Below are 115,343 nucleotides of genomic sequence, written 5' to 3'. Positions count from 1 at the left end.
TGCGCATCCTCGCCCTGCTCGCCGCCGGGCACAACAACGCGGAAATCGCCGCGGCCCTGCACCTCTCACGGCAGACGGTCGACTACCACCTCAGCCGCCTGCGCGACCTGCTCGACGCCGCCACCCGCCCGGCCCTCGTCGCCCGCGCGTACGTCCTCGGCATCCTTTCCCCCCAAGCCTGGCCACCCCGTTCCGCCACGGCGGAACACCCGCTGAGCCCCGTCTGAGCCGGGCCGACACGGCCGACACGGAAGGACCGAGACGTGCGACGGAAAATCCGACGACAAGACCCCCGGAGCGTGGTTACGATGCGCGGGATGAAGAACTCCTCCCTTCACGGATTGGGGGAATCGTTCGCGCAAGGTGAGTGCTGATGGCACATCACTTCACGAACGACATCCCGTCCCACCTGTTGATGTGGCAACGCGTGCGCGAGTACGCCGTGCCACCGTCCATGATCGAGACAGCGACCGCGCGCCGTGCCGTCGGCGACTGGTCCGGGGCCTGTGCCGCCGCCCGCATCGACGTCGACCTCGATCCACGCGCCGTGCGCAACCGTCACGGCACCGACATCGCCACCAGCCTCCGCTCGGACCTGCGCCGGCTGGCTCCGGATCTGCTGCGCTGGCACATGCCCCGGATCGCTCCCGACGGGCGGCTCCGGCCCGGTCTCACCCTCAGCCTGGCCCGCTATCGCAGCCCGGACACCACGCCGCTCCACTTGGTCGTGCGCACACCGCCGGCCTGGGCCGACGCCGGTCAGCGGATGTCCCTGACCCTGTGGGAGGGGCCCGGATCCGGCACCCGCGGACACCACCCGCACCCCCATCCCGACCGGCGCTACCGGCTCGACCTGCACCGCCACCTCTGGGACGCGGGACGCAGCGGCGAACTCGTACGGCGGAGCGTGGCGCCGGGAGCACCGCCCGGGGTGCTGACCCTCCCGTCGTCCGGGACCGGCAGTCCGGCACTCCTGCCGGATCTCCCGGCCGGCGGCGCATCGTGGGCCGTGGCACGGTGGGCCGCCGAGGCGGAGTTGCTGTTGCGGGACGCAGGACGCACTCGCGGCGCCTTCACCGTGCGGCTCGGCGCGCGGAGCCGAGCCGTGCTCGAGCTGGTCGCCCCCGACGACAGCCATGCGCCCACACTCCGGCCGCTGCGGGAGCCACTGCCACGGCAGCGGATCGCGGCCCTCCCGCTGCTGCCGGAAACGGCGACCCGGGTCCTTCCGGACCTGGAACTGCTCGGAGCCGGACTCGTCACGGCCGATCGGCTGCATCCGCTGGTCGCCGCGGCCCTGGGCACGCCCGAACCGGCCGGCCCCGCTTCCGCGCCCGACGATCCGCACCAGGTGCGGTGCCGGGGCGAGATCCACCGGATCGCGCTGCGCGACGGCATGCTGACGGCGGTCGACCACGACCCTTCCCAACTGCGCCGGGAGGAACTGCTGGTGGCGCTCGGCGGACCGGCGCTGCCCTGCCTACGGGCGATCGACACGGTGCACCGCAGCCCCGAGGCCCTGCCAGGCGTGCGGGAGCGGCTCCGTCACGGGGACGTCGCCGGGGCGCTGGCCGTGGTCGAGGGCCTGCTCGGCCCCGACGCCGTCCTCTCCGACGGGCCGCTGCGGCGGGAACTTGAGTCGGCCGCGGACCGCCGCATCGACCACGGCCTGTTCCGCTCAGGACTCGTCATGGACCACCCTGCGGCGGGCGGCACAGGAGGCGGCAACGCCTCGGGCGCGGAGTACCCGGACGCGAGCCACCGCCCCCGGCCCGACCGGCGCCTGCCCCATGCGATGCGCCGCAAGAGCAGCAGCCGGGCCCGGCCGCGCACAGGCCTGATGCGCTGACCGGCCGACCACCGCACCAGCGGCGGGTTCAGCGCCGCTGCCTCACAAAGCCCGCCGCACCGGCACCGGGCCCCCGCCAAGTGCCGCGCCGGTACCCGACCAGCCCACCCCGGTCCACGTAAGTGCCCGGTCATCGCCCCGAGTTCCACGTCACACGCCCTCGAGCCATCCGGACGGACCCCTCCCGTTCCCTCGTCCCACCCCAGGTGATGCCCATGACTTCCAGCACCCTCCTGCGCACCCCGCCCACGAACGCCGACGTACCCGCACCCACCCTCGTAACCGACTCGGGATCCCACGCGGACGCCACCACCCCCGTCGGCCTCTCCGGCACCGGCGCCCAACTGGCCGTCGCCGACAGCCTCCTGACCCTCCTGCGCACGACCAGCACCGAGCCGCGCGCCGACGAGCAGCTCGAAGCGCTCACCCTGGCCGTCGCCGCCGACCTGCCCGTGCTGCTCTGGGGCGAACCGGGCATCGGCAAGACCGCGGCCCTGACCCAGCTCGCCACGTCCCTGGACCTGCCGCTGACCACGGTGATCGCCAGCGTCCACGAGCCGTCCGACTTCTCCGGACTGCCCATCGTGGGCGACGACCCGGCGGTGCGGGGTGTGCCGATGGCACCGCCGCAGTGGGCCGTGGAACTGGTGCGGGCCGGGCGGGGACTGCTCTTCCTGGACGAACTCTCCACCGCCACCCCCGCCGTCCAGGCCGCCCTGCTCCGGGTCGTCCTCGAGCGGAAGGTCGGCACGCTGCAACTGCCGCCGGGCGTAAGGATCGTGGCCGCCGCCAACCCGCGCGCCTCGGCGGCGGACGGCTGGGAGCTGAGCCCGCCGCTGGCCAACCGGTTCGTGCACCTGCACTGGGTGCACGACCGGGAAGTGGTCGTCCGCGGGCTGGGCGGCGTCTGGCCACGAGCGGAGCTGCCGCGGCTGGAGCCGGAACGGCTGTGCGACGCGGTCACCCTCGCCCGGCGCGCCGTCTGCGGCTTCCTGGAAGCCCGGCCGACGTTGATCCACCGGCTGCCGACCACCGAGACGCGGCGCGGTGGCGCCTGGCCCTCGCCCCGCAGCTGGGAAGCCGCACTGACACTGCTGGCCTTCGGCACGGCGGCCTCCGTCTCCCGGGAGGTACTGGCCCTGCTGGTGCGGGGCGCGGTGGGCGACGGACCCGGGCTGGAACTCCTCGCCCATCTCGACCGCATGGACCTGCCGGACCCGGAGACGCTGCTGGCCGATCCCGCCTCCGCCGAGCTGCCGGTGCGGGGCGACCTGCGCCAGGCCGCGCTGGAGGCGGTGGTCGCCGCCGTCGGCGCACGGCCCGGGCGGGAACGGTGGGAGGCGGGCTGGGCGGTGCTGGTGCGGGCGCTGGAGACCGGTGCCGCGGACCTGCTGGTCGCCCCGGCGACGGCGCTGGCCGCGCTGCGGCGCGACGACTGGGAGGTGCCGGCAGCGGTGGAGCGACTGGCCGGGGTGATCGGCGTCGCCCGCCGGGCGGAGGAGTCGGTGGGACGCGCGGCGGCCCACGCCGACGGAACGGGGACAGGGACGGGGACGGGCCGATGACGGGGGTCGCTGAGGGCCGGCGCCCGCTGCCGGGCGCCCCGCCCCGCCCCGTACCGCGGCCGAACCCGATGCCGCGGCCGTATCCCATGCCGCGGCCCGCGCCGCCCCGTCCCGTGCGGGTCGCCGTACCCGGCCCGCCGGCCGGCTCCAGCGGGAGTCCGGACCGCGACCGGCCCGGACTCCCGCTGGACACGGAGAAGTTGCTGGCCGCCCGGCTGCACGCGGTGCGGGTGCGTCCGTACCTGGCCGCCGCGCTCTTCGCGCTGCATGTGATGGAGGACCGATCGGTGCCGACGATGGCGGTCGACGCGTACTGGCGCTGCTACGTCTCGCCGGGCTTCGTGGCGCGCACCCCGGTCGAGGAACTGGCGGGTGTGTGGGTGCACGAGGTCTCCCACCTGCTCCGCGACCATCACGGACGGGGCGAGCGGTACGCGCGGGAGCACCAGGAGCACGGGCCGGGCGAGCGGCTGCGACGGAACATCGCCGCCGACTTCGAGATCAACGACGACATCTACGGCGAGGGACTGCCCCAACCCAGCGGCGCGGTACGCCCGTCGCTGTTGCGGCTCCCCGAAGGCCTGCTGATGGAGGAGTACCTGCGGACGGCGTCGATGTCCGGCCTCGCCGCCGGCCTGGCCTGGCTGGACTGCGGCAGCGGTGCCGACGGGCAGGCACGGCCCTGGGAGCTGGGGCCCGACGGGGCACACGGGCTGAGCAGGCAGCAGCGGGACGCGGTGCGCTTCCGGGTCGCCGAGGGCATCAAGGGCCGGCCGGGCAACGCGCCGGAGGGATGGCGCCGATGGGCGGACGAGGCGTTCCATCCACCGCAGCCCTGGCGGCAGTTGCTGGGCGCGGCCGTCCGCTCGGCGGCGGCCGGGCCAGGGGCGGGGCAGGACCACAGCTACCGGCGTCCGTCCCGCCGCTCGGCCGGCGTCCCCGGCGTACTGCTGCCCAGTCTGCGCCGTACGCCGCCCCGGGTCTGCGTCGTGATCGACACCTCTGGGTCCGTGAGCGACGCCGAGCTGGGCAGCGCGCTGCTGGAGGTGGCGGCGATCTCACGGGCGGTGGGCGGGCGGCGCGACCTGGTCTCGGTGATCTCCTGCGACGCCGCGGCCGGGATCGCCGTCCCGCTCTGCCGCGCCGAGCACATGGAGCTGATCGGCGGCGGGGGAACCGATCTGCGCTCCGGCTTCACCAGGGCACTCCGCTCCCGGCCGCGCCCGGACGTGATCGTCGCCCTCACGGACGGCCAGACACCGTGGCCCTCCGCCCAGCCGCCCTGCCGCACCGTCGTCGGACTCTTCCCCCGGCCGGCCGAGGCGGTGGACGAGGAGGACCCCGACTACGTCCCGAACTCACCGCCGTCCTGGGCACGCGTCGTCACGATCGGCTGACCGGGCCCAGCGCGTGCTCCACTTCCACCGGTCGGCCCGGCGCCGCTGGTCCCGGTGGAGAAGCCACCCCGTACCCGCGACGACGGTCCCGCAGACCGCGGGCACGAGCGGCCACGGCTGGCCCGTCCACGCGGTGAGCAGGGCGACGACGGCGCAGGTGACCGCTGTGATGACGAGCAGCCACTCGCCGTACGGACGGGCCTAGCGGGGCGGGGCGGACCGGCCCAGCGGGAGGAGGTACTGGACCGGCTCGTCCAGGTCGTCGAGGCCGAGGAGTTCGTGGGCCAGGTCGTCGTGGAGGCCGCCGAGCGGGAGGGTGGCCAGGCCGAACGCCGCTGAGGTGAGCAGCAGCGTCTGCGCGAGGTGGCCGGCCTCCAACAGGCCCAGCCGCAGCGCCCGCAGGCCGTAACGGCGGCGCAGCAGGCCGAGGTCGAGGTGGACCGCGAGCACCGCCGGGGCTTCGTCGATGCCCACCGCATCCGGGTCGTCCGCCGGCCGGGAGAGGTACGAGGACAGCGCCTTGAGCGCGGCGACGGTCGGCGCCGGGCCGATGGGGAGCAGGGCGCGGCGCTCCGGCACGCAGTGGTACGTGCCCGCGGCCAGCCCCGCGACGTCCAGAGCCACCAGCCGCACGCGCACGCTGTACAGGGCACCGGCGCTCGGATACGGGCGGTGCCGGAAGGTGCGTACGGTGCCGTCCGCGAGGGGCTGCCGGGTCGCGTGACTCTCGGCGTACGCGGACCACAGCACCCCGCCCAGGGTCCCCGCGTCCAGCGGACCGTACAGCGGCCCGCGCACCGAGCTGCGCCGGTGCAGCGCGTCGGCGAGCGCCAGCTGTGGCAACGGATCCGCGGGCAGGGGAAGTTCGGCCGCGAGCCGGGCCGCAGAGGGGGCCTGCGACAGGGGCAGGTCGCGCAGCGCGGTGTCCTCGGACCGGCCGATCCGGAACTTGCTGCGCTCCAGGTACTGGTAGTCCGCCGCACGGTGCCCGGCGGGGAAGAACCCCGGGTCGTCCTCGGTCTCCAGCAGCGTGCGGGCCGCGAGGCGGCAGACGGCCCGCTCCTCGTCCGGCGTCACGCCCAGCCGGTTGAACAGCATGTGCAACTGGGAGGCCCACACCCAGGGCACGCGCCGGGCGGCCTCCTCCGCGGGCACGGCCTCGCGCAACCGGACGTCAGCGGCGCCGACCGCGCGCGCCCACTCGGCCAGCCAGGGCGCGGCGGTGCCCGCGTCGAGAGCGGCGCGCAGCACCCGGGCGCGCCGGACCAGCCCCGGCCGCTGCAGGGCGAACACCGAGTTCACACGGGAGTGGACGGCGGCCCCGGGCAGGGGTTCCAGCTCGGTGATCCATCGCCAGGACGCGGCGTGCCGGCGCAGCCAGCCCGAGGCCTCCAGTTCCTCCAGGCCGAGCGCGTGGGCGGTGGCGTGAGCGAGGTCGAGGGCGAGCGGAAGCCGGGCGGCGCGGTCCGGGGTCGCGCGCAGCGCCTCCACGACCGCGCGGGTGGAGTGGGCGAACACCTCCTCGGCGAGGGGCAGCGCGGCGGGGCCGCCGTACCGCTCGGTCTCGGGTACGTACGGCACCTCGCGCACCTCGCCGTGCCGGGACGGCCAGGGGCCGGTGAACTCCGCGGGCCGGGCGGCCGCCAACTCCCCGAGGACGGCCGGCAGTTCCGCAGCGGTGCCGGCGGACAGCGGGCCCCGGAAGCGGATCCGCAGATGGGGGCCACCCTCGCCGTAGCGGATGAAGAACCACGCTGCGTCCGGGCCGGCCGTCAGGCCGTCCATGAGCGGGGCCAGGTCGTCGGTGACGAACGCGTCCGTCTGCGCGCCGCCGGTGTGCAGGGCGAGGTGCAGGCTGTGCCAGGGGTGTCCGGGGTGGCCCTCGGACATGGCCTCGGACGCGGCCGGGCGGGGACGGGGGCGGGCGGTCGTCATCGCGTCCTCACGGGAAGGGGTGGGGGTCGAGGGGCAGTTCGTCGCGCCGTGGCGGCCGGGCGGTACGACCCAGCCGGTACGGCACCTCCAGCAGCCGAGCCAGTCCCGCCGTGCGGCGGTTGACGTGTCCGAAGGTCATCGGAAGCGTGCCGGGGACGATCACCTTGGCGCAGTGCAGGCCCAGCCGGTCCCGCACGCCCGGCTCGTCCTGCGTCACCGCGACGACCTCCAGGTTCTGGCCGGCGAGCCGTGCCACGGTCCGCTCCAGCAGCGGCGTCAGGTCGGCCACCGGCTCGGGTGCCGCCGGCCACCGCTCGTACCACGGCGCCTCGGCGGTGTCGGCGAACAGGAACTCCAGGCGCGGCTGCGCCTCCGGCAGGGTGTTGAGTCCGACGTGGTCGTCCAGGTCCAGCACCAGCTCGGGGTGCTCCACCATCGGGCGCAGCCGTTCAGTGTCGCGGGGGCCGCCCGGGCCCGAACGGCGGGCGGCCTCCTGGACGTTGGTGACCACTTCGGCCACCGCCGAGCGGATCGCCACCCGGGGATCGTGATGGGCACCGGCGGCCAGGAACGCGCGGGGCGCGTCGGGGTGCGTGCCCTCGTAGCGGCAGAGGGAGATCACGGCCGGCACACCCAGGTCGTTCGTGGCGTCCAGCAGGGTCAGCCGGTAGCGCAGCAGCGCGGCGCGGTCGGCCAGGGCGGTGACCTCCGGGTCGTCTTCGGGGACGGTGATCCGGGGCAGCGGGGTGCGCGCGTACCAGGCCATGAGGAAGGCGTCGCGCTCGGCGACCTCGAACAGCCCGTACAGCACCGCCTCTTGGGGGCTGTTGCCCAGTCCACAGCCGTTCGACGACTCGTACACCACCCGCGGCCGGTCCGGCCCCGGTACGTCCCAGTACGCCACGTGCTCGGGCACCGCCAGCGCACGGCGCTCGGTGAGCGACCAGCCGTAGACCCAGTCGAGCGGGAGGTCCGGGGAGTACGGGACGGTCCGCCGGGCGGGGTGCCCGTCGAACTCGGGATCCGGCAGGCCGAGCCGGACGGGGTCGAGTACGGCGTGTTCGCCCGCGGCGACGAGACCGGCGTACGAGGCGCGCACGACGGTACGGCGACCGGTGGGCCGCATCCCGGCGAGCCGCTCCACGCTCTCGAAGAGGGCGATGCGCTCGCTGGACCGGAAGTCTCCCGAACGGCCGTAGCCGCCGTCGTCGAGGGAGCGGCCGTCCGTCACCCAGGCGGTGGTCAGCGCGAACGCGGAGTCCTCGGTCCGGAAGAGCCGACGCACCGGCCCGAACCGTTCGTCGTGCAGCTCCGCCCGCAGATGAGCGGGCGTGGTACGGGCGTTGGGGCCGCGCAGCACCGACGGGTCGGGCAGCGGCCGGGGCTCGTCAGGCAACCGGGCACCGGAAGGCGAGTCGTCCATCAACGGCCGGCAGACGGGACAGCCGCCGACCGGCCGGATCCGGTGCGTGGACCAGGTGTACCGGTCGCCCTGAAGGATGTGGACCAGGGCCCGGTCGTCGACGGGCACTGGGCCCAGGACGCCGGAAGCGACCATGCCGGCGGCTGGGGTGGCTGGGGTGGCTGGGGTGGCTGGGGTGGCTGGGGTGGCCTTGGTGGATTCGCTGCATTCGCCGGATCCGGCGGCTTCTACGGCTTCGGTAGCTGTCGTGGCTTCGGCGGCTTCCATGGCTGCGGTGGCTTTGGCAGCTGTGGTGGCTTTGGCGGTTGTGGTGGCTTTGGCGGCGGCGTTGGAGACGGCGGCGGCAGGGGCGGATTCGAGTGGGCCGGCCGCGGGCGGGTCGTGCCGGGCGGTGACAGACGGCCTCGGACCGAGCGAGGGGGGTGGCGTCAGCAGGTCCGCCGCGAGCCTGAGCGCCGCCTCGGCCAGCGGTGGTGTCCCGGTGCCGCCGAGCGCCAGCCGCGGGCTCTGCCAGGGCACCCGGCCGCCCGCGGTGGCCAGTCGCTGGTACTCCGCACAGCCGACGCAGGCCCGCGCCCCGGGGTGGAGTACGGGCCCGATCACGGTCAGCGCCCCGTCCTCGCGCACGGGCACGAACCGCACGGGATGGGACAGGGCGTGCCGGCTGAGCCGCTCGGCCAGTGCGAGGTCCCACGCGGTCAGCCGCACGACAGCGGTGCCCTCGACGGTCGCGAGCGCAGCCGCCGGATCGAGTACGGGGACAGGTGAGGGGGCGGTGACGGGGTCGGCGAGGGAGAGGGGAAGGGGGTGGACGAGAGGGTACTTGTCTTCGGCGCTGTCTTCGGCGCTGTCTTCGGCGCTGTCTTCGGCGCTGTCTTCGGCGTTGCCTTCGGCCTTGTCTTCGGCCTTGTCTTCGGCGTTCAGCGGGGGCCTCCCGACCCGGTCAGGACCGTGAATCCGGACGCGCGCAGGGCGTCTGCGAGGGGGTGGTGGCCGGTGCGCCGCCAGGGTGTGGGGCGCAGTCCCGTCAGGCGGTACAGCGCGGAGTGCAGTGCCGGCTCCCGCGCGGAGATCCCGGCCAGCCAGGTGTCGGCCCAGCCTTCCTCCGCCCAGCCGGCCGGCTCGACGCCGGCCGTGGCGAGTGGGGCCACGGCGCCACTGAGAGCGGTGTGCAGAGCGCGCCCCGGCACGTGCTCCGCCGCCATCGCGCGCGTGACCGCGTCGAGCGCGGCGAGGGCTACGGCGTCGGCCGCGGTGGCCTCGACGGCGCGGCTCACCGTGCCGGGGTCGGCTCCAGCACGGGCCGAGGCCGGCCGGATCCGGATGTCGGCCACGTGTACGTCCCCGGAGCCGAGTCGGCGGACCGTCAACCGGGCGGACCGGCCCATTCGCCGGGTCAGGACGGTCCACCAGTGCCGGGCCTGTGGGTGCGTGGCCCAGGCCTCCTCCCCTGTGCCGGGCGCGCCCGGGTCCCCCTCCGCGGCGGTGGAGACGGTTGCCGGCCCGATGCGGTCGAGCACGGCACGGCGTAGTGCCCGGCCGCGGGCGTGGCCGGGGCTCGCTCCGACGACCGGGGCCGAGGGGCCGTCGGACAGGGCGAGTTCGGCGGCGCGGCAGGCCGCTTCCAGCCGGGCCAGGTCAGCCCGTACGGCGCCGGCGACCAGCAGACCGGACGGGGTCCGGCAGGATGCGAGCGAAGCGGGCAGTTGCGGCAGGTCACCGGGAAGCGGCGCGTCGAGCACACCGAGCCGTGGATCGCCCATGGCCGTGACTCGGCCGAGGGCCTGCGCGAGGTCCGGTGCGGGTGGGGCGTCCGGTGAGCGCCGGGATGCGCGCGGGGCCGCGGCCCAGGGGTGGTACGTCGCCTCAGGGGGCTCGGCCCGGGCGACCAGGACGGCCGGGTGCCCGGCCGCCGCGGCGCCGGAGGGGGCGCCCTCCTCCGCGGCGGGGTCGGGCAGACCGGCCACGGCCGCGAGCAGCCGCCCGGCTGCGGCACCGGCGAGCAGCGCAGCCTGAACCCGCAACGGCTCCCCGGCAACGCCAGTGGCTCGCAATGGCTCCCTGGCGGCGCGAGTGGCTTGCGATGGTTCCCCGGCAACGCGAGTGGCTTGCGATGGTTCCCCGGCAACGCGAGTGGCTTGCGATGGTTCCCCGGCAACGCCAGTGGCCCGCGATGGTTCCCCGACAACGCCAGTGGCCCGCAAGGGCGCCGGCCCCGTCGGTGCGGCGGCAGAACCGGCGACCGCATCGGGCCGTCCGGCGGCGAGCTGGGAGCCCCCTCCCGGTCGTTCGGTGGCGGGCCCCGACGCAACCCCCGGCGGTGTGTCGGTGGCAAGGCGGCTGGCGATGGCCGCGGCGTCGGACCGGGCGCGGTCCGGAGGCCCGGGAGCGGTGACGAAACCCCCGTCGCCGTCACAGGAAACGGCCAGCGCCACAGCTCCGGCCGGCGCGTCGGCCGTGACGACGGCCTGGCCGGCGGGTACCCGGGCGTCGGTGGCAACCCGCGGCCTCGCGCCGGCGCGACGCAGCGCGCGTACGAGGCAGGCGGCGAGCGGCGCCTCGGGATCCGGGACGGCGACCACCGGTCGCGCGTGCCGGATCGCTTCGACCGCCTCGGCCGGGCGCGCGGCCGACGACGCCGGCCACGGCGGGAGTTCGACGCCGTCCGGGGACTCGACCAGCAGGTCGTGCTCACGCAAGCGGGCCGTGAGCGTGGCCAGCGCGACCTCAACCCGCGGGCCGGCCGGGCCGTCCCCGGCACCCCGCGCGTCGGCGTCCCCCACGACTCGGCCTGGGGTGAGCCGGTCCGAGAGCAGTTGCCACAGGGTCGGCAGCGCGCGGCTGCCCTCCAACGTGACGACGGCTCCGCGGCCACGCAGGTGCAGACCCGAGAGCAGCGGGGTGACGGCCACACCGGGCCGGAGCCGGAGCCGCGGCTCCCGTCCCGGCGTTGGCTCTGGTCCGAAAGAGGAGTCGGATGCCGAAGGGACCGGCGCGGCGGTGCCTTCTCGGACCGGCGGCGCGGACACGGCGGTGTCTTCTGGGTCCGGTGGCGCGGACATGGCGGTGTCTTCTGGGTCCGGTGGCGCGGACATGGCGGTGTCTTCTGGGTCCGGTGGCGCGGACATGGCGGTGTCTTCTGGGTCCGGTGGCGTCAATGTGCCGCTGTCTTCTGGGTCCGGCGGCGCGGACATGGCGGTGTCTTCTGGGTCCGGCGGCGCGGACATGGCGGTGTCTTCTGGGTCTGGTGGCGTCGATGTGCCGCTGTCTTTCGAGGTCCGCGGCCCGGGCTCGCCGGCCGGTGTCCGAGCCGGGGAGGCCGGGGACGCGTCCGGCGTGGCGGCGGGAGCCGGGGTCGCGGCGGGAGTCGGGGTCATGACGAGCCCTCCACCGCCGCGATCACCTCGTCGATGCGGCCCTGCCAGGTGTGCCCGGTGAGTTCCGGCACCGTCCGCACGACCAGGTGCGCGGCGAGGTACCGCTCCACCGGCCGCACGTCGCAGATCGCGAACAGCCGGTAGAGCGCGTTCGTACAGGCCCGGTAGATCAGGTAGTCGGGCCGGCTCCACATCGATCCCCGGGGGTCCGAGCGGCGCAGCCGGCGGTGGAACTCGCTGTAGCGCGTGCGGACGTCCTGATTCCAGCGGTCGGCCACCGTCCGGTCGCCGAGCGCCGCCGCCCGGTCCCGGTACTCCAGTGGGTCGCCGGCGAAGTCCGCGCCGGCGGCGAACCGTTCCGCCGCGATGCGCCACGCCTCGCCGGACCAGTCGGCCCAGGTGCGCTCCCACCCGGACGCCCCGCCGCTCGTGATCCGTCCGACAAGGGCGGTGACGGCCGGCCCCGTCGCCTCCCAACGGCGTTCGAAAGCTGCCCTCAGCCGCCCCTCCGGGTCCTCGTACACGAGGAAGTCCTCGAGGTGCGACACGAACGAGTAGTGGCCGCCGATCAGCCCCTCCGGGTGCGCCGCGGCATGCGCGGCCAGCGCGGAGACCGTGAGCTGCACCCGAGCGGCGGGCAGGTCGCCGTGCTCCCCCAGGAACGCGCACCCGGCGTCGAGCGCGGGCACCCCCAGCGCCAGCAGGTCGTCGCGGAGCCGGACCCCGTCCTGCCCGATCAGAGCCCGCAGGGACGACTGGTCCACCGGCTCGACCCGAACCGTGCCGTCCGGTACGAGCGGTCCGTACGGCGGGGGGATCAGCTCGGCGCGGCCGGCCACGGCCGCGAGGGCGAGGAGTTCCTCCTCGGTCGCGTGCGTGGCCGGGGGACGGCCGGCCGCCCACGCGCGCAGGGTGGCAGCGGTGTGTTCGGCCGCCGCGCCCACCCGGTCCGGGGCGCCGCGCAGCCGGAGTCGTACGTGCGGGCCGTACAGCCAGTGGCGCTCGACGTGAGCGGTCAGGCCGTCGGCGGCGGCCCGGCGGGCCATCGGCAGTACCGCCTCGCGCAGCAGCGGGGCCTTGTCCTCGCGGTAGTCGTAGAGGACGACGTCGAGGGCCGCGGCGGAGCCGGGCACGGCCGTGTCCAGCGGTGCCGCCGCGCGGGCGGGGCCGTCCGGGGCGTTCATCGGGTGCCTCCTCGGCGGGGTACGGGCGGGGCGGCGGGCCGCGGGGCGTCCGGGTCGGCCGTACGGTCGCGCGCCGGTCGGTAGGTCTCGACGACGGACTCGACGGCACGGGCGGGGCGGTCCCTGCCGCCGAACGCCGGCAGAGCCTCCTCCAGGACGACACCGTGGGGATGGCGTGCCAGCCAGCTCGCCAGACACCGCAGATGCAGGGCGTTGCCCAGGTCGAGCGCCTGCGGCTTGGGTGCGTTCAGCCGCGCGACGAAGTCGTCGACCGCGCGCCCGGCCGGGGGGCGCGGAGCAGGATGCAGGAAGAGTTGCTCGGGCAGTCCGAGCAGGGCCCGCCAGCGGGCCACCGTGGCGGCGGGTACCTCCCTTTGCTCCGAGGTGAGTTCGGCACGCAGCGCATCGAGCGCCCCCGGGTCGAGGTGCCAGCGGCGTCGGGCCAGCACCAGGTGGCGGTGGCGCAGCCGCGGTGTACGGACCACCCGACCGCCCGGCGCCGCCATGGCCTGCCGGGGTACCAGCGGGCGGAAGTCCACCACGCCCGCGGGGTGGTCGGACAGGTACGGGCCGAGCCGTTGCGGAAGCATGATCGGGGCGAGGAAGCCCAGGTAGAGCACGTCCAGCGGCTCCCCGGTCGCGCGCACCCGGAACCGCAGCCGGTCGGCGGCCGGGTCGTGGACGAGATCGAGGTCGGCCTCGGCGAGCGCGGTCCGGCCGCGGTCGGGCCCGATCTCCTCGGCGAGCAGCAATGGGTGGAGGTTGGCGTTGAACCCGCCCACCGGCCGGACCTGGGCCGCCCGCGCGCCCGCGCCGAGGCCGCGCCGGACGCGGTCGCCGACCGCTGCCGCGGCGCTCGCGGGCAGGGCGTCGAGGAAACGGCTGGTGAACCGGCCCCAGCCGCCGTAGATGTGGTTGACGCACAACAGGTCTCCGACGTCGCCGCGTTGGACGAAATGGGAGTAACTGAGAGGCCGGGCGGCCGTCCAGCCTGGCAGGCGGGCGGCGAGAGCGCGGACGGGACCGGCCGGCAGGACGATCTCGCCGGCCGTCTCCCCGGCCGGTCCCGCCGCCTCCTGTGCGGCCTCTCGTGCCAGCGCGGTGAACTCCTCACGCAGACGAGCGAGTTCCACCAGCCCGGCCGGCAGTCCGGGGTCGTCGGACGGTCGGCCGACGAGGCGTCCGGCCTCCTCCCAGGCCGCGGCGGTGTCGGCGCCGAAGTCCCACGGATCGCGGCAGACGCCACCTTCCCCGTACCGGACGACGAAACGGTCCCGCGCGATCCGGCTCATCACGTGTCCGAGGTCGAACAGCTCGGCCAGGGAGGTGAGTTCGGTCAGCGCGACGTAATCAGCGGGGAGGAACGGGTCGTATCCGGCGGGCAGTTCCCCATGTGGCTCGTCCATGTACGGCACTGCCGCGTACGGCACTTCCGTGTACGGCTGTTCCTGGGATGGTCGTTCCGCGGCCCGACCACCCCTGCCCGGTGGGGTCGGCGGGCGGAGCGGGGACAGAGGAACGGGGGCGACGACGTCCTCGGTGAGGACCGTCAGCGGGGCCGAGTCCGACGGGACGGGTCGGCCGGTGTCGGTGAGCAGTTCGTGCCAGCGGGCGGCCAGACCGGTGAGCGCGGCGGGGCGCTCGGCGGCCGGAGCATCGGCGAACTTCCGTATGTGGTAGCCAAGTTGTGTGAGCCGGTCGGCGAGGGCGGCGTCCTCGGGCCACTGTTGCAGCCATTCGGCGAGTCCGAGGAGCGGGGCGGGGTGCTGGGGGTCGACGGGCTCCGTGGGCACGAGCAGACCCGAGTCGGCGAGCCGGTCCACGAAGCCCGCGACGGCGGAGTCGTCCGCCGCCCGGCCCATGCCGGCCGCGAGCCGGGCGGTCAGTGTGCCGAGCGGCAGCGGGCGGGCCGCGAGGGCGGCGGCCAGCGCGTCCAGCGCCGGACGGGCGGCCACCTCGACCTCGTCCTCGCGGGTGACCAGGTACCGCCCGCCGGCGAACAGCGCCTCCGCCCGGGCGAAGCGGGCCCGCCCGCCGGACACCCGTGCGGTGCTGGTCATGCGGTGGGGGAGGGCGCGGCGGCGGCGCGGATCGTCGAGCAGGGCGGCGGTGAGCGCGGCGACGAGGGTGCGGTTCTCCCTGACGACGGAGGTCAGCGGAGCGCTGGGCCCCGGCTCGCGCTCCGGCGCGCAAGCGGTCGGGTCGGCCGTGTCGACCGCAGCCTCCGCGGCCCACCCCACGGCGGTGAACCATGAGAGCGGACTGGTCTTGGTGCTCGCCCGCAGGGCGTGCCGCAGGACCGAGGGCTCCTCCTTGCGCGCCCGCCGCCCCGTCTCGCCCCGGCCGGCCCTGCTGACCGCGCGCAGCAGGTCGGCGCTGGTCAGGGCAATGGCCCGGGCGAAGGCGGGGGAGCGGCAGAGCGCGGCGAGCGCGGTGCGCTCCGCGGTCAGGGCGGGCGGGACGGCGGCGCCGAGTTCGCCGAGCAGCCGGGCGCGCAACTCCCGCAGGGCGATCCAGTCGGCGAGCCGCGGCACCCGCTCGGGAAGAGTACCCAGCCGGCCGAGGAGCGCGGGGCGTGGATCGCGACCGTTGTACAGGGCGCGGCGCAGGGGGAGGACCACCTGGCGGTGGAACTCCTCGTCATGGCCGGCGCGCGCGGCGAAGAGGTCGTCGGACAGGGCGGTGCGCAGGGCGGCATCCTGGGCGGCAAGGGCGGTGAGCCGGGCGAGCAGCGTCCGCACCTCGGCGGCGGAGGCGGTCTCGGCAGGGTACGGGAGCACGGTCGTACGTACGAGAGCGTACGGCGCGGTCCGCTCGTACACGTCCGCCGGGCCGAGTGCCGCGGGCCGGCCGGACGTCGCGGTCGCGCCGGACGGGTCCGCCCGGTCGGACGGCGGCACATGCGCCGGAGCTTTCGGCGGGGCGAAGTGCGGCATGACGGGGCTCCTGGCGTACGGCTCGGAGGACGGGCAGACGAGGGGATCAGCGGAGCGGGCGGTGCCGGGCGGACCGCTTCGGCGGACCGGGGTGTGCGGGCCGGCCGACCCAGCGGTGGTGCGGGGCTTGCGGGACTTGGGCGGACCACGCCGGCCCTGGTGCGATGGGCGCGGGGTCGTACGGCAGGCCGGGCAGGCTGGACCAGCCGGCCCGCCGCACGGGAGCCGTACCTCACCGGCCTCGTGGAACGCGAGGCCGAGTGCGGACTAGTACGGCATGTCGGGCAGCCTGGGCTGGGCGCAGGAGGAGGAGCCGCACGAGCACGAGCTGACTCCGCCGGAGGCACCCGTCTCGGGCAGCGCGACGGTGTCCCGCAGAGCGGTGACCGTCAGTTCGCCGAGGTCGAGGTCCTCGAGGGCGAGGAGGTCCTCGCGGTGGTCGGACATGTGAAGCCTCTCAGGTTCGAAGGACGATGTGCGCGACAGGCACGAGGTCAGAGGACGACGGGCGTCTCCACCTGCGGCTGCGCGCACGACGACGAGCCCTGGCACGAACAGGAGCCCCACGACGCGCCGTTCTCGGGAAGCGCGGCGGTGTCGCGCAGCGAGGTCACGGTCAGGTCGCTGAGGTCCAGGTCCGAGTCCAGGGCGAGGTCCTGGAGGTTCAGGGCGTCCTGCTGGTTCGGCGTACGGGACATGACGAACTCCCTTCGGAGAAGGATGGAAGCCGGAACGCGCCGACGGGACGGCGCGCGGAACATGCCTGAAGGCGGGCATGTAAGGATTCCGCTCGAAGCCGGATAAAAGGCCCGAACGGTCGTTCGTCGTACAGCAGCGAGTCTGAGTCCCGGGTAAGCCCGGCAGCAAGGCCAATCCGTACATTGGCCTGTTGTCTTCATCCCGGTTCGGTGCGTCTTGGCACGTCGTGGTGTGGCGGTGCAGCGGTAGTTGGACTGGTTCGCGGTGGAGGTGGTGTGGAGTTGTGTGCCCCTTGTGAGGTGGATCTTCCCTGAATGCCCACGAGGACGGTCGCGGCTCCGGGAAGGGGACGCCGAGCCTCCGCCGACCACGGGCCGATGTCATCGGACACGGCGCGCGGGACCGGACGCGCGCAGGCGACGCACATCGCCTCCGCGGGGGGTGCACTATCGGTCAACTTGCGCGCGCCCGAGGGGCCTTGCGGCCGCCCCAGGTGCCGGGCGGCTCGCAGGCCGCGGCGATCACCCGGAGGCTCCGGCATTGCGGGATCGTGAACAATGCTCACGTTTCTGTGGACTCCTCCACGGGCTGCTCCTAGGGTCACGGCGGCGCGACCACCCACCTCTTGTCCCCGAGGAGCCGTATGCCCCGCCAGACACTCTGCCGTGCCCTGGCCCTCACCCTGGCCGTGGCCGCCGGGACGGCCGTCACCGGTCCCACACCCGCACACGCCGACCCGATCCCCAAAGCGCCCGGCCACCGACTGGTCGACGCGTACGCCGGTGCCCCCGCCACGGCCCAGCCCCTGCCCGGACCCCGGCCGCCGCAGAACCCGCACCTGGCCGCCAACGGCCGCAGCGGCATGCACGCCGACAGCTGGGGCAGCGCAACCTACCCATGGTCCGGCCCGCTCGGCGACCACCCGGGGACCACCAGCGAGCGGATGGCATCACTCGGCGGGGAGTGCGCCAACGTCACCTTCGACCGAGCCGGCCGGATCGTCACCGTCTGCGGCACGTTCACCGGCTTCCTGGTCAAACTCCTCGACTCCGCCACGCTCAGGACACTGGCCGAGTACAAGCTGCCGCAACGCCCTTCCACCGTGGAGGCGATCACCCGGCTGGACTTCTCCCGGATCTTCAAGGACACCTCGGGCGGCGCCTACTCCTACCTCGACGACGAGGACCGGCTCGTCCTCGCGGACTCGCGGCAGCACATCGTCCGCCTGGCACACCGGCAGAAGCCGGACGGAGCCTGGGAGTTCACCGTCGACGCGGACTGGGACCTGACCGCACAGGTGCCTCACGACTGCGTGTCCTGGACCAACCTGTTCCCCAGCGGGGAGTGCGACCCGGTGACATCGGTGATGCCGGACTGGCAGGGCCGGATCTGGTGGGTGACCCGACAGGGCCGTATCGGCACCGTCGCCCCGGCTTCTGGCGCCGTCCGGTCGATCCGGCTGGACGGCGAGGAGATCCAGAACTCCTTCTCCGTCGCCGAGGACGGGGTGTCCATCGTCTCCGACCATGCGCTGTACGAGTTCACCGCGGCGGCAGACGGCACCCCGGCCCTGAAATGGCGGGAGACCTACGACCGGGGAACCGGCACCAAACCCGGCTCGGTCAACCAGGGTTCCGGCACGACCCCCGACATCTTCGGCCCCGACGGCGAATACGTCGCGATCACCGACAATGCCGACGACCGCATGCACGTCAACGTCTACCGCCGCGGGACCGGAACTCCCGACGGACAGCGACTGGTCTGCTCGGCACCCGTGTTCCGGTCAGGGGCGTCCACGACGGACAACTCCCTGATCAGCTGGGGCAACTCGCTGATCGTGGAGAACAACTACGGATACGAGAACGTCACCTCGCTCACTCTCGGCCGGAGCGTCGTGGGCGGGGTCAGCCGCATCGACGTCCGTGCCGACGGCAGCGGCTGCGACACCGTGTGGGAGAGCAGCGAACGGTCCCCGTCCGTCGTACCGAAACTGTCCACCGGCAACGGGCTCGTCTACCTGTACACGAAGGAGCCGAACCGGCTCGGCATCGACGCCTGGTACCTGGCCGCCGTCGACTTCCGCACCGGCACCACCAGGTGGAAGCAGCTGATCGGCACCGGCACCGGCTACGACAACAGCTGGGCACCGATCACCATCGGCCCCGACGGTACCTCCTACATCGGCGTCTTCAACGGACTCGCCGCCGCGAACGACACCCGCTGACTTCCCGCGGCGCCGCCCGCACCGCCCTGAGGAGGCGACTGCGGGCGGCACCCGTGCGCGTCAGCTCATGCGGCACACGACTTCATCCGGCACCCGGGCGCGTCAGATCATGATGAGCAGCCGGGTGTTCGGAACGAGCTTCCTGTTCACGCTGGTGCTCTGGACGAAGATCGTGAAGTCGTCGTTGTGGTCCGGCTTCACCCGGACTTCCGCGTCGGGCAGGCCCAGCAGGGCCCGGGCCTCGGGGCCCGTGTACACGCGGTCCGTCGCCTTCTCCAGCACCGCTATCTGCTTCCGCGCCTGGACCTTCTCCGACTTGCTCAGCTGGTAGAAGGCTCCGCCGGTGCGGTACGTGTGCCCCGACTCGACGACCCAGTCCCGGATCACCGCGTCACGCGTCACCGGGACCAGCTGATACGCCGACTGCTCCACCGGGGTGAGGCCGGCCGCCTCGATGGTGTCCTTGTTGACCGCCTCGGCACCCGTGGAGAACACCGCCCGCGAGCCCCGGATGCCCTTGGAGCGCCCCACCATGAACTTCTCGGTGGCCTGCTGGATGACCTGCCCGGCCTCCTCCAGACCCTGCGTGCTCGTGGCGTCCCAGATGGCGATGTTGTCCTTCGGGAAACCGCACTGCATGGCCTCGCGCTTGCCCATCTGGTCCGGCACGAGGACGGCCAGCGTCCAGTTGACGTCCTGCGTCTCGATCATCTCGGCCACGGACTTCACCAGTTCACGCGGATCCCGGGACGGGGCGTCGGGGCAGTGGTGGCTAGCGTTCTCCTGCCCGTCGGTGAGCACGAACGTCAGGAAGCTGTGGTCGCCGTACAGTTGAGCCGTCTGCGCCAGTTCCCGCTGTGACTTCAGCGCGGCCGCCAGCAGAGACGTCATCCCACCGACCCGGTACAGCTGCTGCAACGACGGCATCCGCAGCACGTCCTTGTCGTAGATGACGCACTCCACCTTGTCGGCGAAGACGTACACCGTGACGCGGGTTTCCTGGTCCAGCTCCCGCGACCGGCGGGCGAGGTACGCGATCTGCTGGTCGGCGACCTCGACCACCTTGCGGCTCAGATGCGACATGGACGAGCTGGCATCCAGCACGAGAGCGACGTGGTTGATGTAGTTCTGGTTACCGGACATGACGGCTCCCCCTCTTTCCGACTCGATGCTCCTATCGTCCCACCCACCACTGACAATCGATCTTGCTCCAGGCCCGGCTCCCACTCCGGGGCCCGGAGCCGAACCGTCGCTCACGACAGCGGCAACTCACGTGCCGGGCCCGGCACTACCGGGCGCCACGAGAGCGCTGCTCCGCATCGGTACGGCTCTTCGGTATCGCGGCGCAGCGGAGGGGCATCCGTGGCGCCGGCACCGGCCCCGTCGGCGCCGGCCCCCGTCCACGTCACCCGGAGACCCGGCTGACCCGCGCCCGTGAAGCGGTGTTCTCGGCCGCCGCCGCCACCGGTGTCTGCAGTCGTCTGACCGCTTCCAGGTGGTCGCCGGTCCAGATGATGCGGATGCCGGTCGCTGTGGCCTGCCCGTCCGCATCGTGGAGGTCCCGTCGTACGGCGTCGACCAGCCGGCGGTTGCTCTCCTCGTCGGACGGCAGGGGGTCGGGCGCCGGACCTCCGTCGCCGAGCCGTGCGGCGAGACTCCGGTACCAGAGACAGACGCGTTGCGACATGGCGAGCAGTTCCGTCCGCGCGGCGGCGCGGTTCTCGACGGGCCCGTCGCCCCCGGACCGTCCCCACAGTGCCAGGATCGCGTCGGCGGCCAGACGGAGCCCCACCACTCCGGTGATCAGGTTCGTCATCTCGCCCAGTGAGGCCGTCTTCGCTCCGCGCTCGGCCAGGTAGGTGCGGAAGGCGTCGTCGAGCCGGCGTGCCGAGGCCGCTGCCCGGCGCCCTTCCGGCGGGACCTCGACGTTCTCGGGCCGCGAGGTGCAGCAGGACACCGCGTAGTCCACGGCGGAGCGCAGGTAGCGGGCGCTGTCGGCATAGGCCTCCGCCATCGCCCTGACCACGGCGGAGGAGGCGCCGCGCGGCCAGAAGAGCAGCCCGACGGCCAGGCTCACCGCGCAGCCCAGCGCGATGTCCTCGATGCGGAACAGGATGACGGACAGGCCCGCCGGCTGCGCGATGTTGAAGAGGATCACCAGGGTGAGCGTGAAGGCCGCCTGCCCGGCGGCGAACGAGATCGCGGCGGGGACGATGCCCGCGGCGAGCACGGAGATCGGCAGCAGGATCCACAGCGCGGTCGTGTCGCGCCCGATGATCTGCAGCAGGACGGCACCCAGAATCGAGCCGGCCAGTGTCCCTCCAAGGGCGCGGAAGGCGTTCTGGCCGGTGTTGAGGGCGTTTGAACGCAGCACCGACAAGGTGCCCAGCACGACCCAGAAGGCGTGCTGGAGGCCGGTCACATCGGCCAGCGCGACCGCGATGCCCAGGCTGATCGCGCCGCGGACGCTGTTGTGCAGCCACACCGAGTGCGGTTCGGCGTGGGCGGCCGCGCGCTCCGTGGCACTGGTCAGCGGACCGGTCGGCGACTCGGGTGCGCGGCCGAGCAGACGGTCCGGCCAGCTGCGCTGCGCGGCGGCCCGCGCGATATCGACGTTCCCGGCGATCTGGAGGACGACGAAGGCCATCTCCTGGGCCCGGAAGGACACGTCGAGGCTGTCGACGAAGGCGTTCGGACCAGCCGGCGCGGCCACGGCACCGTACGGCGCGGGCAGGCGGCCGACGGCCCCGTCCTCCAGTACCGCCAATGCCGTGCGAAGCTCCTTCACCGCCGCGTGCAGCCGGTCCGGCGAGACGCCCGGGGCGTCGAGCAGGTCCGCCGACAGAATCAGCACACGGGCGGCCGCCTTGCGCACCGCCGCGGACTGCAGGGTGCCCGTCGATCCGTCCTCGACGGCCGGGGCGGACTCCGCCAGGATCGTGCTCAGCCAGGTCAGCTCGTCGACGAGACGGACCAGTGCCCGCGACCCGGTGGACAGGCCGGTGGGCCGGTAGGGCGTGGCGGTGAAGGCCCGCTGCAGTTCCCGAGCGCTCGACTCGGTCTCCTGCGCGCAGTCGCGGCACTCCCCGAAGGCCGGCCCGGCGGTGCGGCCCGCGAAGTAGTCGGCGTCGGTGCGCAACTGTTTCGCTGCGGCGCGGCATGCCTGTGCCGCCGGTGCGCTCAGCGGATCGGCCTCGGGCCTGGGCCACAGGAGCCGGACCGCGACGACGGCCGCCGCGGCTGCCAGCACCACGCCGGTGAGCCGGTCGGGGAGCACGGCCGGCGGGCCGGGAGCCGACACCGGCAGGACGAAGGCCAGCAGCAGCGAGGTCGAGGCACCGGCCAGCACCGAGCTGACCACGCCGGCGAAGAGCACGGCGAAGCTCACCACGACCGTTGCCGCCGTCGCCGTCCAGACCGACCGCGAGGCCAGAGTGCCCAGGGTGACGAGCACCAGCCACGCCACGGCGAGCGCCCCGTACGCGCGCAGCCGCTGCGACATGGGCCCGGTGAAATCGACCAGCAAGAGCATCGCGAACGTGCCGAACGCGGCGAAGGTGGCTGTGACCGGTGCCTGCAGGACCTGGGTGCACACGGCGAACAGGAGGGGCATCACCACCGCGGTCCTGGCCGCTCGCCGCGTCGCGGCGAGATCCGGATCCCGCGCGCGCAGCCAGACGGTAAGCCGACGTTTCCGCTCCATCACTCTCCGTCCCGGTGCTCCTCGCCCCCGGTCAGACCGGGCCGGCGGGGGCACACCCCGCTCGGACGGTGTCGTCCCGGCAGGTCCGGCACCCCGCTCGGACGGTGTCGTCCCGGCAGGTCCGGCACCCCGCTCGGACGGTGTCGTCCCGGCAGGTCCGGCACCACCGCTCAGACGGTGCCTCTCATCCATCCTGGGCCGCGGTGTGCCCCTTCAGCACGAGGATCTAGGCGCACCGGCCTGGGCCGCGGTGTTCCGCATCAGCAGGAGGATCCAGGCACACCGGCCGCGCGGACCACGTCCACCGCCGTCCGCGGCGTCCGCGGCGTCCGAGGCCTGACCCGGGCGGGTTGCCCTCCGGCGTGCCGGACGGCCTCTCCGAGCCGTCGGCCGTGAGCACCTTCTAGCCTCGGCGGCATGCTGGGGCTACCTGCTCGCGTCCGCGCCTGCCTGTTCGATCTCGACGGTGTGCTCACCCAGACCGCCAAGGTGCATGCGGCCGCCTGGAAGGAGATGTTCGACGCCTACCTCCGCGAGCGCGCGGCGCGGGAAGGGACCGAGTTCGTGCCCTTCGACCCGGTAGAGGACTACGACGAGTACGTGGACGGCCGGCCCCGCGAGGACGGGGTACGCACGTTCCTCGCCGCCCGCGGGGTGCACCTGCCCGAGGGAGCCCCGGACGACCCGCCGGAGGCGGAGACCGTGAACGGACTTGGCACCCGGAAGAACAACCTCGTGCTGCGCCGGATCCGTGAGGACGGGGTGGAACCCTACGAGGGCTCGGTCCGCTTCGTCCGCGCGGTGCGGGAGGCGGGGCTGACCTGTGCCGTGGTGTCGTCCAGCGCGAACTGCCGGGACGTCCTGGTGGCGGCCGGCATCGAGGAGCTGTTCGACGAACGCGTCGACGGAGTGGTGGCGCACGAGCGCGGGCTGCGCGGCAAGCCCGCGCCCGACACCTTCCTCGAGGCGGCCCGCGGACTGGCGGTCGAGCCGGACCAGGCCGCGGTGTTCGAGGACGCCCTCGCCGGTGTCGAGGCGGGACGGGCGGGCCGGTTCGCCGTGGTCGTGGGGGTCGACCGGGTCGGCCAGTCGGAGCAGTTGCGGGCACACGGCGCAGATGTGGTGGTCCGTGACCTGGCCGAACTCCTGGAGTCGCGGTGATCACTCATCCCAGCTTCACGGTCGAGCCGTGGTGCCTGCGTGAGACCGAGCTGAACCTGGAGGTGCTCGCCCAGAGCGAATCGGTGTTCGCCCTGTCCAACGGGCACATCGGATGGCGCGGGAACCTCGACGAGGGAGAGCCGCACGGCCTGCCCGGCGCCTACCTCAACGGCGTGTACGAGCGGCATCCGCTGCCGTACGCCGAAGCGGGCTACGGATATCCCGAGTCCGGACAGACGATGATCAACGTCACCGACGGCAAGGTCATCCGATTGCTGGTCGACGACCACCCGTGCGACCTGCGCTACGGCCGGCTGCTGGCGCACGAGCGTGTGCTGGACTTCCGCTCCGGGGTGCTCAGCCGCACCGCGCGGTGGATCTCGCCCGGCGGCCGCACCGTCCGGATCTCCTCGCAGCGGCTCGTGTCCTTCACCCAGCGCGCGGTGGCGGCGATCGTGTACGAGGTCGAGCCGGTCGACGGACCGACCACGGTCGCCGTACAGTCCGAACTCGTCGCCAATGAACAGCTGCCCCGCGTCGAGGGGGATCCGCGCGTCGCCGCGGCGACCGAATCCCCGCTGTCGGCCGAGGAGTACTTCGCGCAGGACACCCGGTTGCGGCTCGTGCACCGTACCGACCGCAGCGGTCTGCGGGTGGGGGCGGCCGCCGACCACCTCATCGAGGGGCCGGAGAGCACCCGGTGGACCGCGCAGTGCGAACCCGACGTCAGCCGTCTGACGGTGACCGCGGACCTGGCCCCCGGACAGCCGCTGCGGCTCGTCAAGTTCGTGGCCTACGGCTGGTCGGGGGAGCGTTCGCTGCCGGCCGTGCACGACCAGGTGGACGGCGCGGTGGCCGCCGCGGTCAGCACCGGCTGGGACGGCCTGGTCGCGGCACAGCGGGAGTACCTGGACCGGTTCTGGGCCGGCGCGGACGTCGAGGTGGAGGGCGACGCCGAGATCCAGCAGGCGGTGCGGTTCGCCCTCTTCCACGTACTCCAGGCAGCGGCACGCGGCGAGAACCGGGCGATCCCCGCGAAGGGACTGACCGGGACCGGGTACGACGGGCACTGCTTCTGGGACACCGAGTCCTACGTCCTGCCGGTACTGACGTTCACCGCGCCGGAGACCGTCGCCTCGGCACTGAGATGGCGGCACGGGACGCTGCCGGCGGCCCGGGAACGCGCGCGCCAGCTGGGGCTGTCGGGGGCGCTGTTCCCCTGGCGGACGATCGACGGCGCCGAGTGTTCGGCCTACTGGCCGGCCGGTACGGCTGCCTTCCACATCAACGCCGACATCGCCATGGCCGCCGTCCGGTACGTCATGATGACCGGCGACGAGGAGTTCGAGCGCCGTGAGGGACTCGAACTCCTCGTGGACACCGCCCGGCTGTGGCGCTCCCTGGGTCACCACGACGCGGAGGGCGTCTTCCACATCGACGGCGTCACCGGACCCGACGAGTACAGCGCGATCGCCCGGGACAACCTTTACACCAATCTGATGGCCCGGCAGAACCTGCTCGCGGCGGCGGCGTCCGCCATGCGGCACCGGGACCGTGCCGGGGAACTGGGCGTCGACGACGAGGAGGCCGCCACCTGGCGGGACGCCGCGGCCCGCATGGCGCTGCCGTACAACGAAGCCCTCGGTGTGCACGAACAATCGGCCGGATTCACGCATCTCCAGCGCTGGGACTTCGAGGCGACCCCGCCCGAGAACTACCCGCTGATGCTCCACTACCCCTACTTCGACCTGTACCGCAAACAGGTGATCAAGCAGGCCGACCTGGTGCTGGCGATGCTGGAGTGCCCTTTCGCGTTCACCGACGAGGAGAAAGCACGCAACTTCGCCTACTACGAGGCTCTGACCGTCCGCGACTCCTCACTCTCGGCATGCTGCCAGGCGGTGCTCGCCACCGAGACGGGGCACCTGCGACTGGCCTACGCCTACCTCGGCGAGGCCGCGCTGATGGACCTGGACGACCTGGAACACAACACCCGCGACGGATTGCACATCGCCTCCCTCGCCGGGACGTGGATCGCCCTCGTCTCCGGCTTCGGGGGCCTGCGCCGGCACCTCGGTGACGAGGGGCGGCAGGACCTGCTCGGGTTCGCGCCGCGCCTGCCCGAAGCGCTGTCCAGGCTGGTGTTCACCGTGGCGGTGCGCGGCCGCAGACTGACGGTGGACGTCGGCCGGACCGAGGCACGCTACCGGTTGCTCGACGGGGAACCGCTGGCGGTGCTGCACTACGGGGAACCGCTGACCGTGACCGCCGAGGAGCCGGCGGTCCGCTCCCTGCCGCCCGTACCGGTCCGCCCAGAGCCCCAGCAGCCGCACGGCCGCCGCCCGCCGGGCCGGCCCGGCACGGAGGAAGCCCAGACGGAGCCACAGGAGTAGCCGACCCCACCGGACACGACGTCCCCCTCGCACACCGCCCTCGCCGACCGGCGCAGAGCCCACACCGAGGTGTGATCCCGACTCGGACCGGGCCGGGGCCGGCGGGTCCCCGCGCGCCCCTCCACGCTTCCGCACGCCGTTGTCCCGGCCGCTGGGGAACCGCCACATTCGATCCGCGGCGCACCTTCCCGCAGTCCCGCCGTCCGTCGACCGCAAAGAACCGCAAAGGACCGCAAAGAACCGCAAAGAAGGTGCCGCATGCCGCGCACTCTTCTCCCACACCGGTGCCGATTCCTGTGGGCCGCGCTCCTGCCCGTCGCGGCGGCGCTCGCCGGCTCAAGCCTCCGGACGCCGTCGGCCCATGCCCTGCGACTCCAGCCCCTGCGTACCGGCACCCTTCCCATCGGAGACCCATGAGGAAGCCATTCCGGCACTCGAATTCCGCCAGGTCCCTGCTCGCCCTTCTGCTCGCCGGCCTCGCCCTGATACCGCAGCCCTCGGCGTCGGCCGAACCGCCCCCGGAGCCGGAGGGGCACGAGGTCCGCACGGCGCCGATCGACGAACTCAGCCGCGGTCTGGGCCTCGACCGGGCGGCCGTACGGCGCCTGCTGGCGGACGAGGAGGCAGCGGCGGCCACGCAGCGGCGGCTCGTCCCCCGGCTCGGGTCGTCGTACGGCGGATCGTGGTACGACCGTAAAACCCGGCGGCTCACGGTCGCCGTCACGGACCCGGCGCTGTCCCGCCCGGTCTCGGAGGCGGGGGCGCGGGTGAAGGTGGTGAAGCACAGCCGCGCGACGCTCGCCGCCGTCCAGACGGAGCTGGACGACCGCGCGCGCCGCGACCCGAGCGCAGCCGCCGGCCTGGCAGGCTGGCATGTCGATGAGCCGACGAACACCGTGGTCGTCGATGCTGTCGAGGGCCGTCCGGCCGGTGCGGTGCTGAAGGCCGCGCGGGCCCACGGCGCGGCGGTCCGCGTGAAGAGTGTCGCGGACGACCTGCCCCGCCTCTCCGCCGCGTACCTCGACGGCGGAGAGACGATCATCATGCCGAACCTCAGCACCTGCTCGGTGGGGTTCAACGCCCGCATGTACACCAACAGCCCGGTCATGATCACCGCGGGCCACTGCGCCGACGGCGGCGGACCCGTCGTCGGGTTCAACGGCCGCGGCATCGGGCCCTGGTGGTTCGCCGACCGCACCTACGACTGGGGCGTCACCGCGGTCGACACCACCCAGTGGGAGCAGGGGCCGTGGATCTCCCGTCACACGCCGGACGACAGCGTCTACCTGGTGCACGGCTCGTTCCAGGCCCCGGTCGGCACCAGCGTGTGCAAGTCGGGGATCACCACGAAGGTGACGTGCGGAATCATCCGGTGGCGCAACGAGACGGTTCCCCTGGACAACGGCAAGATCCTCTACGGCATGACCCGCAACACCACCTGCCAGGAACCGGGCGACTCCGGTGGCCCCTACTTCTCGGGCGGACAGGCGCAGGGCGTGGCGACGGCAGCGAGGTACCGCAGGGACAACGACCACTCACCTTGGCTGTGCCTGTCCAAGTACGGTCTGGAGAACGTCAGCTGGTACCAGGAGATCAACTACATCCTCGGCTACACCGGTGCACGCCTCCTCGTCGACTAGGGCCGGACCGGACAAGTCCCTCGGTGTGCATCGGTAGTGGATCTCCTTGCGCATAGTGTGGGCGCATGTCATTGAGCCGCATAGTCCTCTCGTCCGGCCGTACGATCGAGCTTTCCGAGCTGATGCTCTCCTCGACCTACGGCGGAATGCTGGAGGGCTATCCGTGCCGGCTCGTCAATGACATGAAGGTCAACGGACTGCTGCGGGCCGCCGAGCGCGCCCACCCCAGGACGCCGGTCCATCTCGTTCCGCCGTCCCGTGAGTACCCGGACCGGGCTGCGGGCGGGTTCGGGCCGGTCGAGGTACTGCCCGCCGTGGCCTGCATCGGTGCCTTCCGCTCCGCGGCACTCGCTCCCGACCACGACCCGGTGCTGTACCGCTCCGCCCTCACCGTCGTCTGGTTCCAGCCCGCAACGGACGTCCCGTCGGGCGAAGCGGCCGATCCCGCCCTCTTGGACATCCGCTGGGAGGAGGTGGCCCGGGACTACGAGCTGTAGCGACCACGACGATCAGGGACGCTCGGGGTACGACCCAGGGGGGAGGTGGCACATGGCGAGCGCAGGCACAACGGGGGAGGGAACGCCGGTGAGCGGTACAGCGACTACGGCATCGTCGCCCTCTCTCCCGACGGCCGCCGTGTCGCCGTGCTCGCCGCGACGAGCACCGACTGACCCGTTCGGTCGCCACGAACCCTTCCGACGCCACCAACCCTTCGGTCGCCACGAACCAGCAGTGCCGTTTTTCCGGTGAATCCCGTCACTCACAGGAGTGGTGGGCTCACGTCCGGTCTCGAATCACGGTGGCTGCAGCCGGTACGGTCCGCGTGTATCCGCGTTGCGCACGCCTGCTCCCGCAGGTCATAAGGGGGACCGTGATGTTCGGTGTTTCCGTTCGTGGTCTGGTCGCGGCCGGTGCCGCGGCCCTGCTCCTGGCGGCGGCCACTTCGGGCCCGGCACAGGCGGCCACCTACAACTGCGCCGGTGCGATCACCGTGAACGTCCATCCCGCCAACCGTGCCGTCGACGGCAGGAGCAGCAGCGACTTCCGCTGCGCGACGCCGGACGAGTCCTTCCCGGCCGAACTGACGATCTCCGGCTCCGTGACGGGCAGCGGCGACCTCGTCTTCGAGACTCGGACCACCGACACCCTCAGGCGCACCGACACGGGCCAGACCCTCCGGTTCACGATCGACCGCCGCTTCGAGCGGGACACCCTCGCGGCATCCGGCAACGCCACCGAACACGGCACCGGCGGCCAGGCACGTGACTCCGGGACCGGCCCCTTCGGCACGGGGACGAATCTGGTGACCTTCGTCGTCAGCGACAACTACATGCTCGACATCACGACGTGAGTCCCGCGCGGCGCGCGGCGACGAGGGCTCCGCAGCGCCGCCTTGGCGCACGGCGCTGCGCGCAGGTCAGGCCGTGGAGCCCGGGCCGGGCGGCAGGTGGACCGTCATGATGAGATGGCAGGTTCCGGTGCCCGAGCCGCGGTACGTGTGGGCGGTGTCGCCGTCGTAGGTGGCGGTCTGTCCGGCTTCGACGGGGTGCTCGGTGCCGTCGACGACGAGGGTCATGCTGCCCGATGTGACGCTGACCGTTTCCACGACGCCGGCCTGGTGGGGGTGGCTGGGGTATTCCTCGCCCGGCTCCAGTTTCCAGCGCCACACCTCGACCGGGGCCGGCCCCGAGGTGGTCAGCATGAGCCGGGCCTCGCTGCCCCGCGGTCCGGTCCACAGCGGGGCCAGGGTGTCGGTGGAGACGACCCGCACACGTCCCTCGGCCCGGCCCTCCATCAGCGCGGAGACGGAGACGCCGAGCGTGTCGGCTAGTCGCACCAGGGTGGCGAAGTTCGGGTTTCCCTGAGCCTTCTCCAGGCCCACCAGGGCGCCTTTGCTGACCTGGGCGCGCCGGCCCAGCTCGTCCAGGGACAAGCCCGCGCGGGTGCGAGCGGCCCGGACGTTGTGGGCCAGCGTCCGCAGGGCCGCCTCGGTCTCTGCCATCCGATCACCATCTTCGCCTGGGACCACTGGAATGCACCACGCGGTCGTGTGGTTGCCCGTTTCGGTCGGTCCGTTGTACGGTTCGGTCGTTCCATTGATAGTAAGGGATGCACCGTGATCGCACTGCTGCTGGCCCTGGGCAGCTCACTCGCCTACGGATGCGCCGACTTCCTCGGCGGCCTCGGCTCCCGGGAGGCTCATGTTCTGCGTACCGTAATGGTCGCGGCACCCGCCTCGCTCGCGGTCGAACTGCTGCTGTGGCCGGTGCTCGGCGCATCGTTCAGTACCTCCGCCGTCATCTGGGGGGCCGTCTCCGGCGTCGCTTCGGCCGCCGCGTTCGCCCTGCTGTACAGAACCCTGGCGATCGGCCCCATGAACGTGCTGTCGCCCGTCACCGCACTGGTCTCCGCGGCCCTGCCCGTGTCCGTAGGGCTGTTGCAGGGCGAGCACCTCGCCCTCGCCGGACTGCTCGGTCTGCCGCTCGCGCTCGTCGCGGTCGTCCTGGTCAGCGCCGGACACGGCGCCGGCGCGGCGCGCCCCTCCCGCAGCGCGCTGCTGCTGGCCCTCGGGGCGGGCGCAGCGATCGCCCTCCAGCTGATCTTCCTGCAGCAGGCACCCTCCGACAGCGGTGTCGCCCCGCTGATCATCGGCCGGACGGTCTCCTCGGCCGTGACCTTGACCGCGGCCGGACTGCTGCGCCGCCGGCTCGGCGCAGAGAAGCCCGCGTACGCGATGTCGGCCGGCGCCGGCGTGCTGGACTCGGTGGCGAACCTGCTGTTCCTGCTCGCGGCCCGCAGCGGGGACCTCACCGTCGTAGCCGTGATCACCGCCCTGTACCCGGCCGGTACCGTGCTGCTCGCCCGTGGCGTGCTCGCCGAACGCATCCACCGCGGCCAGCTCGTCGGACTGGGCACCGCCGCCGTCGCCGTCAGTCTCCTCGCCCTCACCTGAACCCGCACCAGCCCGCACCGAGAACCGCATGTTCGTCCAGGGCTGGGGCGTCGGCCCGGACGACGCCGGACGGCAGACCTGATCGCCGACGGCCACGACTTCCCTCCCCACTCACGCACGGAACAGGATCCCGCCGCATGACCACCTTCCGCATCAGCCCCGCCGTGGCCGACGCCTTCCCCGACTCCCTCATCGCCCTGGTCACCGCCACCGGGGTGCGCGGCCACGAGCCCTGGCCCGACACCACGATCGCCCTGGAGGAACTGGAGCAGCAGTTGGCCGCCGGCACCTGGCAGCCCGCCGACGAGAGCGACCCGCGCATCGAGGCGTGGCACACCGCCTACCGCTCCTTCGGCACCAATCCCCGCCGGATCCGCCCCAGCGTTGACGCCCTCGGCCGCCGCCTCGCCAAGAGGGGCACCCTGCCGCGCATCAACCCGGCCGTCGACTCCTACAACGCCGTCTCCGTCCGCCACGGCCTGCCCGCCGGCGCCTTCGACCTCGACCACGTCACCGGTGACGTCGACATCCGCCATGCGCACGGAAACGAGGAGTTCACCCCGCTCGGCGAACCCGGCACCACCGAGCACCCCAAGCCCGGCGAGATCATCTACGCCGACACCACGGGCGTCCTGACCCGCCACTGGAACCACCGCGACGCCCACCGCACCCGCGTGACCGAAGACTCCACCCACGTCGCGTTCCTCCTGGAAACGCTCCATGCCACCCGCGACGGCCACCTCCTCGAGGCCGCGGCTGAGGAACTACAGGGCCTGCTCGTTCCGCGCGCCGACCGGACCGCCGTGCACTACCTCAGCCCCGCCCACCTCGGTGCCACTGTCTGAACCCTGTGCACAGCCGGCAGTTCGAGCCACATCTGCGTCACCGGTGTCACGGCCGTCCGGCGGTGTACCGCCCTACGTGGGCCGCGGCATGCGGCCCACGTCGAAGCGGACAACCGGCTTCCGGACGGAAGGCCGCCGCGCAGGTGAGGCGGGAAATGCGGGCGGGCAGGTTCCGGTGTCACATGAGCCCGGAGCGCCCTGCTTCCGGCCTTGCGCCGGCAGTGGCATGCCCTTATAACCGTCCCAGCAGGCTTCGGTGGGGGATGGCCGGAAATGGCGGTTGCCGCCGACCAGGGGGATCCTCAGCTCCGCCGGGATCGGCACCAGCGACACGCAACCCACGGAGACCGAGACATGACCGACAACGCCTTCCGCGACGCCATGACCCGCCTTGCCGTCGACCCGGCCTTCAGAGCCGAACTCGACGGCGACACCGGCGAGGTGGCCCGAAGACTCGGTCTGACACCCGCCCAGGTCGCCGAACTCCGCACCCTTCGCGTCGAGACCAGCGCTGACGGGGGACCGGCCGCACTCGACCCGCGGCTGTCCAAATCGTCCCTGTTCTTCGGCAGCGCGGCCCATGCACTGACCCATCACGACGCTCCGGACCTCACGGCCGGCCACGACACCACCGACCACGCGCCCGCCGGGCACGGCTCCCTCGATCACGCTTCGGCCGGCCACGGTTCGGCCGACCCAGGTTCCGTCGACCGCGCCGGAGACCCGTCACTTCCCACCGGAAGCCAGGAGAGCGCCGGTGCCTTCGACGTGTCGGCCACCGGTGCCCGGAGCCTGCTCGGCGGGAGCCTGGCCCACGGATCGCCTGCCGAGCCGGCCGGCGCGTTCGGCGAGTTCGGGGAAGCCGGCGACTTCGGAGGGTTCGGGGGGTCCGGCAATACGGACGGCGCGGATCTCGGCGGGTTCGGAGGACATCTCGGCGGCGGTGCCGAGGGCGGCTTGGGCGGCTTCGGCGGCAGCGGCACCGAGGGTCCGGGCGGCTTCGGCGGTGCGGGAGGCGACTTCGGCGGCGGTGCCGGGGACGGCTTCGGCGGGTTCGGCGGCGGTGCCGAGGGCGGTCTCGGTGGGTTGGGCGACGGCGGCTTCGGGTCCGGAGGGTTCGGAGAGGGCGGCGGCCTCGGTGACGGTGGATTCGGCTCCGGGGGCGACCTCGGAGGATCCGGATCCGGTGGCTTCGGTGACCTCGGCGGTCACGGCGGCGGCTTCGGCGGCGAGGGCGGCGGCGACGCCGGTCACTTCGGCCACGGCGGCATCTTCGACCGCGACGAGGGCGACGGCCACGGCGGCGGAGACGGCGGTGGCGGCACAGGCGGCGGCGAAGGCGGCGGTGGCAGCGGCGAGAACGGCGACCGCCCGTCCGGTGGCCACGGCGGCGGTGGTGAAGGCGGCGGAGGCGGCGGGGGTGAAGGCGGCGGCGGTAGTGGTGAGAACGGCGACCGCCCGTCCGGTGGCCATGGTGGCGGCGGTGAAGGCGGCGGCGGGGGCGAGGGCGGCGGAGGCGGCGGGGGTGAAGGCGGCGGTGGCAGTGGTGAGAACGGCGACCGTCCCTCCGGTGGCCATGGTGGCGGCGGCGGGGGCGAGGGCGGCGGAGGCGGCGGGGGTGAAGGCGGCGGCGGTAGTGGTGAGAACGGCGACCGCCCGTCCGGTGGCCATGGTGGCGGCGGTGAAGGCGGCGGCGGGGGCGAGGGCGGTGGTGAGAACGGCAACCGTCCCTCCGGCGGTGGCGAACCCGGCGGCGATGAGAACGGCCGCAGAGGCCGGACAACCCTCGGCGGCGGCTCCGAGACCGTGCGCGGCGGTGTGAACTTCCCCGCCGCCCCCGGCATCGGTGGCGTCTCCACACACCTCTCACCCTCCGCGCCCGGCGCCGACACGGACGGCGGCTTCTCCGACGGGACGTTCATCAGCGGCTCCGGCGCGGGCTGAACCGGCACATGCTCTGTCACGCCTGTCGCGTCCACGTGCGGCGCGACTTCCCGTACTGCCTGCACTGCGGCACCCTCCGCCGCGGCGCGGCACCCACCTCGTACGCCGCGCCGCACCTGCGCGGCCTCGACGACCCCACCCTGGTCGTCCCGCTCACCGGCCCGGTCACCACGCTGGGCCGGGGCACGGACAACGACGTCGTCCTGCCCGACGCAAGCGTGTCGCGCAGCCACGCCCGGATCGTGCGCACGGAGTCGGGGTTCCGGATCGAGGACCTGGACTCGTTCAACGGCACGGCCGTGGCCGGCGTCGACCTGCACGGCGGCACGGCCCACCTCGCCGACGGCACCGAACTGTGCGTCGGCGACGTACGCCTGGTCTTCGAGCAGCCCCGTGAGGCGCACATAGGGCAGCGCACCCAGGTCGTCGGCACCCAGCTCACCCAGCTCCCCGCCGGCGCGGCACAGGAGGCGGCGCCGGAGGCGAACGGTCCGCTCACCGCGCGTCCCCGACGCCGCTCCGGCTGGGCGCTCAAGCAGGTGCCCACCGACCGCGGCGCACCACGCTGGGTGCTCAACAACACCCGCACCGGTGCCTACCTGCAACTGGACGAGCGGGAGGTCTTCCTCTGGCACGCCGTCGACGGCGAGAACACCGTACGGGACCTGCTGTTCGCCTACGCCGACCGCTTCGGCGAACTCGCCCTGCCGCGCATCGAGTCGGCGCTCGCCGCGTTCGCCGGCGCGGGACTGCTGCGCGGTCTGCCGGGACGCTCCGAGGAGGCGGAGCCCACGGGCTGGCGCCGCGCGGGACGCGCCGTGTACCGGGCGCTGCTGAAACTGGAGGTGTCGGTACCCGGCCTCGACCGCACCGTCACCCGCCTTTACCAGGCCTTCGGCTGGCGCTTCTTCACCCGTACCGGGGTGACGCTGGCCTGGCTGTCGGTGATCGGCGGCCTCGCCGCATTCCTCATCGCGCAGGGGCGTCAGCACCTGCTGGACTTCGGCGGTGCGGGCGCCTGGGGCCCGGTGCTGCTGGCCGCCGGATACGTGACCGCGCTGGTGGTGCACGAGCTGACGCACGCGCTGGCCGTGAAGTCGTACGGCCGCAAGGTCCGGCGCGGCGGATTCCTGCTCATGGTGGGCATGCCCTTCGCCTTCGTCGACACCAGCGACATGTGGTTCGGCACCCGCTGGTCACGGGTCGTCGTGGCACTGTCCGGGCCGCTGTCGACGGCGGCGCTGGCCGGCTGGTGCGCGGCCGGCGCGGCCTTCCTGCCCACCGGACCCGCCTCGGCGGTCCTCTTCCACCTGGCCTTCGGCCTCTACCTGAACACGCTCTACAACTTCAACCCGCTGATGCCGCTGGACGGTTACCAGGCCCTGACCGACGCCCTGCGCGTGCCGCGGCTGCGCGAGGAGGCGAGCGCCTACTTCCGCAAGGGCCTGTGGCGGGACCTGCGTGCGGGCAGCCGGCCCGGTCCACGGCAGGCCGGCCTGGCCGCGTACGGGCTCGCGGTCGTCGTCGGGACGTACGGCTTCCTCGTCCTCGCCCTGCTGGCCTGGCGCTCCAGGATCGGTGACCTGCTCGAGGGCCGGGTGAGCCCGCCCTGGACCACGGTGATCGAGGCCCTCGTGGTCGCCCTGGTGGCCTTCCCCGTGTGGTCCGCACCCGTGCGCTGGCTGACGCGCCGGCTCCGGCGCGGTCGTGCCGGGAAGGGCGCGGCGCCCGTCCAGGCGGTGGGCGCGACGGCGGAGGGGGCGGCGTGACACGGGATCCGCACAGCGACGGCGGGAGCGGGGACTGGGCCGTCCCCGGCTACGCCCCCGTACGCACCCTCGGCGAGGGGGCCGGCGGCCGGGTCGTGCTCGCGCGGCACACCGCGACCGGCGTGCCCGTCGCGGTCAAGTACCTGAGCCGGCGCCTGCACGGCGACCGGGAGTTCCTCGCGCGCTTCCGCGCCGAGGCCCGGCTGCTGGGCGAACTCCGCCACCCGTGCGTGGTGCGGCTGTACGAGTACGTCGAGGCGCGCGCCGGCGCCGCCATCGTCATGGAGGCGGTGGACGGCGTCAGCCTCCGCCAACTGCTGCGCAGGCACGGGGCGACCGGTCCCGAGGCCGCCCTGGTCCTGCTCAAGGGGTCCCTGCTGGGGCTCGGCGCGGCCCACGCGGCGGGTGTGGTCCACCGCGACTACAAGCCGGAGAACGTGCTGGTCCGCGCCGACGGCACGAGCGCGCTCGCCGACTTCGGCATCGCCGTACGCGCAGGACGCGAGACCGGGGCCGCCGGCACACCCGCCTACATGGCGCCCGAGCAGTGGGAGGGCGAACCGGCCGGACCGGCGGGAGACGTGTATGCGGCGGCAGCCGTGTTCCACGAGTGCCTGACCGGGCGACGTCCGTTCACCGGCGACGACGTGACGGCCCTGCGCCTGCAGCACCTGCGGGCCCCCGTCCCTCTGGACGACATACCCGGGCCGCTGCGCGGACTGCTGCGCAGGGGACTGGCCAAGGACCCGGCGGACCGGCCCGGCATCGAGGAATTCCTCGCCGAGCTGGAACAGTCCGCCACGGAGGGGTACGGCGGCGACTGGGAGGAGCGGAGCCGCCGCCGGCTCGCCGAACTCACCGCCCTGCTGGCCCTGTTGTTCCCGTTCACCGCCACGGTGACCCTCGAAGCGCCCGCGCGGGCGCTGACGCTGCTCGGCCGGGTGAGGCGCAACGGGTGGCAGGCCGCCGCCGGGGCGGCCGCGCTCGCGGTCGTCGTGACCGGGGCGACGGCCGTGGCTGCCCGCCCGCACGACACGGCGACGACGGTGGTCAGCTCGGCACCGACAGCCGTCACGTCGGCCGCCCCGTCCCCCGCCGCCGGCACCCCGTCCCCCGCCGCCACCCCGACCGCCGTGCCGCCCACGACCGACACCACGCCCTCCGGCAGCCCGTCGGAGAATCCCTCGTCCTCACCCACCCCCTCCGTGACCACCGCCCCGCCGACGGCACCGGCCACGCCCGTCACCGAGACCACGGCCCCCACGGCAGGCACGGTCACCCTCACCATCGGCTCCTGGCGGCGGGGGCAGACACCGGGCACGCTCGTCGCCGACGTGAGCGTCGACGCCACCGGGACCGGGCCCGTCACCGTGGCGGCGAACTACTACGTCGACTCGCCCGCCGATCCCTACGGCAACCAGACCAAGGAACTGTCGGGCAGCACGCACTACGCCGTGACCTTCGAGGCCGACTTCTCCAACCACCCGTGCCGGGGCACCTGGATGGTCACCCTCACCAGCACCCCGGCGGCCGAGAACGGGCCACAGACGGCATCCCTGGACGCCCCGCCGTGCTGAAACTCCTGCGGAACGCCGCGCTGCGTCCCCCACCGGACACGGTGCCCGGCGCTGTACCGAACGCTGAACCGGACGCCGTACCGGACGAGAACGAAAGCGGAACGACATGACGACAGCCACCACGGTCGCCGGGCGGACCCTGTCGGGCTGGTCGCGGGACGGCCGTCACGGCACCTGGTACGCGCTGCTCCCCACCCGGCCCGGCGAGCCCTTGCTCGGAGCGCTGCGCATCGACCGCGGCCTGATCGCGCCGCAGGGCACGCCCGAGCGCCTGGCGGCCGCCGTGCTCGCCGTGGCCAAGCTCCGGCTGCCCGGGGTGCTGGGCACCGTCGACCTCGTCGTCGAGGCGGGGGAGGTGTGGCTGATCACCGCCCGGCCGCCGGCTCCGACGCTCGCGGACCTGCTGGCGGACGGTGCTGCCGGACTCGACGCGGGCAGCGCGGCCAGCATCCTGAACGAGACCGCGCAGACGCTGCTCGCCCTGCACAACGGCGGTCTCGTCCATGGAACGCTGCACCAGGACACCGTCGTCCTGGCCCCGGACGGTGTGGCCCTGCTGGCGGAGGCCACGCTGGGCACAGTGCTCGGCGACACCTCCGACTCCGCGCGGCGCGATGCCGACTCCGCGCGGCGCGAGGCCGACGCCGCGGCCTGGGCCGGTTTGGCGGGCATCCTCGGAGCGGCTTGGACGGTCCCCGGCAGCCCCGCCGCCGGCCTGTTCGCACGGTGCTCAGCCCTCGCCGGTACCGAAGGCCTCGCCTCGGCCCGGGCAGCACTGGTCGCCGGGCGCGCGGCGCTTCCTGCGGATCTCCTGCAACGTACGGCACTGCGCGCGGCGGTGGCGGCCCTGACTCCGGACCTCACCGCGGCACCGACGGCGGACGAGAGCCCCGACGAGACAACGCCCCCCTCCACGGCCCGGCACGACCAGGCCCCTCTCCTCGGCGAACGCGACGGCGACCGCACGCCCGACCGGGCCCGCACGCCGGCCCGGCCCCACCACACCCCGCATCGAGCCCCGACCGCGTCGGACCGAGCCCTCCGCACGCCGCACCCGGCCCCTCGCCCCGCGAAGGAAGCCCCCGCCCCCGCCCCCGCCTTGGCTCCTGCTCCTCGCTCCCCACGGGAAGTCCCCGCCCCTGCACCCGTCCCGGACGACCAGCCCACCGTTCTGGGCAGACGCAACCGCACCTCCAGCCGGCCCGCGGCAGCCCGGTCCGCGGCGACAGCCGGGGCGGAATTCGAGGCGGAACCCGGGGCGGAACCCGGGGCGGTACCCACGGTGGCCGGGACCGTCGCGCCCGGCGGCGCCGTCGTCGGCGGCGACATCCTCCTGCGCTTCGGCCCCGGCATCCCCGCCGACGCCCACGACACCCTCCGCGCTCAGTGGCGTACCGAGCCCCCGCCCCCGGGGACACGCCCCCGACCCCGCGGACGGCGGGCCTGGATCGCCACCACCGCATTCCTGACCGTCGCGGCCGTGCTGCTGTGGCTGCTGCTGCGGCCGGCCCCCGCACCCACGGTCACCGCCGTGGCGGTCGAGGCGCCCGCAGGCCGTTTGTCGTGCGGTCAGACCGCGGACCTGGTGGGCGTCATGACCACCGACGGCGGAGGGGGCCCGGTGACGTACCACTGGCTGCGCAGCGACGGCCATGACTCGGGCGAGCTGGTCCGCATGGTCCACCGCGGTGACCGCCGGGTGACGGTGCACCTCCGCTGGACCGTGCGCGGGCCCGGCCGGTTCCGGGGCGCCGCCCGCCTGCTGATCGAGGACCGGCGAAAGCCGGTCGAGGCGGGAGCCGCCTTCAGCTACGTCTGCCCGTGAGGCCCCGGGTGTGCCCCGGGCCCGGAGGTCCGGGTGTGTCCCGGACCAGGGAGGCCCGGGTGTGCCCCGCGCCCGGAGGTCCGGGTGGGTCCCGCACCCGGGAGGCCCGGTGACGAGGCGTTCAGCCCGGGAAGGAGCCCTCGCGCAGGTTCACGACCAGATCGCGGGGCAGACCGTGGGTGTCGTGGAGGTAGCGGAAGTCCTCCTCTCCCAGCGGTCGTTGGTACCGAGGCCGGGCCAGCACCTTCCGGCCGCGCTCGAGGAGTTGCCCGAACCGGCGCTCCTCCAGCAGCAGCGTCCGACGCACGCTGCCGGGCTCCACCCCCTGCCCGAAGTGGTCGAGGGTGTGCGAGATCAACTCGTCAGGGAGGTCCGAGAGGCTGCGCGACGGATCCTCCCGCCACAGCACCGTGAGCACGCGCCGCACCAGACGGCGCAGCACGTAGCCCTGCCCTGTGTTGGCCGGGCGGACCCCGTCGCCGAGTACCACGACGGCCGAGCGCAGATGGTCGTAGATCAGGCGCAGCGACGGCTCGTCCAGGGACCACAGGGCCGGCACGTGACGGCGCCACGGGTCGAAGACATCGCACTCGAACACCGACGGCTTGCCCTGCAACAGCGAAGAGAGCCGCTCCACACCGAGCCCGGTGTCGATGTTGCGCTGGGGCAGCGGCACGACGGAGCCGTCCTCGAGCCGGCGGTGGCGCATCATCACGTGGTTCCACACCTCCACCCAGCGGTCGTCGTGGGTGGGCGTCGACCGGGGCGGGGTGTCACCGGTCCACAGGAAGATCTCCGAGTCGGGGCCGCAAGGGCCGACCGGGCCGTTGGACCACCAGTTGTCCTCCACGGTCAGCTCGACGGGGACGCCGCGGTCCTGCCACACCCGCAGCGAGGCGGTGTCCGGCCCGACCTGGTCGTCGCCGCCGTACACCGTGGCGTGCAGCAGACCGGGGTCCACGCCCAGCCCTTCCGTGAGCAGCTCGTACCCCCAGCCGAGACTGGCCGGGCCGTCGTAGTCGCCCAGTGACCAGGTGCCGAGCATCTCGAAGACGGTGAGGTGGGTCGGATCACCCACCTCCTCCAGGTCCGTGGTGCGCAGACAACGCTGTACGTTGACCAGCCGCCGGCCCAGCGGGTGGGGGCGCCCCTCCAGATAGGGGATGAGCGGGTGCATGCCGGAGGTGGTGAACAGCACCGGGTCTCCGGGTGACGGCAGCAACGTCGAGCCGGTGATCCTGCGATGGCCTCGGTCCTCGTAGTACTCGGCGATCGTGCGGACGATCTGCTCCGTGTTCATGGGATGACTCCTTCGCGTCGCAGCGGGGGAGGCACCGGACAACGGCACCGTGCAGGAGTCACACCGGGGCGGGAAGGAAGGAGCGCCACGGAACCACCGACGGGCCGTTTCCGGTCGCCGATGGGAAAGGGAGAAGGTCAGACGGCGGCAACCGGCGAGCTGGTCGCTCGCGCGGTCGCGGAAGTGCTTCGGCCGGTGACGTTCATGGGAGCGACCATAACGCGCTCCGGCGGTCCGGGCACCCGGATTTCGCCCGGGGGGCCGGGCCGAGGTGGCCGGGCCGGGACGCTCAGGGTGCGGTGAACAGGGTGGGGAAGCGGGGGGCGAGCCACGGCCGGGGACCCCAGGCGAGTACCTGTCCCCGGGCAATGGCACGCCAGGGATTCAGCCGTCCCAGCGCGATGAGCAGGAAGGCGACGGGATCGAGCAGGATGGTGCAGTCCGCACGCAGCGGCGGCGCCCCCGGTGTCACCCGCACGGCGCCGTCGGCCAGCAGTACGCCGAACGCCTCGCCCCCGCGCAGCCGGATCCGGTAACGGGCCGTGCGCCCGGCCGTGGTCGCGGCGTTCGTGACCCGTGGCATGACCGCCAGCATGAACGGCATGCACAGGTTCGCCCGTGCCCGGTCGACCATGTGCGGACGCCTGAGGGCGAGAGCCAGGTCGTATCCGTGGCCGAGCATGTGTGTGAGCAGGTACGAGGCGAGAACGGACCGGTCCATCACGCCCAGGGGCGTCGCGGGTGCCGGTCCGGCGGCCGCGGGACGGGACACAGCGTCCAGGAACGCCTCGGCCTGCTCCTTGATCATCGTTGCGAGAGGCTCGGCGCGGCGCTCCGTGAAGACCGTGAGGGACTCGGCGTTGGCCGCGGCGAGGCTCTGGGGCGTTCCGTCGCCGTAGGGGCGCTCCCGCCCGGCTGCCAGATCGGCCATCAGTTCGTTGGCCAGGGCCAGGTGAGCGGCGGCCTCGCCGACGGTCCACGCCGAACCCGGCACGGCGAGCGCCGTGTCGCTCGCGCTCCGCACCAGCGTGGCGATCTCCTCGGCGGTGTCCCGGACCGCCCCGCTCAGCCCGTCGGGCAAACGCCCCGCGCCGTCCTGCCGTACCGTCGTGTGCACGTCGCTCGCTCCACTCCCCAGCGCCGGCCACGCCTGACGTGACTGCGGGGCTGGTACCCAACCAGACGCGGGGGCGTACGGCAAGTGCGGTGCCGGGATCCCTTACGCGGAGGCGTCGTCGTTCGCCGGAGGATGCTTCCGGCCCGCCGCCTCCGCGGACTCCGGCAGGGCGTCCGGCACGCCCCGAGCGGCGGTGAGCGGGTGGTGACGGGCGCATGACTCCGTCGGTGACCACGGGACCCAGGGAAGGGCCTCCCGCCAGCCAGGCTGCCCGAAGGCCCAGTCCCTGAGCACCTCAGCCACCGGTTCCACCGCGAAGACCTCGTGCTCGCGGGGCACCCACGCCTGGAAGTGCCGATCCGGACCTCCCTCGCGGTACTCCACCTGGTAGCTCAGGTCGTCGTTGAGGTACACCTGCATGTAGTGCTGGCCGGCGGGTTCCCGGTCGAGCCGCGTCACGATGACGAACCGCCATGTGAGGCTCATGTCGGCCAGCAGGTCGTGCAGCCGTTCCCCGGACGGGTCGTCCCATGTGGTGCCGTCCGCCTCCATCGCCCGAAGCACTGGTGCTGCCATGGACGCGACTCTAGTGGCCCGCAGATAGTAGCCATGGACATAGTGTCCATGTACTGTATGTGCATGAGCAAGGTCTCACCGGGCCCCACGCCCGGTTTCCTGGTGTGGCGGCTGGCCAACAAGTGGCGTGTCGCGGTGGATCGTGCGGTGGCCCCCTTGGGGCTGACGCACGCGCAGTACTCGCTGGTCGCGTCGCTGTACGGCATGCAGCGCGCGGGCGAACGGCCCAGTCAGCGGCGGCTCGCCGACCACACGGGCCTGGAGGCGTTGTACGTCTCGAAGCTGGCACGCGCCCTCGAGTCGGCCGGCCTGATCGAGCGCACGCGGGACCCCCGCGATCCGCGCGCCGTGCAGCTCGCCCTCACCGAAGAGGGCCGGGCCGTCACCGGGCAGGCCATCGACGTGGTCCAGGACCTGGTCCAGCAGCTGCTTCAGCCACTCGGCGGCCTGGACGCCCCGCGGACGCGCGCGTTCACCGACGAGCTGGCGACCCTGCTCGATGCACCTCTCGCTCCACCCGTACCGAACGACGAGCGCACCAAGGGGAGAACACCGTGACCAACTCCACCACCACCTCCACCACCTCCACCGCCGCTGTGTCCGCCGCCGCGCCTCTTGCCGACGCCCGCGTCCTGGGGCTGGCGCACTACGCCGCCCGCGGCGTCCTGGAGCGGGTCCTGGCCCGCCACGGCGCCACCTTCCAGCAGCAGATCGCCCTGCGCGCGGCCGTCACGGCCGACGCTCCGCAGACCGCGGACGACCTGGTCACCCAGGTCCGCGGTTCCCTCAAGGCAGACCCGGCCGACATCCGCGCGACGCTCGACGAGCTGCTGGCCCAGCAGTTGCTCGTCGTGGACGGCGCACACCTTCGTGCCACGGACGCCGGACGCGAACTGCTCGCAGTGATCGGCGCGGAGACCGCCCCGATCACCGCCCGTGTCTGGGGTGGGATACCCGCGGAGGACCTGGCCGCCGCGGGCCGCGTGCTGGCCCTGGTCACGCAGCGCGCCGACGCGGAACTCGCGGCGCTGGACGCCTGAACGCCGAGGGCGGGAGCGGGCCCGTCCCCGACTGCCGGGATCAGCCGGTCAGTTGGGACCGGAGCAGCTTCCTGTCCGGTTTGCCGGCCGCCGTCAGCGGGATGGCGGGCACCAGGTGCAGGGCGTCGGGAGCATAGAGGCGCCCCTTGCCGGCGGTGACGAAGGCCCGGATCTCCGCCAGTGACGGCTGCTGCCCGGCCACCGGCACCACGGCGGCGTGGACATGCTCCACCGACTCCTCGTCCCGGCTGCCGAACACCGCGCACCGGTCGACGGCGGGGTGGCCCAGCAGCAGTTCCTCCAGCTCCGCCGGATAGACGTGACCCCCGACGACCACGATCATGTCCCTGATCCGGTCCACGATGTAGAGGTAGCCGGCCTCGTCGAGATAGCCGACGTCACCGGTGCGCACCCAGCCGTCCCGCAGCACCTCGGCGGTCAGCTCCGGCTGCTTCCAGTAGCCGGACATCACATAGGGCGAGCGCACCTGCACCTCCCCCCACGCGCCGGGCGGCAGGGTGGTCCCCTCGCCGTCCCGGACGGCGATCTCCACGTCGGGCAGGGCGCGGCCGACCGTCAGCTGGCCGCCGGGGCCGGTCACCTCCTGATCGCCGGGCCCCGCTTCGGTGATGTGCTGCGCCTCGGCCTGCCCGTACAAGCCGTGCAGGACGGGCCCCAGGACCTCGGCCGCCTGCCGCATCCGGGCGGGTGATGCAGGGGTGCCGCCATAGCTGATCCGGCACAGGCTGGACAGATCGGTGCCGGACAGGGCCGGGTGGTCCAGCAGCTGGTAGAGCAGCGGCGGCAGCAGCCAGGTGTGGGTGATGCGCTCACGCTCGATCGAGGCCAGGACGTCCGCTGGGTCGAAACCGTGCCGCAGGACCACCGTACCGCCCTGATACAGGCTCATGTCGGCGAAGATTCCGGCGAGATGGGCCAGCGAGGTGCAGGCCAGATAGCGGGGCGGTGTCCCGGCGTCGGCCGGCGCCCGCTCCAGACTCCGCAGATAGGCACCGTGGGTCATAAGGATGCCCTTGGGAATCCCGGTGGTTCCGCCGGTGTGCCGGATGCACCAGTCGTCGTCCGGGTGCACCAGCCCACCCCACGGCCGGGCCGACCGCGAAGCGGCCGGGGCCAGCACGTCCTCGGCGAAGTCGCTCGGGCCCAGGGAGAGAACCCGTGGGACGCCGGGAAGCCGCGACAACTCCTGCGCCACGTCGTACCGCCGATCGTCCACCAGCAGCAGGGAGCAGTCCACGCTCTCCGTGACGCGCGCCATGACCGGTGGACTCATGCCCTCGTAGAGAGCGACCACCCGGGCCCCGGCCAGGTTGGCGGCGTAGCGGGCGACCAGGGCCTCGACGGTGTTGCCGGTCAGCAGGGTGACCGTGGTGGCGCGGCCCGCTCCGCGTGCGGCCAGTTCCCGGCCGAGCCGGTGGACGTCGTCCCGTAACTCGGCGGCGTCGATCACCCGGCCCTCGGCCGTCGTGACGGCCGGCCGGGCCGGCTCGGCCGACAGTGTGTGCAAGATCGCTTCCACATAGCTGCCGGAACCCGGTTCCGCAGCCGCGTGCCGCTGGCCCATCGTCGCTCTCCTCGCGTGATCCGGTGGACACGGGTGACGCTAACGCCGGCCGCTCATGCCTTCCACGACCGGATTCGCCATCTGCTCATGGCAGTTCGAGCATGAGCTGTTCCCGGGCCAGCCGCCGGAAGTCCCGGGCGGCGGGGGAGAGGTGGGCGCCCTTGCGCCACACCAGGGTCAGCGTCCGGTGGCAGTCGGCCGCGTCCAGCCGCAGCCAGACCACCGGTCCGTGCTCACCGAGCGCCCGGCGGGCGACGGCCGGCAGCAGGCCGACGCCCAGTCCGGCGCCGATCAGCCCCGGCGTCGCGGCTGCCTCGTCACCCTCGCACACCACCCGCGGGGTCAGTCCCTCACGGGCGAAAAGCCGCTCCAGCAGCGTCCGTTGCCAGTGGCCGGCGCGGGTGGTGACGAAGTCCTCGCCGGCCAGGTCGCCCACAGCGACGCACTCCAGGCCGACGAGCCGGTGCCCGCGCGGCACGGCCAGCAGCACCTCCTCCCTTACGAGATCCACCGCGCACAGTTCCGGTCCGGTCAACGGCTGGGAGGCGATCGCGAAGTCCACTTCGGCCGAGCGCAGATGCTGACGCATGGCCTCCACGGGAGCCTGGAACAGGCGCACCTCCACTCCCGGGCGCAACGCACGGAAGGCGGACAGCACTCCGGACAGCTGGAACAGGGTCTCGGCGGCGACGGCGACCCGGCCCGGCCCGTGCCCGGCGGCATCAGCCAGCTCCCGCCGGCCGTCGTCCAGTTCCGCCAGCGCCCGCTCGACCCGCACCAGGAAGGCGGCGCCGTGCGCATTGAGCCGTATGCGGCGGCCCTGACGGTCGAACAACGGGGTACCGAGTTCCGCTTCGAGCCGGATGATGGTCCGGCTCACCGACGGCTGGGCGACCCGGAGTTCTTCCGCGGCCCGGCTGATGTGCTGGTGACGGGCCACGGCCCGGAAGTAGCGCAGTGACAGCAGATCCATGCCGGTAGTGTCACCGCACCCCGCCCGGGCCGGAGCACACGTCCCCGACCACGCCGGGGGAGTTCGCGGGAGGTCAGTCCGAACGGCCCGGGAGGGTGTTGATGTCGATGACCGCGCGCTGCAGGTCACCGTCGGGCCGGTGGCCCAGGTCGTCGATCGTCACGATGTTCATGTGGCCGGCCGGTCCGGGTGCCCGCCAGTCCGTCCTCAGCTTGGCGACCAGCTGGGAGTTCAGGCCGTTCGCCAGATACATGAGGTAGTTGTCCCGGACGGAGGCCGGGAAGAAGGGCGCCAGCAGCCGGATCAGGAAGAGCTGAGGTATCTGCACGTCCGGCTGGACGATGCCGGACAGCACGAAGAACCGCCCGGCGTCCGCGCCCGGGTCGCGCGCGAGGGCCGCCTGGTTCAGGGACAGCGTCTGGTCGTAGACCTGCTGCGGCGGGCTTCCGTTGAAGAAGGACTTGAGGATGTCCCACCAGGTCGGGTTGCTCGCCGGGTAGCTGCCGCGGTCGGAGATGCTGTCCGCGTGCCAGGCCCAGGGCTGGTCGACCGCCGCTGAGGCGTCGACGAGTACGACGTTCTTCCCGGCTTTCACGAAGTCCTGGTAGGCGGAGGTCGGCGACAGGCCGGTCCGGTCGGCGACGTGGGAGCCGAACAGGTCCCGCAGCCGCGTCAGTGGCTCCTTGACGTCGGCGCCCGCCGGAGCAGTGGCCGACACATTGATGACGACGACCTCGGAGGGGTGCTGATCGATCCAGCGCTTGACCGAGACCGCCTCGCCCGTGGCCCCGTCGAAGAAGAGCCCTCCCATCGGGGCGCCGTGGAAGGTCCGCCACTGCCCGCCCTCCAGGCACAGCCTGAGGTCTAGATAGCGGGCGCCCTGGTCGAGCTGGTCGGTCAGGCTGCCGCTCTGTGTCCGGGAGATGCTCGCGGCCAGCCTCCGGTCGAGCGAGGCGGCCTTGTAGGACCAGCCGCTGGTGCACAGTGCCGGGTCGGCCGGGATGTTCCAGCTGCCGGAGTCGTGGCTGCCGGGCATCGCGACGCGGTTCAGCGGCTGGTCGTCGAGATAGCCGTGCATCTCGCCCATCCACCGCGACAGGTCCACCGTCGCGGCGGAGGCCCGGGCGGCCGGTGCTGTCGGGGCCGCCGCTGCCGCCCGGCCCTGTCCGCCGCCGATCACCAGGGTGGCGGCAGCGAGGACCAGGGTGAGCAGACCGGTCGCTGAACGCCGTAAGCGGGTGCCGTCCGTTTCACGTCTCATCGTCGTACGCCTTCCTTGGGGGAGGAGGCCGATGTGGGGCACCGAGGGTAGAGGGCCGCGCTCGCGATGCCCAGACCGAAGCGCCGGCTCCGCCCGACGATTCATGAGCAGGCCGGTACAACCCTGTGGACGGGTTGTGAGTCTTCTGTTCGATCACGCCGTGATCGCACTTACGAGGAGACCGCCATCAACGCCATACGCAAGACCCTGACCGCCACCGCCGTCGTCGGTGCAGTCCTCGCGGGCACCGCCGCCTGCGGAACGGTGGAGCAGCTTTCCGCCGGCAAGAAGCTCGACCGGGCCTTCGAGAAGCTGGGCCACAAGAAGTCGGTGTCCTTCGAGCTGGACCTGGACACCGACGCCAAGACCCTGAAGGCGCTCGACGAGGCGTCCGATCCCGAGCCCGGCGAGGAGATGCCGGACGAGGTCGCAGAGTTGATGAGCGGCGCGAAGATCACCCTCACCGTGCAGTCGAAGAAGCCCCTCGACGAGTCCGGTGAGAAGGACCTCGTCGGCATGGGTATGAAGATCAGCAGCTCGGACGGTGACCTCGTCGAATACCGGCTGATCGGCGACTACGCCTACGTCCGTGCCGACATGGACTCCTTCGGCAAGGTCATGGGCAGTCCCGCACCGGCCGCGGAGGACCTGCCGCCGGAGGCCGGGGCGCTCAAGGACGTCATCGAGGGCAAGTGGGTGAAGTTCGACGTCAAGGAGATGGAGAAGCGCGCCGCCGGCGGCCAGGCGGCCGACGACACTCCCGAGCCCGCCCCGTCCCTCGACGCCAAGACCCAGAAGAAGCTCATGGGGGCCCTGCGCAAGGTCATCGCCCGTGAGGTGCAGTTCAAGACGGCCGGCGGCGGGGACGGCACGGAGCACGTCACCGCCACGGCACCTTTCCGCACACTGATCACCCAGTTGTTCGACGAGATCCACCCGCTGGCGAAGGACCTTCCGCCGGGCATGGAACTGCCGACGGGCAAGGACCTGAAGGACGCCCCCGACACCAAGGTGACGGCGGACTTCACGCTCAAGAACGGTGAGCTGTCCGAGGTGGACGTCGACCTCGCCAAGCTCGCCGAGAACGCCAAGGTCAAGAAGCTGGGCCTGACCCTGCGCATGGGCGAGGGCACCATGCCCACGGCCCCGGCCGGCGCCAGGGAGCTGGACATGAAGGAACTCATGCAGGGCTTCTTCGCCGGCCCGGACATGAGCGACGCCGAGTTCGACGAGAGCGGCCTCGCCGACCAGGACTTCCCTGAGGACGAGTACTGATCGCCCCGGGCGCGTAGGGCGCCGGACGCCGTATCCGCAGGACGGGTATCCGCAGCCGAGTGACCGCACGGTGAGCGATCGTGCGGATGCTCACCGTGGAACCGCTCCCGGCGCGCGCGGGGCCGCAGCCGGGTCAGCGGACGACGTCGAAGACGTTCTTCTGCAGGCCGTTGGCGTAGGCCTCGTGCTCGACCAGCTTCAGCTTCTGGGCGTCCTTGTCGGTGGTGCTGAACAGGCGCTTGCCGGCACCGAGGAGCAGGGGGAAGACGAGGAGGTGGTAGCGGTCGATCAGGCCGGCGTCCGAGAGGCTCTGGTTGAGCGTGGCGCTGCCGTGGACGATGATCGGGCCGCCCTCGGTCTCCTTGAGCGCGGCGACCTCGTCGAGCGAGCGCAGGATGGTGGTCTCGCCCCAGTCGGACACCAGGTCGTCGTCGGTGAGGGTGGTGGAGACGACGTACTTCGGCATCACCTTGTAGTCGGCGAAGTCCTCCATGCCGGGCCACACCGGGCTGAACGCCTGGTAGCTGACCCGGCCGAGGAGCATCGCGGCGGCTTCCTTCTGTTCCCGGCCCTTGATCTCGAACGCCTCGGGGAGGAACTCGGTGTGCTTGAAGGTCCAGCCGGAGTTGCGGTAGCCGGGCTCGCCGCCCGGGGCCTCCACGACACCGTCGAGCGAGATGAAAGCGGTGCTGATCAGGGTACGCATCTGAGGATCCCTACTGTCTCGTGTCCGGTCGTAACAGGTGCGGCCGGGTCCGCGCCCGGAGCACATGCCCTGCCGGCGCGGCCGGTCCTCATCTTTGACCGCGGGCGGAGCGGAAATTCATCGACGGCCCCGTTCGGTCCCCCGATGAAGCCGTCCAGGGACTGGTGCACGAAGTACGTGATCTTGCCCATGGGAACGTGAGCCCCCTGCCGACGAAGAGTACCGGCGGCCAGGGACTGCCACTTCCGACATGATCGAACGCGGGATCTAGCCCCCCCGGTAGCGCCCGGCCCCGCACCGACCGCTCTGCCGGCCGGCCCTGCGTTCATCGGCCGTGAACCTGCCCCAGGGCCCTGATCGGAGACGCCCTGCCCGCAAGTCACCGCGCACGCCCACCGGTCGGTGCGACGCCGGTGGCACCTCTAGACTCGACGCCCGAATGACGTGACGATCACTTGCCGGAAGGACCACATGTTTCAGGACGCCCCGATCTACCACCAGCTAGTCGCGGAGCGAGGTGACGTACCGGCGCGCGTGCGCGACGCGGCCGCGAGCATCCACAGCCAGCTCGGCGCGATCATGGCAACAGGCTCGTCCGCGGGCATGTTCGAGCCCGGCGCACCCGCAGCCGGCCCGGAGGTGCGCTCGATATCCGCGCTTCCTCCCGGATCGCAGCAGCGGTAGCAGCCGGTTGCTCATGTGGGCGACGGCCTGGACGGCTCGGCGGAGACCGTCGCCCCGCCGGCGCCGTTCCGGCGGCGGCCCGCCGACCGCCGCGCAGGACCTCGCCGTGCGGCGCTGGAGGAGCCGTCATCACCCCGCACCCCGGGGTTCCGTGCCCGTGTGATCGTCCCCCGCACGGCGCATCCGGCCCCGCGGCCGGCGTGGAAGAGGTAACGGAACGGCGGTGCGGCGCACCGGGGCGCGAGTGAGGGCGAGGACGGTACCCGTGGTGGACGAGGCGGCCAGGACGATCGAGGACGGGGCGACCGCGCACACGGCGCTGACCTGTCTGGTGACCGGTGCGAGTGGCTACATCGGTGGCCGGCTCGTGCCCGAACTGCTGGCGGCGGGCCACCGCGTGCGATGCCTGGTGCGCACTCCGCGCAAGCTGCGCGACCACCCCTGGGCGGACCGGGTGGAGATCGTCCGAGGTGACGTCACCGACGCGGAGTCGGTGGCGCCGGCGATGGACGGGGTGGACGTCGCCTACTACCTGGTGCACGCGCTCGGGACCGGCCGCGACTTCGAGCGGACCGACCGCGCGGCCGCCCACGTCTTCGGTGAGCAGGCGCGCCGGGCCGGAGTCCGGCGCCTGGTCTACCTCGGCGGTCTGACCCCCGCGGGAATGCCCGAGTCGGAGCTTTCCCCGCACCTGCGCTCCCGTGCCGAGGTGGGCCGGGTCCTGCTGGATTCGGGAGTGCCGACCGCGGTCCTGCGCGCCGCCGTCATCATCGGCTCCGGCTCGGCCAGTTTCGAGATGCTGCGCTACCTGACCGAGCGGCTGCCGGTGATGGTCACCCCCCGCTGGGTGCACACCCGCATCCAGCCGATCGCCGTCCGGGACGTGCTGCGCGTCCTGGTGGGCTGCGCCACCCTGCCGGCCCACGTCAGCCGGGCCTTCGACATCGGAGGCCCCGAGGTGCTCACCTACCTGGACATGATGCGGCGGTACGCGGCCGTGGCCGGCCTGCCCCGACGGCTCATCGTGCCCGTGCCCGTCCTCACGCCCGGACTGTCCAGCCACTGGGTCGGCCTGGTGACCCCCGTCCCGGCCTCGATCGCCCGTCCGCTCACCGAGTCCCTGCGCCACGAAGTGGTCCGCACGGAGCGGGACATCGAGCGGTACGTGCCCAGCCCGCCCGGCCACCCCCTCGGCTTCGACCAAGCCGTCGACCTGGCACTGCGACGCGTCCGCGAGGCCCAGGTGGTCACTCGCTGGTCCTCGGCGTCCGTGCCCGGCGCCCCCAGCGATCCTCTGCCCACCGACCCGGACTGGGCCGGCGGCAGCCTCTACACCGATCGCCGGGAACGGGAGGCGGACGTGGCCCCCGCGGCGCTGTGGGAGGTGATCGAGGGCATCGGAGGCGAGAACGGCTGGTACTCGTTCCCGCTGGCCTGGGCGGTCCGCGGCTGGCTCGACCGGCTCGTCGGAGGGGTGGGCCTGCGCAGGGGCCGCAGAGATGCGCGACGGCTGAGAGTGGGTGACTCGCTGGACTTCTGGCGAGTGGAGGAGATCCAGCGCGGGCAGCTGCTGCGGCTGCGCGCCGAGATGCGGCTACCGGGTCTGGCGTGGCTGGAGATGCGCGTGGACGACACCGGCGCCGGCCCGGTGCGGTACCGGCAGCGGGCGCTGTTCCATCCCCGCGGGCTGCTCGGACACCTGTACTGGTGGAGCGTCTCGCCCTTCCACGCGGTCGTCTTCGGCGGAATGGCCCGCAACATCGTCCGTGCCGCCGCCCGTGTGGAGGAGGGGCGCCCGCCACCCCCGAAGCCGGCCGCAGCCGGTTGCCGTACCGCATCCGGACCCGTCGCGTCACCGGAAGACGGCACCGTGCCCCCCGGCCGCCACCGGCCACCGTAAAGCAGCTGACCGCCGGGACGAGCCCCCCGTAGTCTCCCGGCGGGAGGTGGTTGAAGTAGAGATCACGGTGCAGTGGATCAGGACGTCCTGGACGAAGCGTTCCCGGGGTGGGGACGCTGCTGCCCGCAGGAACGCGGTGCCGACCGGCTTCCCGGTACCTCAGGTGCCCCCCTCCTTCGCGCACTTCGTCCAGATGCCGGAGGACGACGACTTCGTCCCCCATGACACGGAGGTGGATATCCGGGCAGTCGGGCTCAGCCTGCGTGACGAGGGTGACCGGCTGCGGGTTCTGGCGCGTGTGGAGCCGCTGTTCGGTCTGCCACCCCGGCCGCGCCGGCCACCGGCGGTGCGCCTGAGCCCGGGCCAGTGGGTCCGCTGGCAGTTGAACTACCGGTTCAGCAGTGCCGCCGGCTTGCGGGACTGGTCGTACTGGCTCGACACGTTCAATGTCGCCTACGGGCCCGTCGACCCGGATGTGTTCCTGCGTGAGCCGACTGCGCTGGTCGATGAGTGTGGTCCCGTTCGGTAGCGCACGGCCCGAGGACCGTCGGGCCTGCCCGCCCTGACGGGCGGCCCTGCCCGCTCATGAGGGGCAGGCCGGGAGCATGTGGTGGGAGCGGGTGGGCCCGGGCACGGGGCGGTGGGAGAACTTACTGTGTGAATGACGAGACATCCGCTCATTCACCTCTATGAGTGTTCTGTGACCGGAGAGCAGCGGGCGCCCGAGTTGTCCGGCGCGCTTGCAGCAGAGCAGGCCGCGGACCTGCCGTACCAGCAGTCCGCCCTCGACGCTGCCCGTGCCGTGGGCCGGTGCGCCGCCCTGGTCGCCGCTGTGCTGGGCGCTGCGGGTCTGGTCGGCTGGGCCTCCGGCATCGGCGTCCTACGGCGTGCGCCGGGTGCCGGCACGGCCATGAGTGCGAACGCCGCCGTGGCGCTGCTGGTGCTCGGAATCTCCCTGCTCCTGACGACCCGCAGACCCGTCACGGCGTGGACGGTCGGTACGGCCCGCGCGACCGCGGCCCTGGCTGCCCTGATCGGCGGGCTCACCGCTGTGGAGTACGCGACCGGAGCGGGCCTGGGCATCGACGAACTGCTCTTCAACGACGACGCCACGCTCGTGGGGACAGGTGTTCCCGGACGGATGGCGCAGAACACGGCCGCGGCACTGGTGGTCGGGGGAGTGGCGGCCCTGTGCGCGAGCACGTCCCGCCTCCCCGCCTGGACGAGTCAGGTCCCGGCCCTGGCCATTTTCACGCTGGGCATGCTCCGCCTGTACGGCTTCGCGTACGCCGTGCCCGAACTGGAACGGTTCGGCGCCTACAAGGGCATGGCCCTGTACACCGGGCTGGCCCTGGTACTGCTGGGCGTCGCCGCCTTCCTCGCCCTGCCGGACCGGGGCCTGGCCGGACTGCTGATGAACGAGGGCACCACGGGCGCGCTGGGGCGCCGGATCTTCGTCATCGTCCTGGTGGTGCCGCCGCTGCTGGGCCGGCTCGTGCTGGCGGGTGAGGACGCGGGACTGTTCGGGACCCGTCTGGGCACCGCGCTGCTGGTGTGCGGGCACGCGATCGTGTTCACGGCGCTCGTCTTCCCCGCGTTGGCCGTGGGCCGTCGTGTCGAGGTGGCGCACGCCCGCGCCGAATGGCAGGTGCGGCAGAACGAGCTGCTGCAGGCGTTCATGGACCACACACCCGCGGTGGTGTTCATCAAGGACCTGGAGGGGCGCTTCCTGGCGGTCAACACGATGTTCGAGAAGAGCCTCGGACTGCCCCGCGAACGGGTACTGGGCCGCCGGGACCTGGACGTCATGCCGTCCGACCTCGCGCGTCGCGGGCGGGCCGCCGACCTCGTCATGCTGGCGGAGGGCGCCGCCGTGCAGCGCGAGGAGCGTCTCGACCTGCCGAGAGGCCCCCGGGACGTGCTCACCAGCCTGTTCCCGCTCGCCACGCCGTCCGGCAGGCCCTACGCCATCTGCGGAGTGGTCACCGACGTCACGGAACGCGTCGCGGCCCAGCGCGAGGTCCGGCGGGCCCACCAGCGTTTCCTGGCACTGCTGGAGTCCGCGCCGGACGCCACCCTGATCACGGACCGCCACGGCACCATCGTCATGGCCAATGCGCAGGTGCGGCGACTGTTCGGCCGTGCGCCGGCCGGACTCGTCGGTACCCGGGTCACCGATCTGGTGCCCGTCCCACGGCGTCGCCGGCACAGCGCGCTGCTGTGCGCCTACCTGCGGCAGCCGGACCCCCAGCCCTTGGTCCTGGACCGGGGCCTCTACGGTCTGCACGGCGACGGCAGCGAGTTCCCCGTCGAGGTGAGCATCAGCAGCCTGCAGGCCGAACGGCAGACGATGGCCGTCGTGACCGTACGGGACATCACCGAACGCAGACAGGCCGAGGCCGAACGCGCCGAGCGCTACGAGGAGCACCGACGCATCGCCCACACCCTGCAGCACAGTCTGATGGGCGAGCCGTCCCGGCTGCCGTACCTGCCCACCGCCCACCGGTACCTGGCGTCCGTCCAGGACCCGGGGGTCGGCGGTGACTGGTTCGACGTCATTCCCCTGGACCGGGACCGCACCGGCATCGTCGTCGGGGACGTGATGGGCCGGGGTCTGGAGGCGGCTGCCGTCATGGGACAGCTGCGCGCGGCCTCCCATGCGCTGGCCCGCATGGGCGTTCCGCCCAGCCGGCTCATGACCGGGCTGGACGCCTTCGTCGGTGACCTCGCCGACCAGCTCGTCACCTGTGTCTACCTGGTCGTGGACCAGAGCGCCCACGAGTTCACCCTGTGCTCGGCCGGACACCTCCCGGTCGTCGCCCTGTTCCCGGACGCGCCCGCCCGCCGACTGCCGACACCGGTAGGGGTGCCACTGGGCGTCAACGACCCCGGCGCCGGCGGCGTACCGTTCGGGCAGACGACGCAGCCGCTGCCGCCGGGCAGTACTCTCGCCCTCTACACCGACGGGCTGGTCGAGAGGCCCGGCACCGACATCGAGGCCCAGATCGACATTCTCGCCCGTACTCTCCAGGCCGCGCTGGAGGGCGCCCCGCCGGATCCGAAGACCCTGGACCGGGCCGCGGACCGGCTCGTCACGACCCTCATCCCGGAGACGGCCGAACACGACGACGACGTCACACTGCTGCTGGTCGGGTTGCCCGGGCCAGACGGACCTGCGGGGCCAGACTGACCCGCCGGGCCAGACGGACCTGGCGGACCTGACGGGACGCACTCCCGCGGTGCGCGCGCAAGCCGCGGCGACGACGGTGCTCTCGGCCCTCAGTGACCGAAATCTGTACATTTATATAGCAGGGACAACGAGCTACACGGCAGGAGCAACCAGCTGTCAGACGTGTGACGGTGGCGTCCGTGCCCAGGAACCTCGCAGGCGAGGGCAGTATGTTCGACGTGAGCGCGCCGATCGTGGCCACATTCCTCGTGTACGTGGCCATCATGATCGGAACAGGACTCTGGGCCTACAGGCGCACTCACACCTTCGCCGACTTCGCCCTGGGCGGCCGCAGACTCAGCGCGTTCGTCGCCGCCCTGTCGGCAGGGGCCAGCGACATGTCCGGCTGGCTGTTCCTCGCCTTTCCCGGAGCGGTGTACGCGGCCGGCGTCGGCGCGAGCTGGATCGCGGTCGGCCTGGTGCTCGGCACCTACCTGAACTGGCTGTTCGTCGCGCCGAGGCTGCGCACCTACACCGAGCGCGCCGGGAACGCGGTGAGCCTGTCGTCGTACCTGGAGGAGCGGTTCGAGGACCGCACCCGGATGCTCCGGATGGTCTCGGCCGTCGTCACCCTCGTCTTCTTCACCGTCTACGTCGCCAGCGGCCTGGTGGCCGGTGGTCTGCTGTTCGGCCAGATCTTCGACATCGGCTTCGGGCTGGGAGCCGGCCTGACCGCGCTGGTGATCGTCATCTACTCGTGCCTCGGCGGCTTCCTCGCCGTGAGTCACACGCACGTGATGCAGGCGACGCTGATGTTCGCCGCCCTGCTCGTGCTCCCCGTCGTCGGCATCGGTGCGCTGGGCGGTTTCGGTCCGCTGCGGGACGCCCTGGACAGCAGGACACCGGATCTGCTGGACATGGGAGCCAAGGTCGCCCTCACGGACGGAGGGTGGTCGGGGGGCGGAACGCTCGGCGCCGTGGCGATCGTCTCACTGCTCTCCTGGGGCCTCGGGTACGCCGGTCAGCCGCACATCCTGGCCCGCTTCATGAGCATCCGCAGCACCCGGGCCATCCCCACGGCCCGGCGCATCGAGACGGGGTGGGTCGTCGTCGTGCTCGCCGGTGCCACAGCCGTCGGCCTGGTGGGCATCGCGCGGGCAGGCACACCGCTCAGCGACCCGGAGACGGTGTACATCGGCCTGAGCCGCGCCCTGTTCGACTCCTGGGGTGCCGGAGTGATGCTCATCGCCGTCCTGGCCGCGATCATCTCGACGGCGGACAGCCAGCTGCTCGTGTCGTCCGTCGCTCTCACGGAGGACGTCTACCACGCCTTCCTCCACCGGAGCGCCAGCGACAGGACACTGGTGTGGGCCGGCCGCGCCGCCGTCGTGGCCGTGACGCTGGTGGCCTTCGTGATCGCCCTCAGGGGCGGCGGGCTGCTGGGCATCGTCGCCTACGCCTGGGCCGGCTTCGGAGCCGCCTTCGGGCCGGTCGTCCTGCTCTCGCTGTACTGGCCGCGTATGACCTGGGCGGGGGCCATGGCCGGCATCGTGTCGGGCGCGGCCACGGTGCTGCTGTGGAAAGAGATCAATCCGCTGCTCGGCCCCTTCGAATCGGGCGTCTACGAGATGGTCCCGGGCGTCCTCGTCGCCACAGCCGCCGCACTGCTCTTCGGCAGGTTCGTCGGACGGCCCCCGAAGCGGGCCTTCTGGCGCATGCCGGGCGGCGGAGTGAGCCGGCTCGTCCTCACTCCGTTCCTCGCGCACGCACCGGTCGGCATCGCCGTGCTCGACACGGATCTGCGGTACGTCTGGGTGAACGAGCCGCTGGACCGCGAGATCTCCCTGCAACGGCGGCTGGGCCGGCGGATGGCGGAGGTGTTGCCGAAGGCGGAGGCGGATGTCCTCGAGGAGAAGATGCGCAGCGTCCTGGAGACCGGCGATCCGGTGATGGACTACGAGTACCGCGGTCCCAGCCACACCGACCCCCACCACAGCCGCGCGATCTCCGCCTCCTTCTTCGCCATGAAGGACCGCCACGGCAGAAACGTCGGCGTCTGGTACATGGTCATCGACGTCACCGAACGCTGGCGGGCGCAGGAACGCCTGGCCCTGCTCAACGATGCCGCGGCCCGCATCGGCAGCACCCTGGACGTGACGCGGACCGCGCAGGAACTGGCCGACGACGCCGTGCCGGCCGTCGCCGACTTCGTCGCCGTGGACCTGCTGGACTCCGTCACGAGGGGCGAGGAGCCGGAACCCGGGCCGGTCGGGATGTCGCCCGTCATCCGGCGCGCGGGGCAGCAGTCGGTACGGGAGGGGTGTCCGGAGGCGACGCTGGCCGTGGGTGAAACGGTTCGGCGTGCACCCGCCTCGCCCGTGACCCGCTGCCTGCTGGAGAGCCGGACCCTCGTGGAACGGACCCTGGACCAGGCCACCAGCCCGTGGGTGACCGAGGACGAGTCGATCGGCGCCTCCATCCGCGAGTACGACATCCGCTCGGTGATGGTGGTTCCGGTGCGGGCACGTGGGATCAGCCTGGGCGTGGCGACGTTCGCCAGGTCCCGGCGGCTGGGGCCCTTCGAGGAGGACGACGTACGCCTCGCCGAGGAACTCGTCTCCCGGGCGGCGGTGTGCATCGACAACGCGCGCCGTTTCACTCGCGAGCGCACCGCGGCCCGCTCCATGCAGCGTTACCTGCTGCCGCAGGAACTGACGGGCGGGGCCGCCCTGGAGGTGGCCTCGTGGTACCTCCCGGCGGATGCCCCCAGCGGTGTGGGCGGCGACTGGTTCGACGTCATCCCGCTCTCCGGGGCACGTGTCGCGCTGGTCGTCGGGGACGTGGCCGGGCACGGCATCAACGCGGCGGCGACCATGGGGCGGCTGCGCATCGCCGTGCGCACGCTCGCCAACCTCGATCATTCCCCGGACGAGCTGCTCGCCCATCTGGACGACCTGGTCATCGGTCTCATGGAGGCCCAGGACAGCGACGGAGCGATGGCGGACGGGGAGACGGCCGCGGGCAGCGCGTTCATGGGCGCCACGTGTCTGTACGCCGTCTACGACCCGGTCAGCAGGCGGTGCACGCTGGCCCGGGCCGGCCATGTCCCGCCGGTGATCGTCGGGCCCGACGGCGGCGCCGAAATCCTGGACCTGCCCGCCGGACCGCCCCTCGGCCTCGGATACCTCCCCTTCCAGTCCGTCGAGCGGGAACTGGCCGAAGGCAGCCTCATCGCGCTGTACACCGACGGCCTCATCGACTCCATCGACCGGGACGTCGACGCCGGGCTGTCCCGGCTCGCCGACGTCCTCGGCGCGCCCCGGCCGGCGCTGACGGACACCGGCCGCAGGGTCATCGACGGCCTGCTCGACGATCCGCCGTCCGACGACGCGGCCCTGCTCCTCGCCCGGACCCGTGTCCTGCCCCCGGAGCGCATCGCCTCCTGGGACCTGCCCAGCGATCCGGCCACCGTCGCGCAGGCCCGCACCCTCGCCACCCGGCAACTGACGGAGTGGGGTCTGCCCGACCTGACGTTCACGACGGAACTCATCGTCAGCGAACTGGTCACCAACGCCATTCGGCACGCGACCGGGCCGGTCTGTCTCCGCCTGATCCTGGACCGTGGCCTGATCTGCGAAGTTTCCGACGCCAGCAGCACCTCACCACGCCTGCGCCATGCCCGGACCACCGACGAGGGAGGACGGGGCCTGCTGATCGTGGCCCAGCTCGCCCGCCGGTGGGGCACCCGCTACACGAAGACCGGCAAGATCATCTGGACGGAACAGGCCACCCCGGCCGACCCCGCCGCCTAGCCGTATTGGTCACGAGCGCCACAGCGGCGTCCGGTGGCCACGCCGGTGTGCGTCGCTCGGGTGCGCCCCGGACGCAGCACACGGGGGGCCGGGTCACCCGGCCGTCAGCGCGGTGACCAGTTCGTCCAGCCCGTCGGCATGCCGGTCGAAGGCGTCGGAGCCTGTCGGGGGATCCCCGGCGGGCCGCTGGACGTAGGCGGTCCGCATGCCTGCCGCCCGGGCTCCGCGAAGGTCCCAGGCGTGGGCCGCCACCATGAGCACGCGTTCCGGGGGGCACCCGGCGGTGTCGATGGCGAGGCGGTAGACCTCCGGCGCCGGCTTGTAGGCCAGGACGGCTTCGCCGGACAGCGTTCGGTGCCAGTGCAGTCCGGCGTGTGCCTTGAGCCGCAGCAGGGCGGTGCGGCCGGCGTTGGAGAGGCCGAACACGGGAACGTGCCGCGCGAGCCGCTCGAGACCGGCGGCGGAGTCGGCCCACGGGGGCAGGCGCTGACCTGCCGTGGCCAGCCGGGCGATGGCCGCCGGATCGTCGAGGCCGACGACGCCGGCCACCCGCCGAGCCGCCTCCGCATCGACGGTCTGGGTGTTGGCGTACGGGCGGTCCCCTCGCGCGATGCGTCGCTGCTCGCGCTCCACGTGCCGTTGCCACAAGGTGAGCAGCTCTTCGACGAACGCGTCGCCGGACGCGGGCGCCGCCTCGCGCATCGCCGCCCGCAGCCCGCCGGGTTCGTCGACCAGCGTTCCGAGGACGTCGAAGACGACGACGTCGACGTCGTGGATGTCGGCCATGTGCTCCCCTGTCCGTTCGGGTGTCACCGGTTCAGCTGGTGACGACCTTGCCCCGGACGTCGTCACCGGTCAAGATGGTGACGTGGATTTCGCGTTCGTGAGCGGCGACCCGGCCCTCGATCTGGCCGGAACCGTGCTGTCCCGCCGGGACGAGCCGGTCGACACCCTGGCCACCCCCGCGGACCTGGAGCGGTGGGTGGCCGCATGCGGCGAGCTGCCCGACCGAGTCACCGCCGACCCCGAGACCTTCGCGACGGCGCTGTCACTGCGAGAAGCGGTCTACCGGCTCGCTCTCGACCGCGTACTCGGCCGGCCCTTCGACCCGGGCAGCCTCGAGACCGTCAACGACGCGGCTGCCGGACCGATGCCCACGATCAAGCTCAGCGACGCCGGCCTGCAGATGTCGGGAGAGCTGCCGGCGGTACTCGGCCACATAGCCAGGAGCGGGATCGCCGTACTCGCCGATCCGCGCGCCTGCCTCAAGGAGTGCGGCCGCACGGGCTGCACCCGCATCTATCTCGACCGTTCGCGCGGAGCCCGGCGCACCTGGTGCGGGATGGACGAGTGCGGCAACCGCGTGAAGGCGGCGGCCTACCGGGCCCGCAGACGAGCTTCGGCCGCGGCCGCAGGTCACGGGCCGCAGGGAACCGCGTGACGCCGATGCCCGGCCGGACCCGGCGAAGTCATCCGCACCAGGTTCGGACACGGACGCCGGATCGGGCGGTGCCCGGTCGTCACGGGGGGCCGGCCGGCCGTCGGGTGACCGAGCCCGGGGCGACCCGGTGGAGCGCCAACGCGTCCAGCCGGTGGACCTTCGCGTCGGAGGGCGCGCACACGAGGTCCTCGACCATGGGCGGAGGGCCGGGCGGGGCATGCTCACCGACCAGGGCCGCCCGCACGAAGTGCTGCAGACGGTCGCTGCACCTGCGGTAGAACCGCAGCTGGGTGCGCCGGCCGAACAGCCGCCAGCCGAGGGAGGTGATCCGGTCCAGGCTGGGGGCGCCTTGCGAATGGCAGGAGACCACGAAGAGCACCTCGCCCGTGTCCTGCTTCTTCACCACCTCGTAGGTGACCTTCCCGCGCTCCAGGTGACCCTCCAGCGTCTCGTAGGCCCAGCCCCACACGCGGTCCGTACCGGCGCGGGTCTCGTCCACGACGTCGGTGACGCGTACACCGCAGTAGAAGTGCATGCCGTGGAAACGGGCCTCGAGCAGCATGTCCCGGCCGAGGAGCGGTGCGGTGGGGTCGTACAGCGCCCGGACGATCTCGGGCGGGGAGAACTCGTAGTCACGGACCAGCCGACAGGCGTGTTCCCAGCACCCGTGGGGCTCGGGCGGGCCCGGTCGCTCCCTCGGCAGCACCGTGCGGTAGGTGTCGATGTTCCACGCCGGCCGGCACACCTCGTCGAGCGAGTAGTTGACGGGAGCGTCCGCGAGCCCCCGCCACACCCGGGCGGCATCGAGTCGTCCGAAGGTCCAGTCACCCAAGGGAGATCACTTCGGCTCCCGCAGCGCCTCGCCGATCAGCCACAGCATCGGCGGCCACAGGCCCACGAAGAGCGCACGCCGCTCGGCGTTGCCCCGCTGCTCCTGGTCGACGGTCTTCGCGCGTACCCACAGCGTCAGACACAGACCGATCGCGCCGAATGAGGCGAGATGCAGGTGAGTGCTGCGCGCACCCGCCCGGTGCAGGAGCTGGAGCACCATGGCGCCTCCGGGTTCGTCTGCTCGTGTCATGCCCACCGTGTCACCACCGCCGGTCCAGGGTATTCACATGTTCATACCTTTTGTGTCGATATGCCGATCCGAAGGGGCACGGATGTCGCGACCGCGCTGGTCCCGGGTACCTGCCGTGATTGCGCGCTGGCTCCTGGGGACGGGGCTGGTCACCTGGCGCTATCTCTGGGAGACGACCCCCCTGTACCGGGGCGGCGAATGCCGGGGTGACGATCAGGACCGCCCGCCGCAACTGCCACCCGAAGCGGTCGACGACCGGGTCCAACGGGCCGAGGACGGCTACGGGCCCCTCTTCCACCGCTCCTTCCGGGTACGCATCGCGGAGGCCCGCATCGACGCCGGCCGGCTCATCGAGCAGGTTTGCCGGGATTTCGAGCGCTTCGTCCCCACCGAGGTGGTCAGCATCGACGCGGATGGACTTCGCGGGCAGGGTCTGGACGTCGCGGACGAGCTGGTGGTGGAGATGCCGGGCCCCTGGAACGGGCCCGTCAGGGTGGTGCACCGCGACGCCCGGTCCCTGCACCTGGTGACCCTGCACGGCCACATGGAGGCCGGTCAGGTGCACTTCCGTGCGCGCGGGGAGGACGGCCTGCTCGTGTTCGAGATCGAGCTGTGGGCGCGGGCCGGCAGCCGCTTGGTGCACCTGTTGTACGCACACCTGCGGCTGGCCAAGGAGGTCCAGCTGAACATGTGGGTCCGCTTCTGCCTGTCGGCCGTCGCGGCCTCGGGCGGCCGGCTCATGGACGGGGTGCACATCGCCACCCGCTGGCTGGACCCTCCCGGCACGAAGTGCGTGACACCGACCGGGGACGAACCCGGGGAGTCGACGCGCGGCACCGGGAACCAGCTGCCCGGCCGGAGGGCCCTGTGACTCGGGCGGAGCGCGCTACCCGGGGCACACGCTCGCGCTGGTGGAGCGAGAGACGACCGGTGCCGCGCAGCCCCCTCGCAGACCGTACGGTCGTCGTCACCGGAGCGGCGCGCGGACTGGGGGAGGCACTGGCACGCGCACTGGCCGGGCGCCGGGCACGACTGGCGCTGCTGGGCCACGAGGGAGCCGCACTGAACGCGCTCGCGGCATCCCTGCCCGTCCCGGCACTGGCGCTGGAGGCCGACGTCACCGACGCGACCGCCCTGCGCGACGCGGCGGACGAGATCCGCGGGCGTCTGGGCAGGCCGTCGGTGGTGGTGGCCAACGCGGGAATCGCCCAGGGCGGCCCCTTCGCCACCTCCGACCCCGTCGAATGGCGCCGGGTCATCGACGTGAACCTGACCGGCAGCGCGCAGACGGCGCGCACCTTCCTGCCCGACCTGATCGAGACGGCCGGCTACTTCCTGCAGGTCGCATCGCTGGCGTCGCTCGGAGCCACGCCCATGATGAGCGCCTACTGCGCCTCCAAGGCCGGTGCGGAAGCGTTCGCGCACTCCCTGCAGGCGGAAGTGGCACACCAAGGGGTAGCCGTCGGTATCGCCTACCCCGCCTGGACCGCCACCGACATGATCCGGCACGCCGATCAGTTCACGGCGATGCACGAGCTGCGCACCCACATGCCCGCGCCCGCACGCACCGTCCACTCGGCCGACGCGGTGGCCGCCCGGCTGGTCCGTGCGGTGGAGCGGCGCCGTACCGCCGTCTACGCACCGGCGTGGCTGCGCTCCGTCCAGGTGGTCCGGGCGGCACTGCCGCCCGTCGTGCTGCGGGTGTCCCGTCGCGAGCTGCCCCGCCTCGACTCGGGACGGCCGCTGCGTGCCACGGGCCCGCTCGGCGCCGGGGGACGAGCCGACCGCGCCGCGGCGGACCCCGTCGACGACTGACCAGGGTGGCTTCCCGGTGCGCCGTGGACGGCCTCCGCAGCCCGGCGACCGGCTCCGGCGTCACCGGTCCCGTACGGAGTCATGGGAGGTGCTGACGTGACGGAAGTGGGTGGTCAGCCTCCCGGAGTCGTCCAGGACGTGGAAGGCGAGCGCGGGCGGACGGTCCAGGTGGACATGGTCCTGGGGGTGGGCGCGGTGCTCCCAGGGCAGGCGGAGGGTGGAGTCGACTCCGGGTGCCACCAGCAGCGGGCGTCCGGCGAAGACGGTCGCCGCGGCCGTGTGGGCGTGCCCGCACACGAATGCCGCGATGTTGCGGTGCCGGCCGGCGAGGGCCGCGAGCCGCTCGGCGCCGAACTGGCGGATGCCGTCGATGAACGGGATGTGCAGCTGCACCGGCGGGTGGTGGAAGCCGATCAGCACAGGCGTCCGGTCGGAAGTCTGGGCGATGACGTCATCGAGCCACACCAGGGTCTCGTCCGAGAGGAAACCGTCGTCCTTGCCGGGCACCGACGAGTCGCACATGGCGATGACCACGTCAGGGCTGCTGTGCACCTGGTTGACGGGGGCCGCCGAACCCGGCTGGCCGAGGAGACGGGTGCGGAAGGCATCACGCCTGTCGTGGTTGCCGGGGCAGATCATCACCGGGTGCCGCGAGGAGAGGAGCCGACGGGCCTGCTCGTACTCGGCCGGCAGACCGTTGTCGGTGATGTCCCCGGTCACCAGGACCGCGTCCAGGTCGTACGGCAGGTCCTCCAGGTACCGCATGACGGCCCGGGTGCGCTCGGCGCTCCGTGGCGCGCCGTCGATGTGGGTGTCACTGAGATGGGCAATCACGATCATCGAGTGCTTCCAGTCGCTCGTGGCCGGTAGATCACTCGGCCGAGGTTAGGAGGACACCGGACCAACAGTAAGATCCAGTTCCGTGCGGAAAACATGGGCCGGTTCGCGTGTCGACCTGCACATCGATCTCGACGCCGCCACAGGCCGGCGCTCGGCTCTGGAGTCGGCGCTGCGCGACGGCATCCGTCAGGGGCGCCTCGCCGCCGGGACGCTCCTGCCCTCCACGAGGGGACTGGCGACCGAACTCGGGCTGTCCCGGGGCACGGTGACCGCCGCCTACGACCAACTCGTCGAAGAGGGCTACCTCACCACCCGGCCCGGGTCGGGTACGACGGTGGCGGACCTGCCGCCGGAGGCCGCGGCCCCGCCGTCGGCTTCACCGATGCCGGCGGCTCCCCGCCACGACCTGCGTCCGGGGCTTCCCGATGCCGATGCCTTCCCGGCCCGGGCCTGGCTCGCGGCGACGCGCCGGGTCGTCGCCGACGCGCGCTCGGCGATGCTCCGGGCCGGAGACCCGCAAGGCAGGCTCGAACTGCGGGCCGCGGTCGCCGACTACCTGGGCCGCACCCGCGGTGTGCTCACGAGCCCCGACCGCATCGTCATCACCTCCGGCTACTACCAGGGCCTGAGCCTGCTCAGCGGAGTGCTGGCCCGCAACGGCGCCCGGACCGTCGCCGTCGAGGACCCCAGTCACAATGTCTTCCGCGCCGTCGTCCAGCGCGCCGGCCTGACCACCGCACCCCTGCCGGTCGACGCCCACGGCGCCTGTGTGGACGGGCTGACGCAGGGGGCCGACGCCGTGCTGCTCACGCCCTCGCACCAGTACCCGACCGGTGTCCCTCTCCACCCCCGCCGACGCCAGGCCGTCGCCGCCTGGACGCGCTCGACCGGCGGGCTGGTCATCGAGGACGACTACGACGGCGAGTACCGCTACGACCGCCAGCCCGTCGGCGCTCTCCAGAGCATCGCCCCCGACCGCACCGTCTACTGCGGCACCGCGTCCAAAACCCTCGGACCGGCTCTGCGCCTGGCCTGGATGGCCCTCCCGCCCGAGCTGGTGAAGCCGATGGCCGACGCCAAGCAGCAGGCCGACCTGCACACCGAGAACCTCTCCCAGCTCGTCCTCGCGGACCTGATCACCACGCACGCGTACGACCGCCACGTCCGCGCCACCCGCCTGCGCTACCGGCGACGCCGGGAACTGCTCCTCGCCGGCCTGTCCGCCGGCACGGGACCGACCGCCCACGGTGTGCCAGCCGGTCTGCACACCCTCCTGACGCTCCCCGCCGACTGGCCGCCCGAGGACGAGGCCCTCTCCCTGTGCGCCCGGCAGGGACTTGCCCTGCGCGGCCTGTCCGAACTCCACGTCGAGCCCGAAGGACGCCCCGCAGGCCTGCTCGTCGGCTTCGCGGCCCCACCCGAACACGCCTACCGGGCGGCCCTGGACGCCCTGTTCGACACGCTCCGGAAACTGGCCGCCGGCCGGAAGTGAGACGGACACGGCGTGCCGGCGGCGCACCAAGTCTTGGGGCGCGCTTTACACGACGGATGCAACTCGACTCGGCCCCCCGTCGTCTGAGAGGAAGTCGGGCATGTCAGGGCCCAAGGGCGAGAGAGCGGAGCGAGTCGTGGGACGGCGCAGGGGCAGCATAGGGATCGCACTCGTCACCGGTGCGGTGCTGGTGGGCGCGAGTGCCTGTGGCGGGGGCGGCAGTGACAAGGCGAGCGGGGACGACGGGAAGGCGTCGGGCAAGCCGCGTACGAGTGCCTCGGCGTCACCGAAGCCCTCCGGGCCGCCGATGCTGCTGGAGACGATCACCCCGCGGACGGGTACGAAGGTCGGCGTGGCGATGCCGATCTCGGTGGTCTTCACGGACCCGGTGGCGACGAAGGCCCGGGCCTCGGTGGAGAAGCACATGAAGGTGAGCGCCTCGCAGCCGGTGGCCGGCGCCTGGCACTGGTTCGGCGACAAGCGCGCCGACTGGCGACCGAAGACGTACTGGCCCTCCGGCACCAAGGTGAAGGTCGACGTCGACATGGAGGGCGTCAGCAACGGCAACGGCCGCTACGGCGTCCACAATTACACGCACGACTTCACCATCGGCGACGACGTGCGCGCGGATGTCTCGGTGACCGGCCACACCATGAAGGTGACCCGGAACGGCAAGGCGGTCCGCACCTTGTCGATCAACGCGGGCAGCCCCCAGTACCCGACGTGGAACGGCACCATGGCCGTCATCGACAAGCAGGAGAAGGTCCACATGACCTCCTGCAGCGTCGGCATCAGCTGCGACAAGGGCAGCGCCAACTACTACGACCTGACGCTGCCCTGGGACGTCCACCTGACCCAGTCCGGCACGTACGTGCACTACTCGACCGGCGACCCCAACCCGGGCAGCGGCAGCGCCCGTGGCTCGCACGGCTGCGTCCACCTGTCCCTGTCGGACGCCAAGTGGTTCTACGGCCAGGTCAAGCAAGGCGACCCCGTCACCATCACCGGCTCCTCGCGTGCCAAGGCCCCGGCGGACAACGGCTACGCAGCCTTCAACCTGGGGTGGGACCAGTGGCTCGCGGGCAGCGGGTCGGGAGAGCAGACGACCGCGACGCTGTGACCCCCTGACTGCGCGTCGCGCCGGCGCCCGCCGCGCAGCCGGCCGACCGGTCCACGGACCGGTCGGCCGTGCCGTCCGCGGACCGGTCAGTCGCGCCCGTCCGCCGTCAGGAAGCCGACGGTACGGCGGACCACGGTGTCGTCGCGCAGCACCTTGGTGTGGCCCAGGTCCCGCACCCGCATCAGCTCGGCCTGTCCCCAGGCCGCCACCAGCGCCTCGCTGTCGGCGAGCGGCGACTCGGTGTCGTTCTCGTCGTGGACCACGAGCAGCCGGCTGGTGAAGTCCCGTGCCGCCAGAGCCGGTTCGATGGCGTCGAAGGAAATGCCCAGCCAGTCCTCCGCACGTTCCCGGACCAGCCCGATGGCCTCCGGCGACACCTGCATCACCTCACCGGAGCGGCGCCAGAGACTGACGTAGCTGCTGATGGGGTTGACGAACACGGCCCGCTCCAGCGTGACGCCGCGCGACATGGCGTAGGTCGTGGCCGCGGCGCCCAGCGAGTGGGCGACGACGGCGTGGAAGGGCCCGAACCGCTCGTGGGCCGCCTCGACCGCCTTGGCGAAGTGGATGACGGAGGACTCCGCTCCCTCCGACTCGCCGTGGCCCGGGAGGTCCACGACGACCACCGAGCAGCCCGCCCGGGCCAGCGCCTCCGCCAGGACGGTCAGATGCCCGGCGTTGCCGGCCCAGCCGTGCACCAGCAGGATCCGCCGCTCACCTGCGCCCCAGAGGTAGTGGACCACCTTGGCGCCGTCGACGACCTCGACCTCCTTGGCAGCCTGTTCCAGGATCGGCCGGACGGCGTTCGGAGGCTGCGTCCGCATCGGCGTGAAGGCCAGCTGCCGCAGCTTTTCCGTGGTGACGGTGTCCAATTGATAGCCCCTTACCTTGCTTCTTCCACGCTCCGCAGATGCGCGGAGATGATCTTCCGGACCTCGGGTGATTCCACGATGTCGAAGTGTCCGGCACCCTCGACGAGCTCCACGGCGGAGCCCCGCCAGTTCGCGTGCAGCTCCCCGGCGTGCACCGGCGGCACGTAGTCGTCGGCCGTGCCGTGGATGACCAGCCCGGGCACGTCGATCCCCCGGACGGCCTCCAGGGCCGAGTACTCCTGCCACACCGCCGGACCGAACCTCCGCTCTATCTCCCCGGTCACGCCCCGCACTTGCCCCCCGTCGAGGGCGTTCATCTCGGCGAACCGCTCGACCAGGAACATCTTGGCGGGCGGCGAGGAGATCGAGACCACGGTCCGGGCGGCCACCCCCGCGTGCCAGGCGGTCAGGGCCCACAGGCCGCCCATGGAGTGGCAGACCACCGCGTGCAGGCCGGTGAGCTTGTCGTACAGGGCGCGCAGCAGGGCGCGGATCTCGGTGGGATCGCCCGTGGTGCCCAGCGCCTCCCCGTGCGGCGGCACGTCGAACAGCACCACCCGGTAGCCCTGCGCGAGGAGGTCTTCGGCGATGGACACCATGCTGCCCAGATTGGTGTTCAGGCCGTGGACGAGCAGGACGGTCGGTCCGCTGCCGCTCTGGAAGTACTTGTAGAAGCGGCCGCCCGCCTTGACGGTGTGGGAACGGCACCGATTGAGGAACGCCTTCGCGAAGGGGTCGTGCGGCAGCTTCACGACCGTGTAGAAGCGCTCCACGAGGTCGTCCACGGATTCGTTTCGGCTCACTGCGCATTCCTCGATCGGTGTCGGTGGCTCACTTCGGCGGCGTCCTCCGTCTCTCAGGTGCCGGGCTGCTCGCTCAGGGCGGCGAGGCACTGCCTGGCCCGTTCCGGCAGGACGTACTCGCCCTCCTTCGCGATGCGGTCGTACAGGGCCTCGACCCGCTCGTAGTGGTCGTCGAGGTTCTGGTCCAGCAGGTGGTACTCGGACTTGTTGTAGATGCCGAACTGCAAGTCGGTCATCAAGCCGAACGGGTCGATGTCCGCAGCCTGCCGGCTGCCGCCGAACACCAGGCGCAGGAACTCGTCGACGCTCTCGTAGCCGAGCGTGGCCAGGAGGAACTCGATCGACGCCCACTTGCGCCGGACCTGGTGTGCCCGCTCCTTCGGATCGACGATGAAGTCCAGGCCGCTCGACATGCCCTTGGGGTAGTGCACCTTGTTGAAGCAGCGCAGGTCGATGGTGAGGCGGTCCTTGGTGGTCCGCGGCAGGGTGCTGTCGGCGTGCGCCCGGTAGTTGTCGAAGACCAGCGCGTCGCCCACCCGGCTGTCGCAGTAGTAGCCGGGAGACGGATTGTCCGCGTACGTCTTCGCCCAGTACATCGCCATGAGGAAGTCCCGCACCGAGGGCAGGTCGATCTCGGACAGTTTCCCTTCCAGGAAGAGGAACAGTGCCTTGTCTACGGCTTCCTTCTCCTCGCCCGACAGCCCGTGCTCCAGCATCTTCTCGTAGACGTACGGGAGGTTCGGGGCCTCCAGCTCGGCCTCCTCGAAGATCACGAAGGGCTGCCGGCTCAGCGGCGTCGGGGTCAGCGCGGTGTGGAAGCTGCGGTACTCGGTGGGGAAACCCAGCTGCTTCTTCACCAGCGACGGGATCTGCAGGGCGATCGAGCTGGCCGCGTGGGTCCCGTACGGCCGCTTCTCGGCCGGCACGATGAAGGCGTTCACCACCGCCGTCTCCACCTCGGGGAAGTGCTCCTGGACGATGTCCTGGTTCAGGTCGTAGAAGCGCTTCGCCGAGGGCACGAACAGCACGCAGTTCTCGAACATGGTGGAGACCGGGAAGTAGCTGCCGATGGAGGCGGCGGCGAAGCTCTCCTGGATCACCGCCTGACAGCGCAGCTGGCGTGCCAGATTGTCCGCCAGGTCGTCGTCCAGGTTCATCCGGACGACATGGGTCGGATGCGACTCGGGCTGGAAGCAGCTCGTGTTCAGTGCCCGGTGCGGAGGCAGCCGGGACTCCATCTCCCCCCGGTCCACCTGGTACTTGTCCAGCACCGGCGACAGCTGCTCGGCGTGCACCGCCGCCGAGGAGTGCAGGAAGGTGCCGGTCTTCTGGTAGGTGCCGGTGACCGTGGCGTCGTCGTCCACCGTCGCGTCTGCCGCCTGGTTCGCGTCGCTCATGACGTCGTGTCCTCCGCTCGGTCCGAAGTGTTGATGCGGTCCACATAGATGCGGACGAAGTCCTCGTCGATGGGCGGCGACGGGTAGTCCTCCGCGCCGAAGACGGCGCCCCCCACGGGCAGCGCGGCGAACATGTCCGCCAGGCCCTCCGCCGTCAGGCCGTCCACCAGGGCGGCGATCCGGGCCAGCGGGCCCGACGGACGCCGGGCGGCGGACGCCAGCGCCCGCTGCCGCCATTCGTCGAAGGACACGATCTCCGCGCCGCCGCCGGCGGCACCGACCATCTCGAAGAAGCGGTCGAAGGCCGGGGCGCCGGAGTTGACGAAGTCGTAGTCCCTGCCGATGCGCTCCAGGTCGCCGGTCATCGCCTCGGCGATCGTGCGGCACAGATAGTCGACCGGAAGCACCGCCGTGAGGTCGGCGGCCACCGACGGGAAGCAGCCCATCTCGAGGCTGCCGCTGATCAGGTTGTGCAGGAAGTCGCCGCGGTCGAGGCGGAAGTGCCCGGTGCGGGTCGAGGCCCCCACGAACGGAAGCCGGTACGTCGACGCCCGCGCGCCGCGCCAGCGGGCGGCGGCCACCATCTGCTCCGCCTGCCACTTGGAGGTCAGGTAGCCGTACTCCCGGTCGTCCTCGGTGACCTCGTACCCCAGGTACTTGGGCAGCGTGGCGAACGTCGACACGAAGTGGAACGCCTTGCCGCGACCGCGCGAGGCCAGCCGAAGCGCCTCGTGGGTACCGACCACGTTGGGGCCGATGTAGTCCTCGAGCGGCCGCATCCAGTCCACCAGGGCACCGGAGTGGCAGACGGCGTCCACCTGGTCGGCCAGCTCGTCGAAGCTCTCCTCGTCCAGGCCGAACAGCGGCCGGGTGAGGTCGCCCACCACCGGGTTCAGCAGCGGTGCGAACTCCTCCTTCCACAGGCCGTAGCCGTCGAGGGCGCCCACCAGGCGCTCCATGGCCTGCCGGGCGTCGTCCGCCCGCACCAGGCAGTAGGCGACCACCTCGGAGGAGAGCAGCTCGTGCAGCAGGTAGGCGCCGACGAACCCGGTGGCGCCGGTGACGAAGACCGCCTCCGGGCGGACCGGCGCCGCCCCGGCGTTGTCGAAGCGGAGGTCGGGGTGCAGGCAGCCCTTCCGGGCCGTCGACAGGTCCACGTCCGAGGCGTCGCCCGCCGCGGCCGCCTCGGGGGCCGCGCCGACGGTGGTACCCGGCGCCGCGTCCAGGCCCGCCTCCAGCAGCTTCTGCAGCAGGAAGTCGCCGAGCGAGGTGAGGTTGGGGTGATCGAAGGCGATCTTCGCGGGCAGGGCGAGTCCGGTCAGGTCCGCGAGCTGGTTGCGCATCAGCACCGCGGTCAGCGAGTCGATGCCGATGTCCTGCAGCGGCACGTTGACGTCCACGGCCTCCGGCGAGGCGAAGCCCAGGGTCTTCGCGACCTCCTCGCGGACCACGCCCAGCACCACCTCCGGGTACTCCTCCGGCGCGGCCTCGCCCAGCAGCTTGCGCAGGTCCGTCCCGCCGCCGGTCCTGGACCGTCCGCCGGCGTTGCCGCTGAGCAGCGCGCGGAACAGCGGCGGTATGCCGCCACGGCTCTCGAAGTAGTGCTGCACACGGTTCAGGTCCAGCGCGGCGGCCATGGTCAGCGCCCGGCCGCTCCTGACGGCCAGCTCGAACAGCTCCAGCCCCTCCTCCGGAGCCAGCCGGTCCAGACCGAGCTGGGCGAAGCGGGCCCGGTCGAACTCGCTGAGCCCGGCGGCCATGCCCTCTCCCTCCCAGGGGCCGAACGCCACCGAGGTGGCCGGCAGGCCCTTGGCCCGGCGCAGGTGAGCCAGCGCGTCCAGGAAGGCGTTGGCGGCGGCGTAGTTGCCCTGCCCGGGCGCCCCCATGACGCTCGCGATGGAGGAGAACATCATGAAGAAGTCCAGCTCCATGTCCTGGGTCAGCTCGTGGAGGTGCCACAGGCCGTCCACCTTGGGCAGGAAGACCGCGTCGAACCGCTCCGGTGTCAGGGCCGTCAGGGCGCCGTCGTCCAGCACGCCTGCCGCGTGGACCACGCCCCGCAGCGGGCGTCCCTCGCCGAACAGGGCCATCACCGCGGCGACGTCGTCACGGTCGGCCGCGTCGCAGGCCACCAGGGTGGCCGTGGCGCCCAGCCCGGCCAGCTCGTCCACCAGGGACTGGGCGCCAGGGGTGTCCATCCCGCGGCGTGAGGTCAGCACCAGGTCGCGTACGCCGTGGGTGCCGGCCAGCCACCTGGCCACGCGCCGGCCGAGGTCGCCGGCGCCGCCCGAGACGAGCACGGCGCCGTCCTGCCGGACGAACTGCCGCTGCTGGGCCGGGACCAGCACCACCTTGCCCACGTGCCGGGCCTGGGCGATGAAGCGCAGACCGTCGGAGGTGTGGGTCATGGGGAAGGCCCGCAGCGGCAGCGGCGCCAGCTTGCCCTGCGTGAACAGCTCGGCGATGGAGACCAGCATCCGCTGGATGAGGTCCGGGCCCGCCTCGGGCAGGTTGTAGACGGTGTAGGTCACGCCCGGGTGGCTCTGGTCGATGGCGGCCTGCTCGCGCACATCGATCTTGCCCATCTCGAGGAAGCGCCCGCCGCTGCCCAGCATGCCGAGGCTGGCGTCGATGAACTCGGTGGCCAGGGAGTTCAGCACCACGTCGAAGCGTGCGCCGGACTCACCGCCGGGAGCGCCCTTGCCGAAGTGGTCGACGAAGCCCAGGTCGCGCGAGGACGCCAGATGGGCGTCGTCCAGGCCGAGTTCCCGCAGCGCGGGCCACTTGGGTTCGCTGGCGGTGCCGTAGACCTCGGCGCCGTGGAGCTGTGCCAGCTGCACCGCCGCCATGCCCACGCCACCGGCCGCGGCGTGGATCAGCACCCGCTCGCCCGCCTGCAGGGCGCCCAGTTCGTGCAGGCCGTACCAGGCGGTGAGGAAGGTCATCGGGATGGTGGCGGCCTCCTCGAAGCTGAGGTGCTCCGGCATGCGCACCACCTGGCGCGCGTCCGTGACGACCTCGGAGGCGAAGGAGCCGCGGGCCAGGCCCAGTACGGCGTCACCCACCTTCACCTGGTCGACGCTGCCGCCGACCTCGGTGACCACACCGGCGAACTCCAGGCCGAACGCGGGGATCTCCACCATGCCCAGGGCGTTGAGCACATCGAGGAAGTTCACCCCGGCGGCCTTCACCTCGGCGCGGATCTCGCCCGGTGCCAGAGCCCGCTCCGGCAGGGACTTCACCGTCAGCGGCTCGTCCAGGCGGCCCTTGGCGGCGATCTCCAGCTGCCAGCGGCCCTCGGCCGGCAACTCCAGGTCCTGGGCCGACCCCACCCGCAGCAGCTGCGGCACCAGCACCTCGCCGTGGCGCAGGGCGCACTCCGGCTCGGCCTCCAGCATCAGCGCGGCGGGCAGCAGCCTGCGGTCCGCGTCCTCCTCGCCGAGGTCGATCAGGCGCAGGCTCAGCTCGGGGTGCTCGTTCCGGGCCGTCCGCATCAGGCCCCACAGCGGGCCGGCGCCCAGCCCGGAGACCATGTCGTCGGCGCCGGTGCCCACCGCGTGACGGGTGACCCAGACCAACGGGGTGCGGAACTCCGTACCGACCACTTCCTGGAGCTGCTCCAGTGCGCCGGCGGCGAACGCGTGGGCCTGCGAGGGCACCTCCGCGTCGGAGTCCCAGAGGCAGATCAGACCGTCCAGGTCCTCGGCGTCCTCCAGATCGCGGACCTTGATCACCTGGATGCCGGCCCGGGCCAGCAGGGTCTTGACCTCCCGCGCCCACGGCACGTCCCCGGCCGGGGTCATCATGCCCCAGGAGCCGCCCATCTCGACGTGCTCGGTGTCGACGGGGCGCCAGCCCACGTCGAACTGGAAACGGTCCACCCCGGCCGCGGCCAGACGGCGCAGCACCGCCCGGTCCACTCGCCGTGCGTGCAGGCGGTGCAGCCGGCCGACATGGGCGCCGTCGCTGTCATGGATGTCGAGCGAGGCCCAGAACTCGCCGTCGCCCAGCTCGAAGTCGGCGACCCGGACCCAGATCTCCGACAGGCCCTTGACCCGCAGTGACAGGCGTTCGGCCTCGAACGGAACGAAGAGGTCGTCGCCGGTCCGGTTCTGCAGCCGCTGGGTCAGCAGCAGCGAGTGCATGGCCGAGTCCAGCAGGGCCGGGTGCAGGACGTAGCCGGTGGCGGACTGCTCCGCGCTCTCCGGCAGCGCGGCCCTGGCCCACACCTCCCCGCCCACGTGCCAGGCCTCCTTGATGCCCTGGAACGTCGGCCCGTAGCCGTAGCCCAGCGCGTCCAGGTCGCGGTAGAGGGCGGACGCGTCGAGGGGCTCGGCGCCCCGCGGCGGTACCGTCACCGCGGCGCCGGCACCGGCCGCGTCCGCGGGCGTGATGCGGCCCTCGGCGTGCAACTGCCAGGCGCCGTCCTCGCCCTCGGGGGCGCTGTAGACCTGGACCGGACGCGCCTCACCGGTCGCCGGACCCACGGTGACCTGCATCCGCACCGGCACACCGGAGGCCAGCACCAGCGGCGAGGCGATGACCACGTCCGACAGGTCCCACTCGCCCTCACGGGCCGCGTCGCCCGCCGCCCGCATGGCCTCGAAGAACGCCGTGCCCGGCATCAGGACGGCGTCCATCACCCGGTGCTCCTGCACCCACACCGGCTGGTCCGCCGCCACCACGTTGGTGAACAGCGACAGCCCGGTGCCGGCGATCTCCACACCGCCGCCGAGGAGCGCGTGGCCGGTGGCGTTCAGACCGGCGCCGACCTCGCGGGTCAGCGGCGGCTCGAACCAGAACCGCTCCCGCTGGAAGGCGTACGTCGGCAGGTCCACCCGGCCGCCGCCGAAGGGCGCGAAGTAGCCGTCCCAGTCGACCTGGACGCCTCGCACGTGCAGTTCGGCCAGGCTCCGCTGGACGACCGAGGCGCCGTTCTTGCCCTTGACGCAGGACGGCACCCAGGACACCGGCCCGTCGTCGGCCAGGCACGACGCCCCCAGGCCGGACAGCACGGGCTGCGGGCCCAGCTCCAGGAAGGTGTTCGCGCCCTCTCGGCGCAGGCTGCGCATGCCGTCGCTGAAGCGGACCGCGTGGCGCACCTGGCGCACCCAGTAGTCGGGCTGTTCCAGTTCGCCCGGCGCCGCCAGCTCACCGGTGAGGCTGCTGACCAGGGGGATCACCGCGGGGCCGAAGCGAACGGTCTCCGCCACGGCCCGGAAGCCGGCGAGCATGCCGTCCATGTGGTGCGAGTGGAAGGCGTGGGACACCGTCAGCCGCCTGGCCTTGCGGCCCCGCTCCGTGAAGTGCGCCGCGATCGCCTCGACGGCGTCGGTGTCACCGGACAGCACGGTCTGCGTGGGCGTGTTGAGTCCGGCCACGTCCAGCTTGCCCCGCAGGCCGAGGGTGTCGACGGCGGCTTCCGCCTCCTCGGCGCCGGCTTCCAGCGACACCATGGCGCCGTGGGCGGGCAGGGCCTGCATCAGCCGGCCGCGGGCCTCGACCAGCCGACAGGCGTCGTCCAGGTCGAACACCCCCGCCACATGGGCGGCGGCGATTTCGCCGATGCTGTGGCCGAGCAGCAGTTCCGGCCGCACACCCCAGCTCTCCCACAGCCGCCACAGCGCCACCTCCAGCGCGAACAGGGCGGGCTGGGTGAAGTCGGTGCGGTGCAGGAGCGCCGCGTCCTCGCTGTCCGGATCGGCCCACATCACCTGGAGGAGAGGCTTCTCCAGCCCGGTGAAGCGTGCGGCGACCTCCTCAAGTGCCTCCCGGAAGACGGGGTAGACGTCGTGGACGTCCTTGCCCATGCCCGGGAGCTGGCTGCCCTGGCCGGTGAAGAGCAGGGCCAGCCGGGGCTCCTCGGCGTGGTTCCCGGTACGGACCGAATCGGCGGGCAGTTCCCCGGTACGGGCGAAGGAGGCCAGCTTGTCGAGGAGTTCGGCCTTGTCCTTGACCGAGAGCACCAGCCGGCGGCGGAAGTGGCTGCGGGTGGTCGCCAGGGAACGGGCCACGTCGCCCAGGCGGTCCTGGATGTTCATGCCCATGTGCAGGTGCAGGTTCTCCACCTGCCGGCGCAGGGCGGCGTCGGTGTAGCCGGACACCACGAACGGAACCGTGGGCGGCAGCGGCGCGACCGCACCTTCCCCGGCGTCCTTCGCGGCGGGCCGCGGCGGCTCCTCGACGATCACGTGGGCGTTGGTGCCGCCGATGCCGAACGAGCTGACGCCGGCACGGCGCGGCACGTCCTTCGCCGGCCACGGGCGCTGCTCCTGGACCAGCGCCATGCCGGCGCCCTGCCAGTCCACGGCCGGCGTCGGCTCGGCGACGTGCAGGGTCCGGGGGAGCGTGTCGTGGCGCATGGCCAGCACGACCTTCATCACACCGGCCAGACCGGCGGCGGCCTGGGTGTGGCCGAGGTTGGACTTGGCCGAACCGACCCACAGCGGGACCTCGCCGGAGTGGCTGCCGCCGAAGACCTCCGCGAGCGCGGTGCCCTCGATGGGGTCGCCCAGCTTGGTGCCGGTGCCGTGCGCCTCCAGGTAGTCGATGTCGTCCGGCTGGAGTGCGGACGCGGCCAGGGCGGCGCGGATGACCCGCTGCTGGGCGGGGCCGCTGGGCGTGGTCAGGCTGGCGGCGTGGCCGTCGTGATTGACGGCGGTGCCGCGCAGCACGGCCAGGATCGGGTCGCCGTCGCGCTGGGCGTCGGACAGCCGCTTCAGGACGACGGCGGCGGATCCCTCGCTCCAGCCCGTGCCGTCGGTGTCCGACGAGAACGACCGGCAGCGGCCGTCCGCCGACATGCCGCGCAGGCGGCTGAACTCGACGTGCAGTTCGGGGGTGAGCATCAGGCTCACACCGGCCGACACCGCCAGATCACACTCGCCGTTGCGCAGCGCGTTGCAGGCCAGGTGGGTGGTCACCAGGGAGGAGGAGCACGCCGTGTCCAGGGTGAGGGTGGGGCCCTCAAGACCGAACACGTACGACACCCGGCCGGACATGGTGCCGCCCGCGGAACCCGGGCCGACGTAGCCGTCGAGGTCGGTCAGCCCGCCGGCCATGGTGAGGCCGTACTCGTGGTACGCCGAACTCTTGCCGACGCCGATGAACGCGCCCGTCTGGCTGCCGCGCAGCTGGTCCAGGGTGTAGCCGGCCCGCTCGAACGCCTCCCAGGTGGTCTCCAGCACCATGCGCTGCATGGGGTCCAGCGAGCGGGCCTCGCGCGGCGAGATACCGAAGAAGGGGGCGTCGAAGAGGTCGATGGGGTTCACGAACCCGCCCCGGCTGCAGTACGAGGTGCCGGGCACCTCCGGATCCGGGTTGTACAGGGCCTCGGCGTCCCAGCGGTCCTTCGGGACCTCGACGATCCCGTCCCCGCCGCGCTCCAGCAGCTCCCAGTACTCCTCGGGGGTGTTGGCGTCGCCGGGCAGGCGGCAGGCCATGCCGATGATGGCGATGGGCTCGTCGTGTTCGGCGCGGCGGCGGTCCGGCACGATCTCCCGGCTGGTCGTGGTGCCGCCGGCCAGGTAGGCGGCCAGGGACTTCACGGTGAAGTGCTCGAAGAGCTTGGCCCCGAAGACGGGGCGTCCCAGCAGTTCCTCCAGCCGTGTCTGGACCCGGACGACCCGCAGCGAGTTGCCGCCGATCTCGAAGAAGTTCTCGTTGACGCCGATCCGGTCGTGGCCGAGCACGTCCGACCAGATGGCCATGATGTCCCGCTCCAGCTCGGTGGCGGGCTTGGCGGTGGCGTCGACCTCCACCACGGGGTCCGGCAGCGCCTTCTCGTCGATCTTGCCGTTCGGGGTCAGCGGAAGCTCGTCCAGCTCCACGATGAACGCCGGCACCATGTACTCCGGCAGCCGCTCGGCCAGCCACGGGCGCAGCACGCGGTGCAGTGGCGTCCTGGGCGCGTCGCCGACCGCGGGCGTGTTGGCGTACCCGGTGAGGGCGTCGCGGTCCAGCGGCTCGGCTGGCAGCGCGCTGAGGTCGGGGGTCTGGCCGGGCCGCCAGAACAGGGCGTCGCACCGCCAGGTGCCGCCGGAGCGGCTGGGCAGCAGCGCCAGTTCCAGGCCCGCCTCGCGGGCGAGGCCGGCGAGGTCGGTGGGGTCGATCCAGGACGCGGGTACCGCCGAGGTGTGCGCGCCCATGCTTTCCAGGGCCGCGGCGACCCGGCCGCTCACCTCGCCCAGCCGGCCGTTGGGAATGCCGTTCAGACGCAGCGGGCGGTCGGCGACCGAGCCCAGCTCGGCGCGGAGCCCGGCCAGGCCGAGGCCGTCGGCCTGCCAGTCCTTCTCCGCCGCCGGGGTGGCGGGCCCGGCGGCATCGCCGATGTGCAGGGTGACGTCGTAGCGGTAGCGCGTCATCTCGTTGACGTAGCGGCCGTCGCGCAGGGTGATGTCGACGCGGGTGATCTGCGGGAACAGGTGCGGCAGGTTGGCGAAGTAGTCGCGGCTGAGCACCAGTTCGCGTTCCTCGCGCATCCCGCGCTCGGCCCGGCGGGCCAGCTCCTCGGCGGAGATCCGGCCGGCCTCCCCGTCCGCGCGGAAGTGCGCCACGTCGGCGTGGAAGACGTCCAGCAGCGACAGGTCGCGTACGTCGCCGAGGAACACACGTCCCCTGGTGACCGCGTTGGTCGCCCACTCCAGCACCGAGGTCAGGTAGTCGACGCCGGGGAAGTACTGGGCCACCGAGTTGATGACCACGGTGTCGAAGGCGCCCTCGGCCACCTCGGGCAGTTCGTGGGCGGCGCGCTGCTCACAGGTCACGTGCGGCAGGGAGGCCAGGTGCCGGCGGGTCGTCTCGACCGCCGCGGCAGAGGCGTCCACGGCGTGGTACGTACGGCAGTGCGGTGCCAGGCTGAACAGCATCAGGCCGCTGCCGGAGCCGATCTCGAAGACGTTCTCCGGTGCGTGGGAGAGGATGCGTTCGACGGAACCGCGCTGCCAGTCGCGCATCTCCCCGGCGGAGAAGGGGAGGCCGTCGTAGCTGTTGCGCCAGCCCGCCAGGTTGAACGTGGCGTCGGCGGGCTCGGCGGCGGTGTCGGCGGACGCGGTGTCGGTGCCGGCTTCGTAGGCGCGGTCCCAGGCGGCGGCCCACTCGGCCAGGGCGGTGCTCTGCGCCGCCGGGGTCCGCACCGGGTCGGTGGCCGGAGCCGTGTCGCGGACGCAGTAGGCGACCAGTTGCTCGTCACGGCCGACGACCACGGCGCGGCGGACCGCCTCATGACGGCTCACGGCCGCCTCGACGTCGGCCAGCTCGATGCGGTGGCCGCGCAGTTTGACCTGGCGGTCGTTGCGTCCCAGCAGCGTCAGCCTGCCGGGTCCGTCGAAGCGGGCCAGGTCGCCCGTGCGGTAGAGGGTGCCGGGCTGGAAGGGGTTGTCGGCGAAGCGGAGCCGGGTCTGCTCGGGGTCGTTGCGGTAGCCGCGGGCCACTCCGGCACCGCCGATGCACAGCTCTCCGGGGAAGCCGAGCGGTACCGGCGAGAGGTTCTCGTCGAGGACGTAGACCTGGGTGCGGTCGATCGGGCTGCCGATGAGGATGCCGTCCTCCTCGGCCCGTGCCGCCACCTCCCAGACCGTGGACCACACAGTGGTCTCGGTGGGCCCGTACATGTTCCACACCGAGGCCGGGGCCCCGACGGCGAGCAGCCGGTCCGCCAGTTCGCGGGGCAGCGCCTCACCGCCGCACAGGATCTTGTTCAGGGTGGGGGTGCCCCGCCAGCCTCCGTCGAGCAGCAGCTGCCAGGTGGCCGGAGTGCCCTGCATCACCGTGATCGCATGCCGCTCCAGCAGCCCGCTCAGGGCCTTGGCGTCCATGGTCTCCTGGGCCTGGGCGATGACCGTGGTCCCGCCGCAGAGCAGGGGCAGGAACAGCTCCAGCACGGAGATGTCGAAGGACACCGTGGTGACCGCCAGCAGCCGGTCGGAGGCGGCGAAACCAGGCCGTTCTCGCATGGCCGTCAGGAAGTTGACCAGTGCCCCGTGGGTGATCTCGACCCCCTTGGGGCGCCCGGTCGAGCCCGAGGTGTAGATGACGTAGGCCAGGTCGCCGGCTCCCGCCTCGGCCGAGAGAGCCCTGTCGGCACTCCGCCCGGTTACGGGGTCCGCGTCGGCGCTCGGTCCGGCGCCCAGGTGGACGCTCACGCAGCGGGTGTCCCAGGCGGCAAGGCCGGCGGGAACGGCGTCGGGGGTGACGATGAGCCTGGGATCGGCGTCGTCGATCATCTGGCGGATGCGGTCCGCCGGGAACCTGGGGTCGACGGGCACGTAGGCGGCACCCGTCTTCAGGACCGCCAGGAGGGCCACGACCAGGTCGATCGAGCGGTCCAGGGCCACGCCGACCAGGTCGCCCCGGTCCACGCCCCGGCCGGTCAGCGCGTGGGCGAGCCGGTCGGCGCGGGCGTCCAGCTCGGCATAGGTCAGGCTGGTGTCCGCGCAGACGAGGGCGGTGTCCTCGGCATGGTCGCGCGCGGCCCGCTCGAAGAGCCGGTGCAGACCCTGCTCGGGGAGTTCCGCGGTGGCCTCGGCGGTGACGTTGAACTCCTCGATGAGGAGGCCGTGTTCGTCCGCGGTGAGCAGGTCGGCGGCGGCCGGAAGCTGCTCCGCGACGGCGGGGAGACGGCGGCACCACTCGGTGAACTGGCCGGCCAGCCGGGCGACGTCCCGGGCAGACAGGCGCGTGGCGTCGTAGTGGAAGGTGACGAGCGCACCGTCCTCGGCGCCGTCCTGCCCGACGTGGAGTTCCAGCGCCGGACGGTGCCCGTCCAGGCCGCCGGAGGCAGGGCCTGCGGGGGCGCGGTCGCCGGAGGCAGGACCGGCGTTGTCGCGGTCGCCCCAGGAGATCAGCACATCGGGCGTCAGCGCGCCGCTGTTCCAGCGTCCCCGGAGCGCTTCGTCCCGGCCGACGGCGTCGCGGCGGAGCCATCCCCGCTTCTGGCCGAGCGCGAACTCGCGCTGCACGGCCCGCACGTTCTGCGTGATCGTCGCGTCGGCGTCGACACGGCACGGCAGCGGCAGCCAGGCGGCGAACAGGTCCCGGTGCGCGGCGTCGACGTCCGCGCGAGGGGCCGCCATCGCGAGCTGAACCACCTGCCGGCCGCTCGCCCGGCTCAGGAAGACGCTCAGCGCACCGGCCAGACAGGCGGCGGCCGCCGCAGACGCGTCCACACCGTCCGCGTCGCCGTCCCGCAGCGGGACGTGGCACCGCGCGATGACGGGGTCCGCCTGCTGTCCGCTCTCGGCACCCTCGGTGTCGGTCCCCGGGCGGGGCTGCGGGTAGGGGAGGCGGTAGGGGTGGTCGCCGGCTTCGATCAGGCGCTCACGCCAGCGGTCGGCGGCCTTGGAAGCCTTGACGCCGGCCTCGGTCAGGCGGGCGCTCGCGTCCTCGCCGGGGACGTCCAGGATCGCGCCGGGGCCGAACCCGTGGGCCGAGGCAAGGGCGGCGGCGGGCCGATCCTGGCCCTCCAGGGTGCACACCCGGGTCAGGGTGACGTTCCCGGCACCCGTGGCCACCCGCAGGCCCGACGCGTCGTCGCAGGAGAGGACCGTACCGGGCGCGGCGGCGTCATCGTCCGCGGCGGAAGGAGGGGCGGTCTCGGCGTGGGCTTCCCGGACGGCGTAGAAGTGCCCGTCGAGGCTGACCTTGGGCCACACCAACGGGCTCGCGAACGGACCGTAGTCGGTGGCCCGCACCATGGCGGCGATGCGCTCGGCCGGAAGGCTCCAGTCGATCAGTCCCTCGGCGGGGAACTGGGTGTGCCGCGAGAAGTAGCGGCGCGTCGCGGAGTCCTGGGGGGCCGCGGTCTCGCGGCCCTCCGCTATCTCGTCGATCAGCTCGGCCAGGCCGGCGACGGCCGCGTCGTCGCACCGCAGGCCCAGCGACAGTGCGGTGTCCTCGGGCTCGATGGCCACGGGCACCCGCCTCAGCACCTCACCGCCGTCGACCACCTCGGACATGCGGTGCCAGGTGATGCCGTACTCCCGCGCCCCTTCGGCGATGGCCCAGGACGGCGTGTGCAGGCCCGAGTAGTGGGGGAGCGGCCCGTAGTGGTAGTTGACGGCGGCCCGCGCCGCGCAGCCCAGCAGCGCCTCGGGCACCACCGCGTAGTTTCCGGCGCTCAGCAGGAGATCGCAGGCCAACTGGGGTGCGATCGCTTCGGCTTCGGCGAGTTCGTGATGCGGGACGCCCGCCTTGACCGCCCAGGTCCGGGCGGTGGCGTCCCCGGTGACCACCGCTGTGATCCGGTGCCCTCTCGACATGAGCACCTCGCCGCAGCGAGCGAGTACGCCCCCGCCACCGATCAGGACGCAACTCAAAGAAGTCATCGCTATGCCTCCCCCGTGATCACCCGCGGCGCGTCCGATGAGCGCCGCCCGTCCCGGGGCAGGGGCAGCGGCACCCGTGGCAGCCCTGTGAGGGGCCTCCAGGTGCCGGATCCAAGCGTGCGCACAGGGCTGGTTCCCCCTGCGCCCGTGCCGATCCCCCCGAGATCGAGCGGCGTCCGTCTCCGGGGCAGCCGGTATGCGGCTGCGTCGTGAGTCGTACGCGCTGTGCGGATTTCAAGTGCAAGTACGCGGAATTGCTGAACTACCAAGTACGGAAGTGCTGTCGTGCAGAGACGCGGTCGTGCCGACGTGCAGAAGTACCGGACTGCAAAGGTGCGTTGATGTGTGTCGGGGCTGTGCCGCCCTCGCTGGTGCGCCGGTTCCTCCCCCCGGGCGCCCCGCCCCATCATTGGCTTGCCGCGAGAGCCGCCGCAAGGCGTGACGGCAAAGATCTTCGAACGAACCTCGAGTGATTGTCATCACAACCTACTGATCATGTACTTCGACCCGCCCGATGACGGGGGCGGGCACACTTGCTTCAGTTGTATTGCCTCAACCACCTTTTCCTTTTACCGAGTTAGGCCGTAGGCGAGTTCGACGACGCACACGAGCTGAGAGGACCGGCATGTCCGACGAGTCGGCCGAGCACACACGCACGACGAAGGAGGTCAGTCCGGCCCGCGTCCTGGCGCTGTGCAGCGGCGCGAGTTTCATGGCCTTCCTCGACCTCTCGATCATCAGCATCGCCTTTCCGGACATCCTGGACGACTTCCCGGGCACGTCGCTCAACACCACGACGTGGGTCCTCAGCGGCTACACGATCCTGCTGGCGGCCGTGCTCACGCCCGCCGGAAGGGTCGCCGACAGCGTCGGCCGGCGCACCGTTTTCGTCTGGTCCCTGGCTGCCTTCACAGCCGCCTCGCTCGTCTGCGCCGTGGCGCCGTCCATCTGGTGGCTCATCGGGGCGCGGGTCGTCCAGGGCGCGGCGGCCGGCGGCATGATCCCCGCGGCGCTCGGCCTGATCCTCGCCACGACACCGCGGGAGCGCATCCCCCGGGCGATCGGCACCTGGTCCGCGGTGGCGGGCTTCTCCGCCGTCATCGGACCGGCCGCCGGCGGACTCCTGCTGGACGCCTTCGGCTGGCGCTCGGTGTTCTACATCAACCTCCCGCTGTGCGGCGCGATGCTGATCGCCGCCGTGGTGACGCTGCCGAGGCAGGGGCTGCGCGGCACCGGGGCCAGGCTGCCGGACGCGGTGGGCAGCATCGCGCTCGCCCTGGGCATCGGCGGTGTGGTGAGCGCGCTCACCGAGGCGGACACCTGGGGCTGGGCGGACGTCCGCACCATCGGACTCGGGCTGGCCGGGCTGGCGCTCGTCGTCCTGACCGTGCTGCGGTCGCGCACGCACCCGGCGCCGGCCCTGGAGATGACGGTGTGGCGCAGCCCCGTCTTCCGCACCGCCAACCTGGGCCTCGCCCTGCTCAACATGACGATGTTCGCGTGGATGCTGGCCGCTCCGCTGTTCGCCGCCGACATCTGGCACTGGTCGGTGCTCAAGACCGCCGGTGCCCTGAGCGTCGGAGCCGTCTCCTCGATGGCCGGCTCACTGATCGCCGGACGGCTCACCCGACCGGCCACGCAGGTGAAGGTGACGGTCCTGGGCGCGCTGTCCTTCACGGGCAGCAACGCCATCTGGGCGTCCGACCTCTTCGGGTCCACACCCAACTTCCTGGGCGGCTGGCTGCCGGCCGCGATCCTCGGCGGTGGCGGCCTCGGCCTCGCCATCACCTGCCTGTCGTCGCTGGCGGCCGGGACGGTGCCTCCGCTCAAGTTCGCGGGCGGCCTCGGCATGACCCTGACCGTGCGCCAGGTCGGCGGTGCGGTCGGCGTCGCCGGCTTCGCCTCGATCATGGCGTCGGGCGCGACACCCGGAAGCATCTCGTCCTTCCATCACGTCTATGTCGCCGCGATCGCCGTGAACGTCCTGTGCGCGGCCGTGGTGTGCACGATGCTCAGGGCGCTGCGACCGAAGCCCGAGCCGACGCCGACGGCGACACAGACGGCTCAGAACCGGGTCACACCGACCCAGTGATCCCACGCTCCAAGGAGTCCTGAACCGCCGGGAACCGGTGCGCCGCGGCTGCGTTTGTGGCTGTGGCTGTGGCTGTGGCTGTGGCTGTGGCTGTGGCTGTGGCTGTGGCTGTGGCTGTGGCTGTGGCGGTGGCGGTGGCGGTGGCGGTGGCGGTGGCGGTGGCGGTGGCGGTGGCGGTGGCCGTGGCCGTGGCCGTTGTCGTGGGGTGGCTGCGTTTGTGGCTGCGGCTGCGGGCCGAAGGCCGGCCGCGCGTGGACCCCGGCGGCCGGCACGGGGTGCGGCGCGGCTGCGCCTGCGGGGCGTTCGCGGACGGCCCCCCGGGCGAGGCGGCTACGCGCCGCCGCCCGGGGGACCGCGTCGTTCCTCCGGCTCGTCCCCGCTTCGCGGTAGGGCCGCTCAGACCGAACGTCAGGCGGACGGTACGCGGATCAGCAGGGCGTCGCCCTGACCCCCGCCGCCGCACAGGGCCGCCGCGCCGAGCCCGCCGCCGCGGCGGCGCAGTTCATAGGCCAGGTGGACGACGAGCCGGGCACCGGAGGCCCCGATCGGGTGGCCGAGCGCGATGGCTCCGCCGTCGACGTTGACGATGTCCGGGCTGATGCCCAACTGCTCGGTGGAGACGATACCGACGGCCGAGAACGCCTCGTTGATCTCCACCAGGTCCAGGTCGGTCGGCTCCAGCTTGGCCTTGGCCAGTGCCGCCCTGATCGCGTTCGACGGCTGCTCGTGCAGGCTTCCGTCCGGTCCGGCCACCACGCCGTGAGCGCCGATCTCGGCGATCCAGGACAGGCCCAGCTCCTCGGCCTTGGCCTTGCTCGCCACCACCACGGCCGCGGCGCCGTCGGAGATCTGCGACGCCGTCCCCGCCGTGATGGTGCCGTCGGCGCTGTACACGGGACGCAGCTTCCCCAGCACCTCGGCCGTGGTGTCCGGACGCACGCCCTCGTCGGTGTCGCACACCACCGGGTCGCCCTTGCGCTGCGGTACCGTCACCGGCGCCATCTCCTCGGCGAATCGCCCGGCCGCCGCCGCGGCGGCGGCCCGCTGGTGCGAGGCCGCGGCGAAGGCGTCCTGCTTCTCCCGGGTCAGGCCGGCGTAGCGGCTGTTGTACTTCTCGGTCGAGACACCCATGCCCAGCTGGTCGAAGGGGCAGAACAGGCCGTCGTGGACCATGTGGTCGATCAGCGGCACGTCACCGGACTTGAAACCCGCACGCGACTTGGGCAGCACGTGCGGTGCCTGCGACATGGACTCCTGACCGCCCGCCACGACCAGGTCGAACTCACCGGCCCTGATCAGCTGGTCGGCCAGCGCGATCGAGTCGATCCCGGAGAGGCACACCTTGTTGACGGTCAGCGCCGGGACGCTCATCGGGATGCCGGCGGCCACCGCGGCCTGGCGGGCCGGGATCTGACCGGCGCCCGCGGTGAGCACCTGTCCCATGATCGTGTACTCCACCTGCTCGGGCGCCACCCCCGCCTTCTCCAGGGCCGCCTTGATCGCGATGCCGCCGAGCTGGACCCCGGAGAAGTCCTTCAGAGCCCCGAGCAGGCGACCGGTGGGGGTACGGGCCCCGGCCAGGATGACGGATCCGGACACGATGTCCTCCGTGGATAGAAGTTGTGGACCACAACGCCGTTACATTACCCACGAGTTGGGTTACGGAAATGCGGCCCTTGCCGGTGTGAGCGAAGGCACAGGCGTTCGGATCCGGGAACGCCCCCCTCCTCACCGCCCGCCATCGGCGGAAGCCGCGTGGCCCCCGTCCCTCTGCCAGCGGGCGAGGTTCTGAACGGTGACAAGGGTGTCCGCGTGGTCGGCTCCGAGGACACGAAGTTGGTCCTGCAGCAGCTCGGCCGTCGCCGCGACCGCGCCGGCCACGTCGCCCGTCTCCCCTCGCCACCGGGCGAGCTGGCCGCGCGTACGGAGGGTATGGGGGTGGTCGGGCCCCAGCACGCGGAGTTGGTCCTCGAGCAGCTCGGCGGTTGCTGCGGCGGCGCCGGCCACGTCGCCCGTCTCCCCTCGCCACCAGGCCAGGTGGCCTCGCGTGCGAAGCGTGTCCGGGTGGTCGGGCCCGAGCACGCGAAGCCGGTCCCGCAAGATGTCGGCGAAAGCGGCGGCGGCGCCGGCCGGGTCGCCCAGCCGTCCTCGCCACCATGCGAGGTTGTGCCGGGTACGGAGGGTGTCGGGATGCAACGGTCCCAGCATGCGGCGCCGGTCCTGCAGGATGTCGGCGAATTCCGCCACCGCGCCGGCCGCATCGCCCGTCTCTCCCCGCCACCAGGCAAGGTTGTTGCGGGTACGGAGAGTATGGGGGTGCCAGCGTCCCAGCACGCGGAGCTGGTCCTGCAGCAGTTCGCAGAACGCGGCGGCGGCGCCGGCCGGGTCGCCCAGCCGTCCTCGCCACCAGGCGAGGTTGTGCCGGGTGGTGAAAGTGTCGGGGTGTTCGGGCCCGAGTGCGCGCAGCTGGTCCCGCAGCAGTTCCGCGAAAGCGGTGGTGGCACCCGCCGCGTCACCCGCCTCTCCCCGCCATTCGGCGAGGTTGTGCCGCGTACGGAGCGTGTCAGGGTGGTCGGGTTCGAGCACGCGGAGCTGGTCCTGCAGCAGCTCGGCGAATGCGGCGGCGGCGCCGGCCGCGTCACCCGCTTCCCCCTGCCACCAGGCGAGCTGACTGCGACTGCGCAGGGTGTCGGGATGGTCGGCGCCGAGGTAGCGGCGGGTCGTCCCGGTGAGGTTCCGGTAGTAGTCGCGAGCGGCAGTGACCTGTCCGGTCTGACCGAGGCTGGTGCCGGCGCGGTACAGCACCACGTGCGTGTCGGGCCGGTACAGGGCTTCCCCGGCGTGCTCGGCGAGGGCGGCCGCGTTGGCGCGCAGTGCCTGAGCGTGGCCGGTGTCCCGCTCGAGGCCCGGCCAGGCCGCGGTGAGGGCATCGGCTGCGATGCGGACCAGTGCGGCGCGGCGAGTGACGGGTACCTGGTCGCGCACGGTGCGCTGGATCAGCTGATGAACACGCGCCGCCTGGTGCGGCGTTCCGGGTGTGTGGTCGGCCAGGCTGAGGCGGTGCAGCACGCGCAGCGCCATTTCGGCCTCTTCCACGGTGACCTCGGCGTGGTCGATCCCCTGCCGTGGCCCCGTTGACCGCCGAGTTCCGGCGTCCGCACGGCACGAGGTGAGGTGGTGGAGCGCGGGCGGGCTGGTCAGGACGGACGCGGGGACACCGTTCGGATCGAGCATCGAGGCCAGCTCCAGCATGGGGCGGGCCAGCCCGGCGGGGCGAAGGCTCTCGGCACGGTCGATGGACATGGACCAGGCGGCCGTGACGGGGGTCGGCTGGTCGTCGGGCAGGGCGCCGGGTTCAGGCAGCAGGTCGGCGAGTGCGCGTGTCCGGTCTGCCAGTTCGCGGCGGTACGCGGCGCAGCCGAGGCCGGAGTCGGTCAGATAGGCGGCGGCCTGTGAGAGAGCCAGGGGCAGATGTCCGAGGTCGTGAGCCAGAGCCGCCAGCTGGTCGACGAGTTCCGTCCGGGCGTGGACGGCCAGCGTGTCGGTGAGATAGGCGAGGGCTTCCGCCTCGGTGAATACGCCGACCTCCACGAGGCGGCCCCGGCCTGCCACGGCTGCGTCCCTTCTGCGGGTGGTGATCACCGTGTGGCCGTTCGCAACGGTGGGCGGCCACAACTCGTGGAGGTCCGCAGGATCGGCCACGTCGTCCAGCACCACCAACCACCTGCAGGGCCGGGCAGCACCCTTGGGCGTGAGCCAGGCCAGGAACTGCCGTGCGGCTTGCTCCGGGTCGGCGGGGTCGGCACAGACCAGCTCGACACCGGCTTGCGCGTACCCGGTCACGGCCGCGGAGCGGGTGGACGCGGTGATCCACACCAGCACGTCCAGCGTGCAGTCCTCCCAGAAGGCATTCGCGTAGTCGGCGGCCAGCTGGGTCTTGCCCACCCCGCCCGTGCCGACGAGCACCTGACACTGCACCGCTGGAGAGCCGCCCCTCGACGCCGCTCGCAGTCGCTCTCCCTCGGGCCGGTGCTGAAAGGACCGTGCTCGGGGCGGGACGACCCCGACCTGGTGCGGCCATGGGGCGGGCTGCCGCGGCACGGCGTAGTGCGCGACCTGGTCGACGTGGCCGATCGCCATCCCCTGTCGGTCGGCATGGACAGCGGTGCGGGCGGTGATCTGCGGGGGCCTGCTGGTACCGAGTGCGCTCAGCCCCGACGCGGACTCGGCGAAGGAGGGTTTACGCTCACGTCTCCCATCGTCCAGGCGGCCACCCCCGCGTGCTCGGCGCGAATGTTCACGTTCCCGCCGACGGCAACCCCGCCATCACCCGCCGACACCTCGGTGACCGCACCGGTCCGTTCCTCGACCAGAGCCCGTAGCTGAGCCGCGGCCCGGCCGCGTTCCTCGCCGGCGAGGTTCTCCAGCAGAGCCTCGAAACGGGTCTGCCAGGACGACTCCTGACGGGCCCGCACCAGCTCGCCCTCGTCCGCACCCGCCGCCTGGAGCGTGCTCGCGGCCTGATCCAGGCGTTCCAGTTCCGCCTGCTCCCGGTTCTGGTCCCCGCGGCCCAACAGCCGGGCCACCCTCGCTTTGACCCCGTCCCAGGCGTCCGTGCCCGCCGCCTGCACAACCGCGGTACCGCCCGCCGCCGCCAAAGCCGTCAACGCCGCTTCCAGCATCTGCGCCCCCTTGCGTGAACCTCGCCCCGGTGACCGTAGCGCCGCCTCAGCGTACTGTGCAGCAGCTGGACGGAAACCGGACCAGCTGCCGCTGCCTCACCGCCCTTCACCGCGCGGCAGGCCCGCGTACGCCCCTCGGCAGCAGGCCCGCGAACGCGCCCCGCGGCAGGCCCGCGAACGCGCCCCGCGGCAGGCCCGCGAACGCGCCCCGCGGCAGGCCCGCGAACGCGCCCCGCGGCAGGCCCGCGAACGCGCCCCGCGGCAGGCCCGCGAACGCGCCGCGGGGAGCTTGCGGGTGGCCTGACACCCTGCTGTCCGGCCACTGCCGGCCGACCACAGGGGTCCGCACCACGATGAACCGCCCCACCCGGGGCACACGCCTGAGTGATCTTCGTCGAGGACCGCCCGGGAGGAACCACCACCGTGACCGCACCCACCCGCCCGCTGCACCCCGTGCGCCCCGTGCGCCCCCGCCACCGTCGCTTCGATCTGCGCAGGACCGCCCTGTTCTTCGTCCTTCTCGCCCTCCTCGTGGTGCTCGGAGGAGTGCTCGCCCGCACCGCTGCGGCCGCCGCCGAGCGCCGTCCCGCCTGGGCGGTGACCCTGCTTCTCCTCGGCACCGCTGGCGCACTCGCCTGTCACCGCGGGCGACGGCGCTGGTCGGCACGCAGACTCGTGCGGCGCACCGCCGACGCACTTGAGGAGGCGGCCGAGAGGGCGGCCGGCGCACTCGAGGAGACGCCGGCCGCCGCCCCGGCGCACGCTGCCGCTCTGGCGGAGGCAGCCGTCCCGGCGGAGGCGGCCGTCCCGGTCCCGACGGCCGGCGTCGCTCCTGCGGAGGAGACGCTCGTCCTCGAGACGGCTTGCGACCCGGGCGTAACGGACTACGCCGCCCTGGAACCCGACGAGTTCGAGCAGGCGATAGCCGACCTGTGCGCCCGCGACGGCTGCGCGGACGTCGAAGTGGTGGGCGGCGCCGGCGACCTGGGTGCCGACGTCACGGCGGTGGCACCGAACGGACACCGCCTCGTCGTCCAGTGCAAGCGGTACGGCGAGGGCAACAAGGTCGGTTCCCAGGATCTGCAGCGCTTCGGCGGCACCTGCTTCACCGTCCACGAGGCCGACATCGCCGTCCTCGTCACCACCGGCGACTTCACGGCACCCGCCGTCGAGTACGCGCGGCAGTGCGGAATAGTGTGCGTGGACGCCGAGATGCTCCGCGCGTGGCACTCCGGGACCGGACCCTGCCCGTGGGAACTGCCGGTCGAGGACTGACCCCTCGGCCGGACCTGCCGACGGCGCGGTCGAGGACCGGTCCTGGTGCGGGACCGCCGACGCGCGGCCGAGGACCGGTCCTGGTGTGCGGGACCGCCGACGGAGCGGTCGAGACGCGGCTCCTCCGCCAGATCCGCCACCGGGGCGTTTGTGGCGTTCGTGTGTGTCTTCCACGAGTGGCTTGCAACGGTCCGAGGCGATGCGGGACGGTTGCTGGAGGACATCTGTTTCCCATGGCAGGAAGGTGGTGAGGTGCGCAGCGTGCGTGCCTCCGTTTGTGGCTTCTTCCCGCGGCTCGTCCGCCAGTCCGCCCGGTGTCGGTCTGAAGACCGACACGACATGGGCTGAGGCCCCTTATCCCGTGCTGGTCGTCGACCGGCACGGCCGTCTCGTGCGCGCCAACGACGCCGCCCGGCCGATCCTGCCGGGCGCCGCGAGCGGCGTCCGCTTGCACGAGCAGGTCCCGGCCTGGCTCGCCGACGCCCACCAGCAGATAGTCGAGACCGCTCCTCCGAGCACTGTGACCCGAGCCCTGCGCGGAAACATCGGAGACCGCTTCTTCGAGGCGCACCCCACCGTCGGTGCCGACGGCGACGTGATGTGGTGGCTGGTCGACGACACCGACCGCCGCCTCGCCGAGACCGCCCTCAGCGATGTGCGGCGGCGCTCGGAGGTGCTCTCCGCGGTGTCCAGCACGCTGCTGTCCACTCTGAACGTGCCGCGCTGCATGGAGGTGGCCGCTGCCATGGCCGCGGAGCATCTCGCCGAAGCCGCCGTACTCGTCGCGCCGCCTCAGGGCCGGCGCTGCCCGCTGACGTTCGCGCGCCAGGGTGCTCCCGTCGTCCAGACCACCCGGCAGGTCGACGTTGCCGGAGTGCCAGGGCTGGCGGAGGCCCTTCAGGGCTTCCCGCCCGTGCCGGCCCGCTGGATCAATCCCGCGGACATCCCGGACTGGGTGCTCCCGGAGGGCTTCGCCGGACCCATCGGATCCGTGATCGTCGCCCCCCTGCCCGGGCACGGCGTGCCCGCCGGGGCGTTGATCCTGCTGCGTTCAAGCACCGAGCAGGCCTTCACCGAGGGGGAGGAGGTCTTCGCCCGCCTGTTCGCCGCCCGCGCAGGCGCGGCCCTGTCCGCCGCCCGCCTGTACACCGAGCAGGCCACGATCACCGCCACGCTGATGCAGGACCTGCTGCCGCCGGCGCTGCACAGGGTGCACGGTGTGGAGTACGCCGGAAGCTACCGGGCGTCACGGGACCACGAGCGGGTCGGCGGGGACTTCTACGACGTCCACCCCGGCACCGGCCCCTCCCAGGAGACGCTCGTCGTACTGGGGGACGTGGCGGGCAAGGGCCTGGACGCGGCGGTCATGACCGGCAAGATCCGCAACACCCTGCATGCCCTGCTGCCACTGGCCGAGAACCACGAGCACGTCCTCAACCTCCTCAACGGAGCGCTGCTCACCTCCCGCCACGCCCGCTTCGCCACCTTGGTACTGGCGTCGGTGCGCCGCCGGGCCGACCGCGTGCGACTTCGGCTGACCAGCGCCGGGCACATGCCACCGCTCATCGTCCGCAACGACGGCGCCGTGGAGGAGGCCGCCACCAAAGGCACCCTGGTGGGCGCCCTGCCGGCCGTCGCGGCCCGCACCGTCGAGACGGAACTCGCGCCGGGGGAGACGTGCCTGCTCTACACCGACGGCATCACCGAGGCCCGCGGCGGACCGCTGGTCGACGAGCTGTTCGGCGAGGAGCGCCTCAAGCGAGCGCTGGCCGAGTGCGTGCGCATGCCGGCCGAAGCGGTGGTAGAGCGGGTGCAGATGATCGCCGCTCAGTGGCTGAGCGGCGGGAGGCACGACGACATGGCCGTCGTGGCGATCAGCGCCCCGAAAGCCGGCGCGCCGACCGTCGCCGACGGACAGGGCGGCGGACGGCCCGGGAGGAGCAGATCGAGTGAGTGAGCCCGTCGCGACGACCGCTGTGGTGGAACGGTTGTGGCAAGCCGTGTCCGACGGCGACGAACACGGCGCCGCCAGGGTCGTGCACGACGCACTGGCCGAGGGAACGAGCGAGGAAGCACTGCTGCTCGATGTGATCGCACCCGTTCAGGAAAGAGTCGGCGTCGAATGGGCCGCGGACCGTATCACCGTCGCCCAGGAGCATGCCGCCACCGCCATCAACGAGCGGGTCATCGCCTCCCTGGCCCACCGTCCGGACAGCCGCCGGAACACCGGCCACCGGGGTCGCGTGGTGGTGAGCTGCGTGGACGGAGAATGGCATGCGCTGCCCGCCCGGCTGGTGGCCGAGGTCCTCACCCTGCACGGCTGGCGCGTGGACTACCTGGGCGCCCAGACCCCCACCCCGCACCTGGTCGCTCATCTGCACCTGACCAACCCGGCCGCGGTCCTGTTGTCCGGGTCGCTGCCCACCCATCTGCCGACGGCACACGCCACCATCACCGCCTGCCAGGCCATCGGAGTCCCCGTCCTGGCCGGCGGGCGGGCCTTCGGCCCCGGCGGCCGGTACGCGAAGAAGCTGCGTGCCGACCGGTGGGCGGCCGACGCGCGGGCGGCGGTGGCCGTGCTGGACCAGGGCATCCCGCGGCCGGACACTTCGGCGATCCGGCACGCGGTGGACGACCTGCCGCACCTGGCCGACCAGGAGTACACGTGGGTCGCCCGGTCACGGCCGCAGTTGGTCAAGCAGACACTCGTGGACCTGGAGGGCCGTTTCCCCGCCATGCGCACGTACAGCGACGCCCAGCTCGAGCGCACGGCCGAGGACATCGCCCACACGGTCGACTTCCTGACCACCGCCCTCTACGTCGATGACCCCGGCCTGTTCGCAGGCTTCCTGACCTGGACGGCCGACATACTCACCGCTCGCAACGTCCCCGCCCACTCGCTGCTGAGCGGCCTCGACGTCCTGGCCGGCCAGCTCCACGACTTCCCCCGCACCCTGAAGACGATCGAGCTGGGCTCCACCGCCCTGTCCGAGTACGCCGTCCGCCCGGTCCCCGGCGCCCGCGCATGAGCAGCCTGCCGCCCACCGAATTCAGTCTCACCGTCCGCTGCGAGGCCACCACGCTGACCGTGCTCATCGGCGGTGAACTCGACCACGAGACCAGCGACGAACTGCTCAGCGAGGTCAGCGAACAGCTGTCGGCCGGTCACCCGCCCTTCAGGGACGTCCACTTGGACTTCGGCAAGATGACCTTCATCGATTCCTCCGGGCTGACCGCCCTGCTGATGATCCACCGTCGGACCAGCGCCATCGGCGCCGGCCTGCACCTGGACAACCGGCCGCCGACGCTCGAGCGCATGCTCCAGCTCACCAACGTCCTCGACCACCTCACGACCCCGCCGACCCGGACGGGAGATCAGCGGGCGGAAGAGGACGATGGCGCCGGCGTCACCTGATGCGCACCCTGCTCAACGCCCGACGGCCACGGCTAGGCGCCGGTCGCGGTGGAGGGCGGCTGAAAACAGGCGCTGACGTCCTTGCCGCGCGGACAGCGGTGCACCTCCCACGCATCGGCGAGGGCATCGACCAGCAGCAGGCCGCGCCCACCCAGAGCACCGGGATCCGCGCGGCGCTGCTCGGGCAGCTGGGCCGAGGAGTCATGCACGGTCACATGCAGACATTCCACATCCCAGGTGAGGATCAACTGTGCCGTGCTGTGCGCGTGCTTGTGGGCGTTGGTGACCAGCTCGGACACGGTCACCAGCACCGCGTCCACCAGATCGGGGGCCGTCCGGGTCCAGCCGAACGCCGCCAGATGCTCACGCGTCCAGTCCCTGGCCTCCTTCACCCCACGGCTCACCGGCAGCGAGCGCGCCCACCCCACGGCTTTCAGCGACGAGTCGTGTTCCACTGTCTCCTCCTCCACCGGCCATCCGGTCGCATGCCACGTCTGCCCCGATTCGGCCGACTCAATGGTCGTCGGCGGTCGATAGCCCCGAACGAAGCAGCAGCTGCGCAGCAGTGCCCTCGCGGAGCGGTTCCGGCCCAGGACGTGGGCGCCGAGCTGCGACCGGTTCGCACGCAGGACGGATGCAGCGGGCGCGGCCTCGTGCGGCCGGCCCGGAACCCTGTGGGGGCGCCTGCCGCAGGGGCGGGCAAGATGCACGGCGACCTCGGCGAGAATGTGCAGTTGATGTTGAACTGTCGAAAGAGGTGCGAAGCAGGTGCTGGGTCACTGACGGCGCCTCTCGGTGCCCCACTCACGCGTCCCGCGGACCGGAAGCGCCGTGTCACGCGTCCGGGTTGAGCTCCGTGTACACCAGGTCCACCAACGCCTCCGCCTCGGGCGTGTGGCGGTCGGGGGACACCTCGTAGTACCCGCCCAGAGTGGCGATCACGTCCCGGTGGGAGTCGTCGTACTCGTGGAGACGGTCCTCCCGCTCCTTGGAGGTCCTGGCGTCGGAGACCTGCCACCACCACACCCTGTCCCGGATCTCGTCCCTCGACAGGGGGCCGTCCAGGGTGATGTCCCTGCCCTGAACCTTCGCGGTGATCCTGGCCGCGTCCATACCCATGCTCCGTCTCTCCTCTCCCCGGAGGGGAAGCCGTCCGCCTCCCGGAAGGGAAGCCATCCGCACGTCGTGCGGACAGGCAGCGGATACCCGCCCGAGCACATCGCTCACGGCCGGACCGGCGATCGGCCTGAAACGGAAGGGGGTCTGGCGTACCCACGGTGGCACACCGATATTGCGTTGTGGGCCCGGAAGCACGGCCATAGGGTCCTCGCATGTCCCTACGTGTTCGTATGCGTCAGGCCCTGCCGGAAGCGATGCGCGCCCGCGACAGAGTTGCGGTGAGCGCCTTGCGGGCGACGCTCGCGGCCCTGGACAACGCGGAGGCGGTTCCCGTGGGCGACGCCGGGGCACGTGGCCAGGCCCTCGAGCAGGCACCGGTGGGCGCGGGCGCGACCGAGGCAGCGCGGCGCGAGCTGAACGAGGGCAACGTGGTGGACATCGTGCGCGCCGAGGCCACCGAACGGCTCGAAGCCGCAGCGCAGTTGACCGCGCCGGCGCACGCCGAACGAGTGGCGCGGCTCCGCGCCGAGGCCGCGGTGCTGCTTCGCTTCCTCGACGGCCACGGCACCCGGTAGATCACGGCGTGCCGTCGTGCCCGGCACGATCAGCACGTGCTGGGCGGGGTGAACGGTTGGGCCGGATGCCGCGTCCGGATGCGCCTGCGATCCGCCTCGCCACAAGATCCTGACCATGCGGATGTTCACGGTGCCCCGGTCCTGTCCTCGGTCGGTACGTCGCGGCGGAGTGCGTCACGCCATATCCACGGCGCTCGCCTGCGGCGTCCTGCTGGCCGGCGCCGCGGCGTGCGACCAGGCAGCCGAGCGGAAGACACCCGGTGGCGCGCCCGGCGCGGCGTCCGCCCGTCCCGGCCAGGCTGTGGGCAGTCGCCTCCCGGGTGTCGGAGACCGGATGTGGAGTCAGGTGCCGGCCGGCACCAGACAGGCGGTGGTCGTCTACGGCGAGGGCCAGGAGTCTCCCGACAGCCTTGTCGTGCTCTATCAGAAGCAGGGACCGACGTGGGTACGGACCGCGAGCTGGCCCGCCCACAACGGAAGGCTGGGCTGGACCGAGGACCACAGCATGGACGACGAGCGCAGTCCCGTCGGCGTCTTCACGCTCACGGACGCGGGAGGCTCGCTCGCCGACCCGGGGAGCCGGCTGAGGTACTGGCAGGACGACAACGCCTACTCGACCATGCTCCTTCCGGAAGAGGCCCACGCCCACGACTTCGACTACGTCATCGCCATCGACTACAACCGGCTGAAGGGCGCCCCGCCGTTCGACTGGAGCCGCCCGGACGGCGTGGAGAGGGGCGGCGGGATCTGGCTGCACCTCGACCACGGCGACGGCACCTCGGCCTGCGTCACCGTCCCCGAGGCCGGCATGAAGAAGCTCCTGCGCACCCTGGACCCGGCGGACCATCCCGTGGTGGTGATGGGGGACCGCGAACACCTCCACGAGTCCTGATTCCCCCGGGGGCCGCCGGCGCCCGAGGCGGGCTGGGGCCGCGTTTCTCCCGGGAAAACGGGTGACGCGGCCCATAGGGCGCATGTCACGTCCTAAAGAGGGCCGTAGGACGTGTGCTGCCCCCAGCAGGCATGAAGCCGCCGAATGTCCGGTTTGTAGGTATTTCTCCGAGGTTGGATAGTACGTCACATTCTTGTCTTGGCCACGGCGGGCCGCTAACCATGTTTCTCGTTGCCGCAAGCCGCAGGGCCGACCGGGCGTCGAGCACCGGATGCGCCCGGGCCGTGCAGCACAGGGCCTCGAGCCGACGCCCTGCAGGCCGCGACCGGATCCACCCGGCCGGCGCCTCGAAAGACGTCCCACAGGAGAGACCCCTTCATGACCGCGATCACCGCCACCCGCCGCCTTGCCCGCCTGCGCTCCCTCGCTGTGACCGGCATCGCCACGACCGGCGCCGCGGCCGCTGCCCTCACCCTCATGCCGACCGCCGCGCACGCCGCCGAGGCACCCCGCAGCACCCATGCCGTCACCGCCCCCTCCCGCGACAGCCACGCCGACACCGGCACCGCCGGTACCGCCGACAACCTCGACGGCTGGATCAAGAAGTCCCTGTCCATCATGAAGTCCAAGGGCATCCCGGGCAGCTACGAAGGCCTGCGCCGCAACATCATGCGCGAGTCCGGCGGCAACCCCAACGCCCAGAACAACTGGGACGTCAACGCGCAGAAGGGCACCCCGTCCAAGGGTCTGCTCCAGGTGATCGACCCCACCTTCAACGCCTACCACGTCGACGGCACCGCCCACAGCGTCACCGACCCGGTCGCCAACATCACCGCGGCCGCCAACTACGCCGCCGACCGCTACGGCTCCATCGACAACGTCAACTCCGCCTACTGACCCACACCCCGGCGTTCCACACCGGCCGACGCCGCCCGTCACCCGTGAGGACGGCACCGACGCCGAAGCGATCCCCGCTTCCCGGGTTGTGCCGAGTGCGTGCAGATCCCCGTGGCCCGCTTGCCGAGTTCGGCCGGGCGCCTATGCTGCACTGAACAACTCAAGATCATCTGCAGAATGCTCACGGGGACATGAACAAGAACACAGTGACAGCCGTCGGCCTCGTCCTTGCCCTCGGGCTGGTCGCGGGCTGCGGTTCCTCCGGCGACGACGACTCCGCGCCCCGGTCGAAGGGCGGCCGCTCGGCCGGCCCGGACGGCGCGACGCCCAAGGGACCCGCGTACAGCGGACCCGCGATACCCGGCCTGGCCGCCCGGCCCGCGTGGAGCCTGCCGCCCGCGCACGCCATCGACCTCGGTGACACCCTCCTGTTCGTCAAGGACGCCGAGGGCGCGTACGCCACCGGGCGCGGATACGCGTCGGAGCCGGTCGACGGATCGATCGGTACCCTCCACTTCACCAACGACCCGGAACCGGCCACCCTCGAGTTCCGGGACGTGAAGACCGGCCAGGTCCGCAAGACCCTCAAGGTGACGACCGATCGCGTGGCCGCCACGACCTGGCACGACGGCGTTCCGGCGGTCGCGGTCTTCGCCGGCGCCACGACGGAGTCGGACGGTCTGAGCGAGGAGAAGACCACCACCAAGGTCACCGTCTACGGCAGTGACGGCGACGAACTGGGCAAGGCCACGGCCGCGGGCGACGAGTTCGATGTCCACGACGGCTGGATCATCGAGCAGGACGGCGACGAGAGCCTGAAGCTGACGCCCGTCGACGGCGGCGCCGCCCGCAAGGTCACCTGCACCGGGCAGCTGGCGAAGTGCAGCTTCGACCCGCGCAACAACCAGATCGACGGCGGCCAGGCCCACGCGCCCTTGATCACGGGGAAGTACGCCTTCCACGTGGAGAACGCGTCCAGCTTCGAGAACGAGCCCGAACAGCTCGTCATGACCGACCTCGCCACCGGCAAGAAGGCCTGGAGTTCCGCCGACGTCACCCCGCCGGCGGGTGTGGAGCTGAACGAGGACGGGAAACGCACCAGCGGCGCCCTGCGGGTCCTCGAGGTCCGGGACGGCCACGTCCTCACCGCCTGGGGCGCGGGCGCCCTCTCTCCCGACACCTGGGTGACGGCTACGTACGACATCGCGAGCGGCAAGCAGGTCGGCGGCTCCTCGAAGTACTCCTACGCGGACAGCCCCGACGACACGGTCGACACCGAGGGCTCCTCCGTCTTCGCAACCGACCACACCCTGGCCGCCGCTCACACCGAACTGGGCACCGCCGTGTGGCAGCCCGCCGACGGCAAGGAGGTCTGGGCGCAGAAGGAGGGCGAGAAGAAGATGCAGCCGCTGCGCTTCTCCCCGAACGGCATCCTCTACGGCACGACCAAGGAGGACTTCAGCCCGAGCGTGTTCCTCGCGGTCGACGGCCGTACCAAGAAGGTGCTCGCCAAGAGCCTGCCGGAGGACTGCATCCCGCTCTTCTCGCAGCCGTCGGGGTACGGCCACATCAGCACGGAGAAGGGATTCTTCGTGTTCCCGCCCCAGGGCTAGCCGTGTCATCGGGCTGACCGAGCGGACCCTGGGCCAACGCCGGCCACGTGCCGGGTGCGGTGCGCCGTGCGCCGTGCGGAGCGTCGCGGTCTTGCCGCCTCGAGTGGCAAGGCCGCAGGCGCGAAGCCCGGACGCGTTCGGACGGCTGTGCGCCGCGCGCGGCGGCGCCGGGGGACGTCAGCCGGACGAGCGAGACCACCGCCCGCACCCCGTACCGTCATGCGTGGCGTGGACGGAGCCGAGCAGGCCGAGGGCCTGGGCGCTGGGACTGCCGGATTCGGCCTGATACACGATGAGTTGCTGGCCCGGGGCGTCGCGTACGTCGAAGGTCTGGTAAGTGAGCGTCAGAGGCCCGACGTCCGGATGGAGGAACTGCTTGGCGTCCTGGGTCTTGCCCCGCACGGCATGGGTGTTCCACAGGCGGGCGAACTCGGCGCTGCGCTCGCCGAGGGCGCTGAGGAGGGCCCCCAGCCGAAGACTGTCCGGGTCGAGACCGGCCGCCTGGCGCAGATGGCCGACGGCGGCCTGGGCCGCACAGGACCACCGCACGTAGAACCGGCGGCCCGCCGGGTCGAGAAAGATCATGCGGGCCAGGTTGTCCGCCGGCTCGAAGGGGGAGTGCAGGGCTTCGGCCAAGGCGTTGGCCGCCAGGACATCCAGCTTCCGGTTGATGACGAACGCCGGGGTGCCCGGCCAGGCGTCCATCAGCCGGCGCAGTCCTGGACCGACCCGGTCCGTGGTGTGGGCGACCCGGCTGCCCGGCGACGTTCCGGCCAGCTGACGCAGGTGCGCGTGCGCATCGGCGTCCAGGCGCAGGGCGCGGCCGAGGGCGTCGACGACCTGGGCCGACGGGCGGCGCTCACGGCCCTGCTCCAGACGGGCGTAGTAATCCGCGTTCATCCCGGCCAGGACGGCGACCTCCTCACGACGCAGTCCGGCTACTCTGCGCACGCCGTAGCCCGCCATGCCGACGTCCTGCGGCCGCAGGGCCGCCCTGTGCGCGCGCAGGAACTCTCCCAGGTGGTTGTCGATCACGCCCTCAGGTTAGGCCGCGTGGGACGTGTGGTGCCTGGGTGCGGTGCACCCAGGCACCACACGTCCTGGCCGGCGGCCGTCGCCTGCGCCCAGACTCGGCCGGGCAGGACGGATCCGCTCCTCGAGACCGGCGGAGCGCTCCACCCTGAGCAACTCGTGCTCTACCGGGAGGACAAGCAGGCATGACACACACAGCCAAGGTCGTGGCGGTCACGGGAGCGAGCAGCGGGATCGGAGAGGCCACCGCCCGCAGGCTCGCCGCCGACGGCCACAGCCTGCTCCTCGGAGCGCGGCGCACCGATCGCCTCGAAATCCTGACCAGGCAGATCGCCGCCGTCGGTGGGACCGCGGCGTTCCAGCGGCTGGATGTCACCGATGCCGCCGACGTCCGGGCCTTCGTGTCCGCCGCCCGCGAGCGGTACGGCCGCGTGGACGTGATGGTCAACAACGCCGGAGTGATGCCGCTCTCGCCACTGGAGGCGCTGAAGACCGACGAGTGGGACCGCATGATCGACGTCAACGTACGCGGAGTCCTGCACGGCATCGCCGCAGCGCTGCCCGTCATGGGCGCTCAGGGCGGCGGGCACTTCGTGAACATCGCCTCCGTCGGCGCGTACGAGGTCACTCCCACCGCCGCCGTCTACTGCGCGACGAAGTTCGCCGTCCGCGCGATCTCCGAGGGGCTGCGTCAGGAGTCCACCGGGAACATCCGGGTCACCCTCGTCTCCCCGGGCGTGACCGAGTCCGAACTCGCCGACGGCATCTCCGACCCTGCCGCCAGGGAGGCCATGAAGACCTACCGTGCCGCCGCACTGCCCGCCCGCGCCATCGCGGAGGCCATCGCCTACGCCATTGCTCAGCCGGCGCACGTCGACGTCAACGAACTCGTCGTCCGCCCCGCAGCGAGCGCCCAGTGACCCCGGGCGGAGCCGCAGACGTGTCGCACAGGAGCTGATGTGCGTTCAGCAGGACACCGGGCCCGGCGTCCTGCCGCGGAGCGCTGATTCTTACCGGATGCTGACGGCCGCGCCGTCTGCCGGGTCTGCCCGGCCGGCATCGGGCAGGCTGGAGCGACGCCGACGCGTCCGGCGCCACGCTGCCGCCGAGGTGGGACGGTGCAGCCGACCGGCACGTCCCGGAGGGGGCGGAGAGACTGCCGCCGCGGCACAGGAGAAGCGGCTGCCGCAGCGGCGAGGGGCGTCCCGGGCACCTGCCCGGGACGCCCGCACACTCTGGCCGGTCCCGCTGCCCGGCGTGTGGCCGGCCGCGGACCCGGGGCGAAGGTGAGGCGGGGTCCGCGCCGCTGCGGGGCACGGACCGTCAGTAGGCGATCCGGTCGGTCTTGGCGAGCCAGGCGTCGAACGGCTGGGTGCGGTGGGGCAGGTCCAGGTGCTCCACGGTCACGGGCCACTGGCTGTGCGGCCTCTTCTCGAACAGGTCGTAGAACTTGCGGTCGTCGAAGCCCGCGACGGCGGCGTCGTGGCGGTCGGCCGAGTAGACGAGACGGTCCACGCGTGCCCACAGAGCGGCGGACAGGCACATGGGACAGGGCTCGCAGGACGTGATCAGGATGCAGCCCTCGAGGGAGAAGGTGTTCAGCTCCTTGCACGCGGCCCGCATGGCGCTGACTTCGGCGTGGGCGACGGGGTCGAGGGTGGAGGTGACCCGGTTGTTGCCGGTGGCGACAACTTCGCCGTCCTTGGCGATGAGCGCTCCGAAGGGGCCGCCGCCGTTGTTGACGCTGGTGGTGGCCAGGTCGATGGCCTGATCCATCCAGGCGCGCTCGAGGTCCTGGAGGCTTGCTTCCTGGGTGCTCGCGGTCATGATGGCTCCTTCGCCGGTGGTGGATGTGAGTCGTCGGTGGTGCTGCTGCCCCGCGCGGCAAGGCGCGGGGATGCCGGTGCGGGACGGAACAGCGGTGTCCCGCGGGGTGGTGCGTGGACCGGCCCGCCGGCCGGGCCGGCGTGGGCGCGGCCGGCAGGCCTGCTGGTCGGTCGGAGGTGCGTGGTTGCGGCAGAGTCGTGCGGGCGGGGCGGATGTGTGGACGGGGTCGAGGCCGGTGGTGGTGGCGCCGGGGACGTGCAGCAGTGAGGACGCCGGCGCCACGGGCAACAGATCATGTCCCGCGGCCAGCGCTTGCCCCTGTCGGCCGTACGCAGGGGCGCGGCGCGGACGGTCGGCGCGCCCGCACCGCTCGCGTCCGGCGATGCACCCGTACGCCGGGCCCCTCACCGGGCCGGTACTCCTTCCTGCGTCGGGCAGGAGGAAGCCCACGGCGTCCGTTCCCCTGCTTCGCCGCAACTCATTTCGCGTCGTCGCAACTTGTACGAGGAGTACACAGCCGATGGAGTGGAGTCGGCCAGGCGTGGAAGACATGAAAGCGGCTGCCGCACACGACGTGATCTTCGTAGGGACCTACAGGAGACGTCCGGGTCCACCACGGTGCGGAGTCTCCCGGCTCGCTGACCACGGCTGACGAGGCGACCGGGGCGGCCGGGGCGGCCGGGGCGGCGCCGGCGGGGGTGCCCACGTCCCCGAGGCCGGCTCGGGCCGGGAGAACCCGGGACGCGCGGGTGTGCGGTCCCGTCGTCCTCCACCCGGGTCATCGGCCCGTCGCGGGGCCGAGCAGATCTTGAGGCGTGGGTTTGTGCCTCTCTGGCGTCGGACGCATGCGCCGTGTAGCGTCGCGACGGATGTCGTGGTTGGTCGTTCCTGCCCGTGCCGGCTGGTGCGGGCGTTTTGTTGTATGGGACACGACCAGGGCGATGTGGGCCTGCATGGGGCGGGCCCGGCTCGATCGAGAGGTAGATGTATGGCCAGCGGGACCGTGAAGTGGTTCAACGCCGAGAAGGGTTTCGGCTTCATCCAGCAGGACGGCGGGGGCCCGGATGTCTTCGCGCACTACTCCAACATCAACGCGTCCGGCTTCCGTGAGCTGCAGGAAGGCCAGGCCGTGACCTTCGACGTCACCCAGGGCCAGAAGGGCCCGCAGGCGGAGAACATCACGGTCGTCGCCTGACCCGACGCCGCACGCGTGGCCCCCGTACCTCATGCGGGGGCCGCGCGTCGGCGCGTCACGGCCGTGACGGCCTCCTCGACGTCGCCACTGGATCGCGCTGCCGATCGAGGCGGCTGCCGGCAGGCCGCTGAACACGGCCTGGCGTACGCCTGCCGACAGCAGCGGGTCCAGGAGACAGGCTGCGGCCCCGGGTCTGCCGCCCGATGTGGCTCACTCCGCGGCAGTGTCATGGCCATGAATAGTCACTCTGCCGGGCAGACCGCCCGGACGGCCGATGCCGCGCCACTGCGCATTCCCCCTTCGCCGCACACCCCGGCCCGCTGACGGCCGCAACGGCACCAGGGCACCTACTGATCGCACCGGTCACACCGCAGACCGACCGGCCGGACCGGACGCCGCGTCGCACCCGGCGTGCTCCGTCCCGGCCTCGCCGGCGGAGCCACGAGGCGCCTGTCCGCCCGCTCGACGCGCCCGGTGCTCCGATCAGGGCGCCTGCGTGGGCGAGGTCGCGCCGAGCACGTGGTCCACGACGTCGGGAAGGCTGGACCGGTGGCGGTAGGCGGCGCGCTGCCGGTCGGCTCCGCTTCCCTCGGCGCGCAGGCGTTCCCACTGGGTGCGTACGAGGGCGAGGTCGCCGTGGTGGCGCAGGGCGGGGGAGAGGGCATGCAGCATGCGCTCGATCTGTGCGGCCTGAGGGACCAGTTGACGGGTGATGGGGTCGATGGCGTGCCCGGTCAGCCCGTCGCGCGCCGCCCGCCAGCAGGCCGCGCGCAGCATTTCCGGGGCCGGGCGGGGGGCCGGCTCGCCGCCTCGGATGGCGGTGAGAGCGGTGGCGACGAGGGCGCGGACGACCGCGGCGAGCAGCACGGTGTCCTCCGGTGTCAGCGCCGCGTCGGCCACGCGTACCTCGACGGTGGGCAGGTGGTGGGACGGGCGGATGTCCCAGTAGAGGCCGCCGCGGTCCATCACGGCCTGCGCAGTGGTGAGTTCTTCGACGAGTTCCTGGAAGTGGGTGGGGGACTCGAAGTAGGGCGGCGGACCGGCCACCGGCCATCGTCCCCAGGTGGTGGTGCGCCAGCTGGCGTAGCCGGTGTCGCGGCCCGCCCAGTACGGCGAGTTCGCCGCCAGGGCGGTCAGCGTCGGCAGCCAGGGCCGCAGGTGGTTGCTGACTGCGATCGCTTCGTGCGGATCGGCCACGCCGACGTGGACGTGACAGGCGCAGGCACTCTGCTCGTCGTCCAGGGCGCGGAAGAGGGACAGACTTTCCGCGTACCGCGGGCCCGGCGTGAGGGGGACAGGGGTGACCAGGCCGAGGATCGGGGATCCGGTCGCGGCGATCCGCAGGCCGCGGCCGATGGCGGCGCGGGCGAGAGCGGCCCGGGTGGCGCGGATCTCCTCGGCCGCCTCCGTGAGGCAGGTGTGCGGGTCGGTACGGCCTTCCACCTGGTAGCGGGTCAGTTCGGTGCCCACGCGGTGGCCGAGTTCAGCGGCGGCCGCGGCGGCCACCTGCGGACCCTGAGGGGTGACGGTCCTGGTGACGGGGTCGACGAGGAGGAACTCCTCCTCCACCCCCACCGTCAGCGGGGCGGACATCCCCACGGGGGTCCCGTGGCCGGCGGCGAGGACGTCGCCCGGCGGCGATTGCTGCTGCGGATGACTGGTCATGGTGACTGCACTGTGGCAGAGGACGCTGCCATGCACGCGACGAAACGACGTGCTCGTCCGGTTTCCGACCCATCGAGCGCGCCGGAATGGCCCACGGGGATCCCGTCGCAGAACCGAGAAGCGCCGCGGTCGCCGCCGCCGCGAGGTCGGCGCCGCCCCGCGGTCGCCCCCCGCGGTTGCCCCCCGCGGTTGCCCCCCCGCGGTAGCCCCCGCGGTCGCCGCCCACATGCGGGCGGCGACCGCCGCCGGCGTCCAGCGCCCAGGGTCAGCGAGCGACGACGTTGTACGCCGGGATGATCTGCGGCTCGCCGTCGGAGTGGCCCAGTTCGGAGAGGACCGGCTGGAGGATCTTCGAGAAGTTCTCGAGTGCTTCCTCGGACTCCCACACGTCGACGACCCGCCACCCGCCGCCGACGGGGCCGGCCGCGTGGGAGATCAACCCGGGCGCCGGAATGTCGGCGAGCGAGGTGAACCCGCCGCCGCCGGTGAGGCGGTCGATGCAGGCGTCGTACAGTTCCTGCCCGCCGCCGGGAATGTCGAAGATGACGATGATGGCCATGTTTCCCCCACTGCTCGCTCACTGCGAGCGTTGATCGATCCGGTTGGTGCGACCACCCCATGCCTACCCGGCCGCCGTCCGCTCGTCGACGCCTCACGGAGGCCCGGGTCCGATGAGCTGAGGCGCGCGGAGGGGTCCCGCGCCCCTGACGAGCCGACTGCCACCCGGCGCGCGCCGCCATGCCGTGGGTCCGGGGCGGGGGCGGGTGACACGGCCGCGACAGGCAACCCTCACCGTCCGCGCTGAGGGAAGCCGTTCAGGCGGTCCGTGTCCGCCGGCGGTGCTCAGAAGTCAGGCGGTCCCCCGGGTTCCTGCCGCACGCCCCTCGCACCGAGCGCGTGTTCCACCACGGCGATCAGCAGCTCCTTGTCATGGTCGCGCACCCGGACATCGCACAGTCGTACCGGTACATCCGTGCCGAGGTCGAGGGCGGTGCGGACGTCCCCCGCCGGGTAGCGGCGAGAGCCGTCGAAGCAGTTGACTCCGACGACGAAGGGGATTCCACGGTCCTCGAAGAAGTCGACCGAGGGAAAGCAGTCTTCCAGCCGCCGGGTGTCGGCCAGGACCACCGCGCCGAGTGCACCTATGGCCAGCTCGTCCCACAGGAACCAGAAGCGGTCCTGCCCGGGCGTGCCGAACAAGTACACCGACAGGCCCCGACGTATGTCGATCCGGCCGAAGTCCATGGCCACGGTGGTGGTGTTCTTCTCCTCCACACCCGTGGTGTCGTCGACCCAGCGGCCGGACTCGCTGAGGCGCTCCTCGGTGCGCAGCGGACGGATCTCACTGACCGAGCCGACGAGCGTCGTCTTGCCCACGCCGAAGCCTCCGGCGACCAGGATCTTCAGGGCCACCGGAGCGGATTCGGGCTGGTGCCGTGCCTCGCCGGACCCGCTGTGGTCAGAGCACACGAAGGCCATCCAGTACCTCTCTCAGAATGCTCTCGTCGGGCAGCTGTGCGGGGGGAACGGGACGGGTGATGCTGATCAGCCCGTTCGTGCCGAGATCGCCGAGCAGGACCCGGATCACGCCCAGGGGCAGGCCGGTCGCGGAACCGAGGTCGGCGAGGGTGAGCGGTTCCCGGCACAGGCCGAGAATGTCCCGGTACTCGGGGCTCTGCAGACGCTGGTCGGTGAGTCCGGCGTCGTCGCCGGGTACGGCGCTGACGATGGCGATGAGGTCGATGAACACGTCACCGGCCGGGCGGGTGCGCCCCCGCGTCATCGTGTACGGCCGCACGATGGGACCAGCCTCGTCGTCGTACCACCGTCCCGGCCCGCGGTCCAGGGACCCCGCACCGGCCACCATGCCGTGAGCGCCGAGCGCGGCGGGGCCGGGGAAGGACGACGGCGTCGTGCCGACGGGTCTCGTCATGCTCTTCTCCCCCCTGAGGCGGTCGCGCGCCCCAGTGCCCTGGGGGCGGTCCGCAGATGCTCCCCGACGCGCTTGACGAGCAGGGCCATCTCGTAGGCGACCTGACCGACGTCCGCCTCCGCGCCGCTGATGACCGCGAGGCAACTGCCGTCGCCCGCTGCGGTGATGAAGAGAAACGCCTCGTCCAGCTCGACCATGGTCTGCCGGACGGAGCCCGCACCGAAGTGCCGTCCGGCGCCCTTGGCGAGACTGTGGAACCCGGATGCCACCGCCGCGAGGTGCTCGGCGTCCTCACGGGAAAGGCCGGCCGAGGCACCGGTCGCCAGACCGTCGTTGGACAGGATGATGGCGTGCCGGGCGGTGATGACCCGGTGGACCAGGTCGTCGAGCAGCCAATTGAGCGTGTTGGACAACTGCGCTGTGTTCACCGACGGGTTCCTTCGTTCCAGGCGTCTGCCGCAGGGCCGGTACCCTCTGCCTTCCCGCGGGCCAGTCCCTGGGAGAAGGAGGCCACCGCCGCGCGGGCCTCTTCAGGTGACCGTTCGCGGCTGGACCGGGCGGGGGAACCGTCGGCGGTGGGACGGGAGCCGGCACCTCGCAACTGGGGAGCCAGGCTCGACTGGCGGACCCTGCGGGGCAGTCCGTCCGTGCTCGCCTCCCTTTCGGGCCGCGCGGGCGGCCGGCCGTCGTCCCGCCGCTGGGGGGTGAGGTGATCCCGCCGGCTGTGGGCCGTATGCGCTGCGGGGGGACGACGGTGGGGCAGGGCGCCGGGATCGTCCTCGCCGGCCGTGTTCGCCGTGCCGGCATCCGCGGAGGAGACCGGACGGTGCCTCACGGGCCGGGTGGCGGCGGCCGAAGCTGCGGCGCCCCCCGTGCCCGGAGCGTTGATCATCGACAGGCCACGTCCCAGCCGGAGTGCGTTCGCCAGGGGCATCTGCTCCACGGCCTCGTCGGAGGACTGGGCAACGGCGGGCGACTCGTGGCCCCCGGGCGCCGCCACCGGTCGGAGGCCCTCCATCAGCTCGGTCGGTATGAGGAGGACGGCGCTGGTGCCTCCGTACGCCGATTCCTTCAGTGAGACCTTGATGCCGTGCTTGCGGGCCAGGCGGTTCACCACGAACAACCCCAGACGCTGGGCATCCGGCAGGCCGTGCTCCTGCTCGTCACTGAGCCGGCGCTGCGCCTCGGCACGCGCCTCGGCGCCCATGCCGATGCCACGGTCCTCGATCTCAAGGATGAATCCGTTGGCCGCGACTTCCGCGATCACGGTGACGGCGCTTCCCGGCGGGGAGTAGGCCGTCGCGTTCTCGAGGAGTTCGGCCACCAGGTGCGTGACGTCGCCGACGGCCGGGCCCACCAGCGAGGTCTGGGGGAACGACCGGAGGAAGATCCGCGGGTAGTCCTCGACCTCCGCGACGGCGGCCCGCACGACGTCGATCACGGGCACGGACCGTCGCCAGGCGCGGCCCGGTGAGCCCCCTGACAGGATGATCAGGCCTTCGGCGTGGCGGCGCATGCGGGTGGTCAGATGGTCCAGGCGGAACAGGTTCCCGAGGTCGTCCGGGTCCTCCGTACGGCGTTCCATGTCGTCGAGCATCGTCAGCTGGCGGTGGAGCAGGACCTGGCTGCGCCGGGCGAGGTTGACGAAGACGGAGGCGGCGGCGCGCCGCAGCTCAGCCTGTTCCACCGCTGCCTCGACCGCCGCGTGCTGGATGACGTTGAACGCCCGGCCGACCTGGCCGATCTCGTTGGGTCCGAAGTCGAGCGGCGGCGCTGCCTCCGCCACGTCGACGGTCTCGCCCGTGCGGAGCCGGCGCATGACGTCAGGCAGCCGTTGGGTGGCGAGGTGCTCCGCTGCGTTGCGCAGCCTCACCAGTTGCCGGACGAGTGACCGGCCGATCAACATCGATACGAGGACGGAGAGAACGACGGCGATCAGGCCGATTCCACCGGCGATGACCGTTCCACGGATCATGCTCTGGGCATCGTGCTCGGCCTGTTGGCTCAGGCTGGCGGCGAGACGGTTGTTGATCCGGCCGAGGTCGGCGACCGCCGCGTGTGCGGCATCCCGCCACTTCGCGATGCCGGCCGTGCCCGCCTCGGTCCCGTGCTCGCTGAGGGTGTCGCTCTCCGTCACCTCGTGAGCCAGGAAGTCGTTCTCGCGGTGCTCGAGCTCCTGCCAGGCCGGGCTCGCCAGGAACCGGTCGTAGGCCGCACGGTCCCCGGCCGAGAACTCCGGCAGGTGGTCGTCGAAGAGGAGCATGTGTGCTTCCAGCGCGGAGTCCAGCACCCGGTACTGGTTCTCCGTGGGTGCCGCACCGCGGGACATGGTGGCGTACACACCCTTGATGGCGGCGTCCTCCTGGGAGAGGTACTCGCGTGCCCTGACCATCTCGTTGTGCACGGCGCTGCGCTGGGCCAGCCGGTCGGCCCGCAGCGCGGTGAAAGAGGTCCGGAATCGGAGGGCGGGCGTCAGTACCTGGTTGTACTGGTGCATGACCTGGTCCCAGGAGCCCGAGCGGTGATCGGTGCGACTCCTGAGGGAACCCAGCTCGTCGAGGGCGTTCAGCACGTCGGTGAACGTGGCGCGCTGTGCGGTGTCGAGGTTCTGGACGGCATCGCCCTGAGCCCGGCGGCGCACGGCCGACGCCAGGCGGTCCGTCTCGGCCCTGCTCCGGCGCACAGTGAGCTGGGCCCCGTCGTCGTCCGGGTCGGCCAGTGCCGCCACCGCGGCGCGGCGCTCGGCCTGGATGCCCTCCGCGAGTGCCGCCACCGGACCGCCGAGGCGATCGTAGGTGTCGTCGGCCTTGAGCAGGCTGCGGACGTCCCCGGCTGCCGTGAGCGACGCGTAGGCCCACAGGGCCACCAGGGAGACCAGCGGGATCACCAGCAGTGCGATGATCTTGGTGCGGATGGACCTGCCGCCGAAGCGGAGCAGCCGACTCTCGCCTCGGTCCCTGAACGACGGCGCCCGGTGCCTGCTGGAGCACCTGCTCGCCGAAGCGGTGGGGTGGTCTGCTGTGTTCATGGTGACTTTTCCTCGTACGTGGGGGAGTGACTCGGGGGCGGCATCCCGGTGAGCCGTGGGGGAGTGACTCGGGGGCGGCATCCCGGTGAGCCGTGGGGGAGTGACTCGGGGGCAGCACCCCGGTGAGCCGCGGCGGAGGGGCCCTGCGGCCGTGGGGGTCCGCACGTGAGCAGGCCGTGCCGGCATGGCGCGACGGCGGCTGTGAGCAACGCGTGAGTCCGGGACGTCCTACGGCTGGGGGCCGCCTGATACCGCCCCGCATTCTCGGCGTAGTGGATCAGCGCCTGACGGTGAGCGGCTGTGGGGCGCACCGGCGCCGCAGGCGGCGGTGGACCTGTGCGGGGCTGGGCGGAGCATGGAGCCTCATGTCGACGTCCTCCTGCGCCGGCGGGTCGGGTGGCTCCTCCCACCCAAGATGGCCGTTCTGGCGGCATTCAATAGGTACGGGTACCTATTCGATGATCAAAGGGACATCGGTGGCTCCGTAGAAGGCGGCGCACAACCGGTACCACCAGGCAGCCGGTCACCCCGACGCCATGCGCGCCCTCATCGCAGGAGGAAGGGCCGCTTGCCTCTGGCCCTGGCTCTCATCCGGCTTCAGGGCTCCTGGCCAGGCGACGTCTCCACCAGCGGTCGGAACGCCACTGCCGACGAGCGGCGAACGGATCCGGCAGCGTGCGCTCCCGGTATCTGGAGTCCAGGACACGTACGTGGCCTTCGAGTTCGGCGCGGGGCCTGAAAGGCAACTGCTGCACGACCTGTTCAAGCACGTCGCGGGCGTGCCGCACGTCGTAGAAGGAACAGCCGCGGCACGAACACGTCGTCTCCTGCGGGTACAAGGGCCGACGTCCCGGCGGTTGGAAAAAGGCGCGATACTCCCGCAGGGCACGGTCAGTGGCGCCGGGGTAGATGTAGTAGTCGCCCGAGAGCCGCTCCACTCGATGGATCGCGAGGCTGGTTCGGGCGGAGAGTCCGTGGATCCGGTCCGGAGGCAGGCTCCAGCCGAAGTGGGGGGTCTGTGGCGCGCGCAGTGCGCCGGGCCGGCTACGCGGCATCGGCCTTTCGGTAGATCGTCATGAGGGCCATCATGCCATCCCCTGCGGTCCAGTGACACCGTGTCATCGCTTGGACCGCTGCTGAACTCCGGTCGGTGTGGCCCCGCGTCAGGGGAGGGCGAGGACGCAGAACTCGTGGCCCTCCGGGTCGGTCAGGCACGTCCACGGGACGTCGCCCTGGCCGATGTCGAGGTCGGTGGCGCCGAGGGCCCGCAGCCGGGCCACCTCCGCCTCCTTGTCGTCGCCGGGGTAGGGCAGCAGGTCGAGGTGGACGCGGTCCGGCACGGTCTTCACACCGGGCGTGCGGAGGAACTCGAGATACGCACCGACACCCTTGGCGGAGCGCAGCACCGCGTGATCGTCCGTCACTTCGTGCAGGGTCCAGTCGATCGCCTCGCCCCAGAACCGGGCCATGGCCCGCGGATCCGCGCAGTCGACCACCATCGCGGCGATCGGCCCGGTGTCCCGGTAGACCTCACGAGGCTCCAGTACACAGAACTCGTTGCCCTCCGGGTCGGCGAGCACCGTCCACGGCACCTGCCCCTGCCCCACGTCGACGGGTGTCGCACCCAGGGCTTCGAGGCGCGCGACCAACTCCGTGTGGTGGGCCGCGGAGACGGTGGCGAGATCGAGGTGCATCCGGTTCTTCGTCGCCGTCTTGGGTTCCGGGACGGGAATGACGTCGACGCAGACGTGCACCGGGTCCGGCCAGACGAGACCGCCGGCGGGACCGACGTAGGTGACCACGCCGGGGGTGTACGCAGTCCAGCCGAGCGCCTCCGCCCAGAACCGGCCGACCGCCGATGCGTCGAAGGCCTTCAGGTTCACCTGAACAGGTCGCAGTGCCATGCCGGCGATCCTATGTGCCATCCCGGCACCGACATCGGCCTAACCGGGTTCCGGCACCGTGGGCCGGCCTCACCACATGTCTCTCCGGCTTCCGTGCCCCGGGGCAGCCGGAGTGCCGGCGCCTGAGGCTGGGCCGCTCGCCGCGCTGTCGTGACCAGGGGCGGACGCTGCTGAGCCTGGCGAGGCCCCCTGCCGGAATACGCCCGTGCGGTGGTCGGTTGCACCGGGACATGCAACGTGATCAAGAACCGCCCTGCGGTATCCATCCCCTGCTGGCAGAACGGTTCAGCCCCTACGCGTTCGATCCGTCGACCGTACTCGACGACCACTCCCTCGGCTTGTTGCTCGAAGCCGCGCGGTGGGCGCCGTCCGCTGGGAACTCCCAGCCCTGGGGCTTCTTCACGAGCCGGCCCGGTGAGCCGGACCACGAACGGGTGGTCCGCCACCTCGCGCCCAGCTCGGCCCGGTGGGCGACGGACGCAGCCCTGCTCGTCGTCACGTTGGCGCGCCGGCATGTCGGCGACACGCGGCTGCTCTACTCCGAGTTCGCGGACTACGACCTCGGTCAGGCCATCGCCCACATGACCGTCCAGGCCCAGGCGATGGGACTGGCCGCCCACCAGTTCCGGGCCTTCGACATGGAAGGCCTCACCAAGGAACTGGGCCCCAACCCGGGATGGGTGATCATCTCCATGATCGCGTTGGGCAAGGCGGCGGAAGAGCCGCCGGAGCGTCGCGACCGGCGCAGCGTCGCCGATCTGCTGTCCGCCCCCTGGTCGCCGTCGGAGTAGACCGAGGCGGACGGCGTGGCCGTGTCCGCGGTCCGCGAACAGCGAGTCCGGCTCGCGCAGGCGGCTCCGGGAGAGGCGACTCGGTGGATCAGTCCCCGGCGGCCCGGACGATGTCCTGGGGGTCCAGGCCGGTGAGCTGTGCGATGCGCGGCGCGGGAATCCCGGCGGTGAGCGCACGGTGCACCAGCGACTGCCAGTCCTGTGTGGTGTCCCGGAAACCGAGCAGCTCCGACTCCATGTCCGTCACCGACCGCGGAGCGCACGCGTGCTCGACCCGCAGCGTCTCCTCCTCGCTGAGGGGAACCGGCAGCCGCTCCGCGTCCTCTGGAATGAGGACCTCCGCTCCCGCCGGGACGATCCTGACGTGCTCGGAAGACACGGGGATGCCATGCGCCTGGAGCCAGCCCAGCACCGCAGGGCTCTGGGAACACTCCAGCTCGCCCACCGCGGACAGGGCCGCACCCAGGCGCGGATGACGCTCGGGGAGAACGAACAGCAGGGCCTCGTCAGCCATGGCCAGGACACCTCTCTCGCGGAAGGGGCAGCGACGTCACCCCTATACCCCAAGAACGCCCTGTGCTCTCCACCCAGTCCCCGCTCGCCACGCGCACGTCACGCGATCGCACGACGGCTAGCCTCACGTGGACCGAAGCTCGGCGCGAAAGGAATCGGCGATGACCGAAGAGGTACGACGATGGCTGGTGGAGAACGCCATTCCCCTGAAGACGCTGCACCCCGAGGCATCGGAAGCGTGCCACGGCGACCTGGAACCATTGCGCGAGGTCCTGCGTGACGTACGCGTGCTGGGAATGGGGGAAGCGACGCACGGGACGGCCGAGTTCTTCCGGCTCAAACATGTGTTACTGCGCTTCCTCGTGGAGGAAATGGGCTTCACCGCACTGGCCATGGAGGCCAGCGTCTCGGCCGCCCGGGCGGTCGACGACTACGTGCTGCACGGAACCGGCGATGCCGCCGAGGCGCTGGCCGGACTCGGTTTCTGGACCTGGCGGACCCGGGAAATGCTCGACGTCGTGCGGTGGATGCGCGACCACAACCGCACGGTTCCCGAGGACCGGGCCGTACGCTTCGTCGGCATCGACCCCCAGCGGTGCGGCCCGTCCCTGGTGGCGCTGGCCGCCGTGCTGCGCACCCTCGCACCCCAACGCGCGGACATCACCGGCGGCCTGCTCGGCACCCTGGGGGAGGCCAGGCCGGGATCACTCGTCGCCCAGCGCACCCAGCTCCTTGCCGAGGCCCTTGACCTGGAGAGATTTCTCCAGGCGGAGCGCGACCGCATTGCCGCGCACAGCGGGGACGCGGCCGTCGGCCAGGCCCTCGAACATGCGCGCCTGATCATGGCCGCGGCCGACGTGGCCTCGCGGCCACTGCGCGGCGACGCCGGGGAGACGGGCGCGCTGGCCGCCCGGGACCGCCACATGGCCCAAGAGGTGATCTCCGCCGAGGAGAGGCCGGCCGCAAAGGTGGCCGTCTGGGCCCACAACGGCCACGTCTGCACCGGCCGCTACGCGCGGGACATACCCGCCATGGGGCAGCACCTCAGGGAGCACTACGGTGACCGCTACTACGCCCTGGGCCTGCTCTTCGGCCGGGGCGCCTTCCGGGCCCGCCCCGGGAACTCCCCGACACGCCCGCCCAGGAAGCACGGCATCAGCGCGGCGGGTCCGCGCTCCGTCGAGTCCCGGCTCGCCTCGGCCACGCCCCAGGACCACATGATCGACCTCCGCGGCGGCCGGGCGCGGCCCGCCGTCGCCCGGTGGCTGGAGAGTCCCCAGTCCATGCGGTCCTTCGGCGCCGGCGTACCGCGCGTGACGTACCGCTTCTCCATGGCTCCCACGGTGCTCATGGGCGAGTACGACGGCTTGGCGTACGTGGCCCGTTCGACGCCGTCGACGCCGCTGACCTGCTAGCGAACGCGACCCGGCCGGGGAGTCCCGTACGCCGCCGCGCGAGGGCCTGTTCCGTCAGTGCTTGAGCCTGTCCTTGGACCTCTCCTTGACAGCCCGGGCCTTGCCGCGGGCCTCGAGTGCAGCTCCCTTGGCTGCGGTGGTGTCCTTGCCGGCGGCGTGAGCCACCTTCCTCACCGCCTGTCCGACAACCTGCTCGGCCATGGCCTTGGCCTTCTGTCCGGCACTCATGTCGGTCCTTTCCTCGGTACCTACTCGTCCGACTGCCCCTGCCCGTGGCGCGGAAACGGTGGGCGGGCCGTCCCCGGGGAGTCCGGGTCGACGCGATCGCCCCGGGGCCGGTACGCACTCCCTTCCGGACCGGCCCGGGCGGTTTCGCCGGCATCGACGGCGGCCGTGCTCTGCGCGGCCGGCTCCGCTCCCTCCGGTGACGCGCGGCGCCTGCGTCACTTGTGCCAGATCCTGCGGTACGCCTCCCGGTACCCCGAGGGGTCCCAGGTCGTGGCGCCTTCGCTGTTGTCCGCCGTGGAGACGTGGACGGGCGCCACGTATCCGCTCGCCGGACGGCCGGAGAAGGCGCGGTTGAACTCGTCGAGGATCTGCCAGCCCTGCAGCGACAGCGGTTCGGGGACGGTCGCCGCCTGGTACTGCCTGCTGTTGATGCGCTGGAAGGCGGACGGGTCGCCGTCGCCGGCGCCGATGTTGAACGGCGGCCCGGATCCCTCCTCACCGGCCGCGCGGAAGGCGGGGGCGGCATCGGCGAAGTACAGGTCGTTGATCGCGACGGAGTGGCTCCACCGGGTCCCGAAGCGGGAGAGGAGGAAGGAGACCTCCCGCGGGGTACGGCCGCTCGCGTCGGGGATCGGGATGTTCTCGTAGGCCAGCAGCCGCACGCCCGGACATGCGGCCAGCCCCCTCTTGATCAGCTCGGACTTGTGCTTGGCGAAGGGGATCGAGGCGTCCGTGAAGAGGACTACCCCGGCGTGGCCGTGGGAGCGTGCGATGACCCATTGCGCGCTGATCGCGGCGACTTCGCCGACGTTGGTGGTGACGTTGGTGAAGAGTCGGGGGTTCGCACTGGGGCCGGGGGACGCCACCGCGTGCCAGCCGATGAGCGGGATGCGGGCCGCGGTGGCCCGCGCCACCTGCTGCGAGGTGGCGTTGGGGTCGAAACCGCCGATGACGATGCCTGAGGGCTTCAGGGCCACGGCCTCACTCAGCGCCGCCTGGATGCCGGCGGGGGTGCCCTCGCCGTCGATCACCCGGACCTTCCAGCCGATGACGCCGGCGGCTTCCCGTACTCCCTCGGCGACGCCGGCGACTCCGGGGTTGGTCATGGTCTGCGCGACGTACACGAGCGTCTTGCCGGGAACGGCCGCGGGACCGGCAGTCGGCCCGTTCCAGGGGACATCGGTCTTCTCCGCCCGGGTGACGGCGGCCCGGGCCCTGGCGTCGGCCGCGGGGCAGCCGCTCGGGCCCGTGGCGGATGTCCCGGGGCCGTCGGCCGAGCCCCGTTCGCAGCCTGCGAGAAGGGATGCCGCCAGCAGCAGGGCGAGGGGGAACGATCGCGCCCTGACGACGCCGGGGACGGCCTCGCGGTGGTGGTGCATGGGAGTTCCTCGCGGAGGGGTGAGGGGGCGAGGTGGTGGTGACTGCGTTCCTCGCGGAGGACGGAGGGGCGCGGCCGTGCCGCAGGGGTCCCTCGCGGAGCCGAGGCGGTGGCGGTCCTGCGACGCGGGTCGGCGCGGGTCACGGAGGGACGTCGCTCGCGCCGGCGTCCCGCCCCGAGGGCGGCGGCTCAGCGGGCGCGTCGCGGGGCGCGTCGGCCCCGGTGCGCAGGCGGCGCGCGTCGTACCCGGCCAGGCCGACGGCGACGAGGAGGGTGCCGCCGTAGAACAGGGGGATCGTCCAGAAGGCGGCTCCCAGCTGGCCGATGCCGGTGAGGCCGACGGCGAGCACGGCGACGGCGACGAGTGTGCCCAGGGCGTTGGGACGGCCGGGTCTGATCGCGGTGGAGCCGAGCAGGGCGCCGACGAAGGCGGGCAGCAGATAGTCGAGACCGACGCTCGGGTTGCCGATCTGCTGCTGGGCCGCGAGCAGCACGCCGGCGATGCCGACGATCAGTCCCGATGCGGTGAACCCGTAGACGGTGTACCTGCGGGTGGGGATGCCGACGAGGTCGGCGGCGCGCGGGTTCGACCCCACGACGTAGAGGTACCGGCCGAGCGGCAGCCGCTCCAGCACCAGCCAGAGCGCGACCCCGAGGGCGACCACGTAGAAGGCGGGAACCGGGAGGCCGAGGAACTTGGAGTCGTAGAGATCGGTGAAGGCGGCGGGCAGGCCGTGCGGGCCGGGGACGATCCTGCCGCCGTCCGTGATCCAGCCGGTCACGGCGTACATCATGCTGCCGGTCCCGAGGGTGGCGATGAAGGAGTCGATGCGGCCGAACTCGACGACGACACCGTTGAGGGCGCCCACGGCCGTCCCTCCGGCGACCACCAC

88 protein-coding genes (2 of these 88 running past the window's edge) are annotated in these 115,343 nt (G+C 72.4%); 42 read left to right on the top strand and 46 right to left on the bottom strand.

The genetic code is table 11. From position 1 onward, the window contains the following. From JK359_RS17625 to JK359_RS17610, 4 genes are all read left to right on the top strand, one after another. Positions 1 to 227, top strand: partial view of a PAS domain-containing protein gene (locus JK359_RS17625; protein ID WP_201836591.1) — the 3' end only. The gene continues 1,042 nt to the left of window position 1, outside the view; the window shows 227 of its 1,269 coding nt (coding positions 1,043-1,269); its start codon lies beyond the left edge, outside the window; it ends in the stop codon at positions 225 to 227. Between the two features lie 146 nt (positions 228 to 373). Beyond that, positions 374 to 1,849 (top strand): hypothetical protein, encoded by a 1,476-nt coding sequence (locus JK359_RS17620; protein ID WP_201836589.1) that lies wholly within the window; start codon positions 374 to 376, stop codon positions 1,847 to 1,849. Between the two features lie 215 nt (positions 1,850 to 2,064). Continuing rightward, on the top strand, positions 2,065 to 3,414 hold the full coding sequence (locus JK359_RS17615; protein ID WP_236677977.1) for an AAA family ATPase: 1,350 nt from the start codon (positions 2,065 to 2,067) through the stop codon (positions 3,412 to 3,414). Between the two features lie 86 nt (positions 3,415 to 3,500). Continuing rightward, the gene (locus JK359_RS17610; RefSeq protein WP_372445421.1) at positions 3,501 to 4,811 is read left to right on the top strand and encodes a vWA domain-containing protein; all 1,311 of its coding nucleotides are present in this window, start codon (positions 3,501 to 3,503) and stop codon (positions 4,809 to 4,811) included. Between the two features lie 201 nt (positions 4,812 to 5,012). On the opposite strand, the gene JK359_RS17605 is transcribed toward JK359_RS17610, so the two are convergent. From JK359_RS17605 to JK359_RS17575, 7 genes are all read right to left on the bottom strand, one after another. Next, complete coding sequence (locus JK359_RS17605; RefSeq protein ID WP_236677975.1) at positions 5,013 to 6,746, bottom strand: thiopeptide-type bacteriocin biosynthesis protein; 1,734 nt, start codon at positions 6,744 to 6,746, stop codon at positions 5,013 to 5,015. Positions 6,747 to 6,753: 7 nt separating this feature from the next. Next, complete coding sequence (locus JK359_RS17600; RefSeq protein WP_307788157.1) at positions 6,754 to 8,877, bottom strand: YcaO-like family protein; 2,124 nt, start codon at positions 8,875 to 8,877, stop codon at positions 6,754 to 6,756. Between the two features lie 212 nt (positions 8,878 to 9,089). Beyond that, positions 9,090 to 10,193 carry a hypothetical protein gene (locus tag JK359_RS17595; RefSeq protein WP_201836588.1) on the bottom strand — a complete coding sequence of 368 codons (1,104 nt, stop codon included), beginning with the start codon at positions 10,191 to 10,193 and terminating at the stop codon, positions 9,090 to 9,092. A gap of 1,349 nt (positions 10,194 to 11,542) precedes the next feature. Further along, entirely contained in the window at positions 11,543 to 12,730 is a 1,188-nt protein-coding gene (locus tag JK359_RS17590) for a lantibiotic dehydratase C-terminal domain-containing protein (RefSeq protein ID WP_201836586.1), read from the bottom strand. After that, complete coding sequence (locus JK359_RS17585) at positions 12,727 to 15,666, bottom strand: lantibiotic dehydratase (RefSeq protein WP_201836585.1); 2,940 nt, start codon at positions 15,664 to 15,666, stop codon at positions 12,727 to 12,729. The genes JK359_RS17590 and JK359_RS17585 overlap by 4 nt, the downstream gene beginning before the upstream one ends. A 267-nt stretch (positions 15,667 to 15,933) precedes the next feature. Further along, a complete protein-coding gene (locus JK359_RS17580) occupies positions 15,934 to 16,113 on the bottom strand; it encodes a thiazolylpeptide-type bacteriocin (RefSeq protein ID WP_201836582.1) in 180 nt (59 codons plus the stop codon). 47 nt (positions 16,114 to 16,160) lie between these two features. Beyond that, positions 16,161 to 16,364: a thiazolylpeptide-type bacteriocin gene (locus JK359_RS17575; RefSeq protein WP_201836581.1), complete on the bottom strand. Its 204-nt coding sequence runs from the start codon at positions 16,362 to 16,364 to the stop codon at positions 16,161 to 16,163. Between the two features lie 644 nt (positions 16,365 to 17,008). Between JK359_RS17575 and JK359_RS17570 the strand changes: the two genes are divergently transcribed. Further along, on the top strand, positions 17,009 to 18,589 hold the full coding sequence (locus tag JK359_RS17570) for a hypothetical protein (RefSeq protein WP_201836580.1): 1,581 nt from the start codon (positions 17,009 to 17,011) through the stop codon (positions 18,587 to 18,589). Between the two features lie 102 nt (positions 18,590 to 18,691). Here the strand turns inward: JK359_RS17570 and JK359_RS17565 are convergent, their stop codons facing one another. Next, the gene (locus JK359_RS17565) at positions 18,692 to 19,732 is read right to left on the bottom strand and encodes a vWA domain-containing protein (RefSeq protein ID WP_201836579.1); all 1,041 of its coding nucleotides are present in this window, start codon (positions 19,730 to 19,732) and stop codon (positions 18,692 to 18,694) included. A gap of 262 nt (positions 19,733 to 19,994) precedes the next feature. Further along, positions 19,995 to 22,292, bottom strand: a complete 2,298-nt coding sequence (locus JK359_RS17560; protein ID WP_201836578.1) for an FUSC family protein — start codon at positions 22,290 to 22,292, stop codon at positions 19,995 to 19,997. A gap of 417 nt (positions 22,293 to 22,709) precedes the next feature. Here JK359_RS17560 and JK359_RS17555 point away from each other — a divergent pair, with 417 nt between their 5' ends. The 6 genes from JK359_RS17555 (at position 22,710) to JK359_RS17535 (ending at position 28,837) form a co-directional block, all read left to right on the top strand. Then, positions 22,710 to 23,453, top strand: a complete 744-nt coding sequence (locus JK359_RS17555) for an HAD family hydrolase (protein WP_201836577.1) — start codon at positions 22,710 to 22,712, stop codon at positions 23,451 to 23,453. Further along, on the top strand, positions 23,450 to 25,846 hold the full coding sequence (locus JK359_RS17550; RefSeq protein ID WP_201836575.1) for a glycoside hydrolase family 65 protein: 2,397 nt from the start codon (positions 23,450 to 23,452) through the stop codon (positions 25,844 to 25,846). Before JK359_RS17555 ends, JK359_RS17550 begins: the two co-directional genes overlap by 4 nt. A gap of 413 nt (positions 25,847 to 26,259) precedes the next feature. Next, on the top strand, positions 26,260 to 27,486 hold the full coding sequence (locus JK359_RS17545) for a S1 family peptidase (RefSeq protein ID WP_201836573.1): 1,227 nt from the start codon (positions 26,260 to 26,262) through the stop codon (positions 27,484 to 27,486). 65 nt (positions 27,487 to 27,551) lie between these two features. Beyond that, on the top strand, positions 27,552 to 27,983 hold the full coding sequence (locus JK359_RS17540; protein WP_201836571.1) for a hypothetical protein: 432 nt from the start codon (positions 27,552 to 27,554) through the stop codon (positions 27,981 to 27,983). A gap of 45 nt (positions 27,984 to 28,028) precedes the next feature. Further along, positions 28,029 to 28,157, top strand: a complete 129-nt coding sequence (locus JK359_RS40170) for a DUF6183 family protein (RefSeq protein ID WP_307788156.1) — start codon at positions 28,029 to 28,031, stop codon at positions 28,155 to 28,157. Positions 28,158 to 28,360: 203 nt separating this feature from the next. After that, positions 28,361 to 28,837, top strand: a complete 477-nt coding sequence (locus tag JK359_RS17535) for a hypothetical protein (RefSeq protein ID WP_201836569.1) — start codon at positions 28,361 to 28,363, stop codon at positions 28,835 to 28,837. A gap of 66 nt (positions 28,838 to 28,903) precedes the next feature. Here JK359_RS17535 and JK359_RS17530 read toward each other — a convergent pair whose 3' ends face one another. Further along, positions 28,904 to 29,488 (bottom strand): helix-turn-helix domain-containing protein, encoded by a 585-nt coding sequence (locus tag JK359_RS17530; protein WP_201836566.1) that lies wholly within the window; start codon positions 29,486 to 29,488, stop codon positions 28,904 to 28,906. A 114-nt stretch (positions 29,489 to 29,602) separates the two neighbouring features. Between JK359_RS17530 and JK359_RS17525 the strand changes: the two genes are divergently transcribed. Together JK359_RS17525 and JK359_RS17520 are read left to right on the top strand one after the other, a co-directional pair. Continuing rightward, entirely contained in the window at positions 29,603 to 30,439 is an 837-nt protein-coding gene (locus tag JK359_RS17525; protein ID WP_201836564.1) for an EamA family transporter, read from the top strand. A gap of 137 nt (positions 30,440 to 30,576) precedes the next feature. After that, positions 30,577 to 31,284, top strand: coding sequence for a B3/B4 domain-containing protein (locus JK359_RS17520; protein ID WP_201836562.1), 708 nt, complete (start codon positions 30,577 to 30,579; stop codon positions 31,282 to 31,284). Between the two features lie 72 nt (positions 31,285 to 31,356). Here the strand turns inward: JK359_RS17520 and JK359_RS17515 are convergent, their stop codons facing one another. After that, positions 31,357 to 31,953 (bottom strand): hypothetical protein, encoded by a 597-nt coding sequence (locus JK359_RS17515; protein WP_201836560.1) that lies wholly within the window; start codon positions 31,951 to 31,953, stop codon positions 31,357 to 31,359. Between the two features lie 57 nt (positions 31,954 to 32,010). Then, the gene (locus JK359_RS17510; RefSeq protein WP_201836558.1) at positions 32,011 to 33,147 is read right to left on the bottom strand and encodes a hypothetical protein; all 1,137 of its coding nucleotides are present in this window, start codon (positions 33,145 to 33,147) and stop codon (positions 32,011 to 32,013) included. A gap of 116 nt (positions 33,148 to 33,263) precedes the next feature. Between JK359_RS17510 and JK359_RS17505 the strand changes: the two genes are divergently transcribed. The 3 genes from JK359_RS17505 (at position 33,264) to JK359_RS17495 (ending at position 38,399) form a co-directional block, all read left to right on the top strand. Further along, positions 33,264 to 34,997, top strand: a complete 1,734-nt coding sequence (locus JK359_RS17505; RefSeq protein ID WP_201836556.1) for an FHA domain-containing protein — start codon at positions 33,264 to 33,266, stop codon at positions 34,995 to 34,997. Continuing rightward, a complete protein-coding gene (locus tag JK359_RS17500; protein WP_201836553.1) occupies positions 34,994 to 36,574 on the top strand; it encodes a serine/threonine-protein kinase in 1,581 nt (526 codons plus the stop codon). The genes JK359_RS17505 and JK359_RS17500 overlap by 4 nt, the downstream gene beginning before the upstream one ends. A gap of 106 nt (positions 36,575 to 36,680) precedes the next feature. Next, positions 36,681 to 38,399, top strand: a complete 1,719-nt coding sequence (locus JK359_RS17495; RefSeq protein WP_201836552.1) for a protein kinase family protein — start codon at positions 36,681 to 36,683, stop codon at positions 38,397 to 38,399. Between the two features lie 121 nt (positions 38,400 to 38,520). Here JK359_RS17495 and JK359_RS17490 read toward each other — a convergent pair whose 3' ends face one another. The 3 genes from JK359_RS17490 to JK359_RS17480 all read right to left on the bottom strand — a co-directional run bounded on the left by JK359_RS17490 (position 38,521) and on the right by JK359_RS17480 (position 41,392). Further along, positions 38,521 to 39,699 (bottom strand): alanine--tRNA ligase-related protein, encoded by a 1,179-nt coding sequence (locus JK359_RS17490; RefSeq protein WP_201836550.1) that lies wholly within the window; start codon positions 39,697 to 39,699, stop codon positions 38,521 to 38,523. Between the two features lie 289 nt (positions 39,700 to 39,988). Then, on the bottom strand, positions 39,989 to 40,816 hold the full coding sequence (locus JK359_RS17485; RefSeq protein ID WP_201836549.1) for a maleylpyruvate isomerase family mycothiol-dependent enzyme: 828 nt from the start codon (positions 40,814 to 40,816) through the stop codon (positions 39,989 to 39,991). A 102-nt stretch (positions 40,817 to 40,918) separates the two neighbouring features. Beyond that, positions 40,919 to 41,392 (bottom strand): hypothetical protein, encoded by a 474-nt coding sequence (locus JK359_RS17480; RefSeq protein WP_236677973.1) that lies wholly within the window; start codon positions 41,390 to 41,392, stop codon positions 40,919 to 40,921. Positions 41,393 to 41,455: 63 nt separating this feature from the next. Here JK359_RS17480 and JK359_RS17475 point away from each other — a divergent pair, with 63 nt between their 5' ends. Next, on the top strand, positions 41,456 to 41,950 hold the full coding sequence (locus tag JK359_RS17475; protein WP_201836547.1) for a MarR family winged helix-turn-helix transcriptional regulator: 495 nt from the start codon (positions 41,456 to 41,458) through the stop codon (positions 41,948 to 41,950). After that, a complete protein-coding gene (locus tag JK359_RS17470) occupies positions 41,947 to 42,432 on the top strand; it encodes a winged helix DNA-binding protein (protein ID WP_372445419.1) in 486 nt (161 codons plus the stop codon). Before JK359_RS17475 ends, JK359_RS17470 begins: the two co-directional genes overlap by 4 nt. Positions 42,433 to 42,472: 40 nt before the next feature. Here JK359_RS17470 and JK359_RS17465 read toward each other — a convergent pair whose 3' ends face one another. The 3 genes from JK359_RS17465 to JK359_RS17455 form a co-directional block, all read right to left on the bottom strand. Beyond that, positions 42,473 to 44,017, bottom strand: coding sequence for an AMP-binding protein (locus JK359_RS17465; protein ID WP_201836545.1), 1,545 nt, complete (start codon positions 44,015 to 44,017; stop codon positions 42,473 to 42,475). A gap of 85 nt (positions 44,018 to 44,102) precedes the next feature. After that, positions 44,103 to 44,990: a LysR family transcriptional regulator gene (locus tag JK359_RS17460; RefSeq protein WP_201836544.1), complete on the bottom strand. Its 888-nt coding sequence runs from the start codon at positions 44,988 to 44,990 to the stop codon at positions 44,103 to 44,105. Between the two features lie 73 nt (positions 44,991 to 45,063). Then, a complete protein-coding gene (locus JK359_RS17455; RefSeq protein ID WP_201836543.1) occupies positions 45,064 to 46,251 on the bottom strand; it encodes a PI-PLC domain-containing protein in 1,188 nt (395 codons plus the stop codon). Between the two features lie 264 nt (positions 46,252 to 46,515). On the opposite strand from JK359_RS17455, the gene JK359_RS17450 reads away from it, so the two are divergent. After that, positions 46,516 to 47,526 carry a hypothetical protein gene (locus JK359_RS17450; RefSeq protein ID WP_201836542.1) on the top strand — a complete coding sequence of 337 codons (1,011 nt, stop codon included), beginning with the start codon at positions 46,516 to 46,518 and terminating at the stop codon, positions 47,524 to 47,526. Positions 47,527 to 47,659: 133 nt separating this feature from the next. Here the strand turns inward: JK359_RS17450 and JK359_RS17445 are convergent, their stop codons facing one another. Further along, positions 47,660 to 48,232 (bottom strand): dihydrofolate reductase family protein, encoded by a 573-nt coding sequence (locus JK359_RS17445; protein WP_201836541.1) that lies wholly within the window; start codon positions 48,230 to 48,232, stop codon positions 47,660 to 47,662. Positions 48,233 to 48,703: 471 nt separating this feature from the next. On the opposite strand from JK359_RS17445, the gene JK359_RS17440 reads away from it, so the two are divergent. The 5 genes from JK359_RS17440 to putP all read left to right on the top strand — a co-directional run bounded on the left by JK359_RS17440 (position 48,704) and on the right by putP (position 57,797). Continuing rightward, positions 48,704 to 48,916 carry a hypothetical protein gene (locus JK359_RS17440; RefSeq protein ID WP_201836540.1) on the top strand — a complete coding sequence of 71 codons (213 nt, stop codon included), beginning with the start codon at positions 48,704 to 48,706 and terminating at the stop codon, positions 48,914 to 48,916. A gap of 268 nt (positions 48,917 to 49,184) precedes the next feature. Next, a complete protein-coding gene (locus tag JK359_RS17435; protein WP_307788161.1) occupies positions 49,185 to 50,816 on the top strand; it encodes an SDR family oxidoreductase in 1,632 nt (543 codons plus the stop codon). 136 nt (positions 50,817 to 50,952) lie between these two features. Further along, the gene (locus JK359_RS17430) at positions 50,953 to 51,345 is read left to right on the top strand and encodes a hypothetical protein (protein ID WP_307788155.1); all 393 of its coding nucleotides are present in this window, start codon (positions 50,953 to 50,955) and stop codon (positions 51,343 to 51,345) included. Positions 51,346 to 51,516: 171 nt separating this feature from the next. Continuing rightward, the gene (locus JK359_RS39150) at positions 51,517 to 54,006 is read left to right on the top strand and encodes a SpoIIE family protein phosphatase (protein ID WP_201836537.1); all 2,490 of its coding nucleotides are present in this window, start codon (positions 51,517 to 51,519) and stop codon (positions 54,004 to 54,006) included. A gap of 209 nt (positions 54,007 to 54,215) precedes the next feature. Beyond that, the gene (gene putP / locus JK359_RS17420) at positions 54,216 to 57,797 is read left to right on the top strand and encodes a sodium/proline symporter PutP (RefSeq protein ID WP_201836534.1); all 3,582 of its coding nucleotides are present in this window, start codon (positions 54,216 to 54,218) and stop codon (positions 57,795 to 57,797) included. Between the two features lie 93 nt (positions 57,798 to 57,890). On the opposite strand, the gene JK359_RS17415 is transcribed toward putP, so the two are convergent. Beyond that, positions 57,891 to 58,583, bottom strand: coding sequence for a haloacid dehalogenase type II (locus JK359_RS17415; protein WP_201836532.1), 693 nt, complete (start codon positions 58,581 to 58,583; stop codon positions 57,891 to 57,893). Between the two features lie 82 nt (positions 58,584 to 58,665). On the opposite strand from JK359_RS17415, the gene JK359_RS17410 reads away from it, so the two are divergent. Continuing rightward, positions 58,666 to 59,238 (top strand): CGNR zinc finger domain-containing protein, encoded by a 573-nt coding sequence (locus tag JK359_RS17410; RefSeq protein WP_307788154.1) that lies wholly within the window; start codon positions 58,666 to 58,668, stop codon positions 59,236 to 59,238. A 79-nt stretch (positions 59,239 to 59,317) separates the two neighbouring features. Here the strand turns inward: JK359_RS17410 and JK359_RS17405 are convergent, their stop codons facing one another. Both JK359_RS17405 and JK359_RS17400 read right to left on the bottom strand, forming a co-directional pair. Then, positions 59,318 to 60,070, bottom strand: coding sequence for a DUF1990 family protein (locus JK359_RS17405; protein ID WP_201836526.1), 753 nt, complete (start codon positions 60,068 to 60,070; stop codon positions 59,318 to 59,320). Positions 60,071 to 60,076: 6 nt separating this feature from the next. Beyond that, positions 60,077 to 60,319, bottom strand: coding sequence for a hypothetical protein (locus JK359_RS17400; RefSeq protein WP_236677972.1), 243 nt, complete (start codon positions 60,317 to 60,319; stop codon positions 60,077 to 60,079). A gap of 115 nt (positions 60,320 to 60,434) precedes the next feature. Between JK359_RS17400 and JK359_RS17395 the strand changes: the two genes are divergently transcribed. Both JK359_RS17395 and JK359_RS17390 read left to right on the top strand, forming a co-directional pair. Continuing rightward, entirely contained in the window at positions 60,435 to 61,190 is a 756-nt protein-coding gene (locus JK359_RS17395; RefSeq protein ID WP_307788152.1) for a DUF1990 domain-containing protein, read from the top strand. A 59-nt stretch (positions 61,191 to 61,249) separates the two neighbouring features. Further along, on the top strand, positions 61,250 to 62,134 hold the full coding sequence (locus JK359_RS17390; RefSeq protein WP_201836525.1) for an SDR family oxidoreductase: 885 nt from the start codon (positions 61,250 to 61,252) through the stop codon (positions 62,132 to 62,134). 60 nt (positions 62,135 to 62,194) lie between these two features. Here JK359_RS17390 and JK359_RS17385 read toward each other — a convergent pair whose 3' ends face one another. Beyond that, positions 62,195 to 62,974 (bottom strand): metallophosphoesterase, encoded by a 780-nt coding sequence (locus JK359_RS17385; protein WP_201836524.1) that lies wholly within the window; start codon positions 62,972 to 62,974, stop codon positions 62,195 to 62,197. Positions 62,975 to 63,056: 82 nt separating this feature from the next. On the opposite strand from JK359_RS17385, the gene pdxR reads away from it, so the two are divergent. Continuing rightward, positions 63,057 to 64,466 carry a MocR-like pyridoxine biosynthesis transcription factor PdxR gene (gene pdxR / locus JK359_RS17380; RefSeq protein WP_201836523.1) on the top strand — a complete coding sequence of 470 codons (1,410 nt, stop codon included), beginning with the start codon at positions 63,057 to 63,059 and terminating at the stop codon, positions 64,464 to 64,466. A 100-nt stretch (positions 64,467 to 64,566) separates the two neighbouring features. After that, positions 64,567 to 65,586 carry a L,D-transpeptidase gene (locus tag JK359_RS17375; protein WP_201836521.1) on the top strand — a complete coding sequence of 340 codons (1,020 nt, stop codon included), beginning with the start codon at positions 64,567 to 64,569 and terminating at the stop codon, positions 65,584 to 65,586. A gap of 86 nt (positions 65,587 to 65,672) precedes the next feature. On the opposite strand, the gene JK359_RS17370 is transcribed toward JK359_RS17375, so the two are convergent. The 4 genes from JK359_RS17370 to JK359_RS17355 are packed head-to-tail and all read right to left on the bottom strand — an operon-like array spanning position 65,673 to position 80,981. After that, positions 65,673 to 66,458: an alpha/beta hydrolase gene (locus JK359_RS17370; RefSeq protein WP_201836520.1), complete on the bottom strand. Its 786-nt coding sequence runs from the start codon at positions 66,456 to 66,458 to the stop codon at positions 65,673 to 65,675. Positions 66,459 to 66,469: 11 nt separating this feature from the next. Then, positions 66,470 to 67,261: an alpha/beta fold hydrolase gene (locus tag JK359_RS17365; RefSeq protein ID WP_201836519.1), complete on the bottom strand. Its 792-nt coding sequence runs from the start codon at positions 67,259 to 67,261 to the stop codon at positions 66,470 to 66,472. Positions 67,262 to 67,314: 53 nt separating this feature from the next. Continuing rightward, the gene (locus tag JK359_RS17360) at positions 67,315 to 68,658 is read right to left on the bottom strand and encodes a hypothetical protein (protein WP_201836518.1); all 1,344 of its coding nucleotides are present in this window, start codon (positions 68,656 to 68,658) and stop codon (positions 67,315 to 67,317) included. Further along, complete coding sequence (locus JK359_RS17355; RefSeq protein WP_201836517.1) at positions 68,655 to 80,981, bottom strand: polyketide synthase; 12,327 nt, start codon at positions 80,979 to 80,981, stop codon at positions 68,655 to 68,657. The genes JK359_RS17360 and JK359_RS17355 overlap by 4 nt, the downstream gene beginning before the upstream one ends. A 625-nt stretch (positions 80,982 to 81,606) precedes the next feature. Here JK359_RS17355 and JK359_RS17350 point away from each other — a divergent pair. Then, entirely contained in the window at positions 81,607 to 83,073 is a 1,467-nt protein-coding gene (locus tag JK359_RS17350) for an MFS transporter (RefSeq protein ID WP_201836516.1), read from the top strand. A gap of 408 nt (positions 83,074 to 83,481) precedes the next feature. On the opposite strand, the gene JK359_RS17345 is transcribed toward JK359_RS17350, so the two are convergent. The 4 genes from JK359_RS17345 to JK359_RS17330 form a co-directional block, all read right to left on the bottom strand. Further along, positions 83,482 to 84,672: an acetyl-CoA C-acetyltransferase gene (locus JK359_RS17345; RefSeq protein ID WP_201836515.1), complete on the bottom strand. Its 1,191-nt coding sequence runs from the start codon at positions 84,670 to 84,672 to the stop codon at positions 83,482 to 83,484. 129 nt (positions 84,673 to 84,801) lie between these two features. After that, positions 84,802 to 87,051: a tetratricopeptide repeat protein gene (locus tag JK359_RS17340; RefSeq protein ID WP_307788151.1), complete on the bottom strand. Its 2,250-nt coding sequence runs from the start codon at positions 87,049 to 87,051 to the stop codon at positions 84,802 to 84,804. 230 nt (positions 87,052 to 87,281) lie between these two features. Next, positions 87,282 to 87,755 (bottom strand): hypothetical protein, encoded by a 474-nt coding sequence (locus JK359_RS17335; RefSeq protein WP_201836511.1) that lies wholly within the window; start codon positions 87,753 to 87,755, stop codon positions 87,282 to 87,284. Between the two features lie 106 nt (positions 87,756 to 87,861). Continuing rightward, positions 87,862 to 88,107 carry a hypothetical protein gene (locus JK359_RS17330; protein WP_201836509.1) on the bottom strand — a complete coding sequence of 82 codons (246 nt, stop codon included), beginning with the start codon at positions 88,105 to 88,107 and terminating at the stop codon, positions 87,862 to 87,864. 71 nt (positions 88,108 to 88,178) lie between these two features. Here JK359_RS17330 and JK359_RS17325 point away from each other — a divergent pair, with 71 nt between their 5' ends. The 4 genes from JK359_RS17325 (at position 88,179) to JK359_RS17310 (ending at position 92,445) form a co-directional block, all read left to right on the top strand. Further along, positions 88,179 to 89,030, top strand: a complete 852-nt coding sequence (locus JK359_RS17325) for a restriction endonuclease (RefSeq protein WP_307788150.1) — start codon at positions 88,179 to 88,181, stop codon at positions 89,028 to 89,030. Between the two features lie 277 nt (positions 89,031 to 89,307). Then, positions 89,308 to 90,987: a SpoIIE family protein phosphatase gene (locus JK359_RS17320; RefSeq protein ID WP_372445418.1), complete on the top strand. Its 1,680-nt coding sequence runs from the start codon at positions 89,308 to 89,310 to the stop codon at positions 90,985 to 90,987. After that, the gene (locus JK359_RS17315) at positions 90,980 to 92,059 is read left to right on the top strand and encodes a cobalamin B12-binding domain-containing protein (protein WP_201836505.1); all 1,080 of its coding nucleotides are present in this window, start codon (positions 90,980 to 90,982) and stop codon (positions 92,057 to 92,059) included. The genes JK359_RS17320 and JK359_RS17315 overlap by 8 nt, the downstream gene beginning before the upstream one ends. Next, positions 92,056 to 92,445, top strand: a complete 390-nt coding sequence (locus JK359_RS17310; RefSeq protein WP_201836503.1) for an STAS domain-containing protein — start codon at positions 92,056 to 92,058, stop codon at positions 92,443 to 92,445. The genes JK359_RS17315 and JK359_RS17310 overlap by 4 nt, the downstream gene beginning before the upstream one ends. Positions 92,446 to 92,477: 32 nt before the next feature. Here JK359_RS17310 and JK359_RS17305 read toward each other — a convergent pair whose 3' ends face one another. Both JK359_RS17305 and JK359_RS17300 read right to left on the bottom strand, forming a co-directional pair. Further along, on the bottom strand, positions 92,478 to 92,900 hold the full coding sequence (locus JK359_RS17305) for an ATP-binding protein (RefSeq protein WP_201836501.1): 423 nt from the start codon (positions 92,898 to 92,900) through the stop codon (positions 92,478 to 92,480). A gap of 379 nt (positions 92,901 to 93,279) precedes the next feature. Then, positions 93,280 to 93,564 carry a hypothetical protein gene (locus JK359_RS17300; RefSeq protein ID WP_201836498.1) on the bottom strand — a complete coding sequence of 95 codons (285 nt, stop codon included), beginning with the start codon at positions 93,562 to 93,564 and terminating at the stop codon, positions 93,280 to 93,282. Positions 93,565 to 93,818: 254 nt separating this feature from the next. Between JK359_RS17300 and JK359_RS17295 the strand changes: the two genes are divergently transcribed. The 4 genes from JK359_RS17295 to JK359_RS17280 all read left to right on the top strand — a co-directional run bounded on the left by JK359_RS17295 (position 93,819) and on the right by JK359_RS17280 (position 97,541). Then, positions 93,819 to 94,139 carry a GatB/YqeY domain-containing protein gene (locus JK359_RS17295; RefSeq protein ID WP_201836677.1) on the top strand — a complete coding sequence of 107 codons (321 nt, stop codon included), beginning with the start codon at positions 93,819 to 93,821 and terminating at the stop codon, positions 94,137 to 94,139. A gap of 169 nt (positions 94,140 to 94,308) precedes the next feature. Further along, positions 94,309 to 95,031 carry a L,D-transpeptidase family protein gene (locus JK359_RS17290; protein WP_372445417.1) on the top strand — a complete coding sequence of 241 codons (723 nt, stop codon included), beginning with the start codon at positions 94,309 to 94,311 and terminating at the stop codon, positions 95,029 to 95,031. Positions 95,032 to 95,409: 378 nt separating this feature from the next. Continuing rightward, positions 95,410 to 95,928, top strand: a complete 519-nt coding sequence (locus JK359_RS17285) for a transglycosylase SLT domain-containing protein (RefSeq protein ID WP_201836493.1) — start codon at positions 95,410 to 95,412, stop codon at positions 95,926 to 95,928. Positions 95,929 to 96,119: 191 nt separating this feature from the next. Further along, the gene (locus tag JK359_RS17280) at positions 96,120 to 97,541 is read left to right on the top strand and encodes a hypothetical protein (protein ID WP_201836490.1); all 1,422 of its coding nucleotides are present in this window, start codon (positions 96,120 to 96,122) and stop codon (positions 97,539 to 97,541) included. Positions 97,542 to 97,718: 177 nt separating this feature from the next. Here JK359_RS17280 and JK359_RS17275 read toward each other — a convergent pair whose 3' ends face one another. Then, positions 97,719 to 98,576: a helix-turn-helix transcriptional regulator gene (locus JK359_RS17275; protein WP_201836487.1), complete on the bottom strand. Its 858-nt coding sequence runs from the start codon at positions 98,574 to 98,576 to the stop codon at positions 97,719 to 97,721. A 182-nt stretch (positions 98,577 to 98,758) separates the two neighbouring features. Here JK359_RS17275 and JK359_RS17270 point away from each other — a divergent pair, with 182 nt between their 5' ends. After that, entirely contained in the window at positions 98,759 to 99,493 is a 735-nt protein-coding gene (locus JK359_RS17270; RefSeq protein ID WP_201836485.1) for an SDR family oxidoreductase, read from the top strand. 403 nt (positions 99,494 to 99,896) lie between these two features. On the opposite strand, the gene JK359_RS17265 is transcribed toward JK359_RS17270, so the two are convergent. Then, the gene (locus tag JK359_RS17265; protein WP_201836480.1) at positions 99,897 to 100,400 is read right to left on the bottom strand and encodes a nucleoside deaminase; all 504 of its coding nucleotides are present in this window, start codon (positions 100,398 to 100,400) and stop codon (positions 99,897 to 99,899) included. A gap of 988 nt (positions 100,401 to 101,388) precedes the next feature. Between JK359_RS17265 and JK359_RS17260 the strand changes: the two genes are divergently transcribed. Beyond that, positions 101,389 to 101,595 carry a cold-shock protein gene (locus tag JK359_RS17260; RefSeq protein WP_201836477.1) on the top strand — a complete coding sequence of 69 codons (207 nt, stop codon included), beginning with the start codon at positions 101,389 to 101,391 and terminating at the stop codon, positions 101,593 to 101,595. A gap of 483 nt (positions 101,596 to 102,078) precedes the next feature. Here JK359_RS17260 and JK359_RS17255 read toward each other — a convergent pair whose 3' ends face one another. The 7 genes from JK359_RS17255 to JK359_RS17225 all read right to left on the bottom strand — a co-directional run bounded on the left by JK359_RS17255 (position 102,079) and on the right by JK359_RS17225 (position 110,125). Further along, on the bottom strand, positions 102,079 to 103,260 hold the full coding sequence (locus JK359_RS17255) for a carboxylate-amine ligase (RefSeq protein WP_236677971.1): 1,182 nt from the start codon (positions 103,258 to 103,260) through the stop codon (positions 102,079 to 102,081). A 265-nt stretch (positions 103,261 to 103,525) separates the two neighbouring features. Then, positions 103,526 to 103,819: a hypothetical protein gene (locus JK359_RS17250; RefSeq protein WP_201836474.1), complete on the bottom strand. Its 294-nt coding sequence runs from the start codon at positions 103,817 to 103,819 to the stop codon at positions 103,526 to 103,528. Positions 103,820 to 104,103: 284 nt separating this feature from the next. Continuing rightward, complete coding sequence (locus JK359_RS17245; protein ID WP_201836471.1) at positions 104,104 to 104,739, bottom strand: GTP-binding protein; 636 nt, start codon at positions 104,737 to 104,739, stop codon at positions 104,104 to 104,106. Then, on the bottom strand, positions 104,720 to 105,193 hold the full coding sequence (locus JK359_RS17240) for a DUF742 domain-containing protein (protein WP_201836468.1): 474 nt from the start codon (positions 105,191 to 105,193) through the stop codon (positions 104,720 to 104,722). The genes JK359_RS17245 and JK359_RS17240 overlap by 20 nt, the downstream gene beginning before the upstream one ends. Further along, positions 105,190 to 105,621 (bottom strand): roadblock/LC7 domain-containing protein, encoded by a 432-nt coding sequence (locus tag JK359_RS17235; protein ID WP_307788148.1) that lies wholly within the window; start codon positions 105,619 to 105,621, stop codon positions 105,190 to 105,192. Before JK359_RS17235 ends, JK359_RS17240 begins: the two co-directional genes overlap by 4 nt. Continuing rightward, the gene (locus JK359_RS17230) at positions 105,618 to 108,221 is read right to left on the bottom strand and encodes a sensor histidine kinase (RefSeq protein ID WP_201836465.1); all 2,604 of its coding nucleotides are present in this window, start codon (positions 108,219 to 108,221) and stop codon (positions 105,618 to 105,620) included. Before JK359_RS17230 ends, JK359_RS17235 begins: the two co-directional genes overlap by 4 nt. Positions 108,222 to 109,384: 1,163 nt before the next feature. Further along, positions 109,385 to 110,125 carry a VOC family protein gene (locus JK359_RS17225; protein WP_201836463.1) on the bottom strand — a complete coding sequence of 247 codons (741 nt, stop codon included), beginning with the start codon at positions 110,123 to 110,125 and terminating at the stop codon, positions 109,385 to 109,387. 230 nt (positions 110,126 to 110,355) lie between these two features. Between JK359_RS17225 and JK359_RS17220 the strand changes: the two genes are divergently transcribed. After that, positions 110,356 to 110,916: a nitroreductase family protein gene (locus JK359_RS17220; protein ID WP_201836462.1), complete on the top strand. Its 561-nt coding sequence runs from the start codon at positions 110,356 to 110,358 to the stop codon at positions 110,914 to 110,916. Positions 110,917 to 111,004: 88 nt separating this feature from the next. Here JK359_RS17220 and JK359_RS17215 read toward each other — a convergent pair whose 3' ends face one another. Beyond that, entirely contained in the window at positions 111,005 to 111,430 is a 426-nt protein-coding gene (locus JK359_RS17215; protein ID WP_201836460.1) for a DUF6003 family protein, read from the bottom strand. A gap of 160 nt (positions 111,431 to 111,590) precedes the next feature. Between JK359_RS17215 and JK359_RS17210 the strand changes: the two genes are divergently transcribed. After that, positions 111,591 to 112,844: an erythromycin esterase family protein gene (locus JK359_RS17210; protein WP_201836458.1), complete on the top strand. Its 1,254-nt coding sequence runs from the start codon at positions 111,591 to 111,593 to the stop codon at positions 112,842 to 112,844. 54 nt (positions 112,845 to 112,898) lie between these two features. Here the strand turns inward: JK359_RS17210 and JK359_RS17205 are convergent, their stop codons facing one another. The 3 genes from JK359_RS17205 to JK359_RS17195 all read right to left on the bottom strand — a co-directional run. Next, the gene (locus JK359_RS17205; RefSeq protein WP_201836456.1) at positions 112,899 to 113,072 is read right to left on the bottom strand and encodes a hypothetical protein; all 174 of its coding nucleotides are present in this window, start codon (positions 113,070 to 113,072) and stop codon (positions 112,899 to 112,901) included. 215 nt (positions 113,073 to 113,287) lie between these two features. Further along, positions 113,288 to 114,451: a substrate-binding domain-containing protein gene (locus JK359_RS17200; RefSeq protein WP_201836454.1), complete on the bottom strand. Its 1,164-nt coding sequence runs from the start codon at positions 114,449 to 114,451 to the stop codon at positions 113,288 to 113,290. A 139-nt stretch (positions 114,452 to 114,590) separates the two neighbouring features. Then, positions 114,591 to 115,343, bottom strand: the 3' portion of a protein-coding gene (locus JK359_RS17195) for an ABC transporter permease (RefSeq protein ID WP_201836451.1). Its footprint extends 330 nt past the window's final position; only the last 753 of its 1,083 coding nucleotides appear in the window; its start codon lies off the right edge, out of view; it ends in the stop codon at positions 114,591 to 114,593.

This window comes from Streptomyces actinomycinicus (assembly GCF_016741775.1).
Taxonomy (GTDB): Bacteria; Actinomycetota; Actinomycetes; order Streptomycetales; family Streptomycetaceae; genus Streptomyces; species Streptomyces actinomycinicus.
This window is presented reverse-complemented; position numbering and strand designations above follow the sequence as displayed.

Excerpts from the sequence above, each read along its gene's own strand:
- JK359_RS17465 (WP_201836545.1), bottom strand. The coding sequence starts at position 44,017 with ATGGGCCAGCGGCACGCGGCTGCGGAACCGGGTTCCGGCAGCTATGTG.
- JK359_RS17360 (WP_201836518.1), bottom strand. The coding sequence starts at position 68,658 with ATGAGCGACGCGAACCAGGCGGCAGACGCGACGGTGGACGACGACGCC.
- JK359_RS17200 (WP_201836454.1), bottom strand. The coding sequence starts at position 114,451 with ATGCACCACCACCGCGAGGCCGTCCCCGGCGTCGTCAGGGCGCGATCG.
- JK359_RS17255 (WP_236677971.1), bottom strand. The coding sequence starts at position 103,260 with ATGACCAGTCATCCGCAGCAGCAATCGCCGCCGGGCGACGTCCTCGCC.
- JK359_RS17205 (WP_201836456.1), bottom strand. The coding sequence starts at position 113,072 with ATGAGTGCCGGACAGAAGGCCAAGGCCATGGCCGAGCAGGTTGTCGGA.
- JK359_RS17445 (WP_201836541.1), bottom strand. The coding sequence starts at position 48,232 with ATGCGTACCCTGATCAGCACCGCTTTCATCTCGCTCGACGGTGTCGTG.
- JK359_RS17475 (WP_201836547.1), top strand. The coding sequence starts at position 41,456 with ATGAGCAAGGTCTCACCGGGCCCCACGCCCGGTTTCCTGGTGTGGCGG.
- JK359_RS17300 (WP_201836498.1), bottom strand. The coding sequence starts at position 93,564 with ATGGGTATGGACGCGGCCAGGATCACCGCGAAGGTTCAGGGCAGGGAC.
- JK359_RS17280 (WP_201836490.1), top strand. The coding sequence starts at position 96,120 with ATGAACAAGAACACAGTGACAGCCGTCGGCCTCGTCCTTGCCCTCGGG.
- JK359_RS17540 (WP_201836571.1), top strand. The coding sequence starts at position 27,552 with ATGTCATTGAGCCGCATAGTCCTCTCGTCCGGCCGTACGATCGAGCTT.
- JK359_RS17480 (WP_236677973.1), bottom strand. The coding sequence starts at position 41,392 with ATGGCAGCACCAGTGCTTCGGGCGATGGAGGCGGACGGCACCACATGG.
- JK359_RS17225 (WP_201836463.1), bottom strand. The coding sequence starts at position 110,125 with ATGGCACTGCGACCTGTTCAGGTGAACCTGAAGGCCTTCGACGCATCG.
- JK359_RS17295 (WP_201836677.1), top strand. The coding sequence starts at position 93,819 with ATGCGCGCCCGCGACAGAGTTGCGGTGAGCGCCTTGCGGGCGACGCTC.
- JK359_RS17560 (WP_201836578.1), bottom strand. The coding sequence starts at position 22,292 with ATGGAGCGGAAACGTCGGCTTACCGTCTGGCTGCGCGCGCGGGATCCG.
- JK359_RS17520 (WP_201836562.1), top strand. The coding sequence starts at position 30,577 with ATGACCACCTTCCGCATCAGCCCCGCCGTGGCCGACGCCTTCCCCGAC.
- JK359_RS17265 (WP_201836480.1), bottom strand. The coding sequence starts at position 100,400 with ATGACCGCGAGCACCCAGGAAGCAAGCCTCCAGGACCTCGAGCGCGCC.
- JK359_RS17310 (WP_201836503.1), top strand. The coding sequence starts at position 92,056 with ATGAGCAGCCTGCCGCCCACCGAATTCAGTCTCACCGTCCGCTGCGAG.
- JK359_RS17565 (WP_201836579.1), bottom strand. The coding sequence starts at position 19,732 with ATGTCCGGTAACCAGAACTACATCAACCACGTCGCTCTCGTGCTGGAT.
- JK359_RS17220 (WP_201836462.1), top strand. The coding sequence starts at position 110,356 with ATGCAACGTGATCAAGAACCGCCCTGCGGTATCCATCCCCTGCTGGCA.
- JK359_RS17250 (WP_201836474.1), bottom strand. The coding sequence starts at position 103,819 with ATGGCCATCATCGTCATCTTCGACATTCCCGGCGGCGGGCAGGAACTG.
- JK359_RS17590 (WP_201836586.1), bottom strand. The coding sequence starts at position 12,730 with ATGAACGCCCCGGACGGCCCCGCCCGCGCGGCGGCACCGCTGGACACG.
- JK359_RS17215 (WP_201836460.1), bottom strand. The coding sequence starts at position 111,430 with ATGGCTGACGAGGCCCTGCTGTTCGTTCTCCCCGAGCGTCATCCGCGC.
- JK359_RS17585 (WP_201836585.1), bottom strand. The coding sequence starts at position 15,666 with ATGCCGCACTTCGCCCCGCCGAAAGCTCCGGCGCATGTGCCGCCGTCC.
- JK359_RS17535 (WP_201836569.1), top strand. The coding sequence starts at position 28,361 with ATGTTCGGTGTTTCCGTTCGTGGTCTGGTCGCGGCCGGTGCCGCGGCC.
- JK359_RS17210 (WP_201836458.1), top strand. The coding sequence starts at position 111,591 with ATGACCGAAGAGGTACGACGATGGCTGGTGGAGAACGCCATTCCCCTG.
- JK359_RS17230 (WP_201836465.1), bottom strand. The coding sequence starts at position 108,221 with ATGAACACAGCAGACCACCCCACCGCTTCGGCGAGCAGGTGCTCCAGC.
- JK359_RS17385 (WP_201836524.1), bottom strand. The coding sequence starts at position 62,974 with ATGATCGTGATTGCCCATCTCAGTGACACCCACATCGACGGCGCGCCA.
- JK359_RS17575 (WP_201836581.1), bottom strand. The coding sequence starts at position 16,364 with ATGTCCCGTACGCCGAACCAGCAGGACGCCCTGAACCTCCAGGACCTC.
- JK359_RS17460 (WP_201836544.1), bottom strand. The coding sequence starts at position 44,990 with ATGGATCTGCTGTCACTGCGCTACTTCCGGGCCGTGGCCCGTCACCAG.
- JK359_RS17620 (WP_201836589.1), top strand. The coding sequence starts at position 374 with ATGGCACATCACTTCACGAACGACATCCCGTCCCACCTGTTGATGTGG.
- putP (WP_201836534.1), top strand. The coding sequence starts at position 54,216 with ATGTTCGACGTGAGCGCGCCGATCGTGGCCACATTCCTCGTGTACGTG.
- JK359_RS17400 (WP_236677972.1), bottom strand. The coding sequence starts at position 60,319 with ATGACACGAGCAGACGAACCCGGAGGCGCCATGGTGCTCCAGCTCCTG.
- JK359_RS17270 (WP_201836485.1), top strand. The coding sequence starts at position 98,759 with ATGACACACACAGCCAAGGTCGTGGCGGTCACGGGAGCGAGCAGCGGG.
- JK359_RS17375 (WP_201836521.1), top strand. The coding sequence starts at position 64,567 with ATGTCAGGGCCCAAGGGCGAGAGAGCGGAGCGAGTCGTGGGACGGCGC.
- JK359_RS17615 (WP_236677977.1), top strand. The coding sequence starts at position 2,065 with ATGACTTCCAGCACCCTCCTGCGCACCCCGCCCACGAACGCCGACGTA.
- JK359_RS17285 (WP_201836493.1), top strand. The coding sequence starts at position 95,410 with ATGACCGCGATCACCGCCACCCGCCGCCTTGCCCGCCTGCGCTCCCTC.
- JK359_RS17350 (WP_201836516.1), top strand. The coding sequence starts at position 81,607 with ATGTCCGACGAGTCGGCCGAGCACACACGCACGACGAAGGAGGTCAGT.
- JK359_RS17240 (WP_201836468.1), bottom strand. The coding sequence starts at position 105,193 with ATGACGAGACCCGTCGGCACGACGCCGTCGTCCTTCCCCGGCCCCGCC.
- JK359_RS17245 (WP_201836471.1), bottom strand. The coding sequence starts at position 104,739 with ATGGCCTTCGTGTGCTCTGACCACAGCGGGTCCGGCGAGGCACGGCAC.
- JK359_RS17555 (WP_201836577.1), top strand. The coding sequence starts at position 22,710 with ATGCTGGGGCTACCTGCTCGCGTCCGCGCCTGCCTGTTCGATCTCGAC.
- JK359_RS17530 (WP_201836566.1), bottom strand. The coding sequence starts at position 29,488 with ATGGCAGAGACCGAGGCGGCCCTGCGGACGCTGGCCCACAACGTCCGG.
- JK359_RS17440 (WP_201836540.1), top strand. The coding sequence starts at position 48,704 with ATGTTTCAGGACGCCCCGATCTACCACCAGCTAGTCGCGGAGCGAGGT.
- JK359_RS17570 (WP_201836580.1), top strand. The coding sequence starts at position 17,009 with ATGCCCCGCCAGACACTCTGCCGTGCCCTGGCCCTCACCCTGGCCGTG.
- JK359_RS17495 (WP_201836552.1), top strand. The coding sequence starts at position 36,681 with ATGACGACAGCCACCACGGTCGCCGGGCGGACCCTGTCGGGCTGGTCG.
- JK359_RS17335 (WP_201836511.1), bottom strand. The coding sequence starts at position 87,755 with ATGCTGGAAGCGGCGTTGACGGCTTTGGCGGCGGCGGGCGGTACCGCG.
- JK359_RS17605 (WP_236677975.1), bottom strand. The coding sequence starts at position 6,746 with ATGACGACCGCCCGCCCCCGTCCCCGCCCGGCCGCGTCCGAGGCCATG.
- JK359_RS17260 (WP_201836477.1), top strand. The coding sequence starts at position 101,389 with ATGGCCAGCGGGACCGTGAAGTGGTTCAACGCCGAGAAGGGTTTCGGC.
- JK359_RS17355 (WP_201836517.1), bottom strand. The coding sequence starts at position 80,981 with ATGACTTCTTTGAGTTGCGTCCTGATCGGTGGCGGGGGCGTACTCGCT.
- JK359_RS17545 (WP_201836573.1), top strand. The coding sequence starts at position 26,260 with ATGAGGAAGCCATTCCGGCACTCGAATTCCGCCAGGTCCCTGCTCGCC.
- JK359_RS17580 (WP_201836582.1), bottom strand. The coding sequence starts at position 16,113 with ATGTCCGACCACCGCGAGGACCTCCTCGCCCTCGAGGACCTCGACCTC.
- JK359_RS17415 (WP_201836532.1), bottom strand. The coding sequence starts at position 58,583 with ATGGCCGACATCCACGACGTCGACGTCGTCGTCTTCGACGTCCTCGGA.
- JK359_RS17490 (WP_201836550.1), bottom strand. The coding sequence starts at position 39,699 with ATGAACACGGAGCAGATCGTCCGCACGATCGCCGAGTACTACGAGGAC.
- JK359_RS17610 (WP_372445421.1), top strand. The coding sequence starts at position 3,501 with ATGCCGCGGCCCGCGCCGCCCCGTCCCGTGCGGGTCGCCGTACCCGGC.
- JK359_RS17455 (WP_201836543.1), bottom strand. The coding sequence starts at position 46,251 with ATGAGACGTGAAACGGACGGCACCCGCTTACGGCGTTCAGCGACCGGT.